This is a genomic window from Flavobacterium akiainvivens (genome assembly GCF_001278115.1).
Classification (GTDB): Bacteria; Bacteroidota; Bacteroidia; order Flavobacteriales; family Flavobacteriaceae; genus Flavobacterium; species Flavobacterium akiainvivens.
In genome coordinates this window covers 790,924-905,104 of the sequence record NZ_LIYD01000005.1, presented here as the reverse complement: position 1 = coordinate 905,104, position 114,181 = coordinate 790,924, and the positions used below count along the sequence as shown (strand labels likewise).

Here is a 114,181-nt window from a genome sequence, read left to right as displayed (position 1 = left end):
CACTTTTATCAGGATCTGGGATGTTAATGTATATATCATTGACAAAGGACGATCCCTTCTTTACAAATTGTTGGGCTGTGGATATATTGACATAGGATTTTGAATTGTCTGTCGCAGTTAATCCACTAGTGAAAATGCCTACTATCTTCATCCTTTTTACAACGCCGAACGAAGAGGTAACCGTAAGGTTATCATCAATCGCCAAGTTAAGCTTTTCGGCTATGCCACTACCGATAATTATGGCATTGAGATTATTTTGCAAGTCTTCAAGCCTTCCTGCAACAAGGGTCTTTCCTGTTTTGAACATGGCATCATATTCAAATATATCAACACCGCTGCCGAAACCATTAATCTGTGCCTGCCCGCGATTATAAAATAGATCAAAGCTGACCTGCTCAATCGCGTTAACCACATAAGGTTCTTGTTTTATACGTTTCAGGAGCGCTTCGGGATCGACAATCTTTTTCGAAAGGGTTGTTATTTGAGGATTTATAATTGCGACAATTTCAGTCGAATCTTTCGGAAATATGAGCGGGATGCTTATCTCATCGTCGTGATAAATTTTAATATGTGGGCTGCTCTTAAACATCTCTTCTCTTGAAAAGTTTGTAAATCCTGAAACAAGGGAGTTAATAAACAGGTAGATACTCAATCCTAATGTTACGCCAAGTATCGCTATTAAGGTTTGTCTTCTCCTGGTAACGATATGTGTTAAGGCGATATCTATATTTATATTCTTTTTCATAGTCTATCATTGTGGTTTTCCTTCAGTTTGTTTATTCTTCGACAGATCTTCCGTTACCAATATTGTGTCGTCGCTTATGCCTTTTAAGACCTGAACCCATTGACTGCTAACAAATTTTGTCTCGACCTTTATCCTGTTCTTTTCACCTTTTACTTGAACATAACCGCTATAGTTAATATAATTACGTGGAATTAATAGCGCATTCTTGGTTACTCCTACGACAATATTGCTTTGTAATTGTGTATTCACAATCGTAAAATCGATTGTCTCAGTAAATGCAAGTTTGCAGATGAACGATTGGCTTTCCTCGTCAAATGCCGGGTAGATTTCTTTTACCGTGGCTTTGTAGATTTTATTTTTTCGGGTGTTAAGCTGTATGTGTGCTACCTGTCCTTCTTTTACTTTGGAAATGTTCGCTTCATCTACGTTAACCTTGGCGTAGATGGTGTTGGGATTGCCGATTAACGCTATTGTTTCGCCGCGTTTCACATAATCTCCTTTTTTCTTGAATACTTTAAGCACTTTTCCTTCACCTATGGCGTTAACGAGGTTATGGGCACTCATAAGGTCATTTATTTCTTTCGTGGCATGTGTATTTATCCGTTCCTGCTCAGCTTCCTGTCGCAGCCTTCGGTAATTTTCGAGGGCGCTTTCAAAGTCCTCTTTAGAAGTAATGTACTGTAATTCTGCATTATCAAGATCTACTTTCGCGACACTATTGCTGGCCCAAAGTTTCTGGTATCGTGTCAGATTGAACAGGTTCAGTTCCATTTTAGCCTTGGTCGCTTCTATGGTATTTTGTGCTTGCTGTAGGACCGGAGCACCGGTATGGGTGTTGCTCTTTGCTATGATGTACAGGCTGTTTGCACTCTGCTGGTTGAATTTAGATTCAAGATTATTAATTACGGCAAGAACAGTGCCCAAATGAACAACAGTTCCTTCTTTAAAATTAACTGCAACAAGGTAACCGTCCGATTCTGCTGCCAGATTATAGGACTGCCCAGCCTCCAGCATGCCCGATGCAAATACCGTTTCGGTCACGTCTTTCCGTATTGGTTTCGTTTCTTGGGTCTTCCTTCCACATGAAAAAAAAGACATTGAACAAAGAATGGCTATTGCCATTTTTATTGAGTAATTTTTCATCTTATGGTATTATTAATATGAATTTTTGTTTTTGCGGCTGATGCTGATACCTGAGCCGAAACCAGGTTATAAATACTATTTACCATATCATCATAACTGTTCAGTACCTTTTGCAATTCAATAAGCCCTTCTTGGTATAGGCTAAGATTCTTTTCGTAGTTTTCTTTCCTCAGCTGAGCGACCTCTCCATAAGACGAAATTTGGCTCAAGGCCTTATAATAGTCAATTTCCAACTGACGCTGTTCAATACCGGCCTTGATTTTCTGCTGTTCAGTATCCTTCTGCGCCAACAAATAGTTATGGTTTGCTTCCGAAATCTGCCTCATGGTTGAGGAAGATGGGATTGGGATGCTCAACTTTAGCCCGATGTAGCTGCTGTTAATCCAGTCTACGTTACTGTCAAATAACCTACTTCGTGTGTTGTTCTGTTGGGTAGTATAGCTTTGGAAAAATGACAAAGTGGGGTACAGCGCATATTTTTGCTGCCGGTAATTGGAAAGCGCCACACTTTCTTTTAGCTCACTGTTTTCGATACCTACCCTGCTCAGTCCAACCTTTACTTTTTCAGAAAACAAGCTATCCTGCAGGTCTTGTATGGTAATTTGTTCGTCTTCGGGAAAGTCACAAAGTATTTTCAAGACAAGGTATTGCTGTTGGATCTGGTATTTAATCTGGTTGTAATTTTCCCTAGTATCAAGAGAAGAGATCTTGGCCTCATTCACGTCCTGCTGCTTTATAAGACCCCCGGCATATTTATTTGTAGTTATCTGTAGTAGATTCTCCGCTGATTGCAGGTTTTTTTCAGTGCTTGACAATTGTTGCTGTAGCGATACGATATTATAATACGTGGACGCAATATCTTCATACAGTATCTTAACTGTAAGTTTTTTATCGGCAATACTTTTTTGGATGTTTAGTTTAGAAAGTTTCAGGTTCTCCCAGCCCTTAAGGTTTATCAACTTTACATCAATATTCTCATTGCCAGTACTCACAAAAGGGATACCAGTCTGGATAGGCACGAATGTGCCATCCTGCCCACCGAAAACTGAAGCAGGGAATAAATTGACGGGTAACTTCGTGTTATTCGTGTAATTAAAGGATAAATTACCTGACATGTCTGGAACACTTAAGATAGCAGCCAGGCGGGCCTTTTTTGCCTGTCCAATGCGTATTTCATCCGATTGCAGCGTAATACTTTTAGAAGACACATAGGAAAACAAGGAGTCAACCGAGTGAAATTCGTTATGTTGAGCCCGGCAAATATTCAGGAAAAATAAAGATAGAGCTAAAATGCAAATAAGATGTTTTTTAGGTTCTGTTGCAGTAGAAAATATTCTTTGTGGTGTATTATTTTTCATCTTAAATAAAAATCGATTACCGATCATAATTTTGGATGTAAAACTACCCTTTGGGATATCTACCTTTTTTGGAATTATACCAAACTCTATATCTTTTATAGCAAAGTATATATGGGCACTACTAAAATATATTTCTCATACTAAGCGTTTTTAATAACTTCTTACTTTTGTATAAAAAAGAGGCAGTTTCGTATAAAAAGAAGTCATTGAGACAATATTATGTATAAGTTTATAGTATAAATTTCAATATGAATACTTCTTCCCATCAACAGTTTATAAATGAAAACATATTTTTCCGTTTTCTGATTTCACCTGGGTACCGGGTATTCAGACATTTGCTGTTTATTGGCCTTATCGGCGCGGTATTGTTCAACAGCGGTTCAGTAATTGATAACCCAATTATAATATTCCTCTATTTTATAATATTGTTCTATATAAACATGTACCTGTTGGTGCCAAAATTTTTGTTCAAAAATAAGAATATTGAATACTGCTTATCTGTGATCGGCATCCTTTTGACCGTGGTTATATGTGGCTCTTTTTTCAATCCCTTTGATAAAACAAATGGAATAAATATTCCACTTGTTTCCTTCCTTACCGTGCTGTTGTTCGCGGCTTCATCTTCTATAAAGCTGTTTCAAAAAGGAATGGTGGATAAGCAACTGATCTACGAGTTGGAACAGTCAAAAACGTATGTGGAATTGGAACAACTAAAAAACCAGATCAACCCACATTTTTTGTTCAATATGCTCAACAATGCAAATGTTCTAACCCAAAAAGACCCGGAAAAGGCTTCACAGGTTCTAATGAGGTTAAGCGATTTACTACGCTATCAACTTTACGACAGCGCAAGAGATAACGTGTTCTTGACTTCCGATATTCATTTTTTAGAAGACCTTTTAAATCTTGAAAAAGTAAGGCGGGATAATTTCGATTTCCTGATTTCAAAAGAGGGAGATTTGAGCGGTGTCCAAGTTCCTCCATTGTTGTTCATCTCGTTTGTGGAGAATGCTATAAAGCACAATAACGATCCAACAAAATCATCTTATGTAAACCTGTATTTCCATGTTAGAAAGGGCGAGCTTTTCTTTAAATGCATCAATTCCAAACCTGTGCAGAAATTCATTAGTAGTACTGGCGGCTTGGGATTAACGAATATCAAACGAAGGCTTGAGCTTTTGTTCCCCGAAAAACATCGTTTAGCCATCGAAGATAGTTCTGAATATTATTGTGTAGTTCTATTAATAAAAATATAACAATGGCGTTTAATATGTAGTAAAAAATGTGAAATAATGAGATGTATTATTATAGATGATGAACCGCTGGCAAGAGAAGCCGTAGAAATGTTGATCAACAAAACTAATAATCTATTTTTGATCGGTTCGTTTAACAGCCCAGAAACCGCTAAAAATTTTATAGAAAACAATATAGTTGAGTTAATCTTCCTGGATATAAAAATGGCGGGAATAAACGGAATCGAATTTGCACGAACCATTCAGAAAGAAACATTTGTAGTTTTTACAACTGCCTATCCCGAATTTGCTACCGATAGCTATGAAGTAGATGCGATTGACTACTTGATAAAACCCATAAAATTACAGCGTTTTCAAAAGGCTGTTGAAAAAGCATACACCTACTCCAAATTGTTCATAGCGGATTATGCTAACAATAATATTGAGCAGGTAACGGACGATTTTTTCTTTGTGAAAGCAGAACGAAGAATTTTTAAAGTCTATTTCAAAGACATTCTTTTTATCCAGGGTTTGAAAGATTATGTTGTGATGCATACTGAAAACCAGAAAGTAATTACTGCAATGAATATCAAAACCATGCACGAGCAATTGCCAAGAGATTTTTTTGTGCGAGTAAGTAAATCCTATATCATTAATGCTAAACATATCGATTCTGTAGATAATAATACGGTATATATTGGCACTAACGAAATCCCTATCGGAAATATCTACAGGGATTTCTTCTTCGATGAATTCGTAACTAAAAAGATTTTGAGTAGGTAGTTGATGTAATAAAAAAATCACTATATCAACCGGACATCCAGACACAGGAATTATTACAAAGCATTTGTCAAAGGATATAAGATAGGTTTCACGTCACCAACAACTCTTACAAGCATGTTAAAACACCATACAATAACTAAAGTCAATAATACGTATATTGCTTCATAAAATAATAAAAAATATTTAATATGAAAATAGTTTCGACATTAATTCTTTCACTAACGCTTTCAAATCTCTTGGCTCAACAGACCAAAATTATCCGAAAAGACTTACTTCCGGCAATAGTTGACCAAAAAGTTAAGACAGTAGAAATACAAGAAATTACTTTTCCTGCGGGCCAAACCGCACCAAAACATTTACATCCTTGCCCAGTTGTTGGCTATATTAAATCGGGAAGCGTTCTCTTCCAAATAGAAGGTCAAAATGCTATAATTCTAAAAGAAGGAGATTCGTTTTACGAACCTAAAAACGTAAATATTTTGCATTTCGACAATATATCAAAAGAAGAACCGATGATATTTATTGCTTTATATCTGAAAGAGGATAAAGAGCCAAATGTAAAAATAGCTAATTGATAAAACAAACGAACAACTAGAATAAACGATACTTTCAAATTAATGTATACGGTGTCGCTACTTATCCAATCTTGAAATCGGAGCACGGATAACTTAATAGGCAAGGAAGATTCGAAAATAGTAGAGTAAATTTCACCTACTCCGATTTTAAATCTTAAGAGAATTAAATTAGCCAACAAAAATAGATTGGCTTGAAGTACTGAACTCGGCTATAATACATCCAGTCCTATGTGACAAATTTTAAGATTCGTGTACAATAAAATGATTTAGTACAAATAAACAAAATGACCTCTAGACAACCTTTACAATTTTTTATTTTAACCTTCGTGCTATCTGTCCCGTTCTGGATTCTACAGTACAATACCTCAACGCAATTCTTGCCAGGCCTTCCGCTTTCGGCCCTTGCTATTGTGTCACCTACGCTAGCCTCGATTATACTTGTCTACCAACGAGAAGGATGGACTGGGATACGGCAGCTTTTAGGAAAGGCATTTGATTTTGGATGTATAAAAAACAAAGTATGGTATATACCACTGCTTTTCTTATATCCATCGCTCGTTGTGTTATCTTATTTGATTATGCGCATCAATGGAGTTGATCTTCCAATCCCCAAGTTTCAGGCCACCTCTATTATCCTCTTGGCAATTACCTTTTTTGCTGCTGGATTGAGTGAAGAGCTAGGATGGTCTGGATATGTTACTGAACCATTGCAGATGAGATTGGGGATTTTAGGAACAGGGTTTCTTTTGGGATGTGTTTGGGCGGCATGGCATTGGATACCTTTGATACAGGTTCACAGGTCATTTTTGTGGATCAGTTGGTGGACCTTATATACTGTAAGTGCACGTGTTATTATGGTATGGCTGTTTTACAAGACTGGAAAAAGTGTTTTTGGCATGACACTTTTCCATATGACACTTAATCTGGCATGGCAATTATTTCCAGTGAATGGCTCCTATTTTGACATGCGTATGGTGGCACTATTAATTACAGGTTTGGCATTAATCATTGCTTTATTAACTAAAGGCTTTCGAACTAATAAATTCATTTAATAACAAACGTGTACCCTCCCCACAATATTAACTTTGCGAATTTTAAAGATACCCGCATAGGTTAATTGGAATATAAAAACTGCTACAACTTTTAATACCTAACAATTATTCATCATAAATGAAAGATATTTTAGAATTCATAAATCAAATTTCATCATTGAGTATTGATGCAAATGAAGATTTTCTTGAAGCATTGGAAATAAAGACATATCCGAAAGGGACATTCATCTTAAAAGCAGATCAAGTTTGCAGAAATTATTATTTCATAAAATCAGGACTTACAAAGTCTCATTTTTACAAAGAGGAAAAGGAGTTTATAATGACCTTTTTCAAAGAGAAAATGATGTTCACTGAAATAAGCAGCTACCTGACGGAAAAACCCTCCAGATACATGATCACAGCTTTAGAAGAAACTACTGTTTGCTGCATCAGTAAAAAGGATGTTATGGAACTTTGCAAAAAACACCACCCCATAGAGGCGCTCTTTAGCAAAATGTTTTCGTTTGCTACTTTAAATATGATGAAGAGAATTAGTGAAATGCTTGAAGAAAACGGGACAGACCGCTATAATAATTTCATTAGGGAAAACAATGAGCTACTTCAGCGCATAAGCCTTGGTGACCTAGCAAATTATTTGGGCATTACTCAGGTTACCCTAAGTAGAATCAGAGCCGCCAAATGATTTTTTATCATTTGTAAAAAGATTTCTCTCGCATCCAAAATATCTTTGTACTATAACAAAATAAAGATAAACATGGAATCAAGAATGAAAAATCCAGCAATGGTTTTGGGTATAAATCCCGCCATCCAAAACATAATGAGTTCGATATACCAAAGCGGAATATCTTTTGAACTACTTGAATACGTTGGCTTGCGAGTGGGACAACTAAACAATTGTGAACTGTGCATTGGCGAAGCGATCGTAAAAGCCAAGGGCAATCCGGTATCGAGAGATCGCATTGAACATGTATCGTCTTGGAAAAACGGACAGATATTTTCTCAATCTGAAAATGTTGCACTAGAGCTTACCGAAGCAATAACGAAGCTTGAAAACAAATACGATTCTGTTTCGGACGAGCTTTGGGACAAGGTGGGAAGCTATTTTAGTATAAAAGAACAGGCTGCTCTGGTTCTTTTTATTTCTGTTATGAATATGTTTACCCGTATTAATGTTGCAACGCGGCAACTCACTGCGGAATGGGAATAGATCGCACGAAGAGTTACAACGAATGATGGCATTAAACTGTTTTTTCACTTAACAAAGTGAAAAAACAGTTTAAATATGTTAATCAATACCTTATGTAGGCAGGTAACCTGATATGGGAAAACATTTCACTGCTTTTACCTTGTTTGTCTTTATTTGAACATAGTCAAGAAAAGAATTATTGGTACGGTAGTATCTATAAAATTCAATGTTATTGTCAAAAAAATTTTGAGCTTTTTCAACTCTTTCTTTAAATATTTTTTTAAGGGTTTTGCCTAGTCCAACAATTACTCCCTCAGGAGGTAACATCCAATCGGTCGAAGGAGGCAAGCGCTTTCTTACCCTGTGATCAGCAGAGTTGACACCAGCTGCCATAACACGTACTAAAATCTCGTTCGGATGTTGAATAGTGGGACATGGTACCGATTGCAATTGAAGTACTTCTGGCCCTCCAACTGCTGTCATTACTAAAGCTTGCATACTTTTCTTATCATCTTTTACTGTTTCTCTAGCTATATCTTCAATACGCTTTTGAACCTCCTTACTAAACATAGGTTTAATATTCCCAACCTGTGTTTTTAAAGGGTCATACCGTTCAGAAATTGGTTTTGAGATAATATTTTCCCTGTTTTTTAAAAATTCAAATTCAACATGAGCCGGAACCCAAAGTCTATTCGAAAGATGAGTGAATGTCTCTGTATAAATTTTTTGTCTGGTTTTCTTAGGGAGATAATAAAAATCTAATAGTGCAGATGAATCGAAAATGAATATTGCGGTCTTCCACAATCTATCCTCCTTTTCATCATTTAGTTGGTATAGTTGAATATTTTCAATGTTCATTTATTCAGTTCAATTTTTTTGTTAAAACAAAAATAATCTACGAAAGATACAAAATTTAATTAGCCAAAGCCTGCCTTTAAAAGCCAAACACTACAACTTATCCTCAAGCACCTGCTATCCATTCTAATTTTAGGTTTCAAGTGAAATTCTAATAAAAATATAGCATGGATACACAGCAAAAAGACCTCTCGTATTTCAAGTTACGACTACAAGAATTATTAAGCACCAGCTTTCCCGAAAAGGCGCACGACCATAAATTTATAGATCAACGTTCCTCGTGGGCAGCCAATGCCTATCAAGGAGCTTTCAGTTCGGGAAATGCGATCGAGCAATGCAATGAAATAGCGAATTACATCCTGTTTGAAAACCTGCATTTTTCCAAATTCGACACCATTTTTCAGGTAATCTGCAATGAGTTCGACACCATCATGGCGGACGAGGAACTGCGACCGTTCGCCCTTAAAATGTTCCCTGTTAGCGAGCCTGTATTTGACCAATATGAGCTAACCAATGATTTCGCATACAACACAGAGTACGATCTGCTCTATACCGAACTGACCGGAACCATCGCAATATGGATAGAGGAAAATGGGCTTCAGTAAAAAGCAACATCTCCAACTGAATATTGATGCCCTGCGAATTGCTTTTAAATTAGAAAAGGAGAACCGGCAAGCCACCGTTGGTGAAAGACTGCTAATGATGCAATACAGCGGATTTGGCGGTCTTAAATTCGTATTGAACCCCATAGCAAATGAAATAGATATCCATTACTCCGGAAACTAATGGAGAACCCGCAAAACATTTAGAAAAGCAGAAAGAAACTCCAATTAAGTCCGAAACTAAAAAAATTACCTCAACTAAATTTGGCTGACCTGTACTAAATTATTCATTTCTTTAATTAGTCAAACGGCTCACTTTTCATCTTGTTCATCCATTTTCTGTAGCAAAACATCACGAAGGTTGTCAATAAATTTGGTTCGATTTATTTTTCTTGATTTGAGCTCCATAAAAGTATGGTAGAAATCTCCCAGATCTATATTGAATAGGGTTTCAAATGTTTTGGCGATAACCCTAATATCAGCGTTTCCATTGTCAAAAACGCCGAGAGTATAAAATAGATTGTGTAAGTAAGGACAAACTGCACTAGAGGCGGCATCTGCTTTCAAAGATAGTTAAGAACTGGTGTAGAACAAGCCCCCAGTTGTGCATGGTAGCATTCCACTTTCTTTCAATATTCATCAGAGCCAGGTAAACCGCCTTTTGAGCAGACATATCATCAGTAAATTGCACTTTGGTTTTGATATACTTTCTGATACCTCTATTCACGTTTTCAATAGTATTGGTTGTGTAAATGATCTTTCTGAGTTCAAGTGGGTAGTCAAAGTAATTGGTCAGATTGTCCCAGTTAGTTTTCCAGGAAGAGATAGCATGTTTGTATTTATGCTCCCATTTATCAGAAAGACCTGTCAGCGCGTGTTCTGCGGCATCCCTGTTAGGCGCAGCATAGACTTCTTTGAGATCTGCACAAAATGACTTCCGATCTTTCCATACCACATATTTGCAGCTGTTACGGATTTGGTGTACTATGCACAACTGAGTAACTGTGTCTGGAAAAACGCCCTTAATTGCATCAGTAAAGCCCTTTAGGTTATCAGTACAGGCGATCAGTATATCTTCTACACCCCGAGCCTTCAGATCGGTCAATACGCTCATCCAGAACGATGCTGATTCTGTTTCAGCCATCCACATACCGAGGATTTCTTTGATGCCATCTTTTTTCAAGCCGATAACGAGGTAGATGCACTTATTGATGTACTTGCCATTCTGCTTCACTTTAAGCACAATACCGTCCATCCACACCGTAAAATAAACCTGCTCCAGCGGGCGATTCTGCCATTCTTTTACATGCTCAATGATCTTGTTGGTAACGTTGGATATAGTCCCTTCACTTACATCTACGCCATACGCCTCCTTTACCTGTTCACTAATGTCGGAGGTGGTCATACCACGGCTATACATGCCGATAATAGCCTCTTCTAACTTGTCGCTCATGCGTTGTCCCTTAGGGATCAACTGGGGTTCAAAATCGCTTTTACGATCCCGGGGAATGTTCAGAACCATATCCCCTAAACTCTCTGTCTTAACTTTTTTGGGATAGCTGCCGTTACGGCTGTTACCAGAGTTACGCCCTTCCGCGCTGTGCTTCTCATAGCCCAGGTGTTCGTCCATCTCTGCTTTCAACATTTCTTCAACACCCTCTTTATAAAGGCTGCTAAAAAAAGATTGAAAGTCTTCTTTACTCTTGAATTGCTTGAAGAAATCCTTAGGGAAATTTGATTGTTCTTTGTCCATAAATGGGTATTAAAGGTAATAAATAACGGGGCCATTTTTCGGCGCCGTCCCAGGCAGGTTCCGCTTCGTTCGGCTCCGCTACGCTACGCCTCTCTTCGCTTCACCTGCCTGGGGGTACCCCCCCAATACAGTTAGTAATACATTTACACAAAGAACTTTATACTACCAAAACGCCAGATGAATGCAGTGCATAAATCATTTCGGTTAGCGCTACTTTGCTACCAGTCCATTTTAAGGAAGAGATATTAGATTTTTTTCTCGGCTTATATTATTTAATTGGTCTTCAAGATAAACCTGTATTAAATCATTAGCAATTATTTTGGCTACTTTATAATCATGGGTAGTTGAGAATCGATGGTCGGCCTCGAAGTAAAAGGTGTCTAAACTAACCTTAATGTCATACTTATCCCGTAAAAATAGCTTCTCATCAAGAAATGAATTGTTAGTGCGATAGTATTTATAAAATTCAATGTTGTTTTCAAAATATCTTTTGAGCTTCTTCAATTCTTTTTTCAAATATTTTTTTAAAGGTTTTGCTCCATAAGGCTTTTTTGTCTCAATCTTGTAGATAGCATTGTAATATATAAGTTTTGAAACGATGAGAGGCTTCTGACATTTGAAAAAATAAATCTCCTTATCAATATTACTAAATCCTTTCTTTAAAACAAATTCTTTTAAATTACCTAATAATTTGATGATTAGGTTTATGACAACTTCTAATTGCTGAATAGAAATATTTGATTCGATCTCTACTTCTTTGATTTCTATTTCGAGTTTGTGTAATGTTTCATTGATAAATTTATCCATTCAGTATTTTTTTTCTGTGTGTTAGGATAGGACTAAAAAAAATCACCAAAATTATCCTGAAAAAAAGATAATCATTGATGATTTTTATTTAAAATTTTGCTAGTTAAAACGTTAGCATTTTTAACTCGCATAATCTAAATTCAAGTCCGTTATTACGACCAAGAGGTTTAATAGTCTTGTTATTTTAAATTTAAAGATTTTATTTCTGTCGATTTTTTAATTCCGATGCGAACTTATAAACCAAAAACCTTTTTTAAGTAAGCAGGATAATTATCTAAATCTTCTTTGATATGTTTACTTTTAAAAACATCGTAGCAATAATATCCAGGAACGACTTCAAATCCAGAAAACAGATAATTGGCAGCTACGTTAAATAGGGCATCATCTGCACTTTTGCCTTTGAAAAGATACTGGTTTTTGTCATTGAAACTTTCTTTAGGAGCATTCCATGTAGCAGAGATCATAAACTTTTTACCCTGCATCTTACCTCCTGTACCATATTGTCTGGCAGGGTCTGTATCTGATCTACCATCATTGGTTAGAAATTTTTGACTACTTAATGTGCTTGTAAATACTTCATCCACATATTTTTTATAGATCCATGGTGTGTTTTCCCAATTAACAGGTGTTTGTAATATGATGATATCCGCCTGCAAATGCTTTTCAACTTCCTCATCTACCTTGTACCCATGCTCAATTTTTGTTTCCAATACCTTGAAATTTTGTGAAATGAAAAACTCTTTTGCCTTATCAAAAAAAGCTTTATTAAGCTTGCCTTCGGACAATCCAGGATAGGTCAGATGTGCATTGATCAGAAATACTGTTTTCTGTTTTTCTGCATTTTTTACCGATGGTGATTGAGCATTTACTCTAATACCGTGAAACAACATGGTAACGAGCATTATGAAAAAAAATCTTGTTTTCATTTTTAATATTTTATTGTTAATTCTAAAATGAATTGTTGGTTTTATGCAATAACCTGTATAATGACACTAATTGCTGCCAGTAGATGACAAAATTAGTTGGCATCTTTTATGAGCCAGGGTTTGTTGCCCAAACATTAATTTCAGGAACGAAAGCTATATCATTCAGGGATAACAGGGACGAAATAACCTGCGCTATTTCAAGCCCCTTTAATTTAGTTTCAGGTGCTTTAGATTTATGTCCTGATTTTTCTCCAAAACCGGTTATCACTTCACTTGGATTGATCTGTGTAACACGAATATTGTTTTTTCTCAGTTCTGCCCTCCATGATAAAGTAAGACCTGTAATCGCTGCCTTGCTAGAACAGTAGGCAGAACCGTTAGGAAAACCAGCTACAGCACCCATGGAAGAAATGTTTATGATGTTACCATAATTTTGCCCAATAAAAGTTTTCGCGGCATATTGAGTACACATAAAAACACTTTTTGTATTGTTCTCCCAAACCTTTGTAAATTCCTCAACAGAAGTTTCCAAAATTGATCCAGATACGCCTATTCCTGCATTATTGATCAAAACATTAATTCCATTCATTTTTTTTAATGCGTATTCAAACAGATTCTCCACATCTTTTTCATTAGAAACGTCAGCCCTAACACCAAACATATCCAGTTCTGAAACTATTTGGTTTACGGCATCTTCATTTCTGGAACAGATTACAACCTGTGCTCCATGTGCTTTTAATAGTTTTGCTGTTTCGTATCCTATGCCGGATGTGCCACCAGTGATGATGACTTTCGCATCAGTAATTTTCATAAAAAATCCTTTAAATAATGGTTAAACTATGCTTCGATCTGAACAAAACCTTTCAAGCTATTAAGAATGGTCATTAATTTTGCGGGAATTTTTTTCTCTTCCACAGTACCTAACTTAAGAATTGAAGTTATTTTGTCTTCATTTCCGCTTTCAGCAGACTCTACCCAATCAGGATTGATCACAAGTGCACGTGCCAAAGCAGCCATTGAAATTCCGCTGTCAACTACTTTTGAAGCATCCTGCGGAGTAGAAATACCTCCTGCAACGATCACTGGAACCCTGTCGTCAACGTAATTATTTAAGACTACCGAAATAGGAGTTTCTGAATTTTCTTGATCTAAGGGTTTTTGTGACACTGCATCCAATAGAGAGAAGTGCAGATAATCAACATTTTCATCTATCAGCTTATCGATCAAAACAAAAGTGTCTTCGATCCCGTATGTTTTCTGGGGCATTTCTTCCGGAGAGATCCTATATCCCAAAAGAAAAGGTTTCTTTGCATATTGGGCAATCACCTGTTTTACTTCTTGTATGATCTCAATACCGAAACGTAGGCGATTTTCTAATGAACCACCATATTTATCTGTCCTTTTATTAAAAAATGGTGACATGAAATTTTGGACTAAGAAACCATGAGCTCCATGTATTTCTACTCCGTCAAAACCAGCTTCGATAGCTCTTCTGGTCGTGTTCCCAAATGCTTTGATTATTGCTATGATCTCATCTTCAGTCAACTCTCTGGGAGTAATGAATTCACCAGAACCCGGAGCTGATTCTACAGCGACAGCGCTTGCACTTACCACATCACCATTTGGTATCAAATCACGGATAGCCTTGTTTCCGGCATGAAACATTTGCAGAACAACAGGTGCACCACCACTTTTGGCTGCTACCGCCAGTTTCTTCAGGCTAGGAAGAAAACTATTATCATATCCTGCAAATTCATGCGTAAAACCGATTCCGTTTACTGTCACGCGTGTACAGCCCGTTATAACAAGTCCGACACCGTTAACTCTCTTCTTGTAGTATTCTACCTCTTCATCAGAGATTGTGTAATCTTCATTAGATGCCCATGTTGTCATTGGTGACATGACAACTCTATTTTTTATACTTATCCCGTTGCTAAATTTTAACGGCTCAAACAATTTATTAGTACCCATATTTTTTATGAATTATATTTCGAATGCAAAGTTGAGAATTCTAATCTTCTAAAAAGTCTCCATATTCAGGAAATAGGTAGTCGGAATAACGAAAATCCTCAGCGGAATAAGATTATACAAACTTGTTCCGCTGAGGATTTATATCCTCTCTAGGAGTTTTATTAGTCATGTGGCATCCTGATTATAGCTTTTAAAGTTATTCCATGCTCAGTATCTTCTATTGCCTGGTTAATATTCTCAAGATCATAGAATTTTACAAGTTTGTCAAAAGGGAAAAGGCCCTGCTGATACAAGCTAATGAGTTTTGGTATGAAAAGATCTGCAACGCTATCGCCTGCATTTACGTATTGAAGGCTACGACCTGTGGCAAGAAATGCAGATTGGTCTACCTCCAGTTTTTCTACAGATGGCATTCCCAACAAAACAGTGTGCCCAAGTATATGTGTTGACTTTAGAATCTCAGTTATCACACTATTGACCGACGTAGTATCTAATCCATAATCTGTCCCTCCCGGAAGGATATTGTTCTGTACTTCTTCCGATATATTTTTTATTCTGCTGTTGATAACGTGCGTTGCACCGAGCTCTTTGGCCAGCTCCAACCTATGGTCATGAATATCTACTGCAATAATCGTGGTGCACCCAGAAATCTTTGCAGCCATTATCGCTGCCAAGCCTACCGGTCCGACACCACTGACAATGATGCTCTGACCGCCCGTAGGTCGTAATACGTTAAATACTGAACCCGCACCTGTTTGCAGACCACAACCGAGGGGGCCGAGAAGTTCGAGGGGGACATCCGGGGTTACCTTAACCACATTCCGTTCGTTGGAGAGCGAATAGGTTGCAAAAGATGATTGGCCAAAAAACAGCCCGTTTACAGGCTCTCCATCGTGATTGTGATAAGGGCAGGAACCATCTGTCCTTGTACCTTTAAAGTTAAGAGCAGAAACGTTTTCACAGTAAGTTGGTCTTCCTGAAATGCAACTTTTACATTTACCACAGCTGGCTAATGAAAGAACTACGTGATCGTCAACAGCGACCTTGGTTACGGCACTACCAATTTTAATAACCACACCGGCTCCCTCATGTCCAAGGATCGCCGGCTTGGGAAATGGCATGTGCTCATCCCGGAACCCAATGTCCGAATGGCAGATTCCGGTGGCTATAACCTTTACTAAAACTTCATCTGGTCTCAGTTCTGTGTTGAGATCCACATGTTCGAGCTGCATTGGTGCTTTTGCGTGTATTGAAACAGCGGCTAAAATTTCCATATATACGTTTTTATATTTGAAAGAAGCCCATGAGAAAGTGCATTTCAGTCTAATTTGACTTTTTATATGGGTATTCAAATTTCGCAATTCATTCGGAAGTATAAGTAGCCAAAACCCGCTTTAAAGTAGTCGAATTCAAGATGTGGAATTGATTTAATTTGTAATTGCTGAAGTTGTAAGGAGAGCTAGTATGGTTAAGCACTATCAGTGTATTTGATTGAAAACTAATTCCAATTGCGTTTTTGAGTCCCTAGCACTGCACTGCGTATCGCTTCAAGACGCCAAATCTGGAAGTCTAGAAACCTTCGCGATAGGAAGACCCCTTCTTGTGCATCACTGATTATGCTAAAAACCCTACTGGTGATTGTTCTAGTTTAGTGACTGTCTGAACTTTAAGGGAGATACATTTGTTTTTCCCTTGAATAGCTTATGAAACGATTGTGGGTGTTCAAATCCCAACTGATAGGCAATTTCGGCTACAGAAAGTTCCGTTGTGGAGAGCAGTTCTTTTGCCTTATCAATCAGTTTATTATGGATATGCTGTTGGGTATTCTGTCCGGTTAACGACCTCAACATGTCGCTTAAATAGTTAGGGGAAAGATTTAATTTCTCTGCTATGTACTGAACACTCGGTATACCAGATTTCTCTACAAACCCATCTTCAAAATAATCATTAATCAGATTTTCAAGATTTGACAATATTTCATTGTTTGCATGTTTTCTGGTAATAAATTGTCTGTTGTAAAACCGGTTGCAATAATTTAACAGTAGCTCCACATGCGAAATGATAACATCTTGGGTGTAGTGATCAATCATTTTCTCAATTTCTTCCTGAAGGTTCAGCATAATACCTGAAATCATATCCTCCTCTTTCTGTGAGGTATGCAATGCTTCATTTACCGCATAGGAAAAAAAACCATAATCTTTCATCTTCCTAGCCAATGGAAAGCCTTGAATGAAATCCGGATGAAAAACAAGCATCCAACCTTCTGCTTTTGTAGTGCTATCAGACTCAACTGCAAAAAGTTGCTTTGGTGCGAAGAATGCCATGATGCCACTATCAAAATCATAATACTGCTGGCCATACCTTATTTTTGCATTGTAATTTTTTTTCAGGTAAACAGTATAAAAATTGTACACAATAGACTGTGTTTTTTCAGGGATACTGTACCTCACTTCGGATAGGTTGATAACACTAACCAAAGGATGAGTGGGTTTCGGCAAATTCAGGAATGAATGCAGTTCGGAAATTGAATTTACGATATATAGACTATCCTTTTTCATATATACAAATTTAAAAAAAAGACAGACACGTTTTGTAATAATGTCTGCCTTTGATATATTAAGATTATAGGTTTACCATTTTCATTCCGGCCTCATCATATCTTGCTCCTACATCTGAACCTAACGGTACAATCGATTCCAATCGGTCAAGGTCTTCGGAACCAAGCACAATTTCGGCAGAGGCAATGTTAGCCTCTAAATTTTTAACCTTTCTTGTTCCCGGAATTGGAACATGCCCTTTGGCGATCACCCAAGCAATGGCAAGTTGAGCTGTTGTGATACTTTTTTCTTCCGCCATTATTTTAATTTCCTTTACAAGTTCAATGTTTTTGAAGAAACGCTCTCCCTGATACCTTGGCATTCCTCTTCTGGAATCATTTTCGGGAAGATCCTCAGGTTTTAATATCTCACCGCTCAAAAAGCCTCTGCCGATAGGAGAATAGGCAACCAAACCTACACCTAATTCGTTAAGCGTATCTATAATTCCAATTTCTTCTATATTTCGTTCAAATAAAGAAAATTCACTTTGTACTGCTGTAAGGGGATGTATGGCGTGTGCTATCTGAATGGTCTGGGATCCAACTTCTGAAAGACCGATGTGACGAATTTTTCCTTCTTTTACCATGTCCGCCATCGCTCCAACCGTTTCTTCTATTGGTGTCCCGGTATCTAAGCGGTGAAGATAGTAGAGGTCAATGTAATCGGTTCCTAGGTTCTTTAACGAACGCTCAACTGCTTTTCTTACATATTCACTGCTGCCGTTTATTTTTCCGGTCAACTGTTCATTGTCATCTACCTCAAAACCGAATTTGGTTGCAATCAGATATTTTTCCCGATTACCTTTAATAGCTTTTGCTATCAGCCTTTCGTTAGCAAGGGGTCCATAAACATCTGCAGTGTCCAAAAAGTTTCCACCCAATTCCAGTGAACGGTGAATTGTTGCGATACTTTCATTTTCATCTGCCGATTTCCCGTAGATGTCATATTCTCCTGCCCATTTCGACATGCCCATACATCCAAGTCCTACCGCTGGGACTACAAGTCCCTGGCTTCCCAGTTTCACCTGTTTAATCTGTGTCATAACTAATTTATTATGTTGATTTTTTGTACCGCATCTTTAATATTTGCGGTTATCTTTTTTTAATAAATCTCTATTGCTTTCTAAAGAATAGAGTAAGTCTTTAGGTTAGCAAATGCGTCCATGGCATTGCTTCCAAGTTCACGTCCAACCCCTGAAGCTTTTGTTCCTCCAAATGGCACATTAAGTGGCGCTCCCATATATCTGTTAATTCCGACCATTCCTGTATCGATTGATTCTGCTACATATTTTGCTTCATCAAGGTCTTCACTAAACACTGTGCCACCAAGTCCATATTTAGTAGCGTTAGCCAAAGTGATCGCCGCTTCTGCATCAGGCACAACGTAGATCATACCCAATGGACCGAATGCTTCTTCATGGTAAAGTCGCATATTGGGTGTAATACCCGAAAGCACGGCAGGCTTGAAAAATGCTCCCGTACCAGCGACTCTTCCGCCTTCAACCAAAACTTTTGCTCCCTTGTCAACAGCATCCTGATATTGTGCATGTAAATTGTCAGCGGCAGCGATGCTCGAAAGTGGACCAGTAGTTGTTTCTGGATCAAATGGATCACCCACTTTCTGGTTTTCAAATGCTTTAATATATTCCTTGATAAACGCTTCCGAAATTTTCTCTGTAACGATTGCTCGTTTTGGTGACATACAAGACTGACCAATTCCAAATAAACGACACGCAGATGCCTCGGCAGCAACCGCCACTGGATTTGAAGAATCTAATGCGATGAAAGCGTCTGAACCACCAAGTTCAAGAACTACAGGCTTAATGTGACGGCCTGCCTGTTCTCCAATAATTGAACCTGCACGGTCAGAGCCTGTCAAAGCTACTGCACGGACACGGCTGTCAGCTATGAAGCTTGTTACCTGCTCTCTTGATACAAGTGCTGACTGATAAATTTTAGATGGAAATCCTGCTTTCTCAAAAATTTCATCCATCATCAATGTTGATCCTGCGACAATTTCAGCCGGCTTCATGATCACTGCATTACCAAGCATTAGATTTGGAGCAGCTGCACGCATTGACTGGTAAAGTGGTCCATTCCACGGCTCGATTGCCAAGGTTACACCTATTGGCTCAAGGCGACTGTATACACGTGTAAATCCCTCCACATTAATGTCACGTTCAGTCAGCATCTCCAACGCATTATCTGCAAAATATCTGAAGATCATCCCTGGCAGACCTGATTCCATCTTAGCCTCAGAAAGTGGCTTGCCCATTTCCAAAGTAATCTGGTTTGCAAAACGATCGATGTTCTCATCCATTAAATCAGCAAATTTTCTAAAAATTTCAATTCGCTCCTCAACGGGAACTTTACGCCACTTTAGATAGGCCTCGTGGGCATTTGAAAGAAGCTGTTCGGCCTCTGCATCGGTTAGCGTATTAAACTCTTTTAGGAGTTCCCCAGTAGCAGGGTTAAGGGTTTGATAACCTGGGGCTGCTGTAACAACAGCATCTTTGTTTTGTTGATTGATCTGTGTCATGTTTTCTATTTTTTTATTTTAATAATTATTATACTTGGCTTGTTGGAAGAACAAACAATTCTGCGACATTGACATGTTCGGGAGCTGAAACAGCAAAAAGTACGGTATCGGCTATATCATTTGCGGAAAGCATTTTCAATTGGCCTGAGAACGATGCCATCATTGCCTTGTAACTTTCGCTTGTAGTACTATCCTGTAGCTCTGACTGCGTTGCACCTGGTTGAATGCTTGTTACTCTAATATTGTGTGTATTGCCAACTTCCATACGGAGTCCTTCGGTGAAAGCACTCACGGCAAATTTTGTTGCACAGTATACAGCAAAGCCCTGACCAAGTATCTTACGTCCTGCTAAAGAAGATGTGTTAACGATATGACCCGAATGTTGCTTTATCATATAAGGTAATATAGCCGCGGTAATATTAAGGACACCTTTTATATTGACATCGACCATCATTTCCCATTCGTCGGTCTTAAACTCATCGACGTTGGAAAGTGGCATAAGCCCCGCATTGTTGAAAGCGATATCTATTCTGCCGAAAGTATCAATTAACTTTTTTATTCCGGCTTCAACTGAAGTCTTGTCTGCCACATCCAATTCAAGAACGAGTGCCTAACCGCCTTCATTCTCTATTTCTTCTTTTATAGCCTGTAAACGATCAGCACGACGTGCAGCTATTGCTACAATTGCACCTGCACTTGCTAATTTCTTTGCGGTCGCTTCACCAATGCCACTTGATGCCCCTGTGATGAGCGCTACTTTTCCTGTTATACTACCCATAATTTTTGATTTACTATTTTGAATCAGTGATTTCTATGATACAAATTTCAATCAATTAATTTCTTCATAAGTATCCAAAACCCGTTTTGTAGTAGTTGAAATGAGCTTATTTTTTTCACTGATTAGAACTCTGGATATGGTCAAGTTAGCATAGTTTAATTCTCGATAGGAATTATTTGTTGACTATTAAAAAAAAGGAGCCTGAAAAGATTTCAGGCTCCTTTATACTTAAAAATAAAAAATAGATTAGTGTGGTATCTCTAATGCTACCCGTCCGGTTATCTCGCCATCCTCAAGAGACCTTTGAGCTTCTCCTGCTTCAGCAAGGGGATAAGATTTATCAAGAACTAGACGCAGATTTCCCTCATCAACATATTTGGCGATATTCTCTAGGATTTTCGTTTGTTTAATTCTTAAATCGTGGCTACTCAGCGCATGCCCCATAGCCTCAAACGAAATTTGAATGTTCTTAAGTGCAGGTAAAAAGATATCTCCTGTTGGCCATGATGTTGGATAGGCAGCACTCACCAGCCTGCCATGCATTGTAAGAAAATCTACACTTTGGCTAAATACAGGATCTCCAACGGTATCATATACGACATCTATTCCTTTTTCTCCCGACCATGCTTTTAAAGATTTGCCTACATCTTCTGTACGGTACATAATGATATGTTCTGCACCAAGACTTTTCACAAGTTTTGCTTTTGCATCTGTACTAACGGTAGTTGCTACATGTGCGCCCAACAGCTTTCCAAGCTGTATTCCGATATGTCCCAAGCCACCTGCACCACCCTGTACAAGCAGATACTCTTCAGATTTCAAGTTTGCACGATCGTAAAGTGCTTCCCAACTGGTTATTCCTACTACAGGAAGTGTAGCAGCCTCCGCAAAACTTAGTGTCTTGGGTTTGTGTGCAAGGTAGTGTTCGTTCACAATTTTAAACTGTGCATAATTTCCTTGTGAACCAATAAAACCACCGTCAAAATAATAAACTTCATCTCCCACTTTAAATCGGGTAACATCCGAGCCGATTGCTTCAACTATACCCGCACCTTCCAACCCAAGAATTACTCCCTCTTTTGGCAATACCCAATCAGTAGAAGGAGGCATACGCTTTCTTACCCTGTAATCAGCAGGGTTTACACCAGCTGCCATGACACGAACCAAAATCTCGTTCGGCTGTTGAATAGTTGGACATGGAACAGATTGTAGTTGAAGAACTTCTGGCCCTCCGACGTCTGTCATTACTAAAGCTTGCATACTTTTCATTTAAATTCATTTTAAACAAAATTCCTAAATACAATCGTAACAGGAGTAGCCAAAATACTTTTAATAGTAGCCAAAATCACTTATATTAGATGGAATAGTTTTTTGAAGAAATCACATCTGCACCAAGTGTTGTAAGTTCGGGTCGTTCTTGATACGCTCCATTTCGCTTTCAACAATATGTAGAATATCTAGTTTTATTTGACGGTAGTTACTTTCAATTTCCTGTTTCATTTTATCTTCGCCCTGCTCATCTACAAAGGATAAGATTTGAGGTATCTCTTGATAGTTTTTGGTTTCCGATGCTACCTTTTCGTTATCAACCACAATTTCGGCGTGAAATATCTTTTGCTCGATGCGTTCATCAAAATTGTCGGAAACAGAACCGACAAACATACCCTGTGTTAAAGTTGAAATCTTGGAAGCTGGGATTAAACTGTCTAATTGGGTTGATATTGAAGTTGATGTATCATTTCTGTTTATTGATACACTCTGACGTTTCTGCAATACTTTCCCGAAGCGTTCCGATAGGCTTTTTGCCGTTTCGCCAACTACCTGACCACTGAATATATTACCGACCGTATTCTGTATTACCTTACTTTCTTTGTCGCCGTAATCCCTCGTTAATTGCGAAAAATCCTGAAAGCCCAAACATACCGCTACCTTGTTACTTCTCGCCGTTGCAATCAAGTTATCCAGTCCCCTGAAATAAATGGTGGGCAACTCATCTATGATAACAGAACTCTTTAACTGTCCCTTTTTATTAATCAGTTTTACAATCCTCGAATTGTATAAGCCTAAAGCTGCGGAATAGATATTTTGACGGTCGGGATTGTTGCCTACACATAAAATCTTTGGCTCTTTCGGGTTATTGATGTCAAGCGTAAAATCATCCCCTGTCATTACCCAGTAAAGTTGCGGGCTTATCATTCTCGACAAAGGAATTTTTGCCGATGCTATCTGACCTTGCAACTGGTCTTGCGCGCCGGATTGCCACGCATCCATAAACGGAGATAGATAATTTTCCAATTCGGGATAAGATGTGAGAATAGTAAACACGTCTGCGTATTTCTTATTCAGCAATTCAATGGCGTGTGGGAATGTGCAATACTTACCGTTATCGTAGATTTTCAAATACCAGATTATCGCTGCGAGCAAGATAATTGGGCTTTCCACGAAAAAATCCCCTTGTTTCAAAATCCACGATTTGTTAAGGTTAAGCATTATAGTATAGGCGGCTTCGTAGGCATCCGATATGTCCGTCATAAATTCGGGATTGAGTGGATTGCAACGATGGCTCTTGCGTGGGTCGTCAAAGTTGATAACGTAGAATTTCGGCTGAACTTTATACTTATCCCGATGCTTCAGTAAATGATTGTAGGCGATGGTAGAAAGGTCGTCGAATTTGAAATCGTAGATATACATACTAAAGCCTTTCTCAATCTGCTGTTTGATGTAATTGTTTACAACGGCATAGGATTTTCCGGATCCCGGAGTTCCTAATACAATGGTTGCTCTAAAAGGATTGACTATATTTATCCAGCCGTTGTTCCATTTATTCTTGTAGTAAAACTTGGTAGGCAAGTTGACAGAATATTCGTTTTCCATCATCTTGGTTTCTTGTTGAAAGCTCTCGTTCTCATTATTGAAAACATCGTCCATCAGATTGGTACGAAGTAATCGGCTCATCCATACGCCTGCCATCAAAAAAGCGATATAACCTAACAAAATAGTAAGGATATACAGGAATGTGCCTGTTACCGGAGATAGCTTTAGTAATGGGTTGTTCAGAAAGAACAGCACAAAGCCAACACCCAATGCCACGTAAATTTTTGTCCAGGTTATCTTCTCATTCTTTACGCCCTTTGTTCCTAAGCAGCTTAAAGCCAGTAAAACCAGAGCGAATGCTTTGGTATAAAGGGTATGTGTAAACAAGCCCGCCGTTCGGTCGAAATTCCCTAATATCTTGTTGATTACTTCCAAAGTCCAACCACGTCCCAAAAAGAAACCATAACAAAACCAATAAAGATGCATTAGTACCAAAAGAATACTGACTGCCCGCATAAAAGCCATTATCTTGGCAAGTCCTCTTAAATCGTCTTCTCCTTGCATTATTTTAAGTTTTAATGTTCGGGCGTGAATTTAAAGGTTATGAAGACTAGCTGTAAAAATGTGGTAGTTAATGGCAGTGCCTGGCAGTGTTTGGCTGAAAATAAATGTTGTCGATTTTTGTATTTGCGTTTTTTGCAAAAACAAGAAAAAAACTAAAGAAATAACACCAAACATATTTTTTATATAACTTTGATATTCACAAACAATCAAACTTTTTCAAAAAATTATATTGCTTAGATAGTGTACAAATACAATAGTTAAAATGAGTAAAAAGACTGAAAAAAACCTGCTAAACTTTGTTATAGTCATATTGGGGGTAAGCTTGGAACACTACTTTTAGAAAATTTTGTAGAAAATGGCTGGCTTGCTAAAGACAAACAGGCCGACCAGCATTTTTATGTTACAGATAAAGGAAGTAAAGAATTTACCAAACTTGGTATTGACATTTCACAAATAAAACCAGAAGAACTATGAGTATAATTAAGGACTACGATAATTATTTTTTGCCTGCAGACAATATTGAAGAGGCTAAAGATTTTTACAAAAATCAACTTGGGCTTGAAGTGAAATTTGATTTTTCTGACAAAGGAATGGTTGCATTTCAAGTTGGTAACAATGAACCTGCAATTATTGTCAATGCTATGAAAAATGCCCAACCTGCCATATGGTTTACTGTTGAAGATGTTCTCCAGTCATATGAAGAATTGAAACAAAAAGGTATTCAGTTTATCAGTGAGCCTTACGAAATAATGACGGGACTTTCAGTGGAGTTTACTGACCCTTTTGGTAACAGACTTGGATTAACTGACTATTCTAAAAAGCCACAACTTCGATAAAACGTAAATGTTGATGCTGCAATTACTGCGAACATCTCTTGAGTCTCCGTTTTTTCTTCATCTTATTAGTAAAATACTGTTCTTCGTAATCTTCGCCCTGGGCTTCGGGCAGTAAGCTACCTTTAATAAAAGAATTTCATTTGAAAATTCTACTCTAAAAGAAAAATTATCCCAAACCTGAACACAACAATCCCCGATTTGAACACATTTAAAAATGAGTATTGTTTGAATTTTGCATCATCATCAAAGACAAATAATTATGAGCAAGCAAAAAGTATGGTTTATTACAGGAGCGTCCAAAGGAATGGGTCTTGAAGTAGCAAAAACCGTTTTAGCAAATGGCGGTAAAGTAATCGCAACATCCAGAAACCTGAAGGAGCAGATAGTAAGTATTGGGGAAGCGTCAGAGACCCTTCTTCCATTAAAAGTAGATATCACTAATGAAGTTGAAGTAAAATCAGCCATAGAAAAGGGCATTGAAACATTTGGGCAAATCGATGTGGTGGTAAATAATGCAGGTTATAACCTGCTGGGCAATATCGAGGAGCTGAGCGATGCCGAATTCCGTCAAACTATGAACGTAAACGTGTTTGGGATGGCCAATGTGATAAGAAACGTTTTACCCCACCTTCGTAAAAATAAATCCGGACACATCATCAATACTTCTTCGATGATGGGCTATATGAGCTATCCCGCTAATGGCAGTTATAGTGCAACAAAGTTTGCTGTCATTGGACTCTCAGAAGCTCTTTCCCAAGAAGTTGCTTCTTTTGGAATAAAAGTGACAATTCTTGCACCCGGAACGTTCCGTACCAGCTTTATGAGCGACAGCAGTCTGGCAGTGGCGAAGAATAAAATCGATGATTATAATCTTGACCAACAGGTAGAACTTTTCAAAAGTTATGACGGTAAGCAACCCGGTAACCCCGCAAAATTGGCTGAGGTTTTATTTCAGATTACTAAAATGTCAAATCCCCCTTTGCATCTTCCTTTAGGCTCTGATAGCTACAATGCTATTTTAGAGCTACGTAAAAATGAGCAGAAAGAGCTGGAAAAATGGAAAGAGTTATCTTTATCCACTGATTTTAAATAATATGAATGATGAAAAAAGCTACTCCATATAAGATCAGTTCTATTTCTGAGCTGCATCGTTTGTTTGGTTTGAAAAAGCCAGACCATCCGTTGATAAGTGTGATCGATTTTGAATTGCTCAAATTTGGTGATAACGAAATCTGGAAAAGCTTTTATTATGATTTCTATTGCGTTGCCTGTAAAAAAAAATCTTCCGGGAAATTTAAATATGGTCAACGTGATTATGATTTTGACGAAGGTATAATGGGTTTTACGAAGCCGGGGCAGCTATTTTCAGTTACAAGTGTCTCAGATGATACTGTATCCGGTCATATGTTGGTTTTTAAAGCGGAGCTTATCCGTCCTTATCCATTAGGGAAAAATATAAACAACTATGGATTTTTTGCTTATTCCATCGCCGAAGCATTACATCTTTCAGACAAAGAAGATGTCATCATATCTTCTTTATTAGTGCAAATACAAAACGAATTAAAAAGTAATATCGACAAATATAGCCAGGATGTTATTGTATCACACATCGATTTACTGCTCAATTATTCCAACCGGTTCTACAACCGTCAATTCCTTACCCGTAAAGCCATAAATAATGATTTGCTTACAAAACTGGAACAGATTCTGAATGATTATTTCAACGCTGAAACGGTATCGAATAAAGGTTTGCTAACGGTTCAATATATTGCCAACGAAGTGAATCTTTCACCCAGTTATTTAAGCGACCTGCTGCGAAACACGACAGGGCAGAATGCGCAGCAATACATTCAAAAATATTTGATAGAAAAAGCAAAAGAATTATTAACAACAACAAATTTTAGCGTCAGCGAAATAGCTTACCAATTAGGGTTTGAGTATTCGCAATCATTCAGTAAATTGTTCAAGGCAAAGACAAAGGTGTCACCACTGGTATATCGGCATTCGTTTAACTGATAAACGGGATTTAAGCTAACAATATATCCTTTATTATTGTCCAATTGATCTTGAAGCAATCCACTGATTATCAATTTTTTTATCGATTAAACCAGAAGACTATCTATTTGTTCTTCGTTTTCTTCTTTGCTTCATCTTATTAGCAAAGTCCTGTTCTTCGTAATCTTCGTCCTGGGCTTCAGGTACTAAACCGCCCAATGCTTCAATCAAACCGTCTTCATGTTTAACCGTAGTTAAGAAGTCGAACAAATGATGTAGTTCTTCCGCAGGAAGATCCGCATCATTTGATGTGGATAGTTTGGGTTGTAATTCGACAGGTTCTTTAATTTCAGGTTTGATTTTATTATTCCAGTAATCATTAAAGGTATTGGCAGAAAGTTCCTTTGCTAAACGTGAACCGTTCCAAACCGCTTTTGAATTGTGGTCTATAAACGTAATGCCATAAATACGCCCTGCATCATTACGGCGTACCACGACGTTAATGCCCTGTTCAGCCAACTGCTTTTTAAATGCCTGCTCATCGCTTGTATTTTTCAGGGCAATGGTAACGGCAGATTTTAAGGTCTGTTTGGTAGGTGTATCATTTAAAGCGGTTTTGCATTTCGCAAAATGCAATTCCAAAGCCGGAAGCCCTGCGTTCTTTCCGAACAGTGAAGCCTTGAAAGGATGCCCGGCTCTTTCTCCTTTTTCATTGAATGGAATATACAATAAGCCCTGTTGCATCTTTCCCTGCAATTCGCCCTCGATTTTCTCGGTGGTAATATTGAACAGGGAAAGCAGGGCATTGTACTCGCCCAATGTTTGGTATTGGTAGTAGTTCGGCAGATGGCGAACGACCGAAGCGATTTGGCTCTTTACATCGCCTGCCCGATAATTTACCGGACGGAAAACCTTTTCATTTTGATTGCGCTCCTTATCTGTTGCGGGTATCAGCCCGTGCTTTCTTTCCAGTTCCCGGCATACATTCATCGACCGCATTTTCTCGAATTTGTCCGAAATCTTTTTGCCCTGCTCGTCCACGCAAACCGATACAATGTGTATATGGCTGCGGTCAATATCCGTGTGTTTGAATACAACAAAAGGCTGTTCGCCGTAACCCATTTCCCGCATATACTGTTCTGCCATTTCCCTAAACTTATCGTCGCTTACCTTATCGTTTGGGTCAGGATTGAGCGAAATATGCAACGTATGCTTTTCAGTATTGCGGTTGGCTATCAGGTAAGGGGCAAAAGACTGGGCTAATTGTGCTACGGAATAATGACCGCTGGCGGTCTCAATCATCTTATGGGCAAACAAAATTTGTCCGTTTTCATTCTCCACTTTAAGCTGATTGTACGCTAATGCACCATATAAATTTCCGCTTCTGCCAATTTTCGCTATCATTTTTCATTGATTTGTTTTATTTTCTTAATGGTAATGAAGCGTGAATGAGCTATTGATTTTTATCTTTCGATGGATAGCTCATCCAGGTCTACCGCTATTTTTTCAGGTGTTTGGCTTCAAATTCTTCGCTTATTTGGATGATTTTTTGGCATAGTATTGCCATTTCAGCCGTTTGTTTTTCCAGTTTGTACAGAAACGCTGCGGCTTTTTTCTCGGAAAAATTCTTGTACAACAGCTTTACAATTTGGTTATAGTTCACGCCGATGGAACGGAACTGGCTGTGAAAAGAGGTTAGCCGCATATAAAAATCAACCGTTCCCTTGTCAATCTGAATGGTCTTTATGGTCTTGTCAAAGATGCAGGACGTTATGAAATGCGCCTTTACCTGCATACCTGATTTATCAAAAAGGGCAAGGAAACGGGCGTGTTCCTGCTCGTTAAAGGAAATCGTATAGCGGATTGTTGCCGGGTCTTCTTTGGGGCGGCGTCCGGTCTTTTTCAATTGCTTTTTATTGTTATCGTTCATCACTAATCCATTTTAAAACCGAGCTTCAGCGAGCTCATCGTTAGATAATCCATACAAAACCCTGACTTCGGAAGGCGTTTTCTGCCCCCTGCAAAGGGCAAGTTGTTTTGAGCATCGGAAATCATTCCGAGATGCTCAAAACACAACTTGCCGTGTTCAGGTGAACACAAAAATCCGCCCTGCGGGACGGATTGAATGTAACAGGGAAAAACGGCTCGATGCCGTTCCCATTACCCTCCGATTTGCCAAAGTCTTTTGCATAAATCCGTTAATAAAAATCATTTTACAAAGTAAAGACCTGCCTGTAAGAGTATTGCAATGCTATACCCAGACAAACTCTGCCTTTGATTGCCAAACACTGCCATAGCCATACAACCTGATGGAAATGATAAGTTCTTTGCCTTTGAATGTTGGCTAGCAGGCGGCCCGTACTTCAGGAAGAGCAGACGACAAGCATTCAAGATAACGGGTTCTCCAGCCTGCCTGACGGCAGGAATGCAAGAATGCAAGAGCGCAGGAATAACAGAAAGCCTGCTATCTGAATATCATGCACGCCTGAGCGACGGAATGAATGACGGAACGGAAGAAAGCTAGGTGGCAAGCCTGCCTGATAACATGCCTGAATGAAAGCAGTACTGCAATACCACAAGAAAGCAGGCAATCACAAATTCCGGCAAGAAAGGCAGCACGAAGTCAGGACTGAACGGCTGAAGGCCCGCAAGCCAGAAAGCAATATGATGTAAACTTTAAATTTTAAAAATATGGACACAAAAAAGAAACCTCTGTTTATCGCCTTTTCTTCTCAGAAAGGCGGCGTTGGCAAAAGCACATTTACTACGCTTGTTGCCAGTACGATGCACTATCGGCTTGGCTACAACGTAGCCGTATTGGATGCGGATTTTCCGCAGCACAGCCTGATGAAAATGAAAGCCCGTGATTTGGCAATGGTAATGGAAAATGAAACTTTGAAAAAACTGGCATATAAGCAATTTACGACCATCAACAAAAAGGCCTATCCGATTACGCAACACAAAGCGGATAGCGTACTGGAAGCTGCCCACGAATTTGTAAATACATCTTCGGTTCCAATTGATGTTGTGTTCTTTGATCTTCCCGGCACAGTGAATACACCAGGTATTCTACAGGCATTGGCAGGAATGCACCACATTTTTACACCCATTACTGCAGATCGTGTGGTAATGGAAAGTACGCTCATCTTCACACAACTTTTGCAGGATGTGATTATGAAAAAAGGCCAAACCTCCATACAGACCATCAACCTGTTTTGGAATCAGGTGGACGGCAGGGAAAGCACACCGTTATACGATGTGTATAACCAGCTTATTGAGCAATTGGGTTTGAGCCTGATGCAAAGCCAAATCAAGAACAGTACACGCTTCAGGAAAGAAAGTGAAGCGGACAGTAAAAACGTGTTTCGTTCCACTTTAATGCCTCCTGATGAACGCTTAATGAAGGCTTGCCAATTCGACCTTTTCATAAATGAATTTTTAAAGATCATTCAACTATAATCCTATGGAGAAAGATAGTAAAAGAAAAGTCACGCCGGACATCAATGAAGAGTTGATGATGAACCTGATGGTTGACGGTGTAAAAAAAGAAGGCTTACAGCTTCCACCGGAGCCTATCGAAGAATCCGAAAAGGAAGTTGCAAAACAGGAAGAAACAACACATGCCAAACCTGTACAAAAAGAAAAGAATAGGACAAAGAAAAACCTTGACGGAAGTTATGGCGAACATTTTTTGAAAACCCATTCGATGACCAAGCGTGGAGACAAGAGTATATATATCAGACAGGAATACCACGAACGGTTATCCCGCATTGTCCAGGTTATTGGTAAAGATGAGATACCGCTGTATGCCTACCTCGATAATATTCTGGAACATCATTTTGAGCTATTTGAAAAAGCCATTATTGATGATTTCAACGAAAAGTTTAAACCAATTTTTTAAAGCGCTTGATTATGGAAATAGTAATTGTAATATGCCTGCTGATTGTTATTGTACTCTTGCTCCAGCAAAAGATTGTCATTAAAAAACGGTCGGAGCAAAAACCAAAACAGGAAAAAGTCAATCCGAACCTGCCCGATATAATGGGACAGCCGAAGCCAGTAAGAAGCCACTCCCTGCCAAACACTGCCAATGAAAGCCAAATTGAGGAACAGAAGATAAACCCTGATAATTTAGACATAGAATACGACGAGAATGAAAACGTTGGTATTCAAATTCCGCAGGAAGAGCTGGACGAAGTTTTCAGTAATAAGCCTGATTTTGAAGAAGAGGAAGAAGAATGGAACAGCTATGGAATAGCCAGTGGCGATGACAGTCTTGCCCAAGGGGTTACCTTTGAAGAACTAAGCTCCGTAGGTGCGTTGCTCCAAAAAGAGAATTTGGAACAATCACAAAAGGAAACGGCGGTAGACATCGTTCAAAGATTACAGGGAACTGAATTATTCAGCCTGCTGGAAAATTCCATTGAGGGTGCATCCCGAAAAATTGCCGAGCTTTTGGATAGCACACTCTCATCTGAAACGGAAGCCGGTTCTTCCACTTTGCGGAAAAATGATTTGAGTGATTTTGACATTGGGGAGTTTGTGTGAACTCCCCAATATCAAAATTTTATATACTTTTTAAAGTTGCCAATTTAAGACATTGTCTAACGGATGTTGTGCTTGGGAATTTGAAAAAACTCTATGCTCATTAATTAATGATTTCTCTAGCCTATCAGTAATCTTTGAAATATATTCATTTAGACTTTTCGTGCCTTTTATTACGTAACCAACCTGTAAGTAATCGGGTAGACTTTTTTCAGCGATATCTTTTAAAGTCAACACCGACAATTTAATACGGTCTTCCTTAAATGCTAATTTCTCTTGATCAAGAATTGAAGCATGACCATAACCAACTTCAAAAGGTACCCACTGAGATTTATATGTTTTATCGGAAACAACAACCATCATATGAGTACTTTCTTTAATTCCATTTTTAATACTTTCAGTAATTTTAATGGGATCTCCTACTGATGAGGCATATTGTAATTTACTATCCTCTTCGTCAAGATAATAATCAATACCTGCATTTTTTAAATAATTCGCTATTTCTTTGCAAGCATATTTATCCTCTCTTTTATGGCTTAGAAACACACAAGGTCTTTTACTTAATGTATCATCCCTTAATGATTTTAATAGCCAAGAAATATTTTCATTTAAGTTAGCTTTATTAAATCCTTTTTCTAGCATTTTACATCCTTTTTTGAGCTAACCACATAGTATGTTCCCTTGACATTGCATTTTCTGAATCCAAAACATATTCAGAAAATTCATTATCAGATAAATCTCTGTTTCCTTCAGCTTTAATTAAATTCAATTCAGAGTTTGCAGTAGTATAGGCTTCTTTATTCTCTTGGTATTTTTTTACTTGCAACCAACTAAATCCACTTGCTGCTATAGTTGAGAATACTCCAACAAAATTAAAGTTGGAAGATGGAAATTTCACTAAGAAAGCTATAGAAATTAAGGCTAAAAATTGAAGAATAATTATTGCAAAAAACCAAATGTCATATTTTAATTTACTGTCATCTGCCTTTGAAGAATACCAGTCAATCTGATTTTGAATTCTATTATCTAAATAATATTTCTTTTTGTCATTCAAAGACAAATTACGTATTCTCTTCATTTCACCAGTAATAATTGGTGAACTTAATTGTTTTGAACTTAATACGTTGTTGAGATCGCTAAACTCGTTGTTGATTTCTCTAATTCTTTGAATAAATCGTCTATCTGCTTCTTCGTCTGAAATATGATTTTCAAAATATTCAGAAGCCATAATAAATCTCCAAGTCAAAGTTTTACATGACTCAGCGAGCGCACGGCCTCTATACCAAATATCTTCATATTTTCTTAATTTTAGGAAAATAGATATGAGCATTGCTCCAAGAAGTAATATTCCTGATATTACATAGATAATGGTTTTAGATTCATCAGTTTGATAATTGTAAACGGAGATAATAGCGGACAAAACCATTAGCAACAAATCCAATCCAAACAAACGGATATACCAAAATTGTGCTTTTTTAGAAGCATTGTCTCCTGCAACAAAATAATTGGGGTAGTTATTATCATTCATTATGGTTTTACTTTTGTTTTTTCTGAGATAGGTTGATTTCTTTTATTAAATGCTCTGTCTATATGCGTTTCTGGATTGGAGCAGAAATCATCCCATTTAACAAGAACACAGTATCTATCATCTTCTCCCCAAGCACATTTATCGTTAGGAATATAGTAATTATGCGAAAATTCTTTTATGACAGTATTTCCATTGATTCGAACAGTATTATGTTGACCTCCACACTTAGAGCACGCATAACTCCCTCCATATATCTTATCTGTCATTGAGGGCAGAACGATACCTAAAATGCCGTTTTTTGTGTTACCAACGCCATTGTATAAAGAAGCTTGTAATTCTCTTTTAAGGAAGTTTTGATTTTCATAAGGTAAGTTCTCTGCTGATTTTTCCCCAATCAAAAAAATTGTAACAGTAGAATCAGATAAATAATTTTCACGAATTTTTCTCATTATGTAATCTTCATCTTCAGAATCGATAGGTTCATGCAAAGATTTATCAATCATATCTACATCTAGATGGTCGTGGATATACTTTTTATAAGGCATATCTTCAGTTTTAAACGAAATAAAGCATTTATGAGCCATAGAATATTTATTTAGCATGATTTCTAATTGCCTCAACTATGCTCTCGGTACTCCATTTTACATCCACGACAGATCTTGAATAAACCTCTTGGGATATTCTTTCCTGTCCTCTAGGTATAACTCCAATGATTGGGATACCCAAAGATTTTGCTGTGTCTAATTCCCAAGGCATCCAATCACTATGAGATGCATATATTCCTGCTAATGCTAGCACAATATCAGAAGTTGAAATTTTAGCTCTCAATTTAGCTTTTATATAGGAGGCATTTGTAGAATTTATAGGGACATCTTTTGATGCTTCAGTAAATTCAACATTAAAATAACCTCTAGAATTTAAGAGGTTTTGTAAATCTGTTAGGTCACTAGAATAAGACCAAGAATGACTAACGAAAATTTTGTAATTTTTTGCCATATTAATTGTTTAAGTTTTGAATATGTTTTTTTGAATTATTGTATGTTTCAAGTTCCCAGTCTAATGGGGATTTTTCCATAAACAATGCTTCATTCTCTTTAAATTCAGCATCATTATTTAGAGCTAGGTGACAATTTGCAAGGGTCGCATAGATCCACTTTAAATCACTCCTAATTAAAAAATCTTCATCAAGTCTTAAATTATCAATAATATCAATAATTTTTCGACGAGCTTTTTTAGCCTCTATCTTACAATAAATTTTCTCTTCATCATCATTAATATAAGCTCCTTTTAAATCTAGACATAGAGCATAGTTTTCGCCAGTATAATAATCTGAATTTATAGCAAACCCTTTGTCATAATATTTGATAGCTCTGTCTAAATATTCAATCTCATTGTTATCAATTAACCACAATCTTTTATAGATAGCACCTGTAATTCCTAATGTCTCTGGGTCATTCGTAGTTCTTCCATCGGGTTCTAATTGAGCTATAATATTTAGAGCATCTTGTAAAGCTATTTTTTCTGAAGGTGATTTACTTTTATATGTGCATAAAGCAAGCTGTTGAATAAAATATGAATCATTATTAATTTTATCACAAGCTTTTTTCCAATATTTAATAGCTTCTATAAAGTTATTTTTAGCCATTTCAACCTTAGCTTGCTCAACTAATGCGAAAATTAATTTTTCTTTTTCAGCCAGTTCTTTAATTAATTGGATGTACTCATCTTCAGGTAGTACATAGGGCTTAACAGATTGGATGTGTTGAAATAAAGGACTGTCAACTTCTTGAGACTTCTCAATACTCAAAATTAAAGATGTAAGAGCCCCTTGACATCGTGTAGCTTCAGTTGCAGAAATATCTTCTCCCATATGAGAATATGTAAAAGTCTTGTTATGATTAATATCAAATGGAATATTTCCATCCTTTTCTTTCATAACAATTGTTGAAAACGGTTTTGCTGCATGTCTAACTCCCAATTCATAGATGGCATTTGGATTAAATGTTGTAATATCAGCAATCACCAAATCGGAATAAATAAGTAAGCCGTACATGCTCCTATCAATTAATCCAGATTCCTGAACTTCATCTCCTCTAACACATTCATATCCAGCAGCAACTACAGCAGGCTTTATGATATTATGATAAGTCTTATCAAGATCGAATGTCTTTCCTAGTGTGGGGTCAGTTTTTTTTCCATAACCCATTATAACAAAACATATTTTTTTCATAAGCATTTGGTTTAATTACATCTATCAGCATATCAAAAAAATCTCCAATGTTAAAGAAATGCCAATTTGTCTTAAATTTCGTTAACTACTCAGACTTTTTGTCTATTCCGCCACTCAACGCCAAATAATTCCTCTGACTGCCACATTGTTATAACGCTCTGATTTCTGAAACACCTTTGTCCCGAAAGCCCACAAGATGTGGGATAAACGTAACAAACTAATGTGTTTCAATTATGGAAAAACAGAGAAAAAAAGTTTTGCTGTCAGCCGTGGCTATGCTGTCAGGAATTGGTGCGTTCGCACAGGGAAATGGTACAGCAGGTATCAACGAAGCTACCCAAATGGTAACAAGCTATTTCGATCCCGCCACACAGCTCATCTACGCAATCGGTGCGGTCGTGGGGCTAATCGGAGGGGTTAAAGTGTACAACAAATTCAGTAGTGGAGATCCTGATACAAGCAAAACTGCGGCTTCGTGGTTTGGTGCGTGTATCTTCTTAATTGTTGCGGCTACCATCCTTCGTTCATTCTTCCTTTAATCCTTTGCCTTATGAATTACAATATCAACAAAGGCATCGGAAGAACGGTGGAATTTAAGGGGCTGAAAGCACAATACCTGTTCATTTTCGCAGGAGGACTACTTGGTACACTTATCCTCGTGATGATACTGTATATGGCTGGCGTAAACTCTTACGTCTGCCTGTTTCTTGGTACAGGTGGTGCTTCACTCATTGTGTGGCAGACCTTTTCACTTAACAGGAAGTACGGCGAACACGGGCTGATGAAAATTGCAGCCAATAAACGGCATCCCCGATACATCATTTGCCGCAAGCCTGTACACCGCTATCTGAAATTCACTCCTAAACAGAATGCCGTATGAGAAATGTATCTAAAACAACAACGCTGGAAAACAAATTTCCTTTGTTGGCAGTAGAAAACAATTGCATCCTTTCCAAAGATGCAGATATTACCGCCTGTTTTGAAGTGCGTTTGCCGGAACTGTTTACGGTAGCTTCTGCGGAATATGAAGCTATACATTCCGCTTGGCACAAAGCTATCAAGACTTTGCCGGATTTTACGGTAATCCACAAACAGGATTGGTACATCAAAGAAAGCTATGCTCCTGACTTGGCAAAAGAAGACCAGAGCTTTTTGGCGAAATCCTACCAACGTCATTTTAATGAACGACCGTTCCTGAACCATTATTGTTACCTGTTCCTGACCAAAACAACTAAAGAAAGAATGCGAATGCAAAGCAACTTCAGTTCGCTTTGCAAAGGTTCATTGATACCAAAGGAAATCAGGAACAGGGAAACGATACACCGTTTTATGGAGGCAGTCGCCCAATTTGAACGTATCGTGAACGATAGTGGTTTTGTAAGCTTGAAACGCCTAACCGAAGATGAAATTATCGGAACGGAAGATACACAGGGATTACTGGAACAGTACCTCACTTTATCGAGGGAAGCCGGAACACCAATGCAGGACATCGCACTAGGAACGGAAGAGGTTCGTATAGGCAATAAAAGATTAAGCCTGCACACCTTGTCCGATACGGATGATTTGCCTGGAACAGTATCGGCAGATACCCGTTTTGAAAAGTTGTCTACTGACAGAAGCGATTGCCGTTTATCGTTCGCAGCACCTGTAGGATTGCTATTAAGCTGTAACCATATCTACAACCAATATTTGTTTTTAGATAACAGTGAAGACAACCTGCAAAAGTTTGAGAAGTCTGCAAGGAACATGCACTCACTGGCTCGTTACAGCAGGGCAAACCAAATCAACAAAGAGTGGATTGAGCGTTACCTGAACGAAGCCCACTCTTTCGGGCTATCATCCATCCGTGCACATTTCAACATTATGGCGTGGTCGGAAGATCCAGGCGAACTCAAACAGCTAAAGAACGATAGCGGTAGTGCATTGGCACTGATGGAATGTAAGCCTCGGCACAACACTACGGATGTTGCTACGCTCTATTGGGCAGGAATGCCCGGTAACGCAGGTGATTTTCCAAGTGAGGAAAGCTTTTACACGTTCATTGAGCCTGCATTATGCTTCTTTACGGAAGAAACGAATTATCACAATTCGCCTTCACCGTTCGGCATCAAGATGGCCGACCGGCTAACGGGAAAGCCAATTCATTTGGATATTTCCGATTTGCCTATGAAGCGTGGGATCATCACGAACCGAAACAAGTTTATACTTGGCCCGTCGGGTTCTGGCAAATCATTCTTCACAAACCACATGGTTAGGCAATACTATGAACAAGGCGCACACGTCCTGCTCGTAGATACAGGTAATTCCTATCAGGGATTGTGCGAACTCATTAAAGGCAAGACTAAAGGGGAAGACGGTGTGTATTTCACTTACACCGAAGATAATCCGATTGCCTTTAATCCATTCTATACCGATGATGGCATATTCGACATCGAAAAGAGGGAGAGCATCAAGACCCTGATAGTTACACTGTGGAAGCGTGACGATGAACCGCCAACCCGTTCAGAAGAGGTAGCATTATCCAATGCGGTGTCGGGATATATTGAGCGCATCAAGCAGGAAGATGTTTATCCATCGTTCAATGGCTTCTATGAGTATGTACAGGGCGATTACCGGCAGGTGCTTGAAGAAAAACAGGTCAGGGAAAAAGACTTTGACATTGCCAATTTCCTTAACGTGCTCGAACCCTACTACAAAGGCGGAGAGTATGATTATCTGTTGAACTCTGATAAGCAATTAGACCTGCTTTCCAAACGCTTCATTGTGTTTGAAATTGATGCGATAAAAGACCACAAAATCCTCTTTCCCATAGTCACAATCATCATTATGGAGGTCTTCATCAACAAGATGCGGAGGCTGAAAGGTATCCGAAAACTCATACTGATTGAAGAAGCATGGGTGCGACGAGAAGTTGCATAAGTGATTGTCTAGCGAAGACTAGACCTGCTGTTTCGTCAGCAGTAACCTACCGACACATGCATTACCAGTAATGGTTTTGTGTGAAGCTGTCGGGACAATGAAGCCCTTTCGGATGAAGGAGCATGAGCCGTGAGGTTCAGCGACAATCCCTAGTATCATGGGATTGGGGCGCTAGGTTTGAATGGTATGGCTAATGTTATGTGAACTGTCGATTGAACCATCGTAACTTCCAGGTAGCCAAAGATACTGATAGGCTCGGCCCAAAAAGGGATGTAGTCGGTTACCCCTCTCCATGCATGGGTGTACACGAACAAAGCACTACCGGTGGATAGACAGAGCCTAACCCATTCACTTCGTCACTTATGTAGAACTCGGTAAGCCCGTATCGTTCCTGTTAGGTCAGGAAATCAAACCGCGAGGTGCGACGATAACATGCGGGTATAGGAATGCGGAGAAAGCGAACGCCATCCTGTAATGGGATGGATAAGGGTTTGAACGTTACCCTACGCGAAAGCGGGCAGACTTCCGCAAGGTGGTTTATTACAATTAACTAAAGAACTTTCAAAGGAGGAAAGGCAAATGAACGTATTAAGAAATGAAGCGTGTGCATCTTCCGACCAAGTTAGCAATTGGAACAGTCTCGACTGGAACAGATGCGAAACAGAGGTCAGAAAGCTGCAAGTGCGTATTGTAAAAGCTCAGAAAGAGTGCAGACACAATAAGGTGAAAGCCTTGCAGTGGATGCTTACTCATTCGTTTTACGCCAAAGCTATGGCTGTAAAGCGGGTAACCTCTAACAAAGGTAAAAACACGGCTGGAGTTGACCACGTACTGTGGGGTTCTCCAGAAGCCAAAATTCGGGCGATAACTGAATTGAAAAAAAGAGGCTACAAACCTCAACCGCTAAAACGGGTACATATTACCAAGAAGAATGGAAAGTTACGCCCATTGGGCATACCGACCATGAAGGACAGGGCAATGCAGGCATTGTATCTTATGGCTTTGGAACCAGTTTCCGAAACCATAGCCGATAACGACTCCTACGGTTTCCGTAAGACAAGGAACACGGCTGATGCAGTACAGCAATGTTATTCAGTCTTTGCGAAGAAAACATCCCCACAATGGGTATTGGAAGCCGACATAAAGGGCTGTTTTGACCATATTGACCACGACTGGTTATTGGAACATATTCCAACGGATAGGTCTATGTTAAGAAAATGGTTGAAATGTGGCTTTGTCTTTAACAAAGAGCTATTTATGACGGACGAAGGTACTCCGCAGGGCGGTATCATCTCGCCAACACTTGCTAATATGACGTTGGATGGAATGCAGGCGATGCTTTCAGCAAAGTTCAGGAATATACACAAGAAAAGTCTCGGAAAACAGGAGACTATCTATCCCCAAGTACATTTGATACGGTATGCAGATGACTTTATTGTCTCTGGCAAGACCAAAGAGCAGTTGGAAAACGAAGTTCTTCCGTTAATCAAGGAGTTCTTATTAGAAAGGGGTCTCACCCTTTCGGCAGAGAAGACCAAGATTACACATATCGAAGAAGGGTTCGACTTTCTAGGCTGTAACATCAGAAAGTACAAGGGAAAATTCCTGACAAAACCATCCAAGGATAATGTAAAGAAGCTTTATGAGAAAGTTAAGAGCATCATTGAAGCCAACAAAACGAGTACACAGAAAAGTCTCATCAGATTATTGAACCCAGTTATATCAGGTTGGGCAAACCACTTCAAGTACACTTCAGCGTCAGAAACTTTCAGGTATGTAGATTACCTGATTTACCGTAAACTATGGGCTTGGGCGCTTAGGCGACACCCAAAGAAAGGGAGGTGGTTTATTTCCACCAAGTACTTCCGTACGATTGGCAAGAGAAACTGGTGTTTTGCGGTGGGTACGCACGACAAGGGCAAGGCAGAGGTCATGTCACTTAAACGTGCTTATGAAACCAAAATCGTCAGACATGTCAAAATCAAAAAGGAAGCAAACCCATTCGACCCTGAATGGAACGATTACTTCAAGAAAAGAGAGACATATAAGATGTTTCTAAAGCTTGACAGCAAACGAACCATTCTGTTTATGTGGTTTAGGCAAAACCGTGTGTGTCCACTATGTGGCGAGAAAATCGATTGTGATAGTGCTTGGGCGACTACCAATCTTAGGATTGATGGTCAAGTTCAAAGAACACTAGTACACGATTCTTGCCACAGAAGGGACATACAACTAAAGTTAAGGTTATCATGAGCTGGCTTCTAAATAGAAGTTTTAAACTGCTTGAGCCGTATGAGGGGAAACTCTCACGTACGGTTCTTAGGGGGGAAAGCGGGAGTAATCCTGCTGACCTACCCGACAAGGCAATCGCCAAAGAAGGAATGGCAGAATACATAAAGTATTTGTTTAAAACCGTCCGTAAGTTTTTTGGTGAAGCCATCGTGGTAACACAGGAAGTTGACGACATCATCCAGTCGCCCATTGTAAAAGAAAGTATAATTAATAATTCCGACTGCAAGATCCTCTTAGACCAACGCAAGTATATGAACAAGTTCGATGATATACAGGCGATGTTGGGGTTAACTGATAAGGAAAAAGGACAGGTGCTTTCTATTAACATGAATAACGATCCAAGCCGATTGTACAAAGAGGTTTGGATTGGATTAGGCGGAACCCATTCCGCTGTCTATGCCACCGAAGTTAGTTTGGAGGAATACCTCGCATACACGACCGAAGAAACCGAAAAGATGGAAGTGATGCAGCTTGCCTCAGAACTGGACGGTAATGTAGAACTCGCCATTAAGCACATCGCTATCCAGCGGCGTGATCAATCAAATCAATAGTCATTAACAATTTAAAATTCAAGAACAATGAAAAAAGTAATGTTACTGGTGTGTACGGCATTGATGCTTGCCGTAGCACCGTCAGCCAAAGCGCAATGGGTGGTAACCGATCCCGCTAACCTGGCTTCAGGTATTCTCAACAGCGCCAATGAAATCGTACAGACTTCTTCCACCGTGAGCAATGTAGTTAAAAACTTCAACGAAGTGAAGAAGGTGTACGAACAGGGAAAGGAGTATTACGATAAGCTGAAAGCCATCAACAACCTTGTGAAAGATGCCCGTAAGGTACAGCAAACAGTACTCCTGGTGGGTGATGTGTCCGAAATGTACGTGCAGAATTTCGGCAAGATGATGAACGACCCCAATTTTTCGCCACAGGAATTGACCGCAATCGGCAACGGGTATTCGGCACTGCTTAATGAAAGTACCGAATTGTTGAAGGAACTGAAACAGATTATTACCTCTTCAAGCCTATCGCTCAATGATAAGGAGCGTATGGACATTATCGACCGTGTGTACAAAGAGGTTAAGGATTACCACAGCCTTGTTAGGTACTACACCACTAAGAATATTTCTGTAAGCTACCTGAGAGCGAAAAAGAAAAATGATGCCAAGAGAGTGCTTGAACTCTATGGAACTGCTAACCAAAAATACTGGTAAACTATGGAATGGGATAATCTTCACGAACTCCTGCGGTCGCTGTATGACGACATGATGCCGCTTGCCGGCGACATGGCGGCAGTGGCCAAAGGTTTGGCGGGATTGGGTGCGTTGTTCTATGTAGCATTAAAGGTTTGGCAGGCTTTAAGCCGTGCCGAACCTATTGATATGTTTCCGTTGCTACGTCCGTTTGCTTTGGGGCTTTGTATCATGTTCTTCCCGACCATCGTGTTGGGAACCATCAATGCGGTACTTAGCCCCGTGGTAACGGGAACCCACCAAATACTCGAAGACCAGGTACTCGACCTGCACGAGTTACAGGAACAGAAAGACCGATTGGAATACGAAGCAATGGTCAGAAACCCCGAAACAGCCTATATGGTATCGGACGAAGAGTTCGATAAGAAACTAGATGAATTGGGCTGGTCACCTTCCGACATCGGGACAATGGCAGGGATGTATATGGACAGGCAAGCCTACAAGATAGAAAAAGCCATAAAGGACTGGTTCCGGAATTTACTGGAAATACTTTTTCAGGCGGCGGCATTGGTGATTGATACCATACGAACGTTTTTCCTGATTGTCCTTTCCATACTTGGGCCGATAGCTTTTGCCATTTCCGTCTGGGACGGTTTTCAGTCCACGCTCACGCAATGGCTCACGAGGTATATAAGTGTTTACCTGTGGCTTCCTGTTTCAGATCTGTTCAGCTCTATGCTAGCAAGGATACAGTCGCTGATACTCGAACGGGATATACAAATGCTTGCCGATCCGACCTATATACCTGATACAAGCAATACGGTGTACATCATATTTATGATTATCGGTATCGTGGGATACTTTACTATCCCAACGGTGACAGGCTGGATCATTCAGGCAGGCGGTGCAGGAAACTTTACCCGTAATGTGAACCAGACGGCAATGAAATCTGGAAATATTGCCGGGGCTGGAGCTGGTTCGGCTGCAGGAAACATCGGTGGGAAATTAATGGGAAAATAAAAACAATCAAACATTCAAGAAAATGGAATTTAAAACATTAAGAAATATCGAAAACAGTTTTCGCCAAATCAGGCTGTACGCCCTTGTATTTGCCGTACTCTGTATAAGTGTTGTAGGATATGCCGTTTGGCAGTCCTACCACTTTGCGGAGCAGCAACGCCAAAAGGTGTATGTACTGGACAATGGAAAATCATTGATGCTGGCGCTGTCACAGGATGCTAGTATCAACCGCCCGGTAGAGGCACGAGAACACATCAGGCGTTTTCACGAACTCTTCTTTACACTTGCTCCCGATAAGAACGCTATTGAAAGCAATATGAAAAGAGCATTCAATCTTGCCGATAAAAGTGCTTTTGATTATTACAAAGACCTTTCGGAAAAAGGATACTACAACCGTATCATATCAGGAAATGTACAGCAGCGTATTGAGGTGGATAGCGTTGTATGCAATTTCGATACCTATCCGTATGCGGTACGTACCTATGCGAAACAATTCATTATCCGTTCCAGCAACGTGACCAGGCGTAACCTGATTACTTCCTGCTATCTCGTAAACTCCGTGCGTTCGGATAACAATCCGCAAGGTTTTAACATCGAGAAGTTTGCAATAACGGAAAACAGGGACGTCGAAGTAATTGAACGCTAAAAAGCAGAATTATGAAACATTTACTTGATTTAGACGCATTCGTAAAAACCATGACAGATAAAGGTTACAACGGTTATTTCCATACCGAAAGCTCTTATGCAGGCAAACTAAAGGACAGCATCAGTGAATTTTTAGATGCTTGGAACAAAGGTAAAGAAGCACCATTGTTAGCAGACCATCTACATTTATCTACTTATCTCGAATGGAATGGCGAGGGCAAGCCAAAGGTTGAGTGCAACCTTTGGGTAAAATACGAGAACAGAAAATTCGATTTACAGCAGACGGAAATGTACATAAAGCGAACCGACCAGTACGGACAGTTATTGAAGCAATCTAAACTGACAAATCTTACATCAAGCTCATTTCCGACAGTAAAGGAAGCGATTGCACAAGTGTCCGAAAAGCCCAAGGAGCAGTTGTTTAACCAAAACAGACGGTTCAGAATGCGATAACCATTAAAGTATGAAAAAATTAAGAGCAAATATGGACAGGTACTTTGACCGATTGGACGACCGATGGCGGGAATTACCCATAGGCAAACAGCACCAATATACCCTTTACTTTTTTGTGGGTTATCTGATGCTTACCGCAGGTGTGATTGCCAAGGTTTGGTACGATACGGGAAAGTCTGAAAACGATATGAAAATTGAGCATATCGAAAACCCTGTCCTCAAAAAAAGGGAAAGTCCTGCAAGGTTGCAGGATAGTGTATCAACAATTTTAAAAAATAAGATTTATGAAAGAAAATGAAAATAAAAAGACGGTGGTTCGGGTAACCGAGGGTAGCCCGAAAGACACCGCTGATGTACTGCAAGCCACTAGACATACCAAAATTGAAAAGCTTAAAAAGCCACTCATATTCGGATTGATGGGTATCGTTTTCCTTGGCTGTATGTACCTCATCTTTAAACCATCGGAAGACAAGAAGGAAATTGAGAACATCGGGCTGAACGATGCGGTTCCCCAAGCTACCGAAGCAGGAATGCAGTCAGACAAGCAAAAAGCCTATGAGCAGGAAATGCTGGAACAAAAGGATGCTGAAAAACGAAATGCCTTGACAACGCTTTCCGATTACTGGAATACTGATAAAGGGGAAGATGCATTAGATGAACCCATTGATGAAGAGCAGAACCCTGTGAGCAAAAAATCTAGCGGATACGGTAATCCGACAGTCAACAGCTACCGTAACGCACAATCTACATTGGGTTCTTTTTACCAGGATGATAATCGTGAAACGATAGAACTCCGCAGACAGCTAGACGATTTGAAAGAACAATTGGCAGAAAAGGATGTACCTAAAACAACAACCGTTGATGACCAATTGGCATTAATGGAAAAGTCCTATCAGATGGCGGCAAAGTATCTTCCGACAGGTACAAATTCAGCAGAAGCCGTGCCTGCAAAAGATGCCATTCCAGCTTCAAAGGTTTCTACACAAAAAGAACATTTTGTATCGTTCACTTCAGCAAGAAAAAACACAGTATCTGCATTGTACCGTGAGCCTAGCGATAGTGTCTTTTTAGCCGACTGGAGCCAGACCAAGAACAGCCGTTTTTATACCGAAGGTTCTGCCCATCAGGTCGCACAACCTAAAAATAGTATCAAAGCCTGCGTACACGATGCACAAACTGTAGTTGGAGAGACAGGAGTTCGATTACGCTTGCTCGAAGCTGCTAAAACACCCAGCCGTACGATCCCCAAAGGGACTATTTTAACAGCAATTGCCAAATTTCAGGGAGGACGTTTACAGCTAAAAGTAACCTCTGTAGAATTGGATGGAAATATCATTCCGGTTGAGATTACCATCTACGATCTGGACGGACAGCAAGGATTGTACGTTCCATATTCTCCTGAAATGAATGCCCTTACTGAAATGGCTAGGAATATGAGCCAGCAATCGGGAACAAGCCTGATGCTTACCCAATCTGCCGGGCAACAGGTTGCGGCTGATTTAAGCCGTGGCGTGGTACAGGGCATTTCGGGCTATTTCGCCAAAAAAGTCAGGACGCCAAAAGTTACGCTAAAGGCAGGGCATCAAGTCTTCCTTGTATCCAAACAATAATGTTGAATTCAAATAAATAAAATAATGAAAAATATTTTTAAAATATTTGGGGTATTTGCCCTGACAATGGGTCTAACGGTGACCTCTTTCGCACAAGATAGTGCAAAATCAAAAACTCCGCTTGCATTAGGTAAGATAGAGCCGTACAAAATGGAAGTGACCTACGATAAAACTTCACACCTGATTTTCCCGACTTCCATCCGTTATGTGGATTTGGGAAGTGAATATCTGATTGCTGGAAAAGCAGATGATGCAGAAAATGTGTTGCGTGTAAAAGCATCGGTTAGGGATTTTGAGCCGGAAACTAATTTCTCTGTTATCACGAATGACGGACGTTTTTACAGCTTCAATGTATTTTACAGTTTGTATCCTGAAGCCTTGAGCTATGACCTTTTGACAATGCAGAAGGCAGTAGATAAAGCCAACGGGAACGATGTGCTTTTTGAAGAATTGGGTAACAATTCGCCCTCATTGGCAGGCTTGCTCTTGGAAACCATTTACAAAAAGGACAAACGTGTTGTAAAGCATATCGGGGCTAAGAGTTTCGGCATTCAGTTTATCCTAAAAGGCATTTACATACACAACGGCAAATACTATTTCCATACGGAATTGAGAAACCGTACCAATGTGCCGTTTCAGATTGATTTTATCAATTTCAAGGTAGTGGATAAAAAGGTAGCCAAGCGTACGGTTGTGCAGGAGCGCCCGATGATACCGCTTCGAACTTACAAGCCATTGGATGAGATTGGCGGCAAATTAACCGAGCAAAATGTGTTCCTGTTAGACCAGTTTACCATTGCCGATGACAAAGTGCTGCTGATAGAAATTTTCGAGAAAAACGGAGGTAGGCATCAAACGCTCCAAGTAGAGAATTCAGATTTAATCAAGGCTCGTTTGATTAACGATATGCATCTGAAATTTTAATACCCTTTTAAAGTAATTATATGAAAAAGTATATCTATAGCGTGATGCTCATCTTTATGACCATCACAGTTACACAGGCACAACGAATGTTGCCGAAACAGAAAGGATTGGAAGTGAGTACAGGTGTGCTGTCCGATGATAAAATCGGTAACGATTATTACATCAATATCGGAATGACCGTAAACGGGAAAAATGGAAACTACCAGCTTTGGGCGTTGGAATATTCCCATCAATACCACGATTACAAAAATCTCCGTATCCCGCAGGAAACTTATACTGCTGAAGGCGGTTACAGTTTCTTTCTTTTAGGTGATGCCCATAAAAACATCACGCTGAATGCCGCAATAACAGGCGTAGTCGGTTATGAAAGCATCAACCGAGGCGAAGCAATGTTGTATGACGGAGCGAAAATAATAAGCGTGGATAATTTCATCTACGGAGCTCGTGGACGGCTCACATTCGAAACGTACCTGTCCGACCGATTTGTATTAGTTCTGCAAGGGCGTACAAAGGTATTGTGGGGTACAGACTTGAAACAGTTCCGACCATCCGCAGGTGTGGGATTAAGGTTTAATTTTTAAAACGTAAAAACAATGATAACAATTTTTAATAAATTCAAAATAGGATTGTTGCCGATGTATGCACTCTTGGCAATCTTAACAGCTTCAGTTACTTTGGTATCTTGTAGCAAAGATGATGAACTCGAAATACAAAACGACTTTCCTTTCGAGGTTAATGTAATGCCAGTGCCTAAAGACGTTGCCAACGGGCAAACCGTAGAGATACGCATTACCATACAGCGTACTGGGAATTACAGCAACACGCAATATTTTCTTCGCTACTTCCAGTTTGACGGACAGGGCACACTTAGGTATTACGATGAGCCGCCATACCTGCCCAATGATTTGTACGAGTTACCAACCGAGCAGTTCCGTTTGTACTATACCTCGGCATCTGCCGTATCACAATCATTTGATGTTTGGATTTCGGATAGCTTTGGAAATGAAAGGCAGATCAGCTTTCAATTTAACAGTACTGATTAACTATAGTGAAAAGAGGTTGTAATTATTCAACCTCTTTATTTTGTCTAATTACATTAACCATATTCACATTGAAGACAGAAAGTTTATCCGTACCAAGGATTGAGAAAAATTCGACGTCTGCATTCTCAATAGCTAATAATGCTTCTTGAAGAACTTTCGCACCTTCATCGGTCAATTTTATTACCTTGGCTCTTGTGTCGGTTTTATGTTCGTGCCGGCTTATAAATTTCTTTTCCTCCAGTGTTCTCAGTACTTTGGAAACCATCATTCTGTCTGCATTTCCCTGATTAGCAATATCTACCTGTGTCACGTTATCGTTTTCTCTGGAAAGCCAGCCTAATGCTGCCAAAAGAACAAATTGTGTCTGTGTCAGGTTTAATGGGTCTAAGACCTTTTTCTGTTTCCGTTGCCACAGTAAAGTTAACTGTCCTAATAAATATCCTGGGCTTTCTTCTGGGCTTTTAAACTGAAATTCTATTTTTTTTATCATATTAATTTTGAAGCATTTTTGATGAAATTAAATCAAAATCATGTTGGTTGATTTCAAGAATTCCAAAGCGGAATGGGTATCCCCAACTTTTTTTGTTTTGAATAAAATCTAAATCATTGATTAAAGGAATAATTGAGGTGTCTTTACTTCCAAAAAAATGAATATTACGTCTAGACGGACAAAAATCTTCTGAAACCTGATACTGATATATTTCATTGTCTATCACTTTTCCAATTGCTGTAAACTCTTGACAGCTTTCAGGTTTTCCAAGTGTCATTTTGCTCGAATAAAATAGCAAAAAATCATCTTTTTGCATTCGCTTTAATGGAGCAACTTTTCCGTGACAGGATTGTGCAATCCCCTGTTTCATAGCCGATTTTACGTGGTCTTTTGAAGCCACGATTATCCAATATTTTGGCTCTCTAATTGACATTATTGATATGTTTCTTGTAAGAAATCTGATAATGGAGTAGTATTTCTTCTTAGGACAGTCTGCAAATCATTTGATTCTTGATCAAACTCTCCATCTGCAATAGCTACGCTAAAGGTCGTTAGGATTTCAATTGCATGTTGCGGCACACCAAATTTACTCATTTGAGCTTTGAATTCGTCTACCTCGGGAGAAATGTATTTAATAGGTTCGTTTAAAATTTCTGATAATTGTTCAGCTACTTCTGCAAAAGTAATTTGTTCACTACCGTTAAACGTCAGTACTTTATTGATGTAATTTGTGGGATTCAAAAGTATATTTGCTGCTGCTTCTGCTAAATCATTTTTGGGTACAAAAGATGCTAATCCGTTTGCTGCAGGCAGATAAAACATTTTGGATCTTAGCAATTGATTTTTATCGCCAATCATCATTTCTATTACTTCAGCATATAAATTATGTTTCAAAATAGTGTAATTAACTCCCGAATTTTTAAGTGCTATTTCAGTCTTCAAATGAGATTCCACTAGTTCAGCCAATGGAGAAGCAGCGCTTTCGTCTTTCCACATAGAGCTTGTATACACAATGTGTTTTACGCCAACTTTTGTTGCGGCATCCACTACATTTTTATGAAGTTGGGCTCTTAGATTATCGTCTCCACCAGAAATAAAATAGATAATATCAATTCCTTTAAAGGCGTTTTCTAAACTTGCTACATCAGCATAATCGCCAACCTTTAATTCGGTGCCTTCTTTTGCATATTGCTTTGCTAGTTCGGCGTTATCGTCTCTTACAAACGCAACGATATTTTCTCCTGCTGTTTTTTCTTTCAACTGGTTGATAACCTTGCTTCCTAAGCTACCTGTAGCTCCTGTTACTAATAATTTCATTGTTATGATATTATTTTTCGTTTAAAAAAGTAAGTTTATAACCATCAATGTCTTTTACGTGAAATGCTCTACCAAAAGGCGTTTCAATGATAGGAAGCACATCCGTTAAACCTTTCGCTATAAGTTTTTCTCTTAGCTCGTCTACATTTTCATCTACAGCAAACCAAAGGGCAACACCAATTCCTAATTCACGGCCTTCAATCGGTTCAAGTGGTGTGCGGATCGCAAAGCTAGCCTGTCCTTTGTTATAGGTAAAAATGCAAGCTTGTGGATTAGCATTGTCTATTTCAAAGCCTAATTTTTTGGTGTAAAATTCTTTTGAAGCCTCAAGATTACTCACTTGTAATGAGGCGAATGTTAATTGTTTCATTTTATTTAAATTTTGTAGTCACAAATATAATATATGTGACAACAAAATAAAAACATTTTCCCTTTTTTTTATTAGAAATGCAGATATGGTAGTTTAACGTACTATAGTAATATATTTACATGTGTCACTATACGGCCAAATACTGCCTTTCAAAGCCAATTAGTCGCACATTTTCCATTCCTGTAAGAAGCATCTATAATTTCGACTTCCACAGAAAAATTGAGCATATTATGGAAGTTATCGCAATACAAAAATCTACATTGGAAGGAATGAAGAATGAACTAAAGGAACTTTTGGAATTCACCGAAAATGCTACCCAAAAATACACCTCAATTTTCAAGGAAGAAAAATGGCTGGATAACCAGGAAGTTTGTTTGATGATGAGCATTACCAAACGAACTTTGCAGACCTACAAGGACAAAGGCTTATTGCCATATTCTAAACTGAACCGCAAAAATTATTATAAACTCTCGGACGTGCAGGCTTTGCTCAAAGCCGGACAACCGTACAACACCAATGAAAATGGATTTATTGACAAATGATACGGAAGAAATCATTGCCTATCAAGAAATGATAATGCAATTGAAAAACCACATCGAAAGTATATTGAAAAATTACCGTCCTGTAATGAACGGAGAAATTTATTTGTCGAGCGAAGATGTGTGTGGGCTATTGCATATCAGCAAAAGGACTTTACAGCAATATCGTGATGACAATATCCTACCATATATTCAGATAGGTGGCAAGATACTCTATAAGGAAAGTGATATTATGACTGTATTGGAACAGAATTATGTTGGCGATAAGACAGATAGATTATAACCAAAGTCAGTCCAGATTATGTTTTCTTATAAGAACGAGTTTAGTATCTTTGCTATTGAAAATATAGAAAATCTTAAAGTGTTTTTGCTTTAAGTCCCACATTGAAAACTGGTAATTTTTAGACAACGGGACGATAAGGAAGAACGCTCATGCCATAGGCGTGGGCGCTCGCTTATTCGTTGTCGGGTATACCAGTACCTCAATGTGCGGTAAGTGTAGTTGCCTGCGCTTTCTTTTTTGTGCAGGAACTCCATTAACTTAAAATTATATGGATATGGAAACTGGTACAGCACAACAAAAAATTACCCTCGCCTTTATCAATGATAAAAGCCCAATTTTAGACTTGATATATAATGACTTGACGGCTTCAGGATTTGAAATAAAATTCCGATCCGAAACAATCGAAGATGGATTACATCAATTGTCAACATTAAATACACTGCCTGATGTTTGCATCATCGATCTTGATTTTTTCGACAGAAATGTGCTGGCACAGCTTCAAGAATTGAAAATACAATATTCAACTATAAAGCTAATCGCTCATAGCGATATTGATGATGAGAAAGTCGGTAAGGCTATTTTAGATATAGGTTTTTCAGGTTATCTGCTGTTTGGTAGCGATGTAGATGATTTTAGACGAGTTATTGAGATTCAAATAAACAACGTCTAACTAATTATTATTCAAGATGCAACTTTTTAAAGAATATCTTATTTCTAAGTGTAGCATCGTCCATCATCTTTTTAAAACTGATTACCTCAACATACATATTATATCCTCTTAAAAATCCGAAATAACCTTCATCATCAGGGCTTTTGGTCAGAGAATGTAATTCCTCCGCAAACTCTCTTATTTTAGGAGTTAAATCACAAACTACATAAGCGTAAACTGGTGTTGATTCATTAACTTTAATTTTCTCTAATCCTTCAGGCATTTCGTATTTTCCAGCTCGAATATCCTTTACATATTTTCCAATTTGCATTATCGGATCATCATCCGTTTTATATGCTTCTCTTTTGGGACGTTTAAATTCAAAAATAATTAGAGGATTACTATAATTATTGTCTCCACTTCTAAATGACTGCTTTTTATCAAATACCACTAAATCAGGTTCTCCCAAAGCATCTTTCTTTGTTGATATTTTCTTATCAGACGCAACAAACTCGGAAAAAATTAACCGTTCATCCAATAACCATAAATTATGTTCTTGATAATCGCAGTTTTCAGAAGTTTTGCCCATAGGGAAAATCAGATTATGAATGTCCTTCTCTAATTCTCCTTTGCCGTCTTCTTTTCTCTTAAGTAGTTGACGAAATGCTTCTAAAACAATTTTTCTGTTGAATACATAATGCGCTAGATCGCTTTTTCCTATTTCTGAAATTTTAGAAATAGCTTCTGCCATTTGTCCATTATGAGAAACTTCAGGATTCTCTAAAAGGGTTTTAAGTTCGGCTCTGGTTTTTTGCTCTTTTCTGAATTTTACTTCCTGTAAAGCAAGTTCAATGTTTTCGTCTTTTAAATTGTATGGAATGGTAGACATATCTAATTCATTTAGATATGGTTTATGCCAAGGAGCTGATTCATTTACATAATTTCGTATTTGTTCACTTTTTTTCTGAACACGAACCTGAACATCTTCACCGAATGCTTCCTTTGAAATTTCGCTAGCTTTTCTTTCAATATCTGCCTGCCCAAATGGAAAATACATATCTTTTGATTCTTTCGGAAAATCAAAAGTTTCACGCTCAAGAGATACATTACTATCTAAATATTCGCCTAAAATGTATGTCTTAATTATATAATTTCTTTTTGTTTTATTTTCATCTTCTTCGAAAAACTCATCTTCAAATTCCGGTATATATTTGTAGAGAGGAGTATCGGTTACCTCTCTATTATGCCCCGTTAAACTAACCCTACTTTTTTGATTACCGGGATAATATATCTTAAAAACTTTTGCTACAAATTCGTATTTCTGAAGTTTATCGTCTTCAAGTGTAAAATCTTTACTTTTCCAAAGTTTTATTTCATTGATTTCAGTAAGGAAATCGTTTAAGACGATTGAATGATTTCCTTCTCCTTCTTTCAAAATTATGGTTGGGGGAGTGAAAGTATCATTGATGAAGTAAATTAATATCTTGTCAAGAATCCTTCTTGCTATCGTTTCTATTTGCTTATCAAAATATTGGCCGGATTTTATATTTTCCAAAGTAACAACGCTATAGGTATCGACAGCAGTACTTGGCTCAATTTTCTCATCAACAATTATTTCGTATTCTCTTCCAAAACGGAAGTAACGAGATTTTAAAGATTGGTCAATATCTGTAAAAACACTACTTATAAATACATTGTTGAAGTACTTAACATACATAAACCTACCGAAACCCTTTCCTCCAATCGACCTTTTATATTCACTATAAAAGGTATCAAAGCTATCTCTGTTTTCTTGGGTAAATCCGGTGCCATTATCTCTAATTTCAATACTTTTTACACTTGGTATTGTATTTTCTATATCTAAGGTTTTTTCTCGGTGTAGAACAATTTCTATTTTACCATTATCAATTTGTTTTAAAACAATTGATTGGATTGAATTAACAATCGCTTCGATAATCGGTGTGTAAATATTTGACTTACTACGTATGTTATCAATAGTTCCCTGTATGTTTATTCTACTCATCCTTGACTGTCTGTTTATTTAGTATTGCAACACGCTTGCTATCTGTACAGTCTGAAAGGTTAAATCAAGCTTAAAGATTTAGTCAAACATATACCAAAAACGATTGCCGTTTGTAAATTTATAAAAACTAATTGAAAGCTATTTAAGAACACCCCAAAAGTGTTTTAGCTTTCATATATAATATTTACAATCTTATTGTCCATCAATTCAAACTTTATTTGTTCATATTTTGAAATGTTCTTTTTCCCTTGGTCAATTGATACAGGATAATATTTTACTCCAACATCCACAAATGGCAGTTTAAAGCTCCAGGATGATCTTATTTTTAAATTCTTTCCGCACAATTGCTGTTCAGAAGTTTCAAGATATTTTTTAAATTCAATAATACCCTGAACTCTATTATCTGTTACATAATTTGTTCGTTTCTCAAAACTGATGTTTTCGTCAAGGTTTTTCAAAATATCGTTTATTACAGAATTATTACAAGCATTTATAAAATCTCTTATAATTTTTCGTGGTAATTTTTGTACTTCTCTAATTGCTTTCTTTTTATCTTCCTGAAATACAGAAAAGTCTGCATTTACTAAATCATGGATCTTATTGTATCCTGAATGAAAAGCTTCTAAAGGAGATTTATAGAGCTTATCCTTTAAAATATCAGCACTATTGTTTTCATTATTAGTTTTGAAATCATCTAATAACAAAAAGCCCTGTTCTTCAGTTGTTTTATTAATACCGTTGACAATATTTACATAATAATATTGCTCTTGGTTATCGAATAGTACTTTTATTGCAGGATTAAATTTTTCAACTTTTTTGGCTGACTTTTTTACAAGATATTTAGTTTCATCTAAAGGATTATCAATTCGTCTTCCCCAACCATCTGTCGAAAATTCCGATTGATATCGGGATATGTGAATTCTAATTTCTTTTCTTCCTTTTTCCAGATCGGCAGTGTATTCATATTCAGGGAAACAATCAAGTATTGCTGTGTCTAACTCCCATTCCTCATAGTCACTTGTGAAATTAATTTGATAACTAAATTCATATTCTCGAATATAAACCGGGAACTGCATTTTGTTCTCGATAATTTTTTGTTGTATTACTTCAATATCTGATTTTCGGTTTACAGTTATCGCAATGGAAGTTTCTATCATTAATGAGCTTTTGAGAATGGTTTTCTTGAAGACGAAATAGCGACAAATTTAATGAATTAAAAATATCATTTAAAAAGCGCAAAGGCAAAATCCATTCTTAAACAGCGGCGTTCTTTTGCTTCTTTTCTTTGGTCGCTGTGTGGAAAGAAAAGAAGTTGGCTAAAACAACAAAAGGGATACTGAATATCCCGTGAAATGATGTCGCAACCTGTTTGGTAAAATGTAATAAGGGGAATTTATGGAGCGGTACATTTTAGCAAAGTGGTTGTACCGAGTTAATGCAAAAATGTGTTTCCGACCGCAGGAAGGAATTGCATTTTTGCCGCCCGATTTTGGTTATCAGGCGACTTTTAGGGGGTGGGTTTGGAAGTTCTTCAGATTAAGAAAAAAGCCTCTATTTTCGGTCATTCCATAGCGAAACATAGACCAAAGCAAGGAACAACCCATTTGTGCCAATGTCGCATTGATATACAAATCCTGTTTTTCCAATGCTTCTGCTAAACTGCAACTTGCCGTGTCGTCCGTTTGTTCGGACTGTTTCAGCAGTTCGCCAAATTCATCCGTAACCATTGGCAGGCTTGCCATCGTTTCATATTTCTCTGATTGAGGTTGTTTAATCTCTCCGATAGTAGATAGTATCACTTGTCCTGTTTGTTGGCTGTTCCCGAAATCCAACCAATACTTGGGTTCGTCACGGTTCATTCTGCGTTTGCTCATCGCTTTGAGCATTTCTGCAATATCAAATCGTACCTGTACATTATCCACACAAGTAATATAAATGGTTGCATTTGCATTTTCGGGTAGTACACCCAAAGTATTACGTTCAAACTTCTGAGTTTCCGCTTTCCAATTTGTACCCATAAAACGATTGACACGGTTTATCAAGGCTACGGATTTATACAATCCTGTTTCGCTCGGTGCAAATCGCTGTCTGCCCAAATTGGCTTCCGTGATAATATCATCATCCCATAACCGTACCTGCAAACCTGGGTGTGCTAATTCCGTTAGGCTATGGCTCATTTCCATTAAAGCGGTCAAAACTTTTGAACCTGTGCCACCTGCACCAATCAAATTAATTTCAATAGGGTTGGTAGGACTGATTAAATAATTGTCCGTAAAATGAATGGCTGTTTTTACTGTTTTCATTACAATAGATTTTTTAGGGTTTTGCTACTCGGTTTCAATACTTCTTTTGGAAAGGGTTTATCTGAATTTACAAGGTCTTTCCATAGGGTTACACAATTGCCTTTTATTGGGGTGTGATTGCCTAACAAATGGCTGAAATAGGAATTGAAAAAATAATGCTCCCAAGCCTGTATAAATTCCTCAACCGAAGCGGATTTTTTAATATCAACACTTACCGTTCCCATACATACTTTACCATCTTCATAGATGTTGAAATAAGGCGTATGGTACAATTTTGTCTTTTCTGTTGGTCTTCTATCGCTCGAAAGAGCAAACACGCTCAAACCGTTTTTACTGGCTTTCCAAAGCATTGGCGGTACTGGTGCTTTTCCGTTCGGTATGCCCAAACTTTCCACAAAATACAATTGCCTTTGCTGTGCTTTGGTGTACCAAACTACCGCACCCTTATCCGCATTGGGATTGATGTGCAAAATGTTGTTTGGCAAAATTCCGTTCGATTTCAAAAAGGTTTTGTTCTTTTCCTGTTCTGTGTTCAATGCCTTTGCCAATACATTGGCTTCCTTTACGGTTAAAGGGTGGGCGTTTATCGGATTACCGTTCTTGTCCATATCAAAATGCTCTACATAAACATCTGTATTGCTTCCTTTGCTTTCATAAAATACCAAAGCGGATTTTGGGTGGTATAATGTGCCAAAGTCCTGTGTTATATCGTTAATTGTTTCCATAGTTCCAATTCTTTAAAAGGTGTGTAAAATCTCGCTTAATCGGTGCAGTAACTCAAACAATCGGTTTTCAAAATAAAGGTTGTTTGCGGTTATATCCCTGCCGTCAAACTGTTTTTGGATAATGGGTTCTTCCATTTGTCCGTACTCCTGCATTTCAGTATTTACGGCTTCAATAAGGCTTTCACTGAGCCAACCTTTGTGGTCTGCATAAAAGGAAATGTATTTTTCCATACCGATGATGTTTTCCATATCTTCTTCAGATGCTTCTCCGTTAGGTTTAGCGTTGCGGAATACGTTTGCTTTGGGGTAGGTCTGATAAAGTGCAAAGGCTTCTTTTGTTATGGTCAAACACTCTTTGTCAAAATCGTCTTTGATTTTAAAACGGTTGATACGCTGTTCAAATACGGTCAGATTGATACGGTTGAAAATCCGCTGTTCCATATAATCCCCGATGTATTCGGCTTGTTTGATTTCTTCAAGATAAACGGCTGTTTCATCGGTACAATCGTCCTGTTCTACCCAATCGTTCATCATTTCATACATCCAATACAAATAACTGTCTTGCTGTCTATAATATGGAATATCGGCTATGTGGTACAAATAAGCACAAACGGATAGCAACAAATGAGCGTTTCTTTTCCGCTTGCGGTTGTGCAACATTCGATACAAGGAAGCAACGGGAATGTAAAAAAGTGTTGTCCCTGTATTGTAGCGTTCCTCACTTACAAAATGGGTTTTCTTACTGTCCTGTACCAAACGGATTTCTTCCCAATCCAATACCTTTTGCTTTAGTTTTTCTTCCATATCCGAAATTGCCAATGCTATATTGTAGGGATAAGAAAACTGTTTGCTCTGTATAGGTTCAATTTTGTAATGCTCTGCCATTTTGGAAAGGGACTGATAAAAATCCCTTTCCGTTTTATCAGATTTCCTGCAAGCCTGTACGGTTTTCGTTTCTTTCAGTTTAGGCAGAAACGTACACTTTAGAAAACCATTGGCAACATTGCTGTCGGTACTGATTTGCGTTTGTCTTTCCGCACTCCGTTGGCATCCTTTGGCTTTTGCATCCAATTGGCGAACTCGTTTAGTTGGCGGTGCAATTGCCTTTGTCGTTGCTGTTCGGGTATTGTGATAGTTCCCGATATGGTGTTGCGTTGCATAATTCATTGTTTTAAAATTTGGTTTAACCTTTCGTTCCCATTACGCTCTCAAATTTGTACTCGACTGCATCGTCTTTGATTTGCGGTGCAGATGCTTTTGCCGTTGTTAAAATAGGGTACATATTGGCGTAAAAATTCATTACGGCTTCCACACTCCAACGTGGTTCGGGGTCGGTCAATCTGATGTTTTGTCCTTTATCTTTGAGTATAAAAACTCGCTCTAATTGTGTTGCTAATAACATAATGCTCGTTTTTTAATAGTTAATATTCTGTTTCTTCTTCGTCTGTTTCATCAATTGGGTAAGCGTCTGTAACTTCTTCCGCTTGTGGCGGTTCGGGTGTGGCTTCTTCCATTGCTCCGAAAAGGCTCGGTGTGGCAAACTTGTTTGATAATTCGGTTTTACGTTTGCGGATTTCGTCTGCTTTTTCGGGAAACTCCGTTATATCGGGAACTTTTATCCACGCATCACGGAATTTGCCATCTTTTTCCAACTCATCAGCCTTTGCCATTCCGTCTTTAAACTTTTTGTCTTTGGTTTCTTTTTCCTTTTTTGCTTTCTCGGTCTTTTCTTTCTCGATTGCGGACTGCTTTTTGACTTCCTCCATTTGCTTTAGGAATTTTTCCATATCCACCATTAAACCCGATACCTTTTGTATAGGTGCGGTTATCTGCTCAAAAAATCCCTCGTCAAATTCTTGGGGCGTGGCGTTAAATGTCAATGGAGAAATTAGATTTTTGGCGTTATCTCCGCATTGTTCGTTATTGAGCAAAACCGATACGATTAGGTTGTTTTCTGCTCCTTTGGAAATATTCAGTTGCAATACTCCTATAAAGTCCAACTGCTGTATCTGATTAAAAAAATTGGTGTTCATCGTTCTGAAATTTTATAGTAGCTACCACCGTTTAAGGCGGTAGCCTGTGGTTATTTAATTAAGGTTTAGGATTTCCGCACCATCCAAGGCAAAAGCGGTACACAGGTCAAATGCTTTTTGTGATTTGAGTTGGGCAGTACCACCCAATACAATACTCTGCAACTTGGCTTCGCTATCTTTGTAACTGCGTACATTTTGGAAATAGCCTGTAACGGCATTATATGCTCCGAATAACGTTCCTTTGGTGGTGTCCATTTGCTGTGTGTCGCTTGTCATTGCGTAGGCAAAGGCATCGTTTACGGTGTTTTTAAAAATTGTGGACATTTCATCTTCTGCACCTTTTTTAATGAGGTCAAGGGTTTCTTTGTTCGGGCAAAGTGCCAACTGTATCAGTTTTTTGACTTCATTGTCGGTCGCTTTTACCTTTGACCAATCGTTGAATATGCCCTCTAGTTGACTGCTTAATGTGTTCGCCAATCCCATAATCTTGTGAGCATTCTCGATACGCTGTTTTGCTCCCGAAGTGTGTTTGATACGCACTACATTGGTCATACTGCGTAATGAAGCGTTCAGCGTATTTTGGCATACAATCCTAACAGGAGTAAATGCGGCTGTAATGCTTCCGCTACCATCGTGCGAAGTGGCCAGAAAAATGTATTTTTCTGTAACATCATCGCCTTTGCCTACACGGATATAATCGGGCAGTTTGGCTGTGATAAAAATACGTTCACCTTTTCCCAACGCCCCTGCGGTTTCGTATAGAATGCCCTCGTTACCACCTACGATAGCATCAAAAAAATTAAAGACTTCACGGTTTTGTACGATATGGTAATCCTTACCGACTACGCCCAATACTGCATTGTTATCGGTGCGTATGTTGGCGAAATAGTTAGGTACGTCTAATTCGCTACTGCCTATTTCTATGCCGTTGGCAGTTTCGATAATGCCCGAACCTTTGGTAAACAATGGGGATTTTACGACTTCGTAGTCTAAACCTGCGTGCTTGATAGCTTCCTCACTTGTTGGATATTGTTGTACGATTTGCCCCAAACCGTGCCACGCTTTTTGCTCTACTGAAAAGAAACTGTACTTTCCTGTTTTCTCGTTGAAATTGATATTATGTGCCATAATGCTAAAATTTTTGATATTAAAAAATGAATGAATATTTGTTATTAGAATGGTAGGTCGTCCTCTGTTCCCTGTGCTGTAGCCTTGTTGTTTTCGGCTTGTACAGTAGCTTGTACAGGTTCTGTTTTTCTGCTACCTCCGTGCAGTTTGATGTTTGACGTATGGAAATTCAGTCCTGCTCTTGGCTCTCCGTCATTTCCTGTCCACGCTCTTGTGCTTACCCTGCCCGATAGTTCTACCATAGTGCCTTTTGTCAGTAGTCTTGCCACGTTTGGAGTTATCCAATAGGAGCAATCAAAATAGGTGGTCTGCTCTATGCGTTCGCCCTGTTTGTTACGGTAGCTGTCGTTTGTCGCTACTGAAAAGTTTACTACTTGTTTTTCCTGTGACGTTGTGCGTACTTCCGCATCCCTTGTCAATCTTCCTGTGATGTTCATAATTTTCGATTTTACGTTGTTAAATTCCTGTTTGATTTTTTTTGATTTATTCGGCAATGAGAGGAGGTGTTGAAGTTTCGTTTCACTTTTTTACCATTTCCAATGCTGTATTTTTTCATTTCTGACATTTTTTTTATTCGTCTAAAGAGCCGGAGTATGCTTTGTTTCGTTTCATGAGCATAAAAAGGTTAGTGTTTAGCAGGTACAAGGTTTTGTCAAAAAAATACGACCCGAATGGGTGGAGATTATTTTGCAAACCCGGAGGGCAAGACCTTGTTCCTGCGTTAAGAACACGGAAATACCTTTGCTCTTGAAATGGAACAAAACAGCATACCGGCTTCTTGAATAAAACCGATGTGGAGGCCAATGAAAAAGGCATTTGGGAAATGGTCTGTGTGATTACAAAATCTGCATCCTTGCAGCAGAATTTTTTAAACAAGACTATTACAATAGTGGCTTTGGAAGCCACATAAAGGATACTGGATACTATTGAAGAAGGTTGTGCAGGGGATTTTTCAGTATGCTTTATTAAAAAAATCCAATCAAAGCTCTTTTATGAAGAGTAGGATTTGTGTCGGAGAAATAAATGTGCTTTGAGGATAAATACGGGCATAAAAAAAGCAGGATCGTTAAATCCTGCTTAATGATTTAGCTTACTTAAAACTAAAAAACCTCCAATTTTGAAAAATGATCTCTAAAATGAACCATTAAAATCTCTACAAACCTTCCAATGATATAGCCTTTAGTTGCTTCATCAGGTGCCGTACTATTAGACCAATAAGTCGTTACGATTTTAAGACCGTTGGCATGATCTTTAGGTTGTAATAAAACCTTTTCAGACCATTGGTCTGGAGTGTGATTGTAAAGAACCTCTTTATCCTTATTTAGTTTAATCTCCCAGGTTTTTAACTCTCCCTTTTTGATTTTTGCATTGATGCTATTGAATAAAGCATCCCCATCTTTTGTGTGTATAATTATTTGCATACTATAATTGTTTTATATGCCTAACTATTTGACAAATAGAATACCATTCTTTAAAAAACGACAAAAGGACATACTTTTATAAAACAGAGTGACAACCTGTTAAGGTGTGAAAGCATCCTCCATAGCCTTAAATTTATGCACTATCAAATCCATGTCTTTGCTAATCTTCTGACTAGTTATCTTAGCATAAATCTGTGTGGTTGAAATATTTTTATGTCCCATCATTTTGCTAAGGCTTTCAAGTGGCACACCCTCGGTCAAAAACATTGTTCCGAATGTATGTCTCGCCGTGTGAAACGTTACTTTTTGTTCGGTTATAATTTTCACTTCTTGGATTAATTTATTAATATAACTATTGCAAACCTTATTGGTTGGAACTGGGAAAATAAATTCGTTTCGGGTAACACCTGCATATTTTTCGATTAATCGCTTAGGAATTTCCATTAATCTGACATTTGAAGCTACATCCGATTTCTGTCTACGGCTTATGATCCACTGATGGCCGTCAAAGAAAGATTGGATATTACTCTTCTTTAGTTTCTTGATATCAATATATGATAAACCCGTGAAGCAGCTGAAAATGAAAAGGTCTTTGACAAGTTCATGTTTTTCTTCTGTAAGCGTATGGAAAAGAAGGGTTTCTACATGGTTCTTTAATAAATAGCTCCGATCATTTTCCTTCATGGAAATCTGGTAGTCTTCAAATGGATTTTTTCTTATCATTCCATTCTTTATCGCAATCTCTGCTACGCGATAGAGGGGCATTGTGTAAACCCAAACTGTATTATGCGCACATTCCTTATCTACACGTAAAAACAAATCAAATTCTCTAATGAAATCACATGTTAATTCTCGAAAAGCCATATCGTCCCTAAAATACCTGGAAGTAATAAATTCCTTGAGGTGATTGTAAACAATTTTATACTTGTAATAGGTGCTCTCTGAGCGTTCTCCCTTAGCAACCATTGTTTCAAAATCCTCATTGTTCTTCTTAAAAACTTTTAGAAGAGAATCTTCCATCACACCAACACCCAAAAACGAAAGCTTTACTTTCTGTGCGGTTGCAAAGCCTTCATCTTTGAGCATATCCTCGTAAATCTTATTGATACGCACGCGGATTTTATCTAATTTCTGGTTAGTGTTTAATGCTTGGCTACTCTTGCCCAATACACGTCCGTGTTTTAAATCCCAGCTATTAGGGTCGATTTCCAGCTTAGTTGCAAATGTTTTTGGGATTCCTTCAATGGTAATCCTTCCCATGACAGGGACGTTGCCGTTCTTTTTTGGTTCATTTTTCTTCAAGTAAAACAGTAACTTGAAAGTGGATCTTTTCGCTGTCTCCATAACTCAATTGTTTAATGTTTAAAATTAACTATCAATGAGTTACAAGGAACTATGAAAAATAATGCAAAAGACTGAATTATAGTTTTTTACATCAATCATTACCAACCTAAATAGGTAATGATTTAGTAACCCAACCTTGTCTTTTTAAACCCAAAATCCATCGTACACCGAGTTCCAAATTTAGACTACTGTTTTATAAAGCACTGTATAGCAACGATTTTAATCGTTTTGCTTATTTTTGCTTTTTACTAATCTTTTTTATCTAAAATAAGATGTGATTTTACTTTGCTGCATTTATATCCGGGCCTAATATGCCCCATATCTTTACCCTCATTAAAGTGCTCAGAAATATATTGTATTTCCTGAATAAGCAGAAGATAATAACGGTTAGCCTGTTCTTCAGACCAGTTTAAAAATGTATATTCATAAATATCCTCAAGGTCTTTAAAGGCCTTTGCTGAAATGCGATATTGATTCATACGTGCTTTTTGCGAAGGTTTTCAAGATGTTTTTGTGGGTTAAAATCATCAATAAAACCGCTGTTTTCTCCTTCTTCAAGTTCATTTCGGAGCCTCTTAATTTTATCTTCTTCCAATTCCAATAATCGAAGTGCCGAGCGTATTACTTCACTCGCAGAATTATAGCGTCCTGACGCTACTTCCTTACTTATAAAATCATCAAAATGGTTACCTAATAGTATTGATGTGTTTTTAGCCATGACGAATAAATTTTTATAAAAATACCAAATATTGGTATAAATTACAATGTTGCTGAAGAAATATTCGAAATATAAATTGGCATTTATTTAATAGCAAATTATCAAACTATTACAATAATTATGGCTAATTTTAAGGGTAGCCAAAAATGTAATAATCACCTTTAAAATTTAGATGCCATGGAACATGCAATTACACCGGAAGAGAATGGCAGTTTAGTAAATGCCTTTCACCTTAGTATGGCCGATTTCCAGAAAGAAGCCAACGAAGTAAACAAAGCCGAAGAGGCATCGTGCAGCCTGCAACTTAAGAACCTGTTGTTAACAAACCTTAAGTTGCTTAAATTAAACGAAATTACAAACGTGTTGCTGTTTTAAGCATCCTAAAAATAAATGCTATGAACGATAAACCTAAGAATACTAAAGACGAATTAGAAAACCTTGATGCGCTAACCGACTCTCAGGGTAATGATATTGATGATACTGACAAATATCTGGCTATAGAGCAGCCCGGAGTTACCTATACGCATGATACAACGCCAACATTAAATTCTGACCATGCTGATTATGGCAGCGAAAGCCGTAAAAAAGAATGGAATGAGGAAGGGGGAAACAGCGAGTATAGTGATGCTTTTAACCAGGATGATTACCTGCTTGAAGATAACCTTGACCTTGATGAAGACCAAAACCAGTCCATATCCAGCGATGACGAGGATTATGAAGAAACCAACGAGCGTTATTAAATTAACGCCAGTCTTTATACCTAAATCCCCATTACAATTTTGTAATGGGGATTTTTTGTATGCTATAATAATTAGTTCTTATTAATTACCCTGAGAAGTATCTGATGATGTTGATGATGAAGGCGGCGTTTGAGTTGCGCCCTGCTGGGTCATGTTGCCATCAACTTCTTTTACAATAATAATTGAAGCCTTAAAGCCTGTGGCAAGGTTCCACTGGTTGCCGGTTATCTGGGTTTCCTTATCGTCATAAATACGGAACTCAGCCGTGTTAGGTCCAGATGTACCCTGGTTAAGTGCTTCAAAATCAATCTTATTAAAACCGTCTTTAAGCGTAAGGGTAATGCCTTTAAAATCGCTGGTAAGGGTTATTTCGTCCACCACGGTAACATCGTTTACCAAAACCTTTATGCGGTCGCCGTCTACATACTCAAAGTCGCGCGCCATAATTTGCACATATTTAGACTTGCTGCGTACCTCGCCAAAAAACTGGTTACCGCGGTAAGCCTCATTACTTTCGCCACGGGGTTTGACCTCTGTGCGTTTCTGGTAGTCATCGGCACGGCTGGCAAAGCGCTCATTATCGGTCATTATAGAGGTTTCGCCCTTTTTTTGAAGCGGCGTATATGCCGGGTATTCAAACATTTTTTTTTCTTCCGGCTGGTAGTTTATTTTACGCTCGGGGTTAGGCGCTACGGTAGTTTGCGAAGGCTGCACGGCCACATCAGGTGTAGCCTTGGGTATAGATATGCCCGTAGTCCTCTTTTCGGGTTGCGCCCAGGCACCCAAAGCGGTAAAAAGCATTATGAATAAAATATACTTTTTCATGCAGAAACTTCTTTAGAAACAAAGTAACAAAAATTTTGCCATTAGTGCTTAGGCACTTAACAAAATTGTAGGTAAATAACGTTTTTTACAGACTTAAATTGCCTTAAAGGCACGTTGTGATTATAAAACGCCTGTATAAAAGCATTTTGGGGCAACAGGTAGTGTGGTTAAAATATTTTTTTCATATTTGCCAAAACCAATACTTACAATGAAAAAGAGCTTACGCTTGCTTACTGCCTGTTTTATAATCATCAGCCTTAGCTCGTGCAAAATGGGCCGTTTTGTGTACTATAACTTTGCCAATATAACAGACCACAAAATATTTCCGTACCGCACCGCTACAAACGATTCGGTAAAATTTACGTTTGAGCAGTCTGATAGCCCAAAATTTCCTAAAATGCTTACCCTGGGGAATACTGAGGTTGAATTTGGCAAATACCTGGAAGACAATAAAACGGTAGCTTTCCTTATCATAAAAGACGACTCCATTCACTACGAAAAGTACTTCAGGGGTTATGACGAGGCGGCGGTAGTGGCATCATTTTCCATGGCTAAATCGGTTACCTCAATGCTTATAGGCTGTGCCATTAAAGACGGCCTTATACAATCTGTTGATGAACCCATAACCAACTACATACCTGAGTTTAAAAATAAGGAAGAATTAAGCAAGGTTACCATTAAACACGTGCTGCAAATGACAAGTGGCATTAAGTTTAACGAAAGCTATGTAAACCCTTTTGGCGATGCTGCCACATACTATTACGGTACTAACTTAAGGAAGGCTATTTACAAACGCAAGCTGGCGCAGCAACCGGGTACTGCCTTTAGCTACAGCAGCGGCGATACCCAAATACTGGGGCTTGTTTTAGAGCGTGCGCTTAAGGGTAAAAAGATTACCGAATACCTTCAGGAAAAAATATGGAAACCCCTGGGCATGGAGTATGATGCTACCTGGAGCCTTGACCGTGAAAAAGACGGGCTTGAAAAAACGTTTTGCTGCATAAATGCCCGTGCCCGCGATTTTGCCAAGCTGGGCAGGCTGTACCTAAATAAAGGTAACTGGAATGGTACACAGGTTGTTCCGGAAGACTGGGTTGCGGCATCTACCACGCCCGATACTACAAACGGGGGCGTAAGGTATTATAAATACCAGTGGTGGCTGGAGCAAAACGGTAATTATGCCGCACAGGGCATACTGGGACAGTTTATATTTGTGTGCCCGTCTAAAAACCTGATAATTGTAAGGCTGGGCGAAAGTGAGGGCAATGGTAACTGGGAATACCTGTTTAACCAGCTTGCTGAAGGCTATTAAGCTATTTGTGCCTGCCGGTGCGGCTTAGCTCGGCGTTCCAGTCATCGGCGCTGTTATTGCGGTCGCGGTCATCCGTACGGTGTATGTTGCCGTTTTTATCATATTCGGCATTGTTGCCCATATTATCTTCGGCACTGGTTTTTCCCTGTTTGTTTTTATCGTCTATCATAAAAATGGCTTTAAAATGCCAAGTTACGCATAAGCACGTAATTACTGCCTTAAAGGAATGGTAAAGTATGAGCCTATTGTGTATGTGCTGACAAACAAAAAACCTCCGGTCCACGGAGGAACCAGAGGCAGCATATATAGAGAGTTAAGTTTCTAAAGCTATTCTACGAGCACAAATTTCGCCTTGCAGGGCTCAAAACACGGATAGGTTATAATAAGATTCCCATTTTCTATGGCATATTTTAAAGTATATGAAGCTTCACATTGGGCGGTTATGGTGCCGTTAGCGTCATTATAGGTACCGCTTGATGCCGTAGTGGCAGCAACATCCATAAAACACAGGTTGCCGTTAGAGGTTACTGTTCCGTTTGCGGCAAACTTTAGCGTTTTATCACTTTCTACAGCTGTAAAAGTACCTGAACCATCGCCGGGGTCAGCCAGTATTTGGGTCAGCCTCCAGGTGTTAACCAGCTCAGGGTTTGTGTTGTTGTTATCATCGTCACTACAGGCTACTATAACAAGCAACACTGCAAAAAGTGAGAAAATTGTTTTCATAATCAATTGGTTTCTTGTAAGATGCAATTCTGTAAAAAGGTTGCGTATGGCCCACAAAAAAGCCGCAGGTTACTGCGGCTCTTAAGCATTATAAATGTATTTGGGGTTTTTGGAGGTATTATGAATTTCCGTACAGGTTAGACTCACCACCGTCTATGGCAATGGTTTGCCCGTTTACATAGCTGCATTCATCACTTAAAAGAAACGCAACCAGTTTGCCCACTTCTTCGGGCTTGCCCAGCCTGCGGGTAGGGTTGCGCTGTGCATACTCAGTTTCGGCAGCCTGTGGGTCGGCCGGGTTTACCTGTTTAAAGGCTTCGGCAACCATAGGGGTAAGAATAGCACCCGGGGCAATGGCATTGGTATAAATACCGTCTTTGCCATATTCTATAGCCGCATTTTTAGTCATACCGCTTACAGCGTGCTTGCTGGCTACATAAGGCATTTGGTTTACCACCCCGCGAATACCGCCTACCGATGCTACGTTTACAATCCTGCCGCCGCCCTGTTTTTGCATAACAGGTATTACATAGCGGAGGCCATAATATACGCCCAGCAGGTTAATGTCTATAACCTTTTTAAACACCTCAATATCATAGCTGATAATAGGTGCCTGGCGGCCTTCTATACCGGCGTTGTTGTAAAAGCCGTCTATAGTGCCAAACTGGGCTACGGTAGCATTAACGTAATTTTTTACGGCTTCTTCGTTGCTTACATCGGCAACAATGCCTAAAATTTTAGCATCCGGTGTAAGTGATTTGATTTCGGCAGTAGCCTTATCAAGGGCTTCCTGGTTGTAGTCTACAAGGGTAAGATTGCCGCCTTTCTGGGCAACAACTTTAGCGGTGGCAAGGCCAAGGCCCATAGCACCACCGGTAATTATTATGGTTTTTCCGTTAAAAGAACTCATGATTTATATATTTTTCAGGTCAAATTTACGCCCTGAAAAAGCAAATCGCGGTTAACGGAATGTTAATTGTTTCTTTTTGAAGCGATAAGTTATTCTAAGCCGTAAAGTTCGCTTGCTGTATAATATTTTAGCCCAAGCTTATTAGCAAATTTGCAGATTTCCTCCAGTTTTTTCATGGAGGCCTGGTGTGTGCCAGATGGTTTTTCTACCGGTTTATGGCCATAGAAAATCACTATTTTATTTTGGTCTTTGGCATACTGCATCAGGCTCTTAAGGTATTTTATATCGGCATGGCTGTAGCTTTGGTCAATGCCCAGGCCAAAAACAAGGCGGCTTCCATTATAATAGCAAGCCTGCTTTTGTGGTGCATACCTGCCATAAGTAGTGCCGCGTATAATATCAAAATAATCAAGCAGTAAGGTATCTATACGCCCATTGCGCGAACCATATGGGTATGAAAATGACCGCAGGCTAAAACCATCTTTACCCATAGCCTTAATCATGGGCTGGATTTCGTCTTTTGCATAGCGTTCTGTGCTTTTCCCGGCAACATATTGTTTAGAATTTACATGGTTGTAGCCGTGGCCTGCAATTTCATGGCCATTTAGTTCAAGCCCGTAAATCTTATTTTTATGCTCCTGCGAAAGCTGCTGGTATTTGGTAACAAAAAAGGTAGCTTTCCAGTTGTAAGCACCCAAAATTTCGTCGGCATCACACCATTCATCGGCATAATCGTCGTCAAAAGTTAGTACAATACCGGCTTCATAAGGGTCGCCCGCCGCGTGTGGGTCATCGGGGCTGCACGATATCAGCAAAAAGAGCAGTAAAGCCGGGTACAGCTTTTTATAGTAGGGCATATAGTTGGTGGTGTTTTGTTGGTCAAAAAATTGTTTGTTAAATATAAACGCCGCGGCAAAATTTTTAGCATTGGCGATGACTAAATTATTAACAAAATTTTAAGATTCAAAAACTATTCCAACTTTAAAAATTAAGAAATATAATTCCAGATGTTTTTCTTTTTGGTCATTTCAATATAGGCATTGCGTAGTGCAGTATTTTCTGGAGCTATCATACCGGGGTCTGCCTTAAGCAGGGCAATAGCATACTGGCGTGCCAGGGTAAGTATTTCTTTATCCTTAACAATATCAGCAATTTGCAGGTTAAGCACACCGCTTTGCTGCGTACCCATAATATCGCCCGGGCCGCGCAGTTTGAGGTCAACTTCGGCAATTTCAAAACCATCGTTAGTGCGGCACATGGTTTCAATGCGGGTTTTGGTGTCGTTACTTAGCTTTTCGCCGGTCATGAGTATGCAATAGCTTTGGTCGGCACCACGGCCCACACGCCCCCGAAGCTGGTGCAACTGGCTGAGGCCAAAGCGTTCGGCACTTTCAATAACCATAACGCTGGCATTGGGCACGTTAACGCCTACTTCAATCACGGTTGTCGCCACCATTATATTGGTTTTATTAGCTGCAAAGCGGGTCATTTCGCTGTCTTTTTCGGCGGGTTTCATTTTGCCGTGCACTATGCTTACACTGTATTGCGGCAGCGGAAAATCGCGTGAAATACTCTCGTAACCGTCCATCAGGTCTTTGTAATCCATTTTTTCCGACTCCTGTATGAGTGGGTATACAATATATACCTGCCTGCCAAGGGCAATTTCATCTTTAAGAAATTTCCACACCTTTAGGCGGTTGCTGTCATACCGGTGCACGGTTTGTATGGGTTTACGGCCGGGTGGCAGCTCATCTATAACCGAAATATCGAGGTCGCCATACAGGCTCATGGCCAGCGTGCGCGGAATAGGCGTGGCGGTCATGACCAGCACGTGCGGCGGAATATCATTCTTGCGCCACAGCTTGCTGCGCTGCTCTACGCCAAAACGGTGCTGCTCATCTATAATAGCAAGGCCCAGGTTAGCGAACTGTACTTTGTCTTCCAGCAGAGCGTGGGTGCCTATGATAATGTGCAATTCGCCGCTTTGTAGCGCTTCGTGAATTATTTTACGCTCAGCGGTTTTGGTAGAGCCGGTAAGTATTTTTATGTTGATGCCCAGGGGCTCAGCCAGTTCGCTTAAGCCTAAATAGTGCTGGTTGGCCAAGATTTCGGTAGGGGCCATAAGGCAGGCCTGGAAACCGTTATCAAGTGCCAGGAGCATACACATTAATGCCACAATGGTTTTGCCCGAACCCACATCGCCCTGCAAAAGGCGGTTCATTTGGGCGGGCTGGCCAAGGTCGTTACGTATTTCCTTAAGCACCCGCTTTTGGGCATTGGTAAGCTCAAAGGGCAGGTGGTTTTGGTAAAAATCGGTAAAATAACTGCCCACGCTGCCAAACGGGTGGCCCTTGATTTTATGTTTGCGAATTAAATTCTTGGTTATAAGCTGCAGCTGAATGAAAAACAGTTCCTCAAACTTTAGGCGAAACTGTGCCTTGGTAAGCAAATCCTGGCTCTTGGGAAAGTGTATGTTAAACAGCGCCACGTTTTTGGGCAGCAGGCTAAGCTCGTTAATAAGCGGCTGGGGGAGTGCCTCGCTAAACAGTGCCTGGGTTTCCATAAACAGTTGCTGCATCATTTTGCTCATTACCTTGTTGGTAATGCCACGCTGTGTGAGCTTTTCGGTACTGGGATACACGGGTTGCATGGCGCTGCGCAGGCTGGCCTCGTGTTCGGCAAGGGGCTCCATTTCGGGGTGTGCCATATTGAACACGCCATTAAAGGCCGTGGTTTTGCCAAAAATTACATAGGGCTGGTTGAGTTTTATGTTTTCGCGAATCCATTTTTGGCCCTGAAACCACACGAGTTCCATATCGCCGGTGCCATCAGTAAAGGTGGCTACCAGGCGGGTACGTTTTTCGCCCACGGTTTTAAGGTGAATGACCTTGCCTACCACCTGAACCTCGCTGCCGTTGTTAATCAGCTCGTTAATGCGGTAGTAGCGCGTGCGGTCTATATAGCGGTTGGGGAAAAGGCTGAGCAAATCGGCATATTTGTGGATGCCCAGCTCTTTGCGCAACAGTTCGCCACGTGCCGGGCCCACGCCCTTAAGGTATTCTATGGGGGTTTCAAGCAGGTTGTTCATCCAAAATTATTCAGCTATAACCGCCTGCTTAGAAGGCAGGTGTTCCGTCACTCTAACAATTGTGACCAGGTTTACTAACCACAATATAAGCAATATTCAAAAATTAATCACTTTTGAGAACTCTGCCCAAAAATAAATACGAAGATAATTTTTTAAACACAAAGACACAAAGGCCACCAAGAAAAATCTACCTACAAGCACACAAAGCTTTGTGTATAAAAAAATAAATGCGTCCGGTCGAAAATTATAACCATCTAAGAATCTAACAATCTCCTTAAAAACATTTAACCCAAAACACCCCTTATAGTAATGTTAATTGGCAATATGTTAAGTAGGGTGTTGCCTAATTTCGCGGCAAAATTACTGCATAATGCAACCTGAACCCTTAGCAACAACGCTATTGCTTATACCCGGCGGCAGCGAACTGTCGTTACCCCAAAATACCGGCCGTTTTAAAACGGCGCTTACTGAGGCTGTGTCGCAAAAATCGGCGCTTATAATTATGCTGGCCGATAACCCGCTGATACCCGAAGACGTGCTGCACACTATTTCTAAATATAAAAATGTACTGCTTATAGAGTCTGCTGCTATTGCTACAGAAGATGATGTTTGGCGTGAAGCCGCAGCAATGCTTTCTGACAACCATCTGCCGCAAATGGTTAGTAATGGGTTTGACTACCAGGTGGTGCAAATGCAGCTGGTTGATGTGGTGTATGAGGATTATGAGATTATATCTAAGTATCTTTAGGATTGGATTGTTCGATGGTTGGATGATTCGATTTTTCGATAATTCGATATAAATAGAAAACTACCCCGCCCTTTTGGTCACCGCTCAGGAGGACTATGGTGTAGACACAAATAGTGTTTGATTTTTTCTGACACCAAGGCCACAAAGGTTTTGCACTAAGAACACCAGGTTTTTTACTCCTGAAGCCCACAAAGATTGTATCCTGAAAAGTGGGAAACTACTGGGCCGCGCTTCGACAGGCTCAGCGTGACAAGCCGGAGTAGTTGCGTGAAAGCCAGTCAGCCCGTCCCCGATAACTATCGGGAGTCTCTGAGGCATGCCTTATAATACAAATTATCGAACAATCGAATCATCCAACAATCGAATCATCCAACAATCGAAAAATCGAATTATCGAATTATCGAAAAAACTATTCGTTTTTGACCACTTTAATCCAATCTACATACACTTTGGCGTTTCCGGCTTTAATGTCGTCTACTGTGGTTTGGGGCAGGCCGAAATATGGTTTTTTAACACCGTTGGTCTTGGCAGGGTAGCCGCCGCCCAGGGCAAAATTCACAATAAGGAAATGGGTGTTATCAAACGCCCACGCGCCATAGTTTTCAATCATGGGGCGGGTAACGCGGTAGTACAGCACATTATCAACATAAAACAGCAGGGCATCTTTTTGCCAGTCCACAGTATAAACGTGCCACTGGGTAACATCATTTTTCTTTTCAAGGAACAGCTTGTTAACCAGCGGTGTTTCGCCCGAATAGTTTGGGCCGTGCAGGGCAGCGCTCACCCAGTCTGCCTCGCCTACATATTCCATAATATCAATCTCGCCGCAATCAGGCCATTTTTTGTTGATGCCCAGCGCCCAGAAGGCAGGCCAGTAGCCGCTTCCGGCAGGCAGTTTTATGCGTGCCGATATTTTGCCGTATACAAATTCTTTCTTGCCGCGCGATTCCAGCTTGCCCGAAATAAAATCAAACGTTTGGCCGTCTTTGGTTTTAAACCCGGGCGTGTAGTGTGCGTTTATAATAAGCGCGCCGTTTTTGGCACCCGTTACTTTATCAGATAATTGTAGTGTGGCGGTGCTGTCTACATAAGCCTGTAGCTCATTGTTGGTAACATGCCCGGTTACGGCCACATTCCAGTTGGCGCGGTTTATTTCCTTACTGCTAAAATCATCAAAAAACACTACGGTTTCTTTTACGGAAGGTTTTACGGTTTGCGGATTGTTCTCATAAAAAGCCAGGGCGCTAATGGCCAATGCTGACGCAACTGCGGCCAGCAATGATTTGTTTTTCATTTGGATAGATGTTTTGGAAGTGTGAAGATAACGATTTTAAAATTAGAATTCAGAAGTTAGAATTCAGAAGTTAGAATTCAGAAGTTAGAATTCAGAAGTTAGAATTCAGAAGTTAGAATTCAGAAGTTAGAATTCAGAAGTTAGAATTCAGAAGTTAGAATTCAGAAGTTAGAATTCAGAATTCGGGAAAATTGAAATCAGGATTATTTCCGGGGTCGCGATTGCTTTAATATATCATTTTTTCAGCCCATTGCAGCGGGGTAGCCAGCGGGTGGTTGCTAAACTCAATATGTATAACCCTGCGGTTGTTGTTATTTGTGGTACGGCCTGAACTGTGCAGCAGGAGTGGTTTCATAATCATGAGCCCACCGGCGGGTACATTGCAAATGGCTTCGGTTTCCGTTTGCCAGTCAATGGTTTCGGGCCTGTAGATACCTTTAGCGTGCGAGCCCGGCACTACTTTAAGCGCACCATTATTAATATCGGTATCGTCAAGATGCAGGCGCAGTGTGAAAATATTTTCGAGGATATGAAGCGGCGGCTGCACGGCAAACTGGTTTTGCTTTACCGTCCAAGGCCCATAGCCGTCAACATCAGTCTTTTTATCAACCGAAACGGTTAAATCCTGATGGTAGGCTACAAACCAGTTAGACCCGCCGGGCTTATCAAAATAAATAGACTTTACAATAAAATAGTCTTCCCCGAAAACCTGGCTGATAACCTGCCTGAGCTTTTCGTTAAAAATCAGCGGCAATGCCTGCGGAATTTCTTTTACAAACTGGCGTATGGCAAACAGGTTTTCTGATTTACGGAAAGTATCGCCAGATGTATCAGTGCCCTCAATAACGTTTATAATTTGCAGCCGCTCGTCTTCAGAATAAATATTTTCGATTACAGCAAAGCCGTTTGAGGCAACTTCCGGTTTGTATGCGGCGTACTGCATTATCGTAATTTTTTTATGGTAAACAGTTCGTTGTGTACTTCAACCTTGGGGTATAACCTTACTGAGAAAGAATCATCGTAATGCGCTTTAAAAGCCTGGTTACGCTCAAAGTGTTGTTTTGTTAATGTCATGGTATTAAATAAGATAAAACCATTTACATTTAGCATTTGTTTGATATGTTTTATGAAGAAATCTTCAAACAAAAAGGCCGGCATTTCGGTATCTTTAAAGATGTCGATGATTATCAGGTCGTACTTGCTCTGGCTTTTCAGTACAAATTCAAAAGCATCTTCAATAACAATATTGAGGTTGGGGATTTGATTAAGGCCAAAGTAGGTGTTGGCCACCTCAATAACTTTGGCATCAATTTCAACACCGGTAATGTTGCCTTTGTAGCCTATTTCGTCAACCAGGGTTTTAATCACGCTGCCGCCTGCCACGCCCAAAACCAAAACTTCTTTAAAGCCACGTATTCGCTCATAGCCTATGTAGTGCAACCCTTTGCGGAGGATGCGCTGCAGGCTGCCGTAAGAATAGTTGGTGTTTTTGCTGTCGAGCACCAGCTTGCCATAGTTAAGGGTAACCTCCAGTTGCTGGCTTACGTCAGAGTGTTTTTTGGCGACATTTACAGGTATAAAAAAGCTCAGGATTTTTTTAAGCATGGGGTATGGTTAAGCCCTGTAAAGGTAAAATTTTAAGGTGTAATTGTAAAATTTGCCAAAGGCTGGCAGCCAAACAATTAAGAACAGTTTAACGAATTGTTTTAAGAAATTAACATCAATGGGTGGTAACTTTACAATAGCAAAAGTATTTAACCGATAAAATGTATACTCATTGACAATATACTTTTAGAAGGGTTAAAGATAATTTGTGTTTGTTTTATTGGTTAATGGCCCCGGCCCTGTTTTTTAGAAAACAGCCGGGGTTTTTTATTGGCCCGGATTGTAATTTTTAAAAGTACCGTTTGTGTAGAAAATTACAATACGCTCTATTTCTAAGTTTTCAGTCGTAGTCTCAGTTTGCAGTTGTTGGGCTTCTGAAAATTCCGGCTGTACGCTTTCTTCTCTTGAAAATAAATCCAATTCGTTTTCTGCAACCGTATTGGCAGTAGCTGCTGTAAACTGAGACTGTGACTTAAAACTTTCCTGTGGGTTTCCTGTAAACTGCGACTGCGACTGTGAACTATTCTTTGGGAATTCCCCCTGGCCGTAGAGCAGCCAGTAGAGGTCGGCTTCCGGATAGGCTTCGGTGATACGCATAATAAAATCCAGGCTGGGCTTATTGCGGCCGCTCATAAGGTGTGAGAGGCTGGAGCGCTGCACGGTAAGCTTATCGGCAAAAACAGAAGCTGAAATATTGTAATAATCCATTAAGATTTGGATACGTCGGATAAAATCTTCTATGTTTAACATTGTAAAACAGGTTGATTTTACAAATGTAAACAAAATATTTTAATGTTTAAAAAATCAATTTAAGGTAATTATAATATTTAATATTTTAGTTTAATTGATTAGTATAATCAATTGAATTTTAAAATATTGAATATTAGTATTAACATCAATTGTAAGAATGATTTATGCAAGTATGAGGTAATTTACAATTGTAAAACACGTTGATTTACAATTGTAAATTGAGTAAAGTTTACTTTTGTAAAAATTTTCAGCCAAATGACACTACTTGAAACGCTATTTACTACTTATAAAGAGTCGGCTTTGCACGGCCGCTATATAACCCTTGAGCATATTGAACCTATTATACAAAGCCTGGGCAACAATTTTGAAGTTGGTGTATTGGGCCGCTCTGTTTTAGACAAGCCTGTATATTCCATAAAAACAGGTACCGGTACAACACGCATTTTTATATGGAGCCAGATGCACGGTAACGAGGGCACTACTACCAAGGCGGTATTTGACTTTATACACTTCCTTAAAAGCGAAGAAGCGCTTGCGGCAGCCTTTAAACAGCATTTTACCTTCTATATACTGCCAATGGTAAATCCGGACGGTGCTGAGTTATACACCCGCGAAAATGCCAATAATGTTGACCTTAACCGTGATTCGGTTAACCTGTCGCAGCCGGAAAGCAGGATATTACGCCAGGCTTTTGAGGACTATAAGCCGCATTTTGCCTACAATATGCACGACCAGCGCACTATTTTCGGGCTACAGGAGGGTAATGAGAGGCCAAAGCCGGCTACGGTGTCGTTTTTAGCCCCGTCTTACAATGAGGAAAGGGAAATTAACCCGTGCCGCCGGCAGGCTATAGACCTGATTGCAGCCATGAACCAAACACTACAGCAATATATACCGGGGCAGGTGGGCCGTTTTGATGATTCATTCAACATCAATTGTATAGGCGATATGTTTCAGTCGCTTGGGGTGCCTACGGTGCTTTTTGAGGCCGGGCATTATGAAAATGATTATGAACGTGAGGAAACCCGTAAGTTTATATTTTTTGCATTATTTTCAGGATTTCATAAGATTTACGAAAACGATATAGTTGTTAACGAAAAAGATGAATATTTCAATATTCCTCAAAATAAGATTATATTTTATGACGTGATTCTCAAAAAAGTTAAAATAAATTATGAAAATAAAGAAAAAATCACGAATTTTGCATCACAATACAAGGAAGTGTTATTTGAAAAATCTGTAATATTTCGAGCATTTATTAGAGAAATAGGCAATTTAGATGGTTTTTACGGCCATGTAGAAATTGACTGCGGGCAGGCAGAATTTACGTCTCATGACGGTGCCAAATTTCCAAAAATTGACGAAAAAGCAGATTTTAGCATAGGTGATTCTAAAAATTTTGTTAACGGATTGCCTGTTTAATAGCAATTTTCTTGTTCGGATTGTGGATAATGTAACAACAATAGAAGACAAAGACTGATTTTAACCTAAAAAACACATTCTATGAGCAAGTTTCGTTTAGATGAAGTTGATCACCAGATACTGGACATGCTGATCGACAATACAAGGGTGCCGTTTACTGATATAGCCAAGAAGCTGCTTATATCTGCCGGTACTGTTCACGTAAGGGTAAAGAAAATGGAGGATGCCGGTATTATAATGGGTTCTTCTCTTACGCTTGATTATGAAAAACTGGGCTATTCTTTTATCGCATACGTGGGCGTGTTCCTGCACAACACCTCTCAAACAAAATTTGTTCTTGAAAGGATAAACGAAATACCATTTGTTACCGTGGCACACGTTACCACAGGTAAGTTTAACATCTTCTGCAAGATAAGGGCTAAAGACACCAAGCACGCTAAAGAGGTTATCTTTATGATAGACGATATTGAAGGCGTGTACAGGACTGAAACCATGATTTCGCTTGAAGAAAGCATCAACGACAAGAAAAGGCTGATGCACACCATCTTTAAAGACCTGTAAGAATTTTTTACAAAATATTAAGACCTCCATGCCCTGAACATGGAGGTTTTTTTATTAAATTCAACCAAAAATTATTGCCAATGTACCCAGCTACCAAGATTGAACGCTTTAAAGAACAGGTAGAGCTTAAATACCAGTTGTATAACAGTATTTTTATTACCCTGCCGTTCCGTTCAATAGACAATACGGGCGTGCTGCTGCCGCTGTTTACCGAAATTTGCGAAGAAGGTTTTAAAAACGGCAAAAGCCCCGACGAAATTTTTAATGAATTTGCCGATAAGTATTTGCAGGATATGGACGAACAGGCACGCATAGGCCTTATGTTCCGTTTTATACAGTATGTAGAGCGCCAGATTGTGCTTTTTGATGCTATTGAAGACGCTGCTTATGAAACACTTAATAACCTTGAAGGCGCAGGCTCTCTCCGCGAAAGCCGTGAAAAGGCCGAAGGGCAGGGGCGCATACACGAACTGCGCGAATTCCTGAAGCATTTTAGCGTAAGGCCGGTGCTTACCGCGCACCCCACACAGTTTTATCCGGGAAGTGTACTGGGCATTATAACCGACTTAACCGAAGCCATTAAGCAAAACAACCTGAACCAGATAAAAGACCTGCTGGCACAGCTGGGCAAAACCCCGTTTATTAAAAAGGAAAAACCCACGCCTTATGATGAGGCCGTGAGCCTGCTGTGGTACCTGGAAAATATGTTTTACCCGGCAGCGGGCGATATAAACCACTACATTCAGGATGCTATTTATAAAGATGGTACGCTTGAGCATTCGCCTATTGCGCTGGGCTTTTGGCCGGGTGGCGACCGCGACGGCAACCCGTTTGTAACCAACGAGATTACACTAAAAGTGGCCGACAGGCTGCGCACCTCGATACTTAATTGTTATTATACCGATATCCGCACACTAAAGCGCAGGCTTACGTTTAACAGCGTGCAGGATAAGATAGCCATGCTTGAAGACAAGCTGTACCGCTCTGTTTTTTACAGCAAGGGCGAGATTTTTATTGAGCTTGACGAGCTTAAGGCCACGTTGCAGGAAATTCGCACGCTTATTGTAGAGCAGCACCAAAGCCTGTACCTTGACCTGGTAGATGGGCTTATAAACAAGGTAAACCAGTTTGGTTTCCACTTTGCATCGCTGGATATAAGGCAGAACAGCAAGATACACAACGCTGTTTTTGCCGATGTAATAGATTATCTTTCTAAAAACGACACATCGCTTACTGATTATGAAAAAAGCGACGAGAAGGCAAAATTAGAAGCCCTGGGCAGGCTTGATGCAACCATAGCGCCCGAAGATTTTGAAGGCGATACCAAAAGTACGCTGGAGAGCATTCTTGCCATAAAAACCATACAGCAGCGCAACGGGCAGATGGGCTGTAACCGCTACATTATCAGTAATAACGAAAGTGCGCTTAACGTACTGGAACTACTTGCCATGTTTGACCTGCTGGGCTTTGAAAACCCGCCGGTAGACATTGTGCCGCTGTTTGAAACTGTGGACGACCTTGAAGAGGCAGGCCACGTTATGGAGCTGCTGTATACCAATGCCCATTATGCAGCCCACCTGAAACGCCGCGGCAACCGCCAGACCATAATGCTGGGCTTTAGCGACGGTACTAAAGACGGTGGCTACCTTATGGCCAACTGGGGTATATTTAAGGCCAAGGAAAACCTTACGCAAATGGCACGCAATTATGATGTTAAGGTGGTGTTTTTTGACGGTCGCGGCGGCCCACCGGCACGCGGCGGCGGCAAGACCCATAAATATTATGCAAGCCAGGGTGCAAGCATAGAAAACAACGAGATACAGATAACCATACAGGGCCAAACCATTAGCTCTAACTTTGGTACGCTTGATTCGTGCCGCTTTAACCTTGAAAACCTGCTGAGCGCCGGTATTACAAACGGGGTGTTTGAAAAAGAGAAGAAGCAGTTTACACAGGAGCAGCACGACCTTGTGGAAAGCCTGGGCCAGCTGGGGTATGAAAAATACAAGAAGTTTAAGGCACACCCTAAATTCCTTCCGTACCTTGAAAAAATGAGTACGCTAAACTACTATGCCAAAACCAATATAGGAAGCCGCCCTGCCAAGCGCAACAAGGGCAGCGAGCTTGATTTTGCCGACCTGCGTGCTATTCCGTTTGTGGGTTCGTGGAGCCAGCTTAAGCAAAACGTGCCGGGTTTTTTTGGCGTAGGCCATGCTTTAGGCCATTATGAAAAAGAGGGCAGGTGGGAAGAGGTGCAGGCGCTGTACCACAACTCGCTTTTCTTCCGTACGCTGTTGGAAAACAGTATGATGTCGCTTACCAAATCGTTCTTCCCGCTAACGGCTTATATGAAAGATGATGAGGAGTTTGGTGCATTCTGGCAGATTATCTATGATGAATTTAAGGAAACGGAACGCCTGCTGCTTAAAATTTCGGGCTATAAGGAGCTGATGGAAAACTATCCTGATGGGCGTGCTTCTATAAAGCTGCGCGAGCATATTGTGGTGCCGCTGCTTACCATACAGCAGTATGCGCTTAACAAAATCCGCCAGATGAAAAACGGCAAGGAAGACGATGCCCTGCTGGAAACCTACGAGAAAATTGTAACCCGTTCGCTGTTTGGCAACATTAACGCTGCACGTAATTCTGCCTAAATGAAAATTACCGATATACAGGAGGGCGAATATGCCCCGTACCAAAAAATGTACCTTGACCTTGTAAGCCCCGAGTGGGCACTGGCTGAGGAGCTTGAGGTAAGTGTAAACAATTTTGTGCATTTTGTGCGCAACATACCCATGGATAAGTTTGATTACCGCTATGCGCCGGGCAAATGGACCATTAAAGATATTATACAGCACCTTATTGATACTGAGCGTATTTTTGCCTACCGCGCCCTGCGCATAAGCCGTGGCGACAGCACCCCGTTGCCGGGCTTTGACGAGGCACAGTATGGCGATACCGCCCGTGGCAACGAACGCCATTTAACGGCGCTGCTTAACGAGCTTTCGCTGGTGCGCCACAGCACCATAGCCCTGTTTAAATCACTTAACGATGAAGAGCTGAAACGCACCGGTACCGCTTCGGGCTATACCATTAGCGTGCGTGCACTGGGCTTTGCCATTATAGGCCACCAAAACCACCACCAAAAGGTGTTTGAGGAGAGGTATTTGTAGTTTTCAGATAGCAGGTAGCAGATGGCTGCCTACTGCTACCTGCTATCTGATTTAGCGGTTAATATGGTTATTTCGCGGGTAATTTCCTTTCCTGCATTTCCCATAATGGTTTCGGTAGTGGTGTCAATAGCCTCAGTTCTAAAACTGGCGCTTTCTAACAGTTTAGCGGCCTGTTCCTGGCTGTAATGGGTAAAGCCGTATTTGGCAAAGGGTATATGCTGCATGGTGCTTTGTGGTATAAACCCGAGGCAGAGCAGCCCGCCGGGTTTGAGGGTACGGGCAATTTCTGTGGCATAGGCTGCCGGGTCTTTCCAAAAATATAGTGTATTTACTGAGAATACTTTATCAAACGCCCCGTTAGCAAAGGGCAGGGTAGTGCCGTTACCCAACTCAAAAACTGTATTGGGTCGGCTACTAAAAGTTTGCTGTGCCAGCGCTACCATTTCGGGCGAAATATCCAGGCCGGTGTAATGTGCCGTTTGGGGCAGGGTGGTAATATGGCCTGCATTGCCGGGGCCTATTTCAAGGATTTGGTCGCCGGGTTGCGGGTTGATAGCAGCAATTGCCCTGGCAATAATATTAGCATTGGTAGCCTGCATACCATTAGCCACCTCAATGGCATTTTCGCCGTTTGGTTTTTGGAGCTGGGCAGCAAGTTCTTTAAGTTGGGTTTCGGAAAGCATAATTTAAGTAAGAAGTAAAAAAAATTAAAGTCGAATGTCAAAAGTCCAAAGCCGAAAAAACGGTTGGCCTAAATTACAATTTTGCCTCTTTAAAAAATTATGCAATCCTGATTTTACTTTTCGATATTTTTGGTTCAGTTGAAGAACCTAAAAAGTCTGACGCCTAAAAATTCAATTCCAAGTTCCGAAAGTGAAAAATTAGCGTTAATATTTTGTTAAAATGTAAGATTTTACTGAGTCGGGAAATCCTACTCAGCGTCGTCTGCCTTATCGGGTTCAACCGGGTACTTTCCAAACTTGGGAGCAAGCTTCCAAATCCTGTATGGTTTGTAAGAAAACTTGTTAGACAGCGCTATAAGTGCCACAGTATCATTCTTTAACGTAACGTAAGATGTAGTGTTTCCATGCCACCAGCCGTTGTGGTAAAAGAGTTTTTCGCCGGTAACCCATTCGTGCAGGCGTATGCCCAGGCCGTAGTTCTTTTCGCCCTTATGCTCATAGCTATACCCCTGGAATACCTGCTTTACAAGCTTAGGGTTCAGGAAGTTAGGGGAGTAGGTAGCGAGGTCAAACTTAAGTAAATCACGTGGTGTGGAGTAAATATTCTTGTCGCCATAGATATTGTCCAGGAAATCAAAGCCATACAGCACATTATTGCCCTTGTAGGATAGCGATACTTTGTCTCTATCTTTCTCATAATCAAACACAAAGGTGTTTTTCATGCCCAGCGGCTCGAAGATTACCTTTTTCATGGCATCGCGGTAATTCATCTTCGTAACCTTCTCAATTACAAGGGCTAACATGGCGTAATTGGTGTTGCAGTAGCCAAATTTCTTATCGGGCTTAAAGTAAAGGTCAAACTTAAACTTAGCCAGGAGGTTAAGCACATCCTGGTTGGTCATCATACTGCGGTCCCAATACTCCTTATGGTCAGCAAAATAGGCATAGTTGGGCAGGCCGCTGCGGTGGTTAAGCAGCATTTTAACCGTGATTTCCGGGTAGGGGAACTCGGGTAAAATGGTTTGTATGCGTTGGTCGAGCCCCAGTTTATTAAGGTCTATTAGCTTGAGAACCAGCGCTGCAGTAAGCACTTTACTAACAGATGCCAGGTGTAGGGGTGTGTCTTTTGTTATTTCCTCCTTGGTACTGCGATTGGCATAGCCGCCGTAGTTTTCGTACAGTATCTTGCCGTTCTTAGCCACTAAAAATCCGCCACTTAGGTCGTTTTTAGGCCATATTTTGTTGTAGAAGGCTTCAATTTGGTTGTGTTTGCTGTTAATGTACTGTTTAGATGGGCTTTTGAGTTTAATTTCAAGCGGTGTAATGTGTAGTACTGTATCTTTTTCAGCGGGTTTAATGTTGTCTGCCAGGGTTTTATCTTCGTTTTTACATGAAGCCAGCAGCAGGGGGAGTATATAGGGTGTAAGTCTTAAAAATCTCATGAATAAGGTAATCGTAAAAAGGCAAATATAACCAAACACATCATTTTTAAAACAAATTTGATGATAGGTTAACAGTTAAAATGTAGATTTTAACATTTTAGAATCCCTAATTTTTTGAAAGACAGTATTTTTAGTATTCCCTATAATTTTTGAAAGCTGAAATGGCTAAAAATGCCTATTTTTACGCTAAATTTTTCGTAAAATGGATAAAATACACTGGAAAACCGTAAAGGAGTTTGAAGATATAACCTATAAAAAATGTAACGGCGTGGCACGTATAGCCTTTAACAGGCCCGATGTGCGCAATGCGTTCCGCCCGAGGACTACGGCTGAGCTGTTTGAGGCGTTTCTTGATGCCCGTGAAGATACCTCAATAGGTGTGGTGCTGCTTAGCGCTGAAGGCCCTTCAAGCCGCGATGGTGTATACAGCTTTTGCAGCGGCGGCGACCAAAAGGCACGCGGCCAGCAGGGTTATGTGGGAGACGATGGTTATCACAGATTAAATATACTTGAAGTTCAGCGCCTTATACGCTTTATGCCAAAGGTGGTTATTGCGGTTGTACCCGGATGGGCAGTAGGCGGCGGGCATAGCCTTCATGTGGTGTGTGACCTAACCCTTGCCAGTAAAGAGCACGCTATATTTAAGCAGACGGATGCCGATGTTACCAGTTTTGACGGCGGTTATGGTTCGGCTTACCTGGCTAAGATGGTGGGGCAGAAGCGTGCCCGCGAGATTTTCTTCCTTGGCAGGAATTACAACGCCCAGGAGGCTTATGAAATGGGTATGGTAAATGCGGTTGTGCCGCACGCCGACCTTGAAGACACAGCATACGAATGGGCCCAGGAAATACTGGGTAAATCGCCTACATCTATCAAGATGCTTAAATTTGCCTTTAACCTTACAGATGATGGTATGGTAGGCCAACAGGTATTTGCCGGGGAAGCCACACGCCTTACCTATATGACCGAAGAAGCCAAAGAGGGACGTGATGCTTTCCTTGAAAAAAGGAAGCCTAACTTCAGGGATATCAAGTGGATACCGTAACTGTTAATTTGTTTATTGTTTAGTGTTCATGTTGAATATGAACACTAAACACTGAGCCATGAACAATATGCAAGATTTTACGAACAATACAATAGATACTACCCAACTGCCACGATTTGAAGAGGTTGAGTTATCGCCATTGCATCAATCCTACATAAAAATTATATGGATTAATATTGCTATTGTATTTGGCGTAGTGGCCATATTGGCTGGCCTTGCTATGTATTTTGTTGAAGAAACGGTTAACTACAAGGGGTATATTACTATTGGTTATATTCTGATCCTTTTGTTAACTATTACCATTCAGGTTGTTAGCTACAGGAACAGGGGTTTTGCTTTCCGCACACACGATGTTATTTATCGCAGCGGTGCCATTGCAATAACAACCACTATAATTCCCTATAACAGGGTGCAGCACGTAGAATTGCATGAGGGCTGGGTTTCAAGGATATTCGGCCTTGCCACAATAAATATATTTACAGCAGGCGGCGTAAGCAGCGACCTTAAGATACCCGGTGTTGAAAAAGAACACGCCGAGGCTATTAAACAGCTGTTAGTGGGCAAAATAACAGATCAGGAACAAAAGCAAGAAGAGAAAGAACAGCTTAATGAAGAATGATTTTAGCAGCCCGCAGCGGCAATCTCTTTTAGGTATTGTGGTTATGGGCACAGATGCCCTGCAAACCAGTATAAGGGCCTGGCTGCCGTTATTCCTGTTATGGATAGTACAGGGCCGCATACCTAAGCTGTATCTTGCCCTTGCATTTGTTGCCATACTTATTATATCGCTTATAGTGGGTTACCTGCAATACCGTAACTTTACATTCTATTTTGATACTGATAATGATGAGTTTATACTCAGAAAAGGCATCATAAACAAGACCCGTATAGCCATACCGGCCGATAAAATCCAGAATGTAAACATTACGCAATCGCTGCTTCAAAAAATTATTAAAGTACATGGCCTTGAGGTAGATACAGCCGGCAGTAATAAAACTGAGGTTAAAATTAAAGCCATTAGCCACAGGCAGGCACTTTCATTAAAAGAATTATTGCTTGAAGAAGCCCGGGCATCTGTTGGTGAGAATGAAGAAAATGTCGAGAGGCCTTTAGAACAGCCACAGCATCCGTTTATAGAAATAAGCCTGATGAGCCTTTTTAAAACGGGTATTACCTCCAATTACATTCGTAGTTTTGGTGTACTGTTGGCATTCTTTATATCTATGCTTCAGTATGTTGACGATTATTTTAGATATACTGATTATGATGGCGATGTTTACAACGATTTTGAAGAAATTGTTGTAAAATTCATGGCTTTTGTACTGCTGTTTATTATGTTTTTAGTAGTGGTAATCAACCTGTTCAGAACAATTATACGCTACTTTAATTTCAGGATTACCAAGCAAAACAACTCGCTATTACTATCTTACGGGTTAATCAATACCCGAAATACTATCATTAAGCCCCAAAAGGTACAAATGGTGTCGGTCAGCCGGAATTACTTCCAGAAAAAAATGGACATTAACGACCTCAAAATAAGGCAGGCTACTGATATTGAGGTTTCTGCCGAAAAAAAGAAACATGCCCTTGAAATACCGGGTGTTGATGAGCAGGAAAAGCAGCAGTTGTTACAGTTTTTATTAGAAAAGAATCCGGAAAGGGGGGAAGAACTTAAACCAAACTTCAGGAAGCTGGTGCTTAATTGCTTTAAGGCGCTGGTGATTCCGTTAGGGATTTATTTTACGGTTTGTGCCTTATGGGCAGAGGCGTATGATTATATCTATTTTGCTGTATTTTATGCTGTTATAGTAAGCCTACTTGTGTTTTTTGGATACCGCAATTACAGGCTGTATGTTAATAACGACTTTATTATAAAACAAAGCGGTGCCTGGGATATTCAGAATGAGTTTGTTGCCCCGCATAAAATACATACGGTAAAGGTTACACAGTATTTCTGGCAAAAAGGCGCCGATGTAGCTGCCGTTAAAATATATACCGCCGGTGGCGAAATGGCCTATGGTGTAGCTAATTACACCCGTTTAAAGAAATATGTAAACTATTGGTTATACCAGGTTGAAACAGCTAAGCAGCACTGGATGTAGGCAATAGATTTAAAAATTGAAGGATTTAAAATTTAAAGATTAAAATGTCAAATACAAAAGCGTGGCTTGAGGCTGCACGATTAAGAACGCTTCCATTATCAGTTTCAGGAATATTGGTAGGGAGTTTTTATGCTTATTCACAAGGGTTTATAAACTGGGGGGTGTTTAGCCTTGCACTTGTAACCACCCTTGGCCTACAAATACTTTCTAATTTCGCTAATGACTATGGTGATGGTGTGAAAGGCACTGATAATGAGCACCGCATTGGCCCGCAACGTGCCATACAAAGCGGGGCTATAAGTGTCCAGGCCATGAAAAAGGGTATTATTATTACCTCATTGCTAACACTTGCGGCAGCTGTTATACTTATTTACCTGTCGTTTGGTAAAGAAAACTTTGCCTACTCGGTATTCTTTTTCTTTTTAGGGTTAGCTGCAATTTCTGCTGCTATTAAGTATACTGTGGGCAGTTCTGCTTACGGCTACAGGGGTCTGGGAGACCTGTTTGTGTTTATATTCTTTGGTCTTGTAAGCGTTATAGGGTGTTACTTCCTTTTTGCCCAAAAGGTTGATAGCCTGGTTATACTACCTGCTGTATCGGTTGGCTTACTTAGTGTTGCAGTACTTAACCTTAACAATATGCGCGACCAGGTTAGCGATGCTATGAGCGGCAAAAATACCCTTGTAGTAAAAATGGGTGCCAAAGTTGCCAAAGTCTATCATTATGCGGTTATTATTACTGCTTTAAGTTTGACTTTAGCATTTGCACTACTAAACCATTTCAGGCCGGTACAGTACATTTTTACACTGGCGTATATACCATTCTTAATTCACATTAAAACAGTAGTTAAAAACACAGTACCCCGAGAGCTTGACCCTGAGCTTAAAAAAGTAGCTTTGGGTACGTTCTTCCTGTCTGTACTGCTATGCGTTGCCATGCAGTTATAATTAATAATTTCAAATTTCGGTTTTAAGATATATCTTATCAAATAACCGAATAACCACATAACCGAATAAACGTTCAAATTATGAAGATTACATTTTACGGACACGCCAGCCTGGGTATAGAAACCAATGGCAAACACATTATTGTAGACCCTTTTATTACAGCTAACGAGCTGGCCAGCCATATTGATATTAATGAATTAAAAGCCGACTATATACTACTCACTCACGCCCATGGCGACCACGTGCTTGATGTTGAGGCCATCGCCAAAAATACAGGCGCAACTATTGTGAGTAATGCTGAGATTGCAACATACTACTCTAATAAAGGCTTTAATGCACACCCTATGAACCATGGCGGTAGCTGGCAGTTTGATTTTGGTAGAGTTAAGTATGTAAACGCCATACACTCGAGCCAGTTTCCTGATGGAACGTATGGTGGTAACCAGGGAGGTTTTGTAATTGAAGCCGACAAGAACATTTATGTTGCCGGCGATACAGCGCTTACTTATGATATGAAGCTTATCCCACTACGCACAAGGCTTGACCTTGCTATACTACCAATAGGTTCAAACTTTACCATGGATGCTGAAGATGCGGTTATAGCTTCAGATTTTGTAGAGTGTAATAATGTACTTGGCTATCATTATGATACGTTTGGCTACATTAAAATTGACCATGAAGCCACTAAAAAACTTTTTACTGATAAAGGGAAAAATATCACCCTTTTGGAAATAGGAGATTCTATTGAATTATAAATTTCAAATTGGTAATTCCACTGATTTACATAACATTAATTGTGTAAATTGGTGGAATTCTGTTTTAAAGTAATTTCATGACGGCAAGTTATTTAAGATACGTACTTGATTTTAAGCGCCCCAGCGGTACATCAAGAGGAATTATGACCCAAAAGGAAACCTGGTTTATAATACTTGAAGATGGCGGCAAAAAGGGGATAGGTGAGTGTGGTATTTTGCGCGGACTGAGTATTGACGACCGTCCTGATTATGAAGAAAGGCTTGCCTGGGCCTGCCAGAATATTCACTTAGGCGAAGAAAAGCTTTGGCAGGAATTGGTTGAATTTCCATCTATCCAGTTTGGTTTAGAAACCGCATTCAGGTCGTTAGCGGCGGAAACACCGTTTGATTTATTTCCCTCTGAATTTACAACCGGAACAAAAAATATACCCATAAACGGGCTGGTGTGGATGGGGGATGAGGCTTATATGAAGCAACAAGTAGAGGAGAAGCTCGCCTCTGGATTTAACTGTATTAAACTTAAAATAGGGGCTATAGATTTTGATAAAGAATTAACTTTATTAGAATTTATATGTAACCATTTTACTGCTGAGCAAATTGAAATAAGAGTAGACGCTAACGGGGCTTTTAGTCAATCAGATGCTTTAGATAAATTACATCAATTGTCAAAATATCAATTACATAGCATTGAGCAGCCTATAAAGCAACATCAAGAGGATGCAATGCAGGAATTGTGCAATAAAACACCACTGCCTATAGCGCTTGATGAAGAACTTATAGGTGTTTTTAAATATGAGGAAAAGGAAGCCTTACTTCAAAAAATTAAACCGCAGTTTATAATCTTAAAGCCAAGTTTGGTAGGCGGTTTTAAAGGGAGCGGGGAGTGGATAGAACTGGCTGAAAAACACGACATAGGCTGGTGGGTAACTTCTGCCCTTGAGAGTAATATTGGTCTGAATGCCATTGCCCAATGGACGTATACTTTAAACAACCCAATGCCGCAGGGGCTGGGCACCGGTGCTTTATATACAAATAATTTTGAAAGCCCTTTGGTTGTTAAAAATGGCCAGCTTTGTTATGATAGAAGTATTGAATGGAATATTAATCAGTTAAGATTATGAAATACATTGTTTTAATACTTGCATTTTTACTATTTGGCTGCAAAGAGGAACGATACGCCTCCCCGGACAAGGATATTGTTGTAGGGCTATTACCTTACAAGGGTATGGATGGTAACTATGTAAGTAATATTGAAACAGAGATTGAAAAGTACTACAATGTAAAGGTCAGTATATTAGAAGACAAAGCTTTACCCCAAACTGCTTTCATCAACATAAAATCACCACGTTACAGGGCAGATAGCCTGATAGCCTTTCAAAAAAGGATGAATTTAGATGTTGATTATATTATGGGGTTGACCCACAGAGATATATCTATAACCAAACACGATGATAAAGGCCAAATCAGGAAACCGGAGTGGCGCTATAATGATTTTGGTATAATGGGGCTTGCTTATTGCCCGGGCAATAGCGCTGTAGTTTCATATTTTCAGCTTAAAACACCTGATAAAGCCAAGCAATTTGGACGGTTTAAAAAAGTAACCATTCACGAGTTGGGTCACAACTTCGGCCTGCCGCATTGCCCTGATAAAAAATGTGTTATGACAGATGCGGTTGAATCTATAAAAACAGTTGACAATGCAAATCCCTGGCTATGTGCTATCTGCAAAAATAAATTAAACCTGTAAATTTAAATATCCAGTTTCTTCTTCATTTTTATGAATGCCAGCGCAGTACTGTATGTGTTTCCTGAAATGGTATTACGCTCGTTTTTATCAATTTTTAGTGCATCACAAATTTCGTCAAGCCCGGTTTTAGTACCATCTGGTAAGTCTTTTAATTTTTGATACAATACGTTTGTATCCATAAACTGGTTTTTTAACCTGCCTAATCCCAGTCTTTTAAGTGCCTGGTTTATCATTTCTATATCCAGGTTTACATTATGCCCAACGAGCACTGCGTCTTTTGCAAAATTTAAAAACTGGATCATGGCTTCGGCTTCCACAACTTTCTCAGCACCATTATTCACAATTCCTTGAGCGGCAATAGAGTTAGAAGTATATTTATCCTGTTGAATATAAATCTCTATAAATTCTCCCACATTTATAGCATCTCCATCAACACCCAATGCTACTATAGAGAGTATAACATCTTCTTTCCAGTCCAGGCCGGTAGCATCCATATCAAAAACAACATATTTTTTTTGAAGCGCGTTATTATCATCTTCAAAAAATGAGGTGTAGTTTTTCCAGAATTGTGGCAGGCTGCCTCCGGTTATCCAATCAAATGCCATAATTAGCTAATAAATGTTAATGAAAAACGGTTTTTAATAATATCCTGCACATTGCCAATAGGTTCAAAGCAATTTTTTAGCTTAACCTTATCTGTTTTAGATAGTTCAGAAAGATTTATGTACCTGCCGTTAGAGTCATTTTTAAGCCCTTCTTCAGTCCGGAAATGTTGTAATAGGTTAAATGCTTCGGCACATTCGTCATACAAATCGGCATTTTGTTGTTCCAGTTCTGCCAGTTTTTTAAACCTTTGGTATGTATTGGTAATATCTGTTATACCATGGCTTAAAATTAAAACCCTTGCAGCATCAATAAGCGGTTCTAAAGCGCGTAGTTTAATATCAAACGTATCTTTATGCTCGCCATCATTTTCTACTAAAAATTGCCTGAAGAACCCTAATGGAGGCAGGTTTTTTAAAGTATCTGAGGCCATGTAGGCAAAAAACTTTTTGTTCTTATTAATTTTTACCTTAATATTATCTGTAAGTGCTTCTTCTATAGCCGGGTAGCCATAAATAAAATCAAAATCAAAAAACAATGCACTTATTTCAATACCTTTTTCCGCAGGTGCATTTATCCACGTATTATACTGGTTAATCCAGTCGGTCACTGATTTACACCATTGCGTATTACGTGCAACAATATTATACGGAGAAAATTCATAACCTACTTTGTTTAGCGAATCAGTAACAAATTCAGCCAGTTCAGTAAAATAACGCTTAACAGCATCATATTGAGCAGGTTCTACATCTTCAAATACGAGTGCATTATCCTGGTCTGTTTTCAGGAGCTGTTCTTTTCGTCCCTGGCTTCCTACATTTATCCATGCAAAACGAACAGGAGGGGGGGTGCCTATTTTTTCTACCGCAAGCTCTATAGCCCGCCTGGTAAGGGCAATATTAATCTCTGCTACAATATTAGAAATGTGAGAGATAGGTATGTTTTTGTCAATTGAATTTTGTATGAGGTCGCTAAGCTTTTCACGAACATATTTTAGTTCTTTATTATTAGTGGCCCTGCGTGTTTGTTTTAATAAAACGCCCGGTGTATTAGCTTGTGCCGCCACAACATCATGTTCAGATATAATGCCGCTTATGGTTGAATTATCTGTTCCATCGCGGGTTACGCACAAATGGCCAACGTTATACTTTAGCATAATCATTTGTGCTTCAGCAACAGATATATTTTCCGGAACCGTTATTACGGGCGTTGTCATAATTTCCTTAGCTTCAGCCGTAATAGGGAAAAGCCCTGTTGCAATTTTAGACCTTAAATCCCTGTCAGTAATAATGCCTATGGGTAACTGGTTTTCTTGAATAATGACGCTACCAATAGTGCTGTTTGTCATAGTTTTAGCTATAAACATAAGTAAATCTTCAGGATTGGCAGTTATAGGATTGTGTGTGTATTTTATTGGCTGAAAATACTGTATATCAGCTACCTGGTCACTAAATATTGTGTTTTCTGCTAAAAGTTTTCCGCTTCGTTCTTTATCGTGTGGATTACGGGTTTGTGATGCAAAGCTTTCGAGCAGAAACTCAAGTACTTTAGCATTTTTAGTTATAAATTGCTGGAAAAATAAAATAGGAATTGCATATATAATTGATTCTTCGCGGGCTTTAGCTGTTAGCAAATAATCATTTTTAGCAAAAAATGGCCTCAAGCCAAGGATATCGCCTTCATCACATTTATCAATAAGCATTTCTTCGGCATCTGAAGTAAGTGATAAACCTATGGCGCCGGCTTTTATAACATAAAAATCTGTATGTGTTGTATCGCCACCTTTAAACAAAATTTCATTTTTGTCCAGGCTTTTAATTTTTGTATTTATGGCTATAAGTTGTAAATCTTCTTTACTAAGACTTTCAAACGGAGGATAATATTTAAGAAAATCTACAACAGTTTGGGCTATAGGATTATTCATTAGGCATTATTTTTAGCTAAAAATACTATTTTTAAAAATGCCGTTAAAGATAGGGCTTAATTTTTTTATTATTTTACATAATATATATTATAGTTCAATTTAGAAATAAAAAATCAGGAACGAATCATCAGCCCTAAAATTCAGTCTTATGTAATTTTTCTGAATGTTGATCCATCAATTATACTATAATTTTCTCATCGTTTAACAGTCTTTTAATGAGCGTTTGTACATATTTTCCTTATTTTTATGATATAATCTTAAAGCAATGGAAATCAACTTTGACAATAACAATAAGCTATTAATACTTCTACCTATAATTTATAATATTTGGGAAGATAATATACTGACTGAAAAGGAATTTACTGCAATTTCAAATTATATTAAAGGTGCAAAATGGCTTACCGAAGATGAAAAAGTTTTTATTGCATCTAAAATAAAATTTTCAGATCCACCAACACGCTCAGAATTAAATAATTGGCTCAATAAGATAAATTCTGTTGCGAGTAATAGCGCTAATACACTTACTGAGTTGGGTATTCTAATGGCTAATAATGATAGGGTTATATTTACAGGTGATGATATTCAAAAGATAGCGCCTGATATAGTAAAGCTTGAAATAAGCCTGGGTATTTCTGGTCCTGAAGCCACACAAAGGTTTTTAAACAACCAAAACTCTATAACAAATACCCATAATACAAATCAAAGCTTTAATGTTGGGCTAATGACTTCATTGCTAAACAATGGGCAGGATGACTTAATCAATAAAGTAAAACTCATCATAAAAAGTGCTGATTTTGAGCTAAATATACCAACAGATACTGCTGAATTCAGAGAGAAAGTATTACAATGGTGTAAAATCCTTTCTGAAAACGGCCTTGGTTCTTATGCATATCCAAAAGAATATGGCGGTAAAGGCGATATTAATGGGTATTTTACCATAATGGAAACCCTTAGTTATCATGATCTTAGTCTGGTAATTAAATTTGGCGTTCAGTTTGGACTTTGGGGAATGAGCGTATTATCTCTTGGTACAGAAAAACACTACAGTAAATACCTGAATGATATAGGGTTACTTAATATTCCGGGATGTTTTGCTATGACAGAAACACATCATGGCAGTAATGTAAAGGGAATCAAAACAACAGCCACCTACAATCATATCAATCGGAGTTTTACCATACATACTCCTGAAAAATACGACAGGAAAGAATATATAGGCAATGCAGCTAACCATGGCGAAATGGCTACCGTTTTTGCAAAGCTCATAATTGATGATAAAGACTATGGAGTTAACGCATTTATTGTACCTATAAGGAATAAAGCAAAGCAAACCCTGCCTGGTATAGCAATTGAAGATTGCGGCCATAAAATGGGCTTAAATGGCGTAGATAATGGTATTATTTACTTCGATAATGTAGAAATTCCGTACGACAACATGCTTGATAAATTTGCCTCCGTAAATACAAATGGCGAATTTGAAAGCCGAATCCCCAGTGATAACAGGAGGTTTTTTACCATGTTAGGCACATTGGTTGGCGGGCGTATAGGCATCCCCCGCTCTGCCCTGTCAGCCGCAAAGGTTGGTTTGGCAACAGCTATAAAATATGGTGATAAACGCAGGCAGTTTGGCCCTGAAAACGGAGCTGAAGTACCTGTTCTTAATTACCGGATGCATCAGCAAAGGCTTATGCCTTATTTGGCCAATTCTTATGCGCTTACATTTGGTTTACAGTATCTTACCAACCGTTTTATAAATCGTAAAGAAGAAGAAATGCAGGAAATTGAGGCCCTTGCTGCCGGCCTGAAGGCTTATGCTACATGGAATACCCGGGATACCCTTCAGGAGTGCCGTGAAGCTTGTGGTGGTAAGGGATATTTAAGTGAAAACCGTATTGATGACCTTAAAAATGATACAGAAATTTATACCACTTTTGAGGGCGATAATACTGTATTAATGCAACTTACGGCTAAAAACCGCCTTTCAGAATTTAGGAAGCAGTTTGGGGAAATGAGTGTTTCTACCATTTTTAGCTACGTTGTAGAACAGGCCAAAACCAGTATTACGGAGAAAAATCCTTTTGCAATACGTAATACAGATGAGTCGCACTTAAAAGATGCTGAATTTCATTTACATGCATTTCAATATCGTGAAAAAGAAGTAGTTGCATCTGCCGCAAAACGATTTAAACGTTTGATAGACAGTGGCCTTGATGCTTTTGATGCTGCAAACATAATGCATCCGCATATGCTCCAAATTACATATTCATACCTTGACAGGGTTGTGCTTGAGCAATTTAAGCTCAAAATAGATGCTGAAAAAGATGTTGCCCTTAAAGAGGTACTTACCAGGCTGTACAACCTTTTTGCGCTTAATAAAATAGATGAAAATAAAGCGTGGTATCTTGAGCAGGGCTATATGGATGGTATAAAAACTAAAGCTATAAGAAAGTTAATCAGTCAGTTATGCTGGGAAATACGTCAGGATGCGGTGCCTTTAGTACAAGCTTTTGATATACCGGAAAGCTGTTTGGGTAAAATAGCTTCTTCAAAAATTGAAGAGGCATAATACGTTACATACCATAAAACTTCTTATCCCAATTTTTTCTTATCCAGGTGGTTATGTCTTTTTGGCTGGTAATATTATGTGGTATAAATTTAAGCAGTTTTTCTATTCTTATTCTTGAAGACTTACTGCTAAGTCCATGATCTTCAAAGAAATGATCAACAAAACGTGTAACATCTTCGTTATTGTTTACATCAATAACGATATCGTTTTCCGCACCGGAATGTTGAGAATTATTAACAGTCATATTATGAGGACGTAAAAAAGGGGCATTTATTATAAGCCTGTAAAATTAAAAGTAATATTTACAACTTCATTATGCAAAAGCGTATATATATCGCCTGTTTTAGTTAAATATTAGTTAAAAAATCAGTTAACGCTTAAAAATAAGCATTTTAACTCAATTTAGAATCATTTTATCCAATTTTTACTCCGGTCATATTTAGCGACCCTCCTACCAGTTTATCGTTAAAGAAACTAATGCTATCTTCCTCATCCTGAAGCCCTAACGTATATAATAACGGGTAGTAATGGTCAGGAGTAGGTATGGCCAGTGTAGCCGCTTTGTGCAGTTTCTGGTAGTTAATCAGGTCATTATGATTGTGATTGCCAATTTTCTCCTTAAAGATTGAATTCATCTCAACAGCCCAGTCATAACCGTAGTTAGGTTCGCTAAGTCGCTGCCAGTCAACCATTCGCAGGTTGTGTACCATGTTACCGCTGCCTATAATCAGCACCCCTTTTTTGCGCAGGGCTGCCAGCTGTTTGGCCAGGTCATAGTGGTATTGCGGCTCACGGCCATAATCTATACTAAGCTGAAGCACAGGTATATCCGCATCAGGATACATATGCCTAACCACCGTCCAGGTACCGTGGTCAAGGCCCCATTCGTGGTCATCAAGGCCTACATTAGTGCTTGTAATCAGGCTCTTAGCCTCCTTAGCAAGCTCCGGGTTACCCGGCGCAGGGTATTGCACATCAAATAGCGCCTGTGGGAACCCGCCAAAGTCATGTATCGTCCTGGGGGCTTCCATAGCGGTAATATGCGTACCCCTGGTAAGCCAGTGCGCCGACACCACCAATACTGCTTTAGGCTTCGTAATCTGTTGACCCATAGCCTTCCACGTCTGGCTAAACTCGTTATCTTCTATCCCATTCATAGGCGAACCATGCCCTATAAAGAGCACCGGCAGCCTCTCATCTTCCTCTTTTAGCCCGTCTTTCCAGTTGTTAAATTGATGCAGCGACATAATCAAAAATTAAATATGTATATACAAATTATGTAAGTACAAATATACGCCTTTTTTGGCAAAAAAGTGCTTAATTTTTCACTTTTGGAGTTTGAAATTGGATTATTCAATGGTTCGATTTTTACATTTTTCGACTAAACCCTAAAAAGAGTTCCCGGATAAAAAAAGAGCCACTCTTTTATCATATCTAAGAGTGGCTCTTTTAGTTTATAAAAAATCCGTGTTTATCCGTTCAATCCGTGTCATCCGCGTCATCCGCGTTCCATAATTAATATGCGACAAGTTCACGTAAAACCTTCTCAAACCTCCCTTTGCCCAGGTACTGGTCTTCCAGAGCCTTGGTAAACGGAATAGCGCTCTCAAGGCTGCCTACGCGCTTCACAGGGCCGTCGAGCCACTCAAAACACTGCTCCATAATCATGGCGCTAATATCGCTTGCAATGCCGCCAAACAGCGTGTCTTCCTGTAAAATAATAACCTTGCCTGTTTTCTTAACCGAAGTAAAAATAGCTTCGGTGTCAAGCGGTTGTAGTGTACGCAGGTCAATCAGGTCGGCCTTTATGTGCGGGTTGGCATCCAGCGTTTCAATGGCCCAGTGCACCCCGGCGCCAAACGAAATCACCGTTACCTGCTCCCCTTCCCTAAGCAACGCCGCCTTACCAAACGGCAGGGTGTAATACCCTTTCGGAACCTCCTGGTAGGCACTGCGGTACAGCGCCTTATGTTCAAAGAACATCACCGGGTTAGGGTCGTTTATAGCCGTGGCCAGCAGGCCTTTGGCATCATAAGGGAAAGCCGGGTACACCACTTTCAGGCCGGGCGTTTTGGTAAACCACGCCTCATTGGTCTGGCTGTGGAACGGCCCCGCCTGTACCCCCGCGCCGCAGGGCATACGCACCACCACGTCGGCGTTTTCCTGCCAGCGATAGTGCACCTTGGCAAGGTAATTCACAATCGGGTTAAAGCCAGTCGACACAAAGTCGGCAAACTGCATTTCAACCACCGCCTTGCCGCCGTTAATACTAAGCCCCATAGCGGCCGACACAATGGCCGACTCACATATTGGGGTGTTGCGCACCCGTTCCTTGCCAAAACGCGCCACAAAGCCATCGGTAATCTTAAAAGCGCCGCCATATTCGGCAATGTCCTGGCCCATAAGCACCAGGTTCTTGTGGCGCTCCATGCTTTGTGCCAGTCCCTGCTGTAGGGCATCAATCATACGTATGTTCTCTGTCTCTGAAGTCGGAACGACTTCTTGAAAGTCATACGGCTTATATACATCGTTTAACTCGTCAGTTTCGTTAGCTTCAATAGCAGGCTCAGCCGAGGCACGCTGGTAGTGTTCGTCTATTTCGGCCTTTAACTCTGCACGGAATATATTGTCAGTTTCATCCGTCAGAACCCCTTCGGCCTTCAGGTACTTGCGATAGTTTTCCACCGGGTCTTTTACGGCCCAGGCATCCATCAGCTCCTGCGGAACGTACTTGGTGCCACTCGCCTCCTCGTGCCCGCGCATCCTGAACGTTTTAAACTCCAGTAGCACCGGTCGCGGGTTCTCGCGAAGCGAATCTACAATTTCGTCCAGCTTGGTATATACTTCAAGGATATTGTTACCGTCTATAATATGCGCCTCCATACCATAGCCCACGCCCTTATCGGCAATGTGGGTGCAGCGGTACTGCTCGTTGGTTGGGGTGCTCAGGCCGTAGCCGTTGTTTTCTACAATAAACAGTACGGGCAAATCCCACACGGCAGCCACGTTAAGCGCCTCGTGGAAATCGCCCTCGCTGGTAGCGCCCTCACCGGTAAATACGGCGGTAACCTTACCTTCGCCGCGCAGCTTGTGGGCCAATGCAATACCGTCGGCCACGCCTAATTGCGGGCCCAAATGCGATATCATGCCTATGATTTTAAATTCCTGTGTGCCAAAGTGAAACGAGCGGTCGCGCCCCTTGGTAAACCCGTTGGCCTTGCCCTGCCACTGGCTGAACAGACGGTACAGCGGAATATCCCTACCCGTAAACACCCCAAGGTTGCGGTGCATGGGCAGTATGTATTCGTCAGGCTGCAGCACGGCAGTAACCCCCACCGAAATGGCCTCCTGCCCTATGCCGCTAAACCACTTACTCACCTTACCCTGTCGGATGAGGATGAGCATTTTCTCCTCAATAAGGCGGGGTTTTAATAATTTCTTATATAAATCAAGTAATTGTTCGTTTGTCAGTTGTTTTCTGTCGAAATTCATCGTGATTTTTGAATAATCTTTATAATTCAAATGTAGTAAAATAACATTTCACGAAAACGTTGTTAGGAAAATTTATTTTGTAGGGTAAAATATAGGGAAAACCCTATTTTTTGTAGGAAAGGGATTTTGTAATTTAGTTACAAAATTTTTATCATCATGTCAGGACAAGAAGAAAACCAAATTATTTTAATTCCAGTACAAAGTTCTCCTCAAAAAATTGAAACCTCTATCGCCGCTTTCAACGAGCCATTGGCTAATTTATTACAGCATGTAGGGCTACCTACGGAAGATATATTATCTCCGATTGAAGAACGTCGCAAAGTAATTTACGCCTTAGAAAGTACAATAGAAATTTTACCCATTGATGAAAGAGCCAAATCTACATATTTATCTAAATTTACTGTAGCAATTTCTGTGGGGCTTTTTGATGGGGCATTAAATTTTCTTTGGGATGAAACTGTAAAGTCATTAAGAAGATTAGCTGTAAATTTTGACTTACAATATTTCTTAGGTGTAGCGAAGACATTAAATACTAAATATAAAAATTTGGTAAATGAGGATGACTTAAGTGCTATTGGAGATCATGATTTATTAGAAATATCTCGAAGGATAGGTTTGATTAATGATATTAATCACAAAAGACTTGAGCATGTTAATTATCTAAGAAATCATGCAAGTGCTGCTCATCCAAATGAAAATTATGTTTCTGGTATAGAAATGTTAAGCCTATTGGAAGCTTGTTTAAAGTATGCAATAGTAGCAAAACCTGATCATTCTGTTATACAAATTCAACAATTATTCGACAATTTAAGAACTAAAGAAATTCCTAAAGAGGATTTTGAAATAATTGGAGATGATTTAAGGAAACAACCTCAAGAAAGAATTGATGACTTTGTTCTTTCATTAGTTGGAATTTATATAGATCCTAAAACCGAATCTTTAGTAAAAAAGAATATTGATAGATTAGCTCCAAAAATATGGGACATCTTACTCGAAGATACTAAACTTAGAATTGGTGCAAAATTTGGTCTTTATCGAAAAAATGGAGATGTTGATAGAAAAGATGCCATACAAAGTTTTTTAGAGAAAGTTGATGGTTTAAAATATAAGGATGAGGATAGCCTTGCTGCAGAATTATTAGAAAAATTACAAAATCTAAAAACTATACATTTTGAATGGAACAATTTTTACAATGAGCGAGCGCATGCCAAGTCAATTAAAGACTCTATACCAGCCAATGGAATCCCCGATGCTGTAAGGAAACTTTTTGTGAAAGTTATCACTATTTGCTATGTCGGAAATGGTTTAGGTTATAAAGAAGGTGTTGATGAAGTGGCATTACCTTATTATAAAGAATTTATAGAAGGTTTTACTATTACTGAAATAAAAGACTTTGTTCATCTATTTAAGGATCCAGAATTTACTTCAGATTTTAGAGCAAGCAAAGCTGATGTCAGACTTAGAAAAATGGCAAATTTTTTCAAAGCAAAAACTAAAGATGTATATATTAACAGAATCTTAGATTTGATTATTTCTTATCCAAAAAATTCTCTTAATTCAATCGCAAGTCATGTTACATATAGGGAAGCTATAAAATTTATTTAAGCATATCATTAACAAATAACGCGGGGTAATTCCGCGTTATTTGTTATATAATCATAAAACTAAACCCCATGCACCCCCTCATCACCACCGCTTACGCCGCCTTTAACAGCCGCGATATAGATACCGCCCTAACCACCATGCGCCCTGATGTGCGCTGGCCCAAAGCCTTTGAAGGCGATTTTGTTACCGGCCACGATGCCATCCGTGAATACTGGACCCGCCAGTGGGGCGAAATAAACCCGCACGTAACCCCCGTTGCCATAACCGAATTACCTAACGGCCGCCTTGAAGTAACCGTACACCAAATAGTAAAATCCCTTGACGGTACCGAGCTGTTCAACGGCAACGTAAAGCACATTTATACTTTAAGGGATGGCCTTATACAGGCTATGGAGTTGGAGTAATTAGTTGGCAGATAGCAGGTAACAGTTGCAGTTTGTCATTCCGACCGCAGCGCAGCGAAGTGGAAGAATCTCTTTTACATTCATGCTGAGCTTGTCGAAGCACAGTAGAGACAGATTGAATCTGTCTCACAGGAGAATACAGCAGAGTGAGCATTCCCCTCCCTCAGAGGGGTGGCGAAGCCGGGGTGGGTTCACTGCCAACTGTTATCTAAACACTATTCTCCATGCATGGCAACAGTCTCGGTATCATCGCTTAAGTATACAGGTTTACCATCAGCCGGGGTAATAGCAAGCACCATACCATACTCTTTTGGCAACCCAACCGATTCAGCATCACGCCAATGCCCTTCGCCCAGTATGGCTACACTTTCGCCTTTTTCAAGCACACCTTCTACGTAGCGTATACCTTTGTTCATCCCAAGGAAACCCTCGCTTTTTTGACCGTGTTGCCTCAGGTAGTTTTCGAGCCTTTCGGTGGCATCGTTAAACGTACCGGAGTTGTATTCCTGGTCTTCTACAACATAGCTCTCAATATAATCGCTGTCAATATAAGCCACTTTATCGCCATCACGCAGCACAAAACGAACCTTTCTTTGTTCCTGTACTATGGTGTGCGCACTTTTGTTGCCTCTTTCCAGTATGTGCACATTATACCAGGCGCACTCACGGCCGGATAGTGGTGCTTCAAGGGGTTCGTCAACAAACTCCACTATACCCACTACCTTGCCGGTCTCACCGCTTTTAAAGTCAGCCAGCCTGCGTAAAGTGCCTTTTTTAAGCCTGCGGCGCACAATAGCCTTACTGCTAAAAGTTGATGCTAATGCAATAATACCTACTAAAACGGCTACTAAAATAATAAACTGTGTGGTACTCAGGTTGTCAAAAGTATGGCGGGACATAAAAGGAAAATTTTGCCGCAATATAGCAATAGTTTTTTATAGCTGCCCCACTGCTACCTGCCATCTGCTACCTGAAAAACCCTATCTTTGCACCCTCTAAACACACCTTTCACAATGACCATAGAACAACAGCTGCAGGAGCGCAGCAACAACCAGTGCGAACTTAGTGGTGCAACCGGCAACCTTACCGTTTATGAAGTGCCGCCTGCCCGCAATCTGGGCGCCGACGGTTTTATATACATAGATGCCAAATGCCTGGCGCAGATTGAAAAGAAAGAAGAGCCCGATAGCGCCTTTTGGCAAAACATACTGCCCACCAGCATGTGGAGCGAAGTACCCGCCGTTCAGGTGGTGTCATGGCGCATGCTGAACCGTTTTCGCGATGAAGGCTGGGCAGCCGATAACCTCGACATGATGTACCTTGACGATGAGCTTTTAGAATACGCAAAAGCCACCGGCGACCATACTGCCGATGCCGGTGTAAATTTCCATAAAGACAGCAACGGCAACATACTGCAACAGGGCGATACCGTTACGCTGATAAAAGATTTAGATGTAAAAGGTTCGTCGCTTAACGCCAAAGTGGGCACCGCAGTGCGCAACATACGCCTGGTGCACGACAACCACGAGCAAATTGAAGGCAAAATAGACGGCCAACTGATTGTAATATTAACTAAGTACGTTAAAAAGCAGGCTTAGCTTACCACTTTCATTATAGCACCAAATACAAAAACAAAGCTTACAGCAGTTACCAAAAGCCACATTAGTTTGTAGTCCTTTTTAGCTGCTGTAAGCTTTCTTAATTTACATCTTCTTTGTCGTTCGGAAGGATCTAAAAGTATCATGGTTTTTTAATTTTTGAATATCTGTATCCAAAAACAAAACCATATTTTCAAATCATTGATTTTAAGTGTTTTACGAGTCGCGATATTAACTTTAACCTTATCATAATGAAAAGGTTAACTGCAATACTGATAATTAAAACACCCCAACAATACCCACAGTACTTACCCCGGCGCGCAGGCTCCAGCTTATTTTTTTAAGTGGGCTTTGGTCTCCGGGGAAATCTTTTTTAGCCCCATAATCGCGCTGGCGGTCCAGATAGGTATCAACGCTTTCTACCACCGCCACGCTAATAATACCGCTCAGCACCACATCTGTAAGCCAGTGTGCGCCTTTCCAAAGCCTTGTAACCGGCGGTATTGCTCCCACAGCCCAGCACGCGCCTTTTAGCCACGGGCTTTCAAACTGCTTGCTTAACGAATACATGGTTGTAACCGCCAGCACCGTATGGCCAGATGGAAACGAACGGTAACCGGCATCGCCCCCAAACGGACGGAAATGGTCGTGCCCATAACCCGTCTCAGGCCTGGCTCTTCCTGTTAATGATTTGGTTGCCTGCTGTATAAACCCCGATACACTGGCTGATGTTATCATGAGCACACCCGTGCGGCGCAGCTTTTCGTGGTTGGTAAAAAGCCCCACCAGGTACACACTGCCGGTAATGCCATAGTTGTTTTGCGGGCTGCCAAAATACCACCCAAAGTCTTTTAAAAGGCTGGGCGCTCCTTCCTCCTGCTTACGGAACCAACGGCTGGTTTCTTCGTCTACTGTATACAAAATGCCTATAGCCGCCACGGTACCTGCAAATTTATACAGGTCATCGCGTTTCCAGCGCACAGGCTGGCTCAGCGCATGCAAAAAGCCCCCTCCCACACTACCGGCATCATATTTAAAATTCTGCCATATGGTTTTGGGCGGCAGCGTGTCGGCATAGGTTACGGTAAGGCTATCGGTCTGGCAAAAAGCATTTTGCGAAAGTATAAACAGCAGTAAAAGGGTAAAAAACTTCTTCATAAAATCAGGCTTTAGAAAGCTTGGGTAAATTCCTGCTAAAATACTGTAAATTTTAAAACAACAGTATTCTTTTATGCTACCCGCTGCCGTTATAAAAAAACGGCACTGCCACGTGTACAATCAACAATTATTGGCTAATTTGGTGCTTTATAAACCAATAATCACAAATACTTACGCCCGTTATGGACAACAGTAATATTGAAAGCCTTAAGGAAGCGCTAAAATATTCTCCCGAAAACATTCCGCTCCGGTTTTTATTAGCCGATAATTTACTAACCCTCAACCGTTTTGACGAAGCCGAACACGAATACCGCATTATTCTCCAGGCTTCAAATGACACCCGCGCCACACTGGGCCTTGCCAGAATATATTATGCTAAGGGCAGCTATTCGGCGTGCAACGTTATACTTGAAGAGCTTATAGAAAGCGGCAGGCACGATGTTGATACGCTTGTACTTTACACCCGCGCCCTTATAAAAGAAAACGCCATGGGCAAAGCTATTGAGGTATACCAAAAGGTATTGCAGCTTAACCCCGGCTATGCTAACGAAGAACTTGACAGCCAGCTTCGTTCTCGCGTAGGATATACAGAGCAGGATGGTGATGGTGATGATGAAGTAGATTCGCGTTTTCTGGAAAAACCATCGGTTACCTTTAGCGATGTGGGCGGCATGGAGCACGTTAAAAAAGAAATTGACCTTAAAATTATAAAACCCCTACAGCACGCCGACCTCTACAAGGCGTATGGCAAAAAAGCGGGTGGCGGCATATTACTGTATGGCCCTCCCGGATGTGGTAAGACCTTTATAGCCAAAGCCACAGCCGGCCAGGTTAACTCTAAATTTTTGAGCGTAGGGCTTAACGATATCTTAGATATGTGGATAGGCAGCAGCGAAAAAAACCTGCACGAAATTTTTGAGCTGGCACGCCACAACAACCCGTGTGTACTGTTTATAGATGAGATAGATGCCCTGGGCGCCAGCCGCAGCGATATGAAACAATCATCGGGCAGGCACCTTATCAATCAGTTTTTGCAGGAGCTTGACGGTATTGAAGGCAATAACGAAGGAGTTTTAGTGCTGGGCGCTACCAACACCCCGTGGAATTTAGACCCCGCTTTCCGCAGGCCGGGGCGTTTTGACCGTATTATCTTTATTCCGCCACCCGACCAGGAAACGCGTGAGGCCATACTGCGCCTTAAACTGCAAAGCAAGCCCGCCGAAGATATTGATTACAGGCAGGTGGCTAAAAAAACGGAGCACTACAGCGGCGCTGATATTGATGCCATTATTGATATTGCCATAGAAGCCAAGCTTGAGGCCGCTTTTGTAGACGGTATACCAAAGCCACTATCTACCAAAGATTTGCTTGAAGCAGTTAAAAAGCACAAACCCAGCACACAGGAATGGTTTGCCACGGCTAAAAACTTTGCGCTCTTTGCAAATGATACCGGCCTGTATGACGATATACTAACCTACCTGAAAATCAAGAAATAATGTCAGAACAACTTTCAAGGGTTCATTTGCTTATGGGCCAGGGCAGGTATAATGACGCCGAAGTACTTATTAAGGATATGCTTAGCCTTGATGCTTCAGATATTTACCTCCTTTCGTTACTGGCAGAAGTAAGCCTGCAACTGGATAAGGTTGACGTGGCTAAAACAGCGGTAGACAGGGCCATTGCCTCCGAACCTGATAATTCTTACCTGTTTTACTTAAAATCGCGCGTATGCCTTTCTGAAGATGATTTTCAGGGTGCGGAGCGCTATGTAAAACAGGCCATTTCGCTCGACCCGTCTGATGCTGATTGTTTTGCACTACTGGCTGCCATACAGCTTTCGCGTAAGCAATATGATGAAGCGCTTCAATCGGCCGATAAGGCGCTTGAGCTTGACCCGGAAAACCTTTTTGCGCTTAACACCCGCAGCAACACGCTCATAAAGCTTAAAAGGCCCGAGGAATCGTTTGCTACCATAGAGGGTGCACTGCGCGAAGACCCTAACAATTACTATACCCATGCCAACTACGGGTGGTCGTTACTTGAAAACGGCGATTATAAAACGGCCCGCAAGCATTTTAAGGAAGCCCTGCTCAATAACCCCAATTACCAGTATGCACAAACAGGTATGAGCGAGGCCATAAAGGCAGGAAACCCCATATACAGGCTGTTTTTAAAGTACTCGTTCTTTATGCAGAACCTTACCTCTAAATACCAGTGGGGTGTTATAATAGGCTTCTTTTTTATTACCAAAATGCTGCGTGGCTTAGCCGAAAACAGCCCTACCCTGCAGCCTTACCTGCTGCCTGTTGTTGTGTTGCTTACCATGCTTGCCTTTTCAACCTGGATAATAGAGCCCGTGGGTAACCTGTTCCTGAGTTTTCACCCTTATGGCAAATATCTTTTAGACAAGCGCGAAAAACTTACCTCTAAGTTTATAGCCGCATGCTTTGCAGTATTTGTAGTGGGGATTGTCCTTTTTGCCATTACCGGGCTCGATAAATACCTTATCCTTGGGGCATTTGGCTTTTTAATGATGCTGCCCGTTAGCCATATTTTTATGCCTGCTAAGTTTAAGCACCTGTTTTTACTGTACAACATTATACTTGCGGCACTGGGCATAGGCGCCATAGCCATAACATTTGCCGGCGGCGAATTGTTTAACGGCCTCACCGCTCTGTTTAGCCTCGCGTTTTTTGCCTTTCAGCTGGCGGCAAACTATTTTATTATCAGTAAAACAAACCGTTAAGCTTAATTTGTTATAAAATAAAATACCCCGCCCTTTTCAGGAGCGGGGTATTTGTTTTAAACAAAACGGTATTATGAATATACCACAGAGTGGCCGGTTTGCGCAGTAAATGTCCGTGACAGGATAGTGTCTACAAACACCCATTCAGATGTTACATTGGTTTGTGTAAACGTAGCCATAATATAGCCCCTTCTTGAAGCATCAAAATAAGAAAGGCCGTCTACAAGCAGTACCATACTCTGCTGGAAAGCCGCTATGGTAGCCGCATCCACATCGCCCAGATAGGTTTCAAACCCCGGAGACGACACGCTCGATGTGGCAAACTCTACACCTACCTCGGTACCGTCCTGCGCTTTAAGCACGTTGTGCCATGCATTGTGGGTATCGCCCGCAAGGGTAACCAGTTTTTTGCCGTTAAGCTGTGCATACAGCATTTCGCGGTCTACCGGGTAACCGTCCCACGCATCAAGGTTGTATGGCAACACGGTTTGTATACGGGCAATTTCCTGTGGGGTAAGCGTTGGGTCGTTATTCAGCATCCTCATTTTAATGGTAACAAGCTCGGTAAGTATGGCAGTAAAGCCCGGCTGCCCAAAAGCAAGCAGCAGTTCTGCCGGTACCATCATTTTACCCATTAAAATCTGCTGGCCCAGTACCTGCCATGTGGCATTGCTGCTGCCTATTTCGTTTACAAGCCAGCTAAGCTGAGTGTTACCCAAAAGCGTGCGCTGTGTGCTTAGCAAATCGGCCTGGAACGCCGCGGCATCAAAGCCGGTCTGGGTAAAGTAATTGGTTATAACCAGTTGCTCACTACGGGCTATAACGCGGGTATCGAGCATTATAAGGTTTACAAGGCTGCCTATTTTTATACTACGGTATATAAGCGAGTTGTTGTTTTCATCTGCCCTTGAAAACGGAATAAATTCGCTGTACGCCTTAAGTGCGTTTTGCTTGCGTACTTCCCAGCTGCCTTCGGTGGCTTCAGTGTGGTTTTCAGCGCCATCTATGTAGGCATCGTTGGCAATTTCGTGGTCATCCCACACGCATATAAAAGGTTTTTTCTGGTGGGCAAGCTGCAATTGTGCATCGCCCCTGTACTGGCGGTAGCGCATCCTGTAATCGTCAAGCGAAACCATTTCATGCTCCGGTTTGTGCTGCCTGTTTAGCCCTTCGTTTTCAGGCGATGTACCATATTCGCCAGCACCATATTCATACAGGTAGTCGCCCAGGTGCACAATAACATCAGCATCAGATTCTGCCATGGCTTCATACACGTTAAAATATCCTGCCTGGAAGTTAGAGCACGAGCATACTGCCAGTTTTATAGATGATGGGTCCTGCGGCAGCGTAATAGTCTCGCCGGTTACCGATACGGTTTTATCAACCGCACACATAAAGCGGTAGTACAGTGTTTGCGCAGCATCTAGGCCGGTAAGTTCAATGGCAGTGGTGTAATCCCTTTCAGGGTTAGTTACTATAGTGCCTGTCCTTACTATACTATCAAAGCTTTGGCTTGTAGAAACTTCCCATATTACTTCTGCATTATAGCGGTTGTAGCGTGTCCAGATGGTTACCGATGAGCTTGTGGGGTCAAAACTGGCTACCCCTTCGTTAAAGTGTTGGTTGCTAAAACCCGATGGGTTTACCCCCAGTGCGGTGTTATCATCATCGCTGCAGCTTATAAAGTTTGGCGCTATAATAATGGCACCGGTTGCCCATAATGATTTTTTCAGGAAGCTCCTCCTGCTTTGGTTGTTTTGTTCCATAATTGAAGTTAGTTTTTTCAAAAATGGCACTATTTATCTAAGGCAGGGTTAGTTAAACTTTACGGTTTTATTATGCGGTTACGGCTGTGGGTTAACGTTTTATTATGCGTGCCTATAATTTTGATTAGGGTGTGATACCTATGTTAACAACTTGGTTACATTGCATCAAAAAATATCATTAGCTTTGTATTTACAAGGCTTTATGCCTGTGTTAGTTATTAACAATAAACGATTATTATGCAAAACATCCCCAGTGTGGATCTGCGTGATTTCCTTTCGGGTAACCCGGAACGCAAGCAAAAATTTGTAAATGAAATCGGTAAGGCCTATGAAGACATAGGTTTTGTGGCACTTAAAGGGCATTTTCTGGATGACAGCCTTGTAGAAGGCCTGTATGCAGAAGTGCGCAACTTTTTTAACCTGCCTCTGGATGTTAAAGAACAGTATGAAATTCCCGGCATTGGCGGGCAGCGCGGCTATGTTTCTTTCGGAAAAGAACACGCCAAAGGCCGCAAAGAGGGCGACTTGAAAGAGTTTTGGCATTTTGGCCAATACCTGCCCGAAGGCTCTAAGTATGAAGCCGAATACCCCGAAAATGTAGACGTAAAAGAGCTTCCTAAATTTAATGCTGTAGGTAAAGAAGCCTACCAGATGCTGGAAAAAACCGGTGTGTATGTGCTGCGTGCACTGGCGCTTTACTTAGGTTTGGATGAGTTTTATTTTGATAACTATGTGGCAGAAGGCAACAGCATACTGCGCCCCATACACTACCCCCCTATTACCAGCGAACCGGATAATGCAGTGCGTGCCGCTGCACACGGCGATATTAACCTGATTACCCTGCTAATGGGTGCCCAGGGCAAAGGCCTGCAGGTACAAAACCACAACGGCGAATGGATAGACGCCATTGCAGAGCCCGATGAACTGGTTATAAACGTGGGCGATATGCTAAGCCGCCATACAAACAACAGGCTTAAAAGCACCATACACCAGGTAGTAAACCCACCAAGGGAACTGTGGGGTACATCGCGCTACTCTATACCGTTTTTTATGCACCCGGTTAGCGAAATGAAGCTTAACGCCCTGGATAACTGTATAGATGAAAACCACCCTAAGCTGTATGATGATATTACAGCAGGCGAGTTTTTGTATGAAAGGCTTGTAGAACTGGGTTTAATCAAAAAGTAAAAGGATTATTCGATTGTTAGAATTTTAGATTATTCGAGGCTGCGGTTTGTCTTCTGAGCGCAGCGGAATCGAAGAATCTTATTAGCTGTGGTCTAAAAGTCTAACAATCGAAAATTCTAATGATCTAAATAATGGCAGCAAAAAAAATAAACGACCTTAGCTCCCTTGGCGGATTTGTATTTTCCACCAACAAAGACTTTGAGTTTAACGATAACGAAGAACAGCAGGAAACCCCAGCCCCTAACCAGCAAAAACTGGAAGCCCTCCTCGATAAGAAAAACCGGGGCGGAAAAGTGGCGACTGTAATTAAAGGTTTTGAAGGCACCGAAGACGACCTGAAAGACCTGGCCAAAAAACTCAAGACCCTTTGTGGTGTAGGCGGTTCGGCTAAAGACGGCGAAATTATCATTCAGGGTAATTTCCGCGATAAAATAATGGATTATTTAGCCAAAGAAGGCTATAAAGTAAAACGCGTGGGCGGATAACTATGGAAATCAAGCAAAGCGAACTTATACTAAACCCGGACGGCAGCGTATACCACCTTAACCTGAAGCCGGAACATATTGCAGGCGATATTATTTTTGTGGGCGACCAGGACAGGGTTGCTAAAATTACCGCACGTTTCGACAGTATTGATTTTTCTACCCAAAAACGTGAATTTAAAACCCAGACCGGTACTTTTAAAGGCAAGCGCTTAACTGTAATTTCAACCGGTATAGGGCCTGATAATATAGATATTGTGCTCAACGAGCTCGATGCTCTTGTAAATATTGACCTTGAAACCCGCCAGCCTAAAAAACAGCTCACACAGCTTAATATTGTGCGTATTGGTACTTCGGGGTCGCTACAGGAAGATATTCCCGTAGACAGCTTTGTACTATCGCAATACGGCTTGGGGATGGACAACATGATGCGCTCTTATTTTGTAGAAAAAATATCTGAGTCGCCCCTTGAAGACGCCTTTATAAACCACACCGCATGGGACATTCGCCGTGGGCGACCGTATGCTGTTAAATGCAGTACCACGCTGCAAAACCGTTTAGACAGCGATTATATCCACAAAGGCATAACCGCTACTGCCGGAGGTTTTTATGGGCCGCAGGGGCGTATTTTAAGGCTTGAAATACAGGACGCGGAACTGAACGATAAGCTTGACAACTTCAACTTTAACGGCTACCGCATTACCAACCTTGAAATGGAAACCGCAGCCATATATGGCCTTAGTACCCTCTTGGGCCACAAAGCGCTTTCGCTTAATGCCATTATAGCCAACAGGCCAACAGGCACCTTTAGCGCCGACCCCTATGTCGCCGTTGAAAAATTGATTGACTACACGCTCGAAAGGCTTGTGAAGTAATCAGATAGCAGATGGCAGTTTTCAGTATGTAACATTCCTCCTGCTATCTGCTATCTGCCATCTGCTACCTGAAAACTGAATACTACAAAATATCCTTCCCTGCCGAATATTCCGTTGGGCGCATACCTAATATTTTATAAAACGTATTGCTAAATGTAGGCACGCTGCTGTAGCCCACTGCTGCGGCAATTTCGCCTATGGGCATTTCCTTTTGCAGCAATAGCTCTATAGCACGCAGCATACGGCAAATGGTAAAATACTTTATAAAACTCATATTAAGGTCTTTTATAAACAGCCTGTGTAGCGTGCGTGTACTAAAGCCAAATTTAGCTGCCACATCATTAAACAGCAGCGTTTTGTGCAGGTTAGCCTGCAGATAGCCCACAATTTTTATAAGCCTTTTATCATGCGCCATGGGCAGTGCCAGCTCCAGGCTTTTACCTGCGGTTTCGGCAAGCAATATCTTAAAGGCATGGGCTATAATATAAGGGTTGCTGCCCTTTTGCAGGTTACCATTCCAGTCTTTGGTGTGCAGCAACAGGTTAAAAACCAGGTCAGTTGCCGGGTAAATACCCTCATTGGCATAAAAAACATCGTCGTTCTTTAATTCCGGGAAGTACAGGTTGCGCATAATAACCCCTTCATTACTGGGGTGAATGCTATGCTCTACCCCCGGCGGAATCCACATATAATGCCGTGCGGGTAAAAAATAGCTGTGCCCCGGTGTTTTTACGTGCACTATACCTCCTTCGGTATACAAAAACTGTGCTTTCTTATGGCTGTGCGGCGGTATGAGCAATTCGCCCATCAGGTCGTGGTGGCAATAAATGCTATCGGGCTGTGTATCAACTTCTGTAATGTAGTACTTATTGGGTGCTGCGGCCATGTGTCTTAATTGGATAATTATTTGTCAAAAATAGATAATCCGCCAATTAAACGTTTTCGTAAAATTGCTAAATCTATTAACAAATTAATAACACTGCACTTATATAGGCAAGTTATTACTGTAAAAATTAAGATAATGGATAGTAACCGTATACAATACGAACCCTATAAAAACCGCATTATAACCGCTAATGAAGCCGCTGCCCTGTTTACTGATGGCGCCGTGGTGGGCAGCAGCGGGTTTACCAAAGCCGGAGATAGCAAAGCCGTATTGCCTGCATTTGCAAAACGTGCCGTTGTTGAAGATATAGGCATTACACTAATAACCGGTGCATCGCTTGGGCATACTACCGATAGCGATTTAGCCGAAGCCAATGCACTCTACAGGCGCATGCCGTTTCAGGTAGATAACGTGCTGCGCCAAAAAATAAACAACGGCGATGTTATGTTTATAGACCAGCACCTTAGCGAAACGGCTGAGCTGCTTACCAACAAACACCTGCCCAAAATGGATTATGCCGTTATAGAGGCGCTTGAAATTGACCAGAACGGGAACATAATACCCACTACTTCCATAGGCAATTCTGCCGCGTTTGCACAACTTTCAGAAAAAGTAATAATTGAGATAAATACGTCTTTACCCTTATCATTCAAAGGAATACATGATGTTTTTATCCCCAAGAACTATCCTGAAAGAGATGTTATAAACATTACCACCCCCAATAGCCGTATAGGCAAAGGCTACATTAAAGTTGACCCCGATAAAGTAGTGGGTATTGTGTTTACCGAACTGCCCGACAGCCCTGCGCAGGTAGCCGAACCCGACGATAACACCATAGGAATTGCAGAGCATCTTATGGCTTTTTTTAAATCAGAAGTACAGTCTGGCCGGTTATCGCCCTCTTTAATGCCCTTGCAGGCCGGTATTGGCAAAATAGCCAACGCCGTTATGATGGGCTTTTTAAACAGTCCGTTTAAAAACCTTACTATGTATAGCGAGGTATTGCAGGACAGTACTTTTCACCTGATTGACGCCGGTATAATGGATTTTGCTTCGGCATCGTCTATTACCGTATCGCAGGAGTGCCACGATAACCTTATTAAAAACTTTGATAAGTACCAGGACAAAATTGTACTGCGTCCGCAAAACATAAGCAACAGCCCTGAGGTTATCCGCCGTTTGGGGGTTATCGCCATAAATACTGCCATTGAGTTTGATATTTACGGCAATGTAAACTCTACCCACCTCTCAGGCACAAAAATGATGAACGGCATAGGTGGCTCGGGCGATTTTGCACGCAATGCTTACCTGAGCGTGTTTGTTACCCCATCTATAAGCAAAGGCGGGGCTATAAGCCACGTGGTGCCCATGGTGCCACATACAGACCATACCGAACACGATGTAGATATACTGGTTACAGATCAGGGGCTTGCAGACCTTAGAGGCCTTGCCCCCCGCGAACGTGCCAAAGTAGTTATTGAAAACTGCGTGCATCCGGACTATAAAGAAGCTTTACAGGACTATTTTGAGCGTGCCTGCCAGCTTGGCGGCCACACCCCCCATATATTAGGAGAGGCCTTTGCATGGCATGCAGGGCTGGCCGAACGAGGCTCAATGAAGCCGTTTTGCCCGGCGTGATATTTGTCAATGTTTTCGCGTTTGTTTTTTTATTCCCCGATACGGCAAAAGTCTCGGGGACTTTTTTTGTCCGGAATTTCTTCTTTTGTGATTTATTTGGAATTTCGAATTTGAAAATTGTTTTTTCTCTTACTACCTTTAGCCTATATTAGCTAAAGATGAAAAAACTTACAATAGCCGGCGTGCCGGAACACTTTAACCTCCCATGGCATTTATGCAAAGAAAAAGGCCTTTTTGAAGCTAAAGGCATTAACCTTGAGTGGACAGATGTTCCCGAAGGTACCGGCCGCCTGTGCCAGATGCTGCGCGACGGCGAAACTGATATTGCCGTTATACTTACCGAAGGTATTATTAAAGACATAACAGCCGGAAACCCTTCTAAAATAGTACAGGTATATGTGCAGTCGCCTTTAATATGGGGCATACACGTAGCGGCAAAATCGTCGTTTGAAACCGTGGCCGACCTTGAGAATAAAATAACCGCCATAAGCCGTTATGGGTCGGGTTCGCACCTTATGGCCTTTGTTAATGCACAAAACGAAGGCTGGGATACTGCCAACCTGCGTTTTGAAGTTATCAATACCCTTGATGGTGCTGTAGAAGCGCTTACTAACGGAGTAGCAGACTACTTTATGTGGGAACGTTTTATGACCAAGCCCATTGTAGATAAAGGCATTTTTCGCCGTGTGGGCGACTGCCCTACCCCGTGGCCCAGTTTTGTGATTGCTGTGCGCAACGACGTTTTAGAGGCTAACAGCGCGGCAATCGGTACGGTTTTGGATATCATTAACCAAATGACAGCAGGCTTTAAGGAAATTGAAGGCATTACCGGCATACTGGCACAACGCTACAACCAGAAAAAGGAAGATATTGCAGAGTGGCTTACGCTAACGCAGTGGTCGCAGCAAAACCTGGGCGAAGGCACGCTTGATGCCATACAGGAGCAGCTGGCCGATTTAAATATTATAAACACTAAAGTACCGTTTGAAAACGTTGTGGGATAGCCGCAGGCCCGCAGTAGTAAAATGACAAACCCCACACTTACTAAAATAAAGAACGTAAGGGAAAGGCTTCGTATAAAGAAGCCCTGGGACTCTATTATCATTTTTGCACTCAACATACTTATTTCCATACCGCTTTTCCTGATTATACACCAAAATATCATAGACCCTGAGTGGCCTTTTCACCTCGACAGGATATTGATATTTGCGGTTATGGTAACGGTATTGCAGCTTATACTGCACCGCGTGCGTACGGTGCTGATTTTGTTTATTGGCCTGTACTTGTTAGTACTTGCTTACGGCTCATTATTTGGTAATTATGGCTTTAGCACGGTGTTCGACAATTACCAGGCTATGATATACACCATGAGCGAAGACCCCCACCCGCAGGATGTTATACTCTCTAAACTACTGCCCTTTCCTAACAAGGGCGAAATTCTTGATGCTATAGATTATAACAACCCCAAGGTGCGCAATTTTGCAGTAGGTGCCGCCACAAAATATTTTAAGGAATTTAAAAGCCAGGACAAAGAGCGCCGTATGATACAGTGCTTTTCGGTTTTTAAAGAAATACGCAATGAGTGGAATTACGTTAACGACCCTGCCGGCCGCGAATACATAGCCCACGCCAGCGAATCGTTACAGCACTTTTCGGGCGATTGCGATGACCATGCGATACTTATGGCAGCCTGCATACGTGCCATAGGCGGCACACCACGGCTTATACACACCGGCGGGCACCTGTACCCGGAAATGCTTATTGGTACCCGTGTAGATCTGGAGCGTGCCAACTACCTTATTAAACAAAAGCTGTTTGTAAATGAAAGTAAAAACCAAACCATAAACTACCATGTAGACGAGCACGGCCAGATATGGCTTAACCTTGACTATACCGCACGCTACCCCGGCGGCCCGTTTATGAGCGAAGAAATACTTGGGGCATTAACGCTTAATTAAATTAAAAGATTTAAAAATTTAATGATTGAAAGATTCAGGTTGCAATTGCCTGCCTGGGATTGCCGAAAAACTGCTTTACATTTCATCAGCTAAATAAAAAAGAAAAAGCGCAGTAACTGCGCTCTTTCAGGGATGAAGGTAATTTATAAGAATTGGAAATTGGTTTCTAACGTTTAAAATTTGCATCAAGCCACTCTTTTGCTGCCTTGTGCGTGCGTGCATTAAACGGCAGGCGTGTTTTTAAGGCAGACTCAATATTCTGGAAGGTAATGGTAGACTGCCATCCGCGGGTGTCCATATAGCGGGTTATAAAATACAGCAGCTCAAAGCCTTCGTTTACATTAAGTAGTACAGTGTCAGGAAACCCGCCTATCTCACGGATTTCGGCCTCAGGCGTATTCCATTTGCAGGAATGCCTTAAAACAGAGGGTGCAAAAAGTGTCATATAGTAATTGTTGGATACGCCAAATATCAGGCAACCCTATAAAACAGCTATGCGCAATTTTACCTGAATTGCAACAGCAGGTAAAAATACGCACCAGGTTTGGGTTAGATTAAAAAATAAAAA

The 114,181-nt window shown here is 40.3% G+C and carries 119 protein-coding genes and 3 pseudogenes (1 of these 122 cut by a window edge); 58 read left to right on the top strand and 64 right to left on the bottom strand.

Annotation, left to right across the window (positions count from 1 at the left end; genetic code table 11):
* The 3 genes in view from AM279_RS04145 to AM279_RS04135 are tightly spaced (at most 6 nt apart) and all read right to left on the bottom strand, a layout consistent with a single transcriptional unit that may run on beyond the window.
* Window positions 1–745 carry the 5' portion of an ABC transporter permease gene (locus AM279_RS04145; RefSeq protein WP_074961710.1) on the bottom strand. Its footprint begins 491 nt before the window's first position, so 745 of the gene's 1,236 nt are visible here — the first part of the coding sequence; its start codon is at window positions 743–745; its stop codon lies beyond the left edge, outside the window.
* A 6-nt stretch (window positions 746–751) separates the two neighbouring features.
* On the bottom strand, window positions 752–1,888 hold the full coding sequence (locus AM279_RS04140) for an efflux RND transporter periplasmic adaptor subunit (protein WP_082344175.1): 1,137 nt from the start codon (window positions 1,886–1,888) through the stop codon (window positions 752–754).
* Window positions 1,885–3,246, bottom strand: coding sequence for a TolC family protein (locus AM279_RS04135; protein ID WP_160316426.1), 1,362 nt, complete (start codon window positions 3,244–3,246; stop codon window positions 1,885–1,887). Before AM279_RS04135 ends, AM279_RS04140 begins: the two co-directional genes overlap by 4 nt.
* 248 nt (window positions 3,247–3,494) lie before the next feature.
* Between AM279_RS04135 and AM279_RS04130 the strand changes: the two genes are divergently transcribed.
* From AM279_RS04130 to AM279_RS04105, 6 genes are all read left to right on the top strand, one after another.
* Complete coding sequence (locus AM279_RS04130; protein ID WP_054406381.1) at window positions 3,495–4,502, top strand: sensor histidine kinase; 1,008 nt, start codon at window positions 3,495–3,497, stop codon at window positions 4,500–4,502.
* A 36-nt stretch (window positions 4,503–4,538) separates the two neighbouring features.
* Window positions 4,539–5,261 (top strand): LytR/AlgR family response regulator transcription factor, encoded by a 723-nt coding sequence (locus tag AM279_RS04125; RefSeq protein ID WP_054406380.1) that lies wholly within the window; start codon window positions 4,539–4,541, stop codon window positions 5,259–5,261.
* Between the two features lie 188 nt (window positions 5,262–5,449).
* Entirely contained in the window at window positions 5,450–5,836 is a 387-nt protein-coding gene (locus tag AM279_RS04120; RefSeq protein ID WP_054406379.1) for a cupin domain-containing protein, read from the top strand.
* 284 nt (window positions 5,837–6,120) lie between these two features.
* Window positions 6,121–6,888, top strand: coding sequence for a CPBP family intramembrane glutamic endopeptidase (locus tag AM279_RS04115; RefSeq protein ID WP_054406378.1), 768 nt, complete (start codon window positions 6,121–6,123; stop codon window positions 6,886–6,888).
* Window positions 6,889–7,006: 118 nt separating this feature from the next.
* Window positions 7,007–7,570 carry a Crp/Fnr family transcriptional regulator gene (locus AM279_RS04110; RefSeq protein ID WP_054406377.1) on the top strand — a complete coding sequence of 188 codons (564 nt, stop codon included), beginning with the start codon at window positions 7,007–7,009 and terminating at the stop codon, window positions 7,568–7,570.
* Between the two features lie 84 nt (window positions 7,571–7,654).
* Window positions 7,655–8,095 carry a carboxymuconolactone decarboxylase family protein gene (locus tag AM279_RS04105; RefSeq protein WP_160316425.1) on the top strand — a complete coding sequence of 147 codons (441 nt, stop codon included), beginning with the start codon at window positions 7,655–7,657 and terminating at the stop codon, window positions 8,093–8,095.
* 90 nt (window positions 8,096–8,185) lie between these two features.
* Here the strand turns inward: AM279_RS04105 and AM279_RS20795 are convergent, their stop codons facing one another.
* A complete protein-coding gene (locus AM279_RS20795) occupies window positions 8,186–8,932 on the bottom strand; it encodes a PIN-like domain-containing protein (protein ID WP_054406375.1) in 747 nt (248 codons plus the stop codon).
* Window positions 8,933–9,096: 164 nt separating this feature from the next.
* Here AM279_RS20795 and AM279_RS04095 point away from each other — a divergent pair, with 164 nt between their 5' ends.
* Complete coding sequence (locus tag AM279_RS04095) at window positions 9,097–9,534, top strand: DUF1896 domain-containing protein (RefSeq protein WP_054406374.1); 438 nt, start codon at window positions 9,097–9,099, stop codon at window positions 9,532–9,534.
* A 309-nt stretch (window positions 9,535–9,843) separates the two neighbouring features.
* On the opposite strand, the gene AM279_RS04085 is transcribed toward AM279_RS04095, so the two are convergent.
* The 14 genes and pseudogenes from AM279_RS04085 to mobC all read right to left on the bottom strand — a co-directional run bounded on the left by AM279_RS04085 (window position 9,844) and on the right by mobC (window position 24,279).
* Window positions 9,844–10,098, bottom strand: a complete 255-nt coding sequence (locus tag AM279_RS04085; protein ID WP_054406372.1) for an RteC domain-containing protein — start codon at window positions 10,096–10,098, stop codon at window positions 9,844–9,846.
* Window positions 10,076–11,284 (bottom strand): IS256 family transposase, encoded by a 1,209-nt coding sequence (locus AM279_RS04080; RefSeq protein WP_054406371.1) that lies wholly within the window; start codon window positions 11,282–11,284, stop codon window positions 10,076–10,078. Before AM279_RS04080 ends, AM279_RS04085 begins: the two co-directional genes overlap by 23 nt.
* 157 nt (window positions 11,285–11,441) lie before the next feature.
* Window positions 11,442–11,528 (bottom strand): RteC domain-containing protein, encoded by an 87-nt coding sequence (locus AM279_RS21085; RefSeq protein ID WP_425319183.1) that lies wholly within the window; start codon window positions 11,526–11,528, stop codon window positions 11,442–11,444.
* Window positions 11,516–12,091 (bottom strand): RteC domain-containing protein, encoded by a 576-nt coding sequence (locus AM279_RS04075; RefSeq protein WP_425319181.1) that lies wholly within the window; start codon window positions 12,089–12,091, stop codon window positions 11,516–11,518. Before AM279_RS04075 ends, AM279_RS21085 begins: the two co-directional genes overlap by 13 nt.
* 233 nt (window positions 12,092–12,324) lie before the next feature.
* Window positions 12,325–13,017, bottom strand: coding sequence for an NAD(P)H-dependent oxidoreductase (locus tag AM279_RS04070; protein ID WP_082344174.1), 693 nt, complete (start codon window positions 13,015–13,017; stop codon window positions 12,325–12,327).
* A 106-nt stretch (window positions 13,018–13,123) separates the two neighbouring features.
* On the bottom strand, window positions 13,124–13,828 hold the full coding sequence (locus tag AM279_RS04065; protein WP_054406370.1) for an SDR family oxidoreductase: 705 nt from the start codon (window positions 13,826–13,828) through the stop codon (window positions 13,124–13,126).
* Between the two features lie 26 nt (window positions 13,829–13,854).
* Entirely contained in the window at window positions 13,855–14,988 is a 1,134-nt protein-coding gene (locus tag AM279_RS04060; protein WP_054406369.1) for an NADH-dependent flavin oxidoreductase, read from the bottom strand.
* Window positions 14,989–15,149: 161 nt separating this feature from the next.
* Complete coding sequence (locus AM279_RS04055; protein ID WP_054410116.1) at window positions 15,150–16,262, bottom strand: NAD(P)-dependent alcohol dehydrogenase; 1,113 nt, start codon at window positions 16,260–16,262, stop codon at window positions 15,150–15,152.
* Window positions 16,263–16,631: 369 nt separating this feature from the next.
* Window positions 16,632–17,546, bottom strand: a complete 915-nt coding sequence (locus AM279_RS04050) for a helix-turn-helix domain-containing protein (RefSeq protein ID WP_054406368.1) — start codon at window positions 17,544–17,546, stop codon at window positions 16,632–16,634.
* 64 nt (window positions 17,547–17,610) lie between these two features.
* Window positions 17,611–18,627 carry an aldo/keto reductase gene (locus AM279_RS04045; RefSeq protein WP_054406367.1) on the bottom strand — a complete coding sequence of 339 codons (1,017 nt, stop codon included), beginning with the start codon at window positions 18,625–18,627 and terminating at the stop codon, window positions 17,611–17,613.
* Between the two features lie 80 nt (window positions 18,628–18,707).
* Window positions 18,708–20,123 carry an aldehyde dehydrogenase family protein gene (locus AM279_RS04040; protein WP_054406366.1) on the bottom strand — a complete coding sequence of 472 codons (1,416 nt, stop codon included), beginning with the start codon at window positions 20,121–20,123 and terminating at the stop codon, window positions 18,708–18,710.
* Window positions 20,124–20,151: 28 nt separating this feature from the next.
* Window positions 20,152–20,901 (bottom strand): annotated as a pseudogene (locus tag AM279_RS04035) (SDR family oxidoreductase).
* Window positions 20,902–21,147: 246 nt separating this feature from the next.
* On the bottom strand, window positions 21,148–22,170 hold the full coding sequence (locus tag AM279_RS04030; RefSeq protein WP_054406365.1) for a zinc-binding dehydrogenase: 1,023 nt from the start codon (window positions 22,168–22,170) through the stop codon (window positions 21,148–21,150).
* Window positions 22,171–22,281: 111 nt separating this feature from the next.
* Window positions 22,282–24,279 (bottom strand): conjugal transfer protein MobC, encoded by a 1,998-nt coding sequence (mobC, locus tag AM279_RS04025; protein ID WP_054406364.1) that lies wholly within the window; start codon window positions 24,277–24,279, stop codon window positions 22,282–22,284.
* Window positions 24,280–24,749: 470 nt separating this feature from the next.
* Between mobC and AM279_RS04015 the strand changes: the two genes are divergently transcribed.
* From AM279_RS04015 to AM279_RS04005, 3 genes are all read left to right on the top strand, one after another.
* On the top strand, window positions 24,750–25,115 hold the full coding sequence (locus AM279_RS04015; RefSeq protein WP_236688488.1) for a VOC family protein: 366 nt from the start codon (window positions 24,750–24,752) through the stop codon (window positions 25,113–25,115).
* Between the two features lie 259 nt (window positions 25,116–25,374).
* Window positions 25,375–26,208, top strand: a complete 834-nt coding sequence (locus AM279_RS04010) for an SDR family NAD(P)-dependent oxidoreductase (protein WP_054406363.1) — start codon at window positions 25,375–25,377, stop codon at window positions 26,206–26,208.
* An 8-nt stretch (window positions 26,209–26,216) separates the two neighbouring features.
* Entirely contained in the window at window positions 26,217–27,131 is a 915-nt protein-coding gene (locus AM279_RS04005; protein ID WP_054410112.1) for a helix-turn-helix domain-containing protein, read from the top strand.
* A gap of 99 nt (window positions 27,132–27,230) precedes the next feature.
* On the opposite strand, the gene mobB is transcribed toward AM279_RS04005, so the two are convergent.
* Together mobB and mobA are read right to left on the bottom strand one after the other, a co-directional pair.
* Complete coding sequence (gene mobB / locus AM279_RS04000; RefSeq protein WP_054406362.1) at window positions 27,231–28,514, bottom strand: conjugal transfer protein MobB; 1,284 nt, start codon at window positions 28,512–28,514, stop codon at window positions 27,231–27,233.
* Window positions 28,515–28,608: 94 nt separating this feature from the next.
* Window positions 28,609–29,040 carry a conjugal transfer protein MobA gene (gene mobA / locus AM279_RS03995; RefSeq protein ID WP_054406361.1) on the bottom strand — a complete coding sequence of 144 codons (432 nt, stop codon included), beginning with the start codon at window positions 29,038–29,040 and terminating at the stop codon, window positions 28,609–28,611.
* Between the two features lie 761 nt (window positions 29,041–29,801).
* On the opposite strand from mobA, the gene AM279_RS03985 reads away from it, so the two are divergent.
* The 3 genes from AM279_RS03985 to AM279_RS03975 are packed head-to-tail and all read left to right on the top strand — an operon-like array spanning window position 29,802 to window position 31,658.
* A complete protein-coding gene (locus AM279_RS03985) occupies window positions 29,802–30,569 on the top strand; it encodes a ParA family protein (RefSeq protein ID WP_054406359.1) in 768 nt (255 codons plus the stop codon).
* A 4-nt stretch (window positions 30,570–30,573) separates the two neighbouring features.
* Entirely contained in the window at window positions 30,574–31,011 is a 438-nt protein-coding gene (locus AM279_RS03980) for a DUF3408 domain-containing protein (protein WP_054406358.1), read from the top strand.
* Window positions 31,012–31,022: 11 nt separating this feature from the next.
* Window positions 31,023–31,658, top strand: a complete 636-nt coding sequence (locus AM279_RS03975; protein ID WP_054406357.1) for a hypothetical protein — start codon at window positions 31,023–31,025, stop codon at window positions 31,656–31,658.
* Window positions 31,659–31,688: 30 nt separating this feature from the next.
* Here the strand turns inward: AM279_RS03975 and AM279_RS03970 are convergent, their stop codons facing one another.
* The 5 genes from AM279_RS03970 to AM279_RS03950 are packed head-to-tail and all read right to left on the bottom strand — an operon-like array spanning window position 31,689 to window position 35,413.
* Window positions 31,689–32,297: a toll/interleukin-1 receptor domain-containing protein gene (locus AM279_RS03970; RefSeq protein WP_054406356.1), complete on the bottom strand. Its 609-nt coding sequence runs from the start codon at window positions 32,295–32,297 to the stop codon at window positions 31,689–31,691.
* Window position 32,298: 1 nt separating this feature from the next.
* Window positions 32,299–33,183: a DUF4231 domain-containing protein gene (locus tag AM279_RS03965; protein ID WP_074961521.1), complete on the bottom strand. Its 885-nt coding sequence runs from the start codon at window positions 33,181–33,183 to the stop codon at window positions 32,299–32,301.
* Window positions 33,183–33,767, bottom strand: a complete 585-nt coding sequence (locus tag AM279_RS03960) for a TIR domain-containing protein (RefSeq protein WP_054410110.1) — start codon at window positions 33,765–33,767, stop codon at window positions 33,183–33,185. The genes AM279_RS03965 and AM279_RS03960 overlap by 1 nt, the downstream gene beginning before the upstream one ends.
* A 7-nt stretch (window positions 33,768–33,774) precedes the next feature.
* On the bottom strand, window positions 33,775–34,179 hold the full coding sequence (locus AM279_RS03955) for a TIR domain-containing protein (protein ID WP_054406354.1): 405 nt from the start codon (window positions 34,177–34,179) through the stop codon (window positions 33,775–33,777).
* A gap of 1 nt (window position 34,180) precedes the next feature.
* A complete protein-coding gene (locus AM279_RS03950) occupies window positions 34,181–35,413 on the bottom strand; it encodes a TRAFs-binding domain-containing protein (RefSeq protein ID WP_201782526.1) in 1,233 nt (410 codons plus the stop codon).
* Between the two features lie 233 nt (window positions 35,414–35,646).
* On the opposite strand from AM279_RS03950, the gene AM279_RS03945 reads away from it, so the two are divergent.
* The 14 genes and pseudogenes from AM279_RS03945 (at window position 35,647) to AM279_RS03880 (ending at window position 47,509) form a co-directional block, all read left to right on the top strand.
* A complete protein-coding gene (locus AM279_RS03945) occupies window positions 35,647–35,952 on the top strand; it encodes a DUF4134 domain-containing protein (RefSeq protein WP_054406352.1) in 306 nt (101 codons plus the stop codon).
* A gap of 11 nt (window positions 35,953–35,963) precedes the next feature.
* Window positions 35,964–36,293, top strand: a complete 330-nt coding sequence (locus tag AM279_RS03940; protein WP_054406351.1) for a DUF4133 domain-containing protein — start codon at window positions 35,964–35,966, stop codon at window positions 36,291–36,293.
* Window positions 36,290–38,311 (top strand): annotated as a pseudogene (locus AM279_RS03935) (TraG family conjugative transposon ATPase); the annotation flags it as partial. The gene AM279_RS03940 and the pseudogene AM279_RS03935, both read left to right, overlap by 4 nt.
* 600 nt (window positions 38,312–38,911) lie before the next feature.
* Window positions 38,912–40,585: a group II intron reverse transcriptase/maturase gene (ltrA, locus tag AM279_RS03930; protein ID WP_054406350.1), complete on the top strand. Its 1,674-nt coding sequence runs from the start codon at window positions 38,912–38,914 to the stop codon at window positions 40,583–40,585.
* 107 nt (window positions 40,586–40,692) lie between these two features.
* Window positions 40,693–41,175: pseudogene (locus AM279_RS03925) on the top strand (TraG family conjugative transposon ATPase); the annotation flags it as partial.
* 27 nt (window positions 41,176–41,202) lie between these two features.
* On the top strand, window positions 41,203–41,835 hold the full coding sequence (locus tag AM279_RS03920; RefSeq protein ID WP_054406348.1) for a DUF4141 domain-containing protein: 633 nt from the start codon (window positions 41,203–41,205) through the stop codon (window positions 41,833–41,835).
* 3 nt (window positions 41,836–41,838) lie between these two features.
* On the top strand, window positions 41,839–42,834 hold the full coding sequence (gene traJ / locus AM279_RS03915; RefSeq protein WP_054406347.1) for a conjugative transposon protein TraJ: 996 nt from the start codon (window positions 41,839–41,841) through the stop codon (window positions 42,832–42,834).
* Window positions 42,835–42,856: 22 nt separating this feature from the next.
* Window positions 42,857–43,480 carry a conjugative transposon protein TraK gene (traK, locus tag AM279_RS03910; RefSeq protein WP_054406346.1) on the top strand — a complete coding sequence of 208 codons (624 nt, stop codon included), beginning with the start codon at window positions 42,857–42,859 and terminating at the stop codon, window positions 43,478–43,480.
* Between the two features lie 11 nt (window positions 43,481–43,491).
* On the top strand, window positions 43,492–43,932 hold the full coding sequence (locus tag AM279_RS03905; protein WP_054406345.1) for a hypothetical protein: 441 nt from the start codon (window positions 43,492–43,494) through the stop codon (window positions 43,930–43,932).
* Window positions 43,933–43,942: 10 nt separating this feature from the next.
* A complete protein-coding gene (locus AM279_RS03900) occupies window positions 43,943–44,230 on the top strand; it encodes a hypothetical protein (protein WP_054406344.1) in 288 nt (95 codons plus the stop codon).
* On the top strand, window positions 44,217–45,542 hold the full coding sequence (traM, locus tag AM279_RS03895) for a conjugative transposon protein TraM (RefSeq protein WP_054406343.1): 1,326 nt from the start codon (window positions 44,217–44,219) through the stop codon (window positions 45,540–45,542). The genes AM279_RS03900 and traM overlap by 14 nt, the downstream gene beginning before the upstream one ends.
* A gap of 24 nt (window positions 45,543–45,566) precedes the next feature.
* On the top strand, window positions 45,567–46,466 hold the full coding sequence (traN, locus tag AM279_RS03890) for a conjugative transposon protein TraN (RefSeq protein WP_054406342.1): 900 nt from the start codon (window positions 45,567–45,569) through the stop codon (window positions 46,464–46,466).
* A gap of 20 nt (window positions 46,467–46,486) precedes the next feature.
* Window positions 46,487–47,047, top strand: a complete 561-nt coding sequence (locus tag AM279_RS03885) for a conjugal transfer protein TraO (RefSeq protein WP_054406341.1) — start codon at window positions 46,487–46,489, stop codon at window positions 47,045–47,047.
* Window positions 47,048–47,059: 12 nt separating this feature from the next.
* The gene (locus tag AM279_RS03880) at window positions 47,060–47,509 is read left to right on the top strand and encodes a DUF3872 domain-containing protein (protein ID WP_054406340.1); all 450 of its coding nucleotides are present in this window, start codon (window positions 47,060–47,062) and stop codon (window positions 47,507–47,509) included.
* 22 nt (window positions 47,510–47,531) lie between these two features.
* Here AM279_RS03880 and AM279_RS03875 read toward each other — a convergent pair whose 3' ends face one another.
* From AM279_RS03875 to AM279_RS03860, 4 genes are read right to left on the bottom strand one after another with little or no spacing between them, the layout of a single operon-like run.
* A complete protein-coding gene (locus tag AM279_RS03875) occupies window positions 47,532–47,999 on the bottom strand; it encodes a MarR family winged helix-turn-helix transcriptional regulator (RefSeq protein ID WP_054406339.1) in 468 nt (155 codons plus the stop codon).
* Between the two features lies 1 nt (window position 48,000).
* Complete coding sequence (locus AM279_RS03870) at window positions 48,001–48,432, bottom strand: EVE domain-containing protein (protein ID WP_054406338.1); 432 nt, start codon at window positions 48,430–48,432, stop codon at window positions 48,001–48,003.
* Window positions 48,432–49,316 (bottom strand): SDR family oxidoreductase, encoded by an 885-nt coding sequence (locus tag AM279_RS03865; RefSeq protein ID WP_054406337.1) that lies wholly within the window; start codon window positions 49,314–49,316, stop codon window positions 48,432–48,434. Before AM279_RS03865 ends, AM279_RS03870 begins: the two co-directional genes overlap by 1 nt.
* 10 nt (window positions 49,317–49,326) lie before the next feature.
* Entirely contained in the window at window positions 49,327–49,686 is a 360-nt protein-coding gene (locus AM279_RS03860; RefSeq protein WP_054406336.1) for a VOC family protein, read from the bottom strand.
* Between the two features lie 230 nt (window positions 49,687–49,916).
* Between AM279_RS03860 and AM279_RS03855 the strand changes: the two genes are divergently transcribed.
* The 3 genes from AM279_RS03855 (at window position 49,917) to AM279_RS03845 (ending at window position 51,178) form a co-directional block, all read left to right on the top strand.
* Entirely contained in the window at window positions 49,917–50,228 is a 312-nt protein-coding gene (locus AM279_RS03855) for a helix-turn-helix domain-containing protein (RefSeq protein ID WP_054406335.1), read from the top strand.
* Window positions 50,203–50,508, top strand: coding sequence for a helix-turn-helix domain-containing protein (locus tag AM279_RS03850; protein WP_449403930.1), 306 nt, complete (start codon window positions 50,203–50,205; stop codon window positions 50,506–50,508). Before AM279_RS03855 ends, AM279_RS03850 begins: the two co-directional genes overlap by 26 nt.
* A gap of 274 nt (window positions 50,509–50,782) precedes the next feature.
* Entirely contained in the window at window positions 50,783–51,178 is a 396-nt protein-coding gene (locus AM279_RS03845; protein WP_054410107.1) for an ANTAR domain-containing protein, read from the top strand.
* Window positions 51,179–51,185: 7 nt separating this feature from the next.
* On the opposite strand, the gene AM279_RS03840 is transcribed toward AM279_RS03845, so the two are convergent.
* The 9 genes from AM279_RS03840 to AM279_RS03800 all read right to left on the bottom strand — a co-directional run bounded on the left by AM279_RS03840 (window position 51,186) and on the right by AM279_RS03800 (window position 59,806).
* Complete coding sequence (locus tag AM279_RS03840; protein WP_054406334.1) at window positions 51,186–53,180, bottom strand: ATP-binding protein; 1,995 nt, start codon at window positions 53,178–53,180, stop codon at window positions 51,186–51,188.
* Window positions 53,181–53,344: 164 nt separating this feature from the next.
* Window positions 53,345–54,337 carry a hypothetical protein gene (locus AM279_RS03835; RefSeq protein ID WP_054406333.1) on the bottom strand — a complete coding sequence of 331 codons (993 nt, stop codon included), beginning with the start codon at window positions 54,335–54,337 and terminating at the stop codon, window positions 53,345–53,347.
* 339 nt (window positions 54,338–54,676) lie between these two features.
* Window positions 54,677–55,483: a PRTRC system ThiF family protein gene (locus tag AM279_RS03830; protein WP_054406332.1), complete on the bottom strand. Its 807-nt coding sequence runs from the start codon at window positions 55,481–55,483 to the stop codon at window positions 54,677–54,679.
* Window positions 55,483–56,208 (bottom strand): PRTRC system protein B, encoded by a 726-nt coding sequence (locus AM279_RS03825; RefSeq protein WP_054406331.1) that lies wholly within the window; start codon window positions 56,206–56,208, stop codon window positions 55,483–55,485. Before AM279_RS03825 ends, AM279_RS03830 begins: the two co-directional genes overlap by 1 nt.
* Window positions 56,209–56,220: 12 nt before the next feature.
* The gene (locus AM279_RS03820) at window positions 56,221–57,375 is read right to left on the bottom strand and encodes a hypothetical protein (protein ID WP_054406330.1); all 1,155 of its coding nucleotides are present in this window, start codon (window positions 57,373–57,375) and stop codon (window positions 56,221–56,223) included.
* Between the two features lie 16 nt (window positions 57,376–57,391).
* Entirely contained in the window at window positions 57,392–57,610 is a 219-nt protein-coding gene (locus AM279_RS03815) for a PRTRC system protein C (protein ID WP_054406329.1), read from the bottom strand.
* A gap of 19 nt (window positions 57,611–57,629) precedes the next feature.
* A complete protein-coding gene (locus AM279_RS03810) occupies window positions 57,630–58,241 on the bottom strand; it encodes a PRTRC system protein E (RefSeq protein WP_054406328.1) in 612 nt (203 codons plus the stop codon).
* Between the two features lie 54 nt (window positions 58,242–58,295).
* Entirely contained in the window at window positions 58,296–59,369 is a 1,074-nt protein-coding gene (locus AM279_RS03805) for a DUF932 domain-containing protein (protein ID WP_054406327.1), read from the bottom strand.
* Between the two features lie 44 nt (window positions 59,370–59,413).
* Window positions 59,414–59,806, bottom strand: coding sequence for a single-stranded DNA-binding protein (locus AM279_RS03800; protein WP_054406326.1), 393 nt, complete (start codon window positions 59,804–59,806; stop codon window positions 59,414–59,416).
* A gap of 341 nt (window positions 59,807–60,147) precedes the next feature.
* Between AM279_RS03800 and AM279_RS20935 the strand changes: the two genes are divergently transcribed.
* On the top strand, window positions 60,148–60,279 hold the full coding sequence (locus AM279_RS20935; protein WP_262494122.1) for a hypothetical protein: 132 nt from the start codon (window positions 60,148–60,150) through the stop codon (window positions 60,277–60,279).
* 190 nt (window positions 60,280–60,469) lie between these two features.
* On the opposite strand, the gene AM279_RS03795 is transcribed toward AM279_RS20935, so the two are convergent.
* The 4 genes from AM279_RS03795 to AM279_RS03780 form a co-directional block, all read right to left on the bottom strand.
* Window positions 60,470–60,790: a hypothetical protein gene (locus tag AM279_RS03795; protein WP_054406325.1), complete on the bottom strand. Its 321-nt coding sequence runs from the start codon at window positions 60,788–60,790 to the stop codon at window positions 60,470–60,472.
* Between the two features lie 99 nt (window positions 60,791–60,889).
* The gene (locus tag AM279_RS03790) at window positions 60,890–62,134 is read right to left on the bottom strand and encodes a site-specific integrase (protein WP_054406324.1); all 1,245 of its coding nucleotides are present in this window, start codon (window positions 62,132–62,134) and stop codon (window positions 60,890–60,892) included.
* A 248-nt stretch (window positions 62,135–62,382) separates the two neighbouring features.
* Window positions 62,383–62,613, bottom strand: a complete 231-nt coding sequence (locus AM279_RS03785; protein WP_074961523.1) for a type II toxin-antitoxin system RelE/ParE family toxin — start codon at window positions 62,611–62,613, stop codon at window positions 62,383–62,385.
* Window positions 62,610–62,852 (bottom strand): type II toxin-antitoxin system ParD family antitoxin, encoded by a 243-nt coding sequence (locus AM279_RS03780; RefSeq protein ID WP_054406323.1) that lies wholly within the window; start codon window positions 62,850–62,852, stop codon window positions 62,610–62,612. Before AM279_RS03780 ends, AM279_RS03785 begins: the two co-directional genes overlap by 4 nt.
* A 177-nt stretch (window positions 62,853–63,029) precedes the next feature.
* On the opposite strand from AM279_RS03780, the gene AM279_RS03775 reads away from it, so the two are divergent.
* Together AM279_RS03775 and AM279_RS03770 are read left to right on the top strand one after the other, a co-directional pair.
* Entirely contained in the window at window positions 63,030–63,227 is a 198-nt protein-coding gene (locus AM279_RS03775; protein ID WP_054406322.1) for a hypothetical protein, read from the top strand.
* Window positions 63,228–63,247: 20 nt separating this feature from the next.
* Window positions 63,248–63,592: a hypothetical protein gene (locus AM279_RS03770; RefSeq protein WP_054406321.1), complete on the top strand. Its 345-nt coding sequence runs from the start codon at window positions 63,248–63,250 to the stop codon at window positions 63,590–63,592.
* A gap of 81 nt (window positions 63,593–63,673) precedes the next feature.
* On the opposite strand, the gene AM279_RS03765 is transcribed toward AM279_RS03770, so the two are convergent.
* The gene (locus tag AM279_RS03765) at window positions 63,674–64,417 is read right to left on the bottom strand and encodes a hypothetical protein (protein ID WP_054406320.1); all 744 of its coding nucleotides are present in this window, start codon (window positions 64,415–64,417) and stop codon (window positions 63,674–63,676) included.
* 208 nt (window positions 64,418–64,625) lie between these two features.
* Between AM279_RS03765 and AM279_RS03760 the strand changes: the two genes are divergently transcribed.
* Complete coding sequence (locus AM279_RS03760; RefSeq protein WP_054406319.1) at window positions 64,626–65,729, top strand: serine hydrolase domain-containing protein; 1,104 nt, start codon at window positions 64,626–64,628, stop codon at window positions 65,727–65,729.
* A gap of 1 nt (window position 65,730) precedes the next feature.
* Here AM279_RS03760 and AM279_RS20590 read toward each other — a convergent pair whose 3' ends face one another.
* The 5 genes from AM279_RS20590 to recG all read right to left on the bottom strand — a co-directional run bounded on the left by AM279_RS20590 (window position 65,731) and on the right by recG (window position 70,450).
* Complete coding sequence (locus AM279_RS20590; RefSeq protein ID WP_160316424.1) at window positions 65,731–65,898, bottom strand: hypothetical protein; 168 nt, start codon at window positions 65,896–65,898, stop codon at window positions 65,731–65,733.
* A 158-nt stretch (window positions 65,899–66,056) separates the two neighbouring features.
* Window positions 66,057–66,452: a hypothetical protein gene (locus AM279_RS03755; RefSeq protein ID WP_054406318.1), complete on the bottom strand. Its 396-nt coding sequence runs from the start codon at window positions 66,450–66,452 to the stop codon at window positions 66,057–66,059.
* A 118-nt stretch (window positions 66,453–66,570) separates the two neighbouring features.
* Window positions 66,571–67,362 (bottom strand): glucose 1-dehydrogenase, encoded by a 792-nt coding sequence (locus AM279_RS03750; RefSeq protein ID WP_054406317.1) that lies wholly within the window; start codon window positions 67,360–67,362, stop codon window positions 66,571–66,573.
* An 89-nt stretch (window positions 67,363–67,451) separates the two neighbouring features.
* The gene (locus tag AM279_RS03745) at window positions 67,452–68,219 is read right to left on the bottom strand and encodes a polysaccharide deacetylase family protein (protein ID WP_082344173.1); all 768 of its coding nucleotides are present in this window, start codon (window positions 68,217–68,219) and stop codon (window positions 67,452–67,454) included.
* Between the two features lie 131 nt (window positions 68,220–68,350).
* Complete coding sequence (recG, locus tag AM279_RS03740) at window positions 68,351–70,450, bottom strand: ATP-dependent DNA helicase RecG (protein WP_054406316.1); 2,100 nt, start codon at window positions 70,448–70,450, stop codon at window positions 68,351–68,353.
* 370 nt (window positions 70,451–70,820) lie between these two features.
* Here recG and AM279_RS03735 point away from each other — a divergent pair, with 370 nt between their 5' ends.
* Entirely contained in the window at window positions 70,821–71,198 is a 378-nt protein-coding gene (locus tag AM279_RS03735; RefSeq protein ID WP_054406315.1) for a hypothetical protein, read from the top strand.
* A 409-nt stretch (window positions 71,199–71,607) separates the two neighbouring features.
* On the opposite strand, the gene AM279_RS03730 is transcribed toward AM279_RS03735, so the two are convergent.
* The 4 genes from AM279_RS03730 to AM279_RS03715 all read right to left on the bottom strand — a co-directional run bounded on the left by AM279_RS03730 (window position 71,608) and on the right by AM279_RS03715 (window position 74,805).
* Window positions 71,608–72,492, bottom strand: coding sequence for a glycoside hydrolase family 16 protein (locus AM279_RS03730; RefSeq protein WP_054406314.1), 885 nt, complete (start codon window positions 72,490–72,492; stop codon window positions 71,608–71,610).
* Between the two features lie 226 nt (window positions 72,493–72,718).
* Complete coding sequence (locus tag AM279_RS03725) at window positions 72,719–73,435, bottom strand: phytanoyl-CoA dioxygenase family protein (protein WP_054406313.1); 717 nt, start codon at window positions 73,433–73,435, stop codon at window positions 72,719–72,721.
* The gene (locus AM279_RS03720) at window positions 73,435–74,097 is read right to left on the bottom strand and encodes a spermidine synthase (protein WP_054406312.1); all 663 of its coding nucleotides are present in this window, start codon (window positions 74,095–74,097) and stop codon (window positions 73,435–73,437) included. The genes AM279_RS03725 and AM279_RS03720 overlap by 1 nt, the downstream gene beginning before the upstream one ends.
* Window positions 74,098–74,364: 267 nt before the next feature.
* On the bottom strand, window positions 74,365–74,805 hold the full coding sequence (locus AM279_RS03715) for a helix-turn-helix domain-containing protein (RefSeq protein WP_236688487.1): 441 nt from the start codon (window positions 74,803–74,805) through the stop codon (window positions 74,365–74,367).
* A 297-nt stretch (window positions 74,806–75,102) separates the two neighbouring features.
* On the opposite strand from AM279_RS03715, the gene AM279_RS03710 reads away from it, so the two are divergent.
* From AM279_RS03710 to AM279_RS03695, 4 genes are all read left to right on the top strand, one after another.
* Window positions 75,103–76,269 (top strand): M14 family metallopeptidase, encoded by a 1,167-nt coding sequence (locus AM279_RS03710; protein WP_054406310.1) that lies wholly within the window; start codon window positions 75,103–75,105, stop codon window positions 76,267–76,269.
* An 81-nt stretch (window positions 76,270–76,350) separates the two neighbouring features.
* Complete coding sequence (locus AM279_RS03705; protein WP_026300077.1) at window positions 76,351–76,830, top strand: Lrp/AsnC family transcriptional regulator; 480 nt, start codon at window positions 76,351–76,353, stop codon at window positions 76,828–76,830.
* Window positions 76,831–76,910: 80 nt separating this feature from the next.
* Complete coding sequence (locus tag AM279_RS03700; RefSeq protein WP_054406309.1) at window positions 76,911–79,484, top strand: phosphoenolpyruvate carboxylase; 2,574 nt, start codon at window positions 76,911–76,913, stop codon at window positions 79,482–79,484.
* Window positions 79,485–80,003, top strand: coding sequence for a DinB family protein (locus AM279_RS03695; RefSeq protein ID WP_054406308.1), 519 nt, complete (start codon window positions 79,485–79,487; stop codon window positions 80,001–80,003). It abuts the gene before it with no gap.
* Window positions 80,004–80,038: 35 nt separating this feature from the next.
* Here the strand turns inward: AM279_RS03695 and AM279_RS03690 are convergent, their stop codons facing one another.
* Window positions 80,039–80,686 carry a class I SAM-dependent methyltransferase gene (locus AM279_RS03690; RefSeq protein WP_054406307.1) on the bottom strand — a complete coding sequence of 216 codons (648 nt, stop codon included), beginning with the start codon at window positions 80,684–80,686 and terminating at the stop codon, window positions 80,039–80,041.
* 248 nt (window positions 80,687–80,934) lie between these two features.
* On the bottom strand, window positions 80,935–82,128 hold the full coding sequence (locus AM279_RS03685; protein WP_054406306.1) for a serine hydrolase domain-containing protein: 1,194 nt from the start codon (window positions 82,126–82,128) through the stop codon (window positions 80,935–80,937).
* A gap of 202 nt (window positions 82,129–82,330) precedes the next feature.
* Here AM279_RS03685 and AM279_RS03680 point away from each other — a divergent pair, with 202 nt between their 5' ends.
* The 7 genes from AM279_RS03680 to AM279_RS03650 all read left to right on the top strand — a co-directional run bounded on the left by AM279_RS03680 (window position 82,331) and on the right by AM279_RS03650 (window position 88,724).
* A complete protein-coding gene (locus AM279_RS03680; RefSeq protein WP_143090373.1) occupies window positions 82,331–83,173 on the top strand; it encodes a 1,4-dihydroxy-2-naphthoyl-CoA synthase in 843 nt (280 codons plus the stop codon).
* 58 nt (window positions 83,174–83,231) lie between these two features.
* Window positions 83,232–83,792, top strand: a complete 561-nt coding sequence (locus AM279_RS03675) for a PH domain-containing protein (protein WP_236688486.1) — start codon at window positions 83,232–83,234, stop codon at window positions 83,790–83,792.
* Window positions 83,782–85,275: a PH domain-containing protein gene (locus AM279_RS03670; protein ID WP_074961526.1), complete on the top strand. Its 1,494-nt coding sequence runs from the start codon at window positions 83,782–83,784 to the stop codon at window positions 85,273–85,275. Before AM279_RS03675 ends, AM279_RS03670 begins: the two co-directional genes overlap by 11 nt.
* A gap of 44 nt (window positions 85,276–85,319) precedes the next feature.
* Entirely contained in the window at window positions 85,320–86,222 is a 903-nt protein-coding gene (menA, locus tag AM279_RS03665; RefSeq protein WP_054406304.1) for a 1,4-dihydroxy-2-naphthoate octaprenyltransferase, read from the top strand.
* A gap of 80 nt (window positions 86,223–86,302) precedes the next feature.
* On the top strand, window positions 86,303–86,977 hold the full coding sequence (locus AM279_RS03660) for a metal-dependent hydrolase (RefSeq protein ID WP_054406303.1): 675 nt from the start codon (window positions 86,303–86,305) through the stop codon (window positions 86,975–86,977).
* A gap of 77 nt (window positions 86,978–87,054) precedes the next feature.
* On the top strand, window positions 87,055–88,098 hold the full coding sequence (locus AM279_RS03655) for an o-succinylbenzoate synthase (protein WP_054406302.1): 1,044 nt from the start codon (window positions 87,055–87,057) through the stop codon (window positions 88,096–88,098).
* On the top strand, window positions 88,095–88,724 hold the full coding sequence (locus AM279_RS03650) for an archaemetzincin (RefSeq protein WP_054406301.1): 630 nt from the start codon (window positions 88,095–88,097) through the stop codon (window positions 88,722–88,724). The genes AM279_RS03655 and AM279_RS03650 overlap by 4 nt, the downstream gene beginning before the upstream one ends.
* Window positions 88,725–88,726: 2 nt before the next feature.
* Here the strand turns inward: AM279_RS03650 and AM279_RS03645 are convergent, their stop codons facing one another.
* Window positions 88,727–89,329: a 3'-5' exonuclease gene (locus AM279_RS03645; protein ID WP_054406300.1), complete on the bottom strand. Its 603-nt coding sequence runs from the start codon at window positions 89,327–89,329 to the stop codon at window positions 88,727–88,729.
* A gap of 2 nt (window positions 89,330–89,331) precedes the next feature.
* On the bottom strand, window positions 89,332–91,251 hold the full coding sequence (locus AM279_RS03640; protein WP_054406299.1) for a DUF294 nucleotidyltransferase-like domain-containing protein: 1,920 nt from the start codon (window positions 91,249–91,251) through the stop codon (window positions 89,332–89,334).
* A 265-nt stretch (window positions 91,252–91,516) separates the two neighbouring features.
* Here AM279_RS03640 and AM279_RS03635 point away from each other — a divergent pair, with 265 nt between their 5' ends.
* Window positions 91,517–93,817: an acyl-CoA dehydrogenase family protein gene (locus tag AM279_RS03635; protein ID WP_054406298.1), complete on the top strand. Its 2,301-nt coding sequence runs from the start codon at window positions 91,517–91,519 to the stop codon at window positions 93,815–93,817.
* A gap of 4 nt (window positions 93,818–93,821) precedes the next feature.
* On the opposite strand, the gene AM279_RS03630 is transcribed toward AM279_RS03635, so the two are convergent.
* The 3 genes from AM279_RS03630 to AM279_RS03620 all read right to left on the bottom strand — a co-directional run bounded on the left by AM279_RS03630 (window position 93,822) and on the right by AM279_RS03620 (window position 97,309).
* Window positions 93,822–94,061, bottom strand: coding sequence for a hypothetical protein (locus AM279_RS03630; RefSeq protein ID WP_054406297.1), 240 nt, complete (start codon window positions 94,059–94,061; stop codon window positions 93,822–93,824).
* Between the two features lie 169 nt (window positions 94,062–94,230).
* Window positions 94,231–95,064: a 4,5-DOPA-extradiol-dioxygenase gene (gene ygiD, locus AM279_RS03625; protein WP_143090374.1), complete on the bottom strand. Its 834-nt coding sequence runs from the start codon at window positions 95,062–95,064 to the stop codon at window positions 94,231–94,233.
* A gap of 268 nt (window positions 95,065–95,332) precedes the next feature.
* Complete coding sequence (locus AM279_RS03620) at window positions 95,333–97,309, bottom strand: alpha-ketoacid dehydrogenase subunit alpha/beta (protein ID WP_054406296.1); 1,977 nt, start codon at window positions 97,307–97,309, stop codon at window positions 95,333–95,335.
* A 156-nt stretch (window positions 97,310–97,465) separates the two neighbouring features.
* Here AM279_RS03620 and AM279_RS03615 point away from each other — a divergent pair, with 156 nt between their 5' ends.
* Complete coding sequence (locus AM279_RS03615) at window positions 97,466–98,914, top strand: hypothetical protein (RefSeq protein ID WP_054406295.1); 1,449 nt, start codon at window positions 97,466–97,468, stop codon at window positions 98,912–98,914.
* Window positions 98,915–98,982: 68 nt separating this feature from the next.
* Window positions 98,983–99,318, top strand: a complete 336-nt coding sequence (locus AM279_RS03610; RefSeq protein WP_054406294.1) for a nuclear transport factor 2 family protein — start codon at window positions 98,983–98,985, stop codon at window positions 99,316–99,318.
* Between the two features lie 215 nt (window positions 99,319–99,533).
* On the opposite strand, the gene AM279_RS03605 is transcribed toward AM279_RS03610, so the two are convergent.
* Window positions 99,534–100,217, bottom strand: a complete 684-nt coding sequence (locus AM279_RS03605) for a hypothetical protein (RefSeq protein ID WP_054406293.1) — start codon at window positions 100,215–100,217, stop codon at window positions 99,534–99,536.
* 114 nt (window positions 100,218–100,331) lie between these two features.
* Here AM279_RS03605 and AM279_RS03600 point away from each other — a divergent pair, with 114 nt between their 5' ends.
* Entirely contained in the window at window positions 100,332–100,916 is a 585-nt protein-coding gene (locus AM279_RS03600; RefSeq protein ID WP_054406292.1) for a PhnA domain-containing protein, read from the top strand.
* A 279-nt stretch (window positions 100,917–101,195) separates the two neighbouring features.
* Here the strand turns inward: AM279_RS03600 and AM279_RS03595 are convergent, their stop codons facing one another.
* On the bottom strand, window positions 101,196–102,074 hold the full coding sequence (locus tag AM279_RS03595) for a phosphatase PAP2 family protein (RefSeq protein ID WP_054410097.1): 879 nt from the start codon (window positions 102,072–102,074) through the stop codon (window positions 101,196–101,198).
* Window positions 102,075–102,256: 182 nt separating this feature from the next.
* Between AM279_RS03595 and AM279_RS03590 the strand changes: the two genes are divergently transcribed.
* Together AM279_RS03590 and AM279_RS03585 are read left to right on the top strand one after the other, a co-directional pair.
* Window positions 102,257–103,570 (top strand): ATP-binding protein, encoded by a 1,314-nt coding sequence (locus AM279_RS03590; protein ID WP_054406291.1) that lies wholly within the window; start codon window positions 102,257–102,259, stop codon window positions 103,568–103,570.
* Complete coding sequence (locus AM279_RS03585; protein ID WP_074961528.1) at window positions 103,570–104,820, top strand: tetratricopeptide repeat protein; 1,251 nt, start codon at window positions 103,570–103,572, stop codon at window positions 104,818–104,820. Before AM279_RS03590 ends, AM279_RS03585 begins: the two co-directional genes overlap by 1 nt.
* 71 nt (window positions 104,821–104,891) lie before the next feature.
* Here the strand turns inward: AM279_RS03585 and AM279_RS03580 are convergent, their stop codons facing one another.
* Window positions 104,892–106,586: an alkaline phosphatase D family protein gene (locus tag AM279_RS03580; RefSeq protein WP_054406289.1), complete on the bottom strand. Its 1,695-nt coding sequence runs from the start codon at window positions 106,584–106,586 to the stop codon at window positions 104,892–104,894.
* Between the two features lie 237 nt (window positions 106,587–106,823).
* Between AM279_RS03580 and AM279_RS03575 the strand changes: the two genes are divergently transcribed.
* The 3 genes from AM279_RS03575 (at window position 106,824) to AM279_RS03565 (ending at window position 109,131) form a co-directional block, all read left to right on the top strand.
* Window positions 106,824–107,774, top strand: a complete 951-nt coding sequence (locus AM279_RS03575) for an isopenicillin N synthase family dioxygenase (protein ID WP_054406288.1) — start codon at window positions 106,824–106,826, stop codon at window positions 107,772–107,774.
* Between the two features lie 131 nt (window positions 107,775–107,905).
* Window positions 107,906–108,259 carry a translation initiation factor gene (locus AM279_RS03570; RefSeq protein WP_054406287.1) on the top strand — a complete coding sequence of 118 codons (354 nt, stop codon included), beginning with the start codon at window positions 107,906–107,908 and terminating at the stop codon, window positions 108,257–108,259.
* A 2-nt stretch (window positions 108,260–108,261) separates the two neighbouring features.
* Window positions 108,262–109,131, top strand: a complete 870-nt coding sequence (locus AM279_RS03565; RefSeq protein WP_054406286.1) for a nucleoside phosphorylase — start codon at window positions 108,262–108,264, stop codon at window positions 109,129–109,131.
* A gap of 82 nt (window positions 109,132–109,213) precedes the next feature.
* Here AM279_RS03565 and AM279_RS03560 read toward each other — a convergent pair whose 3' ends face one another.
* Complete coding sequence (locus tag AM279_RS03560) at window positions 109,214–110,017, bottom strand: helix-turn-helix domain-containing protein (RefSeq protein WP_054406285.1); 804 nt, start codon at window positions 110,015–110,017, stop codon at window positions 109,214–109,216.
* Window positions 110,018–110,152: 135 nt separating this feature from the next.
* Here AM279_RS03560 and AM279_RS03555 point away from each other — a divergent pair, with 135 nt between their 5' ends.
* The 3 genes from AM279_RS03555 (at window position 110,153) to AM279_RS03545 (ending at window position 113,613) form a co-directional block, all read left to right on the top strand.
* Window positions 110,153–111,655, top strand: a complete 1,503-nt coding sequence (locus tag AM279_RS03555) for a succinate CoA transferase (protein WP_054410095.1) — start codon at window positions 110,153–110,155, stop codon at window positions 111,653–111,655.
* 158 nt (window positions 111,656–111,813) lie between these two features.
* Entirely contained in the window at window positions 111,814–112,659 is an 846-nt protein-coding gene (locus tag AM279_RS03550) for a substrate-binding domain-containing protein (protein WP_054406284.1), read from the top strand.
* Between the two features lie 21 nt (window positions 112,660–112,680).
* The gene (locus AM279_RS03545; RefSeq protein ID WP_054406283.1) at window positions 112,681–113,613 is read left to right on the top strand and encodes a transglutaminase domain-containing protein; all 933 of its coding nucleotides are present in this window, start codon (window positions 112,681–112,683) and stop codon (window positions 113,611–113,613) included.
* A gap of 166 nt (window positions 113,614–113,779) precedes the next feature.
* On the opposite strand, the gene AM279_RS03540 is transcribed toward AM279_RS03545, so the two are convergent.
* Window positions 113,780–114,058 carry a hypothetical protein gene (locus AM279_RS03540; protein ID WP_054406282.1) on the bottom strand — a complete coding sequence of 93 codons (279 nt, stop codon included), beginning with the start codon at window positions 114,056–114,058 and terminating at the stop codon, window positions 113,780–113,782.
* Between the last annotated feature and the right edge of the window lie 123 nt (window positions 114,059–114,181).

Bases quoted from the DNA above. Each gene is read 5' to 3' on its own strand.
- AM279_RS03540 (WP_054406282.1), bottom strand. From the start codon at position 114,058: ATGACACTTTTTGCACCCTCTGTTTTAAGGCATTCCTGCAAATGGAAT.
- AM279_RS04115 (WP_054406378.1), top strand. From the start codon at position 6,121: ATGACCTCTAGACAACCTTTACAATTTTTTATTTTAACCTTCGTGCTA.
- AM279_RS03705 (WP_026300077.1), top strand. From the start codon at position 76,351: ATGAGCAAGTTTCGTTTAGATGAAGTTGATCACCAGATACTGGACATG.
- AM279_RS03555 (WP_054410095.1), top strand. From the start codon at position 110,153: ATGGATAGTAACCGTATACAATACGAACCCTATAAAAACCGCATTATA.
- AM279_RS04095 (WP_054406374.1), top strand. From the start codon at position 9,097: ATGGATACACAGCAAAAAGACCTCTCGTATTTCAAGTTACGACTACAA.
- recG (WP_054406316.1), bottom strand. From the start codon at position 70,450: ATGAACAACCTGCTTGAAACCCCCATAGAATACCTTAAGGGCGTGGGC.
- menA (WP_054406304.1), top strand. From the start codon at position 85,320: ATGTCAAATACAAAAGCGTGGCTTGAGGCTGCACGATTAAGAACGCTT.
- AM279_RS03810 (WP_054406328.1), bottom strand. From the start codon at position 58,241: ATGAACACCAATTTTTTTAATCAGATACAGCAGTTGGACTTTATAGGA.
- AM279_RS04080 (WP_054406371.1), bottom strand. From the start codon at position 11,284: ATGGACAAAGAACAATCAAATTTCCCTAAGGATTTCTTCAAGCAATTC.
- AM279_RS03865 (WP_054406337.1), bottom strand. From the start codon at position 49,316: ATGAAATTATTAGTAACAGGAGCTACAGGTAGCTTAGGAAGCAAGGTT.
- AM279_RS03945 (WP_054406352.1), top strand. From the start codon at position 35,647: ATGGAAAAACAGAGAAAAAAAGTTTTGCTGTCAGCCGTGGCTATGCTG.
- AM279_RS03850 (WP_449403930.1), top strand. From the start codon at position 50,203: ATGAAAATGGATTTATTGACAAATGATACGGAAGAAATCATTGCCTAT.
- AM279_RS03720 (WP_054406312.1), bottom strand. From the start codon at position 74,097: ATGCTTAAAAAAATCCTGAGCTTTTTTATACCTGTAAATGTCGCCAAA.
- mobB (WP_054406362.1), bottom strand. From the start codon at position 28,514: ATGATAGCGAAAATTGGCAGAAGCGGAAATTTATATGGTGCATTAGCG.
- AM279_RS03700 (WP_054406309.1), top strand. From the start codon at position 76,911: ATGTACCCAGCTACCAAGATTGAACGCTTTAAAGAACAGGTAGAGCTT.
- AM279_RS03870 (WP_054406338.1), bottom strand. From the start codon at position 48,432: ATGTCAATTAGAGAGCCAAAATATTGGATAATCGTGGCTTCAAAAGAC.
- AM279_RS03820 (WP_054406330.1), bottom strand. From the start codon at position 57,375: ATGAATTATGCAACGCAACACCATATCGGGAACTATCACAATACCCGA.
- AM279_RS03900 (WP_054406344.1), top strand. From the start codon at position 43,943: ATGAAAAAATTAAGAGCAAATATGGACAGGTACTTTGACCGATTGGAC.
- AM279_RS03690 (WP_054406307.1), bottom strand. From the start codon at position 80,686: ATGCTTTCCGAAACCCAACTTAAAGAACTTGCTGCCCAGCTCCAAAAA.
- AM279_RS04120 (WP_054406379.1), top strand. From the start codon at position 5,450: ATGAAAATAGTTTCGACATTAATTCTTTCACTAACGCTTTCAAATCTC.
- AM279_RS03760 (WP_054406319.1), top strand. From the start codon at position 64,626: ATGAAAAAGAGCTTACGCTTGCTTACTGCCTGTTTTATAATCATCAGC.
- AM279_RS03655 (WP_054406302.1), top strand. From the start codon at position 87,055: ATGACGGCAAGTTATTTAAGATACGTACTTGATTTTAAGCGCCCCAGC.
- AM279_RS03985 (WP_054406359.1), top strand. From the start codon at position 29,802: ATGGACACAAAAAAGAAACCTCTGTTTATCGCCTTTTCTTCTCAGAAA.
- AM279_RS04050 (WP_054406368.1), bottom strand. From the start codon at position 17,546: ATGAAAAAGGATAGTCTATATATCGTAAATTCAATTTCCGAACTGCAT.
- AM279_RS04130 (WP_054406381.1), top strand. From the start codon at position 3,495: ATGAATACTTCTTCCCATCAACAGTTTATAAATGAAAACATATTTTTC.
- AM279_RS03620 (WP_054406296.1), bottom strand. From the start codon at position 97,309: ATGAATTTCGACAGAAAACAACTGACAAACGAACAATTACTTGATTTA.
- AM279_RS03610 (WP_054406294.1), top strand. From the start codon at position 98,983: ATGCACCCCCTCATCACCACCGCTTACGCCGCCTTTAACAGCCGCGAT.
- AM279_RS04005 (WP_054410112.1), top strand. From the start codon at position 26,217: ATGAAAAAAGCTACTCCATATAAGATCAGTTCTATTTCTGAGCTGCAT.
- AM279_RS04070 (WP_082344174.1), bottom strand. From the start codon at position 13,017: ATGAAAACAAGATTTTTTTTCATAATGCTCGTTACCATGTTGTTTCAC.
- ygiD (WP_143090374.1), bottom strand. From the start codon at position 95,064: ATGTCGCTGCATCAATTTAACAACTGGAAAGACGGGCTAAAAGAGGAA.
- AM279_RS04140 (WP_082344175.1), bottom strand. From the start codon at position 1,888: ATGAAAAATTACTCAATAAAAATGGCAATAGCCATTCTTTGTTCAATG.
- AM279_RS03550 (WP_054406284.1), top strand. From the start codon at position 111,814: ATGAAAAAACTTACAATAGCCGGCGTGCCGGAACACTTTAACCTCCCA.
- AM279_RS03765 (WP_054406320.1), bottom strand. From the start codon at position 64,417: ATGAAAAAGTATATTTTATTCATAATGCTTTTTACCGCTTTGGGTGCC.
- AM279_RS03565 (WP_054406286.1), top strand. From the start codon at position 108,262: ATGGAAATCAAGCAAAGCGAACTTATACTAAACCCGGACGGCAGCGTA.
- AM279_RS03800 (WP_054406326.1), bottom strand. From the start codon at position 59,806: ATGAACATCACAGGAAGATTGACAAGGGATGCGGAAGTACGCACAACG.
- AM279_RS03750 (WP_054406317.1), bottom strand. From the start codon at position 67,362: ATGAGTTCTTTTAACGGAAAAACCATAATAATTACCGGTGGTGCTATG.
- AM279_RS03785 (WP_074961523.1), bottom strand. From the start codon at position 62,613: ATGAATCAATATCGCATTTCAGCAAAGGCCTTTAAAGACCTTGAGGAT.
- AM279_RS03735 (WP_054406315.1), top strand. From the start codon at position 70,821: ATGCAACCTGAACCCTTAGCAACAACGCTATTGCTTATACCCGGCGGC.
- AM279_RS03755 (WP_054406318.1), bottom strand. From the start codon at position 66,452: ATGAAAACAATTTTCTCACTTTTTGCAGTGTTGCTTGTTATAGTAGCC.
- AM279_RS03815 (WP_054406329.1), bottom strand. From the start codon at position 57,610: ATGTTATTAGCAACACAATTAGAGCGAGTTTTTATACTCAAAGATAAA.
- AM279_RS03960 (WP_054410110.1), bottom strand. From the start codon at position 33,767: ATGGCTCATAAATGCTTTATTTCGTTTAAAACTGAAGATATGCCTTAT.
- AM279_RS03775 (WP_054406322.1), top strand. From the start codon at position 63,030: ATGGAACATGCAATTACACCGGAAGAGAATGGCAGTTTAGTAAATGCC.
- traK (WP_054406346.1), top strand. From the start codon at position 42,857: ATGGAATTTAAAACATTAAGAAATATCGAAAACAGTTTTCGCCAAATC.
- AM279_RS04135 (WP_160316426.1), bottom strand. From the start codon at position 3,246: ATGAAAAATAATACACCACAAAGAATATTTTCTACTGCAACAGAACCT.
- AM279_RS03835 (WP_054406333.1), bottom strand. From the start codon at position 54,337: ATGATAGAAACTTCCATTGCGATAACTGTAAACCGAAAATCAGATATT.
- AM279_RS03560 (WP_054406285.1), bottom strand. From the start codon at position 110,017: ATGGCCGCAGCACCCAATAAGTACTACATTACAGAAGTTGATACACAG.
- AM279_RS03790 (WP_054406324.1), bottom strand. From the start codon at position 62,134: ATGGAGACAGCGAAAAGATCCACTTTCAAGTTACTGTTTTACTTGAAG.
- AM279_RS04060 (WP_054406369.1), bottom strand. From the start codon at position 14,988: ATGGGTACTAATAAATTGTTTGAGCCGTTAAAATTTAGCAACGGGATA.
- AM279_RS03580 (WP_054406289.1), bottom strand. From the start codon at position 106,586: ATGGAACAAAACAACCAAAGCAGGAGGAGCTTCCTGAAAAAATCATTA.
- AM279_RS03880 (WP_054406340.1), top strand. From the start codon at position 47,060: ATGATAACAATTTTTAATAAATTCAAAATAGGATTGTTGCCGATGTAT.
- AM279_RS03855 (WP_054406335.1), top strand. From the start codon at position 49,917: ATGGAAGTTATCGCAATACAAAAATCTACATTGGAAGGAATGAAGAAT.
- AM279_RS04010 (WP_054406363.1), top strand. From the start codon at position 25,375: ATGAGCAAGCAAAAAGTATGGTTTATTACAGGAGCGTCCAAAGGAATG.
- AM279_RS03955 (WP_054406354.1), bottom strand. From the start codon at position 34,179: ATGGCAAAAAATTACAAAATTTTCGTTAGTCATTCTTGGTCTTATTCT.
- AM279_RS03730 (WP_054406314.1), bottom strand. From the start codon at position 72,492: ATGAAAAACAAATCATTGCTGGCCGCAGTTGCGTCAGCATTGGCCATT.
- AM279_RS04045 (WP_054406367.1), bottom strand. From the start codon at position 18,627: ATGACACAGATTAAACAGGTGAAACTGGGAAGCCAGGGACTTGTAGTC.
- AM279_RS03965 (WP_074961521.1), bottom strand. From the start codon at position 33,183: ATGAATGATAATAACTACCCCAATTATTTTGTTGCAGGAGACAATGCT.
- AM279_RS03780 (WP_054406323.1), bottom strand. From the start codon at position 62,852: ATGGCTAAAAACACATCAATACTATTAGGTAACCATTTTGATGATTTT.
- AM279_RS03635 (WP_054406298.1), top strand. From the start codon at position 91,517: ATGGAAATCAACTTTGACAATAACAATAAGCTATTAATACTTCTACCT.
- AM279_RS03830 (WP_054406332.1), bottom strand. From the start codon at position 55,483: ATGAAAACAGTAAAAACAGCCATTCATTTTACGGACAATTATTTAATC.
- AM279_RS03940 (WP_054406351.1), top strand. From the start codon at position 35,964: ATGAATTACAATATCAACAAAGGCATCGGAAGAACGGTGGAATTTAAG.
- AM279_RS03725 (WP_054406313.1), bottom strand. From the start codon at position 73,435: ATGCAGTACGCCGCATACAAACCGGAAGTTGCCTCAAACGGCTTTGCT.
- mobC (WP_054406364.1), bottom strand. From the start codon at position 24,279: ATGCAAGGAGAAGACGATTTAAGAGGACTTGCCAAGATAATGGCTTTT.
- AM279_RS03885 (WP_054406341.1), top strand. From the start codon at position 46,487: ATGAAAAAGTATATCTATAGCGTGATGCTCATCTTTATGACCATCACA.
- AM279_RS04075 (WP_425319181.1), bottom strand. From the start codon at position 12,091: ATGGATAAATTTATCAATGAAACATTACACAAACTCGAAATAGAAATC.
- ltrA (WP_054406350.1), top strand. From the start codon at position 38,912: ATGAACGTATTAAGAAATGAAGCGTGTGCATCTTCCGACCAAGTTAGC.
- AM279_RS03585 (WP_074961528.1), top strand. From the start codon at position 103,570: ATGTCAGAACAACTTTCAAGGGTTCATTTGCTTATGGGCCAGGGCAGG.
- AM279_RS04015 (WP_236688488.1), top strand. From the start codon at position 24,750: ATGAGTATAATTAAGGACTACGATAATTATTTTTTGCCTGCAGACAAT.
- AM279_RS04030 (WP_054406365.1), bottom strand. From the start codon at position 22,170: ATGAAAAGTATGCAAGCTTTAGTAATGACAGACGTCGGAGGGCCAGAA.
- AM279_RS03570 (WP_054406287.1), top strand. From the start codon at position 107,906: ATGGCAGCAAAAAAAATAAACGACCTTAGCTCCCTTGGCGGATTTGTA.
- AM279_RS03860 (WP_054406336.1), bottom strand. From the start codon at position 49,686: ATGAAACAATTAACATTCGCCTCATTACAAGTGAGTAATCTTGAGGCT.
- AM279_RS04125 (WP_054406380.1), top strand. From the start codon at position 4,539: ATGAGATGTATTATTATAGATGATGAACCGCTGGCAAGAGAAGCCGTA.
- AM279_RS04065 (WP_054406370.1), bottom strand. From the start codon at position 13,828: ATGAAAATTACTGATGCGAAAGTCATCATCACTGGTGGCACATCCGGC.
- AM279_RS03950 (WP_201782526.1), bottom strand. From the start codon at position 35,413: ATGAAAAAAATATGTTTTGTTATAATGGGTTATGGAAAAAAAACTGAC.
- AM279_RS20795 (WP_054406375.1), bottom strand. From the start codon at position 8,932: ATGAACATTGAAAATATTCAACTATACCAACTAAATGATGAAAAGGAG.
- AM279_RS03545 (WP_054406283.1), top strand. From the start codon at position 112,681: ATGACAAACCCCACACTTACTAAAATAAAGAACGTAAGGGAAAGGCTT.
- AM279_RS03715 (WP_236688487.1), bottom strand. From the start codon at position 74,805: ATGGATTATTACAATATTTCAGCTTCTGTTTTTGCCGATAAGCTTACC.
- AM279_RS03600 (WP_054406292.1), top strand. From the start codon at position 100,332: ATGACCATAGAACAACAGCTGCAGGAGCGCAGCAACAACCAGTGCGAA.
- AM279_RS03660 (WP_054406303.1), top strand. From the start codon at position 86,303: ATGAAGATTACATTTTACGGACACGCCAGCCTGGGTATAGAAACCAAT.
- AM279_RS03685 (WP_054406306.1), bottom strand. From the start codon at position 82,128: ATGAGATTTTTAAGACTTACACCCTATATACTCCCCCTGCTGCTGGCT.
- AM279_RS03905 (WP_054406345.1), top strand. From the start codon at position 43,492: ATGAAACATTTACTTGATTTAGACGCATTCGTAAAAACCATGACAGAT.
- AM279_RS03680 (WP_143090373.1), top strand. From the start codon at position 82,331: ATGGATAAAATACACTGGAAAACCGTAAAGGAGTTTGAAGATATAACC.
- AM279_RS20590 (WP_160316424.1), bottom strand. From the start codon at position 65,898: ATGATAGACGATAAAAACAAACAGGGAAAAACCAGTGCCGAAGATAAT.
- AM279_RS03575 (WP_054406288.1), top strand. From the start codon at position 106,824: ATGCAAAACATCCCCAGTGTGGATCTGCGTGATTTCCTTTCGGGTAAC.
- AM279_RS03770 (WP_054406321.1), top strand. From the start codon at position 63,248: ATGAACGATAAACCTAAGAATACTAAAGACGAATTAGAAAACCTTGAT.
- AM279_RS03745 (WP_082344173.1), bottom strand. From the start codon at position 68,219: ATGCCCTACTATAAAAAGCTGTACCCGGCTTTACTGCTCTTTTTGCTG.
- AM279_RS03795 (WP_054406325.1), bottom strand. From the start codon at position 60,790: ATGCAAATAATTATACACACAAAAGATGGGGATGCTTTATTCAATAGC.
- AM279_RS04110 (WP_054406377.1), top strand. From the start codon at position 7,007: ATGAAAGATATTTTAGAATTCATAAATCAAATTTCATCATTGAGTATT.
- AM279_RS03605 (WP_054406293.1), bottom strand. From the start codon at position 100,217: ATGTCCCGCCATACTTTTGACAACCTGAGTACCACACAGTTTATTATT.
- traJ (WP_054406347.1), top strand. From the start codon at position 41,839: ATGGAATGGGATAATCTTCACGAACTCCTGCGGTCGCTGTATGACGAC.
- AM279_RS03645 (WP_054406300.1), bottom strand. From the start codon at position 89,329: ATGGCATTTGATTGGATAACCGGAGGCAGCCTGCCACAATTCTGGAAA.
- AM279_RS04055 (WP_054410116.1), bottom strand. From the start codon at position 16,262: ATGGAAATTTTAGCCGCTGTTTCAATACACGCAAAAGCACCAATGCAG.
- AM279_RS03640 (WP_054406299.1), bottom strand. From the start codon at position 91,251: ATGAATAATCCTATAGCCCAAACTGTTGTAGATTTTCTTAAATATTAT.
- AM279_RS03920 (WP_054406348.1), top strand. From the start codon at position 41,203: ATGAAAAAAGTAATGTTACTGGTGTGTACGGCATTGATGCTTGCCGTA.
- AM279_RS03630 (WP_054406297.1), bottom strand. From the start codon at position 94,061: ATGACTGTTAATAATTCTCAACATTCCGGTGCGGAAAACGATATCGTT.
- traN (WP_054406342.1), top strand. From the start codon at position 45,567: ATGAAAAATATTTTTAAAATATTTGGGGTATTTGCCCTGACAATGGGT.
- AM279_RS03975 (WP_054406357.1), top strand. From the start codon at position 31,023: ATGGAAATAGTAATTGTAATATGCCTGCTGATTGTTATTGTACTCTTG.
- AM279_RS03840 (WP_054406334.1), bottom strand. From the start codon at position 53,180: ATGAGTAGAATAAACATACAGGGAACTATTGATAACATACGTAGTAAG.
- AM279_RS03595 (WP_054410097.1), bottom strand. From the start codon at position 102,074: ATGAAGAAGTTTTTTACCCTTTTACTGCTGTTTATACTTTCGCAAAAT.
- AM279_RS03695 (WP_054406308.1), top strand. From the start codon at position 79,485: ATGAAAATTACCGATATACAGGAGGGCGAATATGCCCCGTACCAAAAA.
- AM279_RS03675 (WP_236688486.1), top strand. From the start codon at position 83,232: ATGAACAATATGCAAGATTTTACGAACAATACAATAGATACTACCCAA.
- AM279_RS04105 (WP_160316425.1), top strand. From the start codon at position 7,655: ATGAAAAATCCAGCAATGGTTTTGGGTATAAATCCCGCCATCCAAAAC.
- AM279_RS03980 (WP_054406358.1), top strand. From the start codon at position 30,574: ATGGAGAAAGATAGTAAAAGAAAAGTCACGCCGGACATCAATGAAGAG.
- AM279_RS03615 (WP_054406295.1), top strand. From the start codon at position 97,466: ATGTCAGGACAAGAAGAAAACCAAATTATTTTAATTCCAGTACAAAGT.
- mobA (WP_054406361.1), bottom strand. From the start codon at position 29,040: ATGAACGATAACAATAAAAAGCAATTGAAAAAGACCGGACGCCGCCCC.
- AM279_RS03875 (WP_054406339.1), bottom strand. From the start codon at position 47,999: ATGATAAAAAAAATAGAATTTCAGTTTAAAAGCCCAGAAGAAAGCCCA.
- AM279_RS03710 (WP_054406310.1), top strand. From the start codon at position 75,103: ATGACACTACTTGAAACGCTATTTACTACTTATAAAGAGTCGGCTTTG.
- traM (WP_054406343.1), top strand. From the start codon at position 44,217: ATGAAAGAAAATGAAAATAAAAAGACGGTGGTTCGGGTAACCGAGGGT.
- AM279_RS03970 (WP_054406356.1), bottom strand. From the start codon at position 32,297: ATGCTAGAAAAAGGATTTAATAAAGCTAACTTAAATGAAAATATTTCT.
- AM279_RS03825 (WP_054406331.1), bottom strand. From the start codon at position 56,208: ATGGAAACAATTAACGATATAACACAGGACTTTGGCACATTATACCAC.
- AM279_RS03590 (WP_054406291.1), top strand. From the start codon at position 102,257: ATGGACAACAGTAATATTGAAAGCCTTAAGGAAGCGCTAAAATATTCT.
- AM279_RS03805 (WP_054406327.1), bottom strand. From the start codon at position 59,369: ATGGCACATAATATCAATTTCAACGAGAAAACAGGAAAGTACAGTTTC.
- AM279_RS03845 (WP_054410107.1), top strand. From the start codon at position 50,783: ATGGAAACTGGTACAGCACAACAAAAAATTACCCTCGCCTTTATCAAT.
- AM279_RS03650 (WP_054406301.1), top strand. From the start codon at position 88,095: ATGAAATACATTGTTTTAATACTTGCATTTTTACTATTTGGCTGCAAA.
- AM279_RS03670 (WP_074961526.1), top strand. From the start codon at position 83,782: ATGAAGAATGATTTTAGCAGCCCGCAGCGGCAATCTCTTTTAGGTATT.
- AM279_RS04040 (WP_054406366.1), bottom strand. From the start codon at position 20,123: ATGACACAGATCAATCAACAAAACAAAGATGCTGTTGTTACAGCAGCC.